The sequence below is a fragment of the Erythrobacter sp. NE805 genome, assembly GCF_046452355.1.
Taxonomy (GTDB): Bacteria; Pseudomonadota; Alphaproteobacteria; order Sphingomonadales; family Sphingomonadaceae; genus Erythrobacter.
In genome coordinates, this window is sequence record NZ_JBKFDI010000001.1 from 1446941 (window position 1) to 1556789 (window position 109849).

Consider the following 109849-nt stretch of genomic DNA (forward strand, 5'->3'; position numbering starts at 1 on the left):
CCGCGATCAGCCGGATCGCGTTCGCGAAGTCGAACTTGTCGCCGTTCGCGGTCTTGAGGTCGCCCTCGCGCAGTCGGCGGATGACCTCGAGCTCGAGATTGAGGTAGCCCTCCGCGATAGCGGTACGCCAGCCCTGCGCGAAATCGGGCTCCGCACGGCGGGTGCGGTAGGCACGCGACACGCCGACGCGTGCGGCCTTGGCGGCTGCTGCCACGTTCGACGTGCTGGCGAGCGTCTCGATAAAGCGCTGTCGCCATTGCGGGCTCGGCGCGGCGGAAATGGAAGCCTTGCGGTCGGCCATGGGGAGCATTCCTTTCTGCACGGACAGCAGGAAGGCGGCGCTCCGATCGGAACGCCGCCCGGTGGCGACTCGCAATTTCTCGATGATGCCCTCTGATAACCGGAGAGCGTCACGATGTCAAGGAAAAAGAACCATATTGGTTATTCGTCGGCGATGCGGTCCGCGGCGGATACGGAGCCCTGCGATCTTGACCTCGGCGCAATTCGTGAGATTCTTTGGGCGACGCTTTTCTTCTTGGCCCTGTGAGGAGGAGTGATGACGGACCGCGCGTTCATGGCCCAGATGGCAGGCTACGGCCTGTCGACGGTCGAGATCCACTACTGGATGCCCGATCACCGCAACCTGCTGCAGCAATTCGTGATGCAGCAATACGACGTCGCCCCGCAGTTCCCCGAGCTCGACCGCTTCCTCGCCTTCTGGCGGAGGGAGATCGACGCGGTGCTGCACTCGGTGCGGGTGGCGCACAAGCACCTGATCGGTCCCCAGGAATGGCGCGCGGTGGACGGGATCATCTCGATCCACTGAACGCGAAAGCTTCGGGCCCTCCCGTCAGGAGGGTCGCTGGGACATCCTGAAGATCTCGCCGTCGCGATCGAGGATGAAGAAGTGGTCGCTGCCCGTGCCGAGAGCGAAGCCGACCGGCCCGTCGATCCGTCCGGAATCCGGGACGAAATCCTCGCTCTTGTTCTCGAAGATGTTGATCGTGTGCCGGAACCCGTCTCGCAGCCGCGCCTGACTGATCGAGAAAATGGTGCCGTTGATGTCGCCGAAGATGTAGGTGTCGCCGAGCGCCGGCAGGAAGGTGCCGTCGTTGAGGACCCCCGCGACAATGCCCTCGCCCTGCCGCCGGCCGGTGCCGAAGGGATAGACCAGCGTCGGCCCGTTGACGGCGGCCGGTGCGTCCGCGCGGGTCGCCTGCGAGCCTTCGCAGAACGGCCAGCCGAAATCGAGCGGGCGCCAGTTCGTCTGGAAAACCGTCATCTCGTGCTCGCGGGTGCCGCCGCGGTCGGCAAGGAACAGCTGCGCCGAGCCGAAGGCGAAACCGCCGGGGCGGCGAATCCCGTCGCCGATGATCTGCGGCCGGATGTTCACCACGTCCGAAGGCAGAAAGCTGGCTCCGGCATAGGGATCGATGAAGGGCAGTTCGATGAGCTTGCCGTAAGGGGTCGAGGCATCCTGCGCGTCGCTTTCGGCCGGGGAGCCGACGGCGATGAAGATCGACCCGCCATTGATCATCGACACGGTGGTGGGCGCGCTCCAGGTGGGGCCGAGCGTCGGGAACCCCTTGGTGCCCCGTGCAGCATTGAAGGCCTGGACCGTCAGGCCGTCGGCGGCGCTGTGGGTGACCAGATAGACGCCCTGCTGCCAGATATTGCCGGGAAAGCCGTGACTGATCGCGAGCACCTCGCCTGAGCGACGATTGTCGCGGACGAAGGTGTCCTCGGTGATCGCGTTGGTGGCGGTGTTGAAGCGCAGCACCCTGCCGCCCTTCTCGGCGACCAGCAGCGTCTCCTCGTTCAGCACGCGCGCGAAACCCGCCGGTTCGACGATCCCGGTCGCGACGCGGGTCACCCGAACGCCCTCCACATCGTTGGTGACGCTGATGCGCAGCGCGAGATCCGTGGTCTCGCCGGCCGCCGTCGCCCGCAGGGTCACCTCGTAGACATTGTCGAGATTGGCGTCGGTCGGCAGGTCGTAGTTCGGAGCCTGATTGAAGCGCAGGCCGCCGTCGCTGTCGAGCACCAGATTGCCGGCATCCGGCCCGCTGAACAGCGAGAAGGTGATCGCATCGCCCTACGGATCGGTCGCGGTCGCCGTGTAGAAGACGCCCGCGGTGTTCTCGACGACACTGGGTGTGGCGGACGAGGTGAAGCTTGGCCGGGTCACCGTGACACCCGTCCCGCCCCCGCCGCTTCCGCCTCCCCCACCGCCGCATCCCGTCAACACGAGCAAGGCAAGGCTCGCGGACGCGGCAAGCGCGCTCCGCCGGGCGGACAATTCGGTAGGCATGGCTGCGATCCCCTGAGTATTCAGGGACTAAGCTACAGGTGTCGCTGCGAAAGACAGTTGTCTATCGATCGAGATAATCAGATGATCCCGATCGCTTTCCCGGCGCGCTCGAACATGCCGAGGATGGTCTGGACCTGCTCGGACGAGTGCTCCGCGCACAGCGAGCAGCGCAGCAGGGTCATGCCCGCGGGCGTCGCCGGGGGCCGCGCGAGGTTGACGTAGAGACCCTCCTTCAGGAGCGCCTCCCACATCATCGCCCCGCGCTCGAGATCGGGCATGATCACCGCGATGATCGCGCTTTGCGGAGTCCCGGTGCCGAGCTTGAAGCCGAGGTCGATCAGGCCCTTGTGCAGCGTGCGGCTGTTCTCCCACAGGTGCGCGCGCTTGTTGCCGTTGTGCATCAGCTTGCGGATCGAGGTCGCCGAGGACGCCATCACCGCGGGCGGGAGCGCGGCGGTGAAGACGTAGGGGCGGCACACCAGGCGCATCACCTCGAACTTGGGGTGGTTCGAGACGCAGAAGCCTCCGACCGTGCCGACGCTCTTCGAGAAGGTGCCGATGATGAAGTCGACGTCGTCGATCACGCCCTGGTCCTCGGCGACGCCGCGGCCGTGCTCGCCGATGAAGCCCATCGAGTGCGCCTCGTCGACCAGCACCATCGCCCCGTGCGCCTTGGCGATGCGGACCATCTCCTTCAAGGGAGCGACGTCGCCGAGCATCGAGTAGACGCCTTCGAGCACCACCAGCTTGCCCGCGCCTTCGGGGATGCGCTTCAACCGCTTCTCGAGCGCGTCGACGTCGTTGTGCTTGAAGGGCACGACCTCGGCGCGGCCCATCGCGCAGCCATCGTAGATCGAGGCGTGGCTGTCGATGTCGAGGATGATGTAGTCGCCCTTGCCGGCGAGGGTCGAGATCACCCCGAGATTGGCCTGGTAGCCGGTCGAGAAGACCATCGCGTGGTCCATCGCGTAGAACTCGCGCAGCGCGGCTTCCACGTCGCGGTGGTCGCGGAAGGTGCCGTTGAGGACGCGGCTGCCGGTGGTGCCCGCCCCGAAGTCCTCCATCGCCGCCTTGCCCGCCGCGATCACGTCGGGGTCGAAGGTCATGCCCATGTAGTTGTAGGTGCCGAGCAGGATCGTGTCGCGCCCGTTGCAGATCGCCCGGGTCGGCGAGAGCACCTGCTCCATCACGAGGTTGAAGGGATCCTCCACCCCGGCGGCGAGCAGCTGCTCGCGGGTCTGGATGATCGGATCGAACTTCGCCAGCAGGTCGACGGGTGCGGCGGCGGTGAGCGTATCGGTCATGGCCAGGGCCCTTATCAGCTATCCTGCAGCTTGTGCACCGCCGCGACGAGCTGGCCCCAGTTTTCGATCTCGGCCTGCTGGTTCATCGAGATGATGACGTCGAAGGCGTCCTCGATTTCGGCGACGAAGTCCATCACGGTGAGGCTGTCGAACTCGAGGTCGCCGGCGAAGGTGGTGGCGTCCTCGATGGCAATGCCCTTCTTGTTGAAGGGCGCGACAAGATCGCGGATGCGGGCGTCGACGTCGGCGGGGGTCATGGGCGTGGGCCTTCTGGCAGGTCGGAATGGGGCTCGCCGTGCAAAGCGGCGGATGGGCCGGAATGTCAAGCGCCGGGCGCATCGGAGCGGGGGCGCGGTCAGCGGGTGTGCAGCGATTCCAGCCAGTTGATCACCAGCGCCTGGAGCAGGATGCGGCGGTCGGACCAGGCGTGATCGGTATCGACATGCGTGTAGTCGACGCGCGCGCCGGCGGCGGCGGCATCCTTCGCGAGCTGCGCGGCGACGTCGCGCCACGGGTCGTCGGAGCCGAGCACCATCAGGCGTTGCCCCTCGAGACCCGGCAGCATCGTCGCGAAGGTCCACCCCGGTCCGCGCGCGGCGAGCTCGTCGATGGCGAGGTCAGGAGTGCTCCCGGCGAGGGCGCGCGTGTTGCCGGCCGCGATCGGGAGGGCGGCGGCGCGGTCCTTCGCGGCGGCGATCCCGAAGGCGCCCATGTCCGGCGCGGAGATTGCCGCCGCGCCGATCAGCCGCCGGTCCGTCGCGGCGAGGCGCACGGCGAGCCATCCGCCGAGGCTGTGCCCGACCACCGCGATCCGCGCGGGATCGATCCCGAACCGCTTCGCCACCTCCGGACGGCGCAGGTGGGCGAGCGCCGCCTCGGTGTCCTCGATGCAGTGCGCGAAGCTCCAGCTGCCGGGGCTCCCCCAGGCGCCGCGATAGCTGAAGGTCAGCGCGTTCCAGCCGGCGCGCTGGGCGGAGCGGGCGATGTCGAGGTTTCTCTCGTTGCCGGGCCAGCCGTGGAGCACGATCACCGTCGGGTGCGCCCCCGCACCGGCGGCGGTGAACATCACCGCATTGACCTCCTCGCCGTTCGTCGGGAGCGAGAAGGCGACGGTCCCGGCGGGGTGAGCCTTATCAGGGACGGGATCGGAGATCACCGCCGGGGGGATCGGCACCTGCGCCGCTGCGGGAAGGGCGGCGGCGAGCGCCAGCAGCATCGGGATCACGCGCAAGCTTGCCTCCTCGGAGAAAACAGGGCCGCTCAGACCAGCGCGTTCACCGCGCTCATGAAGGGACCGATCGAGACGGGCTTCGCGAGATACCCCTCCGCCCCGGCGGCGCGGATGCGCTCCTCGTCGCCCTTGGCCGCGAAGGCGGTCACCGCCAGCACCGGGATTCCCGAGAGCCGCCGATCGCGCTTCGCCGCCTCGATCAGGTCGACGCCCGAGATCCCGCCCAGCTGGATGTCCATGATGATGAGATCGGGCACGACGCTGCGCGCGGTGTCGAGCACCTTGTGCCCCTCCGCCACCGGCTCGACCTCGAAGCCGTTCGCCTTGAGCACGTCGCAGAACAATTTCCGGTTGAGGTCATTGTCCTCGACAACCATGATCCGCTTTGTCACTGAACGCCCCGCTTGCGACCCATCCGTTAACTAGCCCCAGCCGAAGGACAGGACAATCCCGCTTCGCCCCCTAACCGAACCGCAAGGCCCGCAGACCCTCGCGCTCGCGGCGCTCGGCTGGGTGCTGGAGTGCGAGGACAGGGCGCAGCGCTACCTTGAACTCACCGGGCTCGATCCCGATTCCCTGCGTGCTGGCCTGGGCGACCCGCTTGTCCTCGCCAGCGCGCTCGAATTCCTCGCCAATCACGAACCCGACCTGATCCGCGCCGCCGAGGCGCTCGCCGTCACCCCGGAGGAACTGGTCGCCGCCAAGGACGCTCTGCAAGCATGACCCGCCCCCTCATCATCAGCGACTGCGACGAGGTGCTCCTCCACATGGTCGCGCCCTTCAAGACCTGGCTCGAGACCTCGCGGGGCGTTTCGTTCCGGCTCGAGGGCCACAACTTCGCCGAGGCGCTGCGCTGGCAGGAATCGGGCGAACTGCTCGCCCCGCCCGATGTCTGGCGGATGCTGCGGAGCTTCTTCGACACGCAGATGGATTCGCAAGCGCCGATCGCCGGCGCGGTCGAGGGGATCAACACCCTTGCCGAGAAGGCCGACGTGGTGATCCTCACCAACCTCGTCGACCACCACCGCGACGCGCGCGCCGAGCAGCTCGCCAAGGTCGGGATCAACGCCCGGGTGTTCACCAACCAGGGCCCCAAGGGCCCGGCTCTCAAGGCGATCATCGAGGAATATGCCCCCACCAAGGCGCTGTTCATCGACGACCTCGCCCAGCACCATGCCTCGGTCGCCGAAATCCTTCCCGACGTGACCCGGCTCCACCTGTGCGGCGAGCCGATGATCGCCCACGCCATCGATTGCGCCCACAAGGCCGGCCACGCCCATTCGCGGATCGACCGCTGGGACGAGGCGCTGCCGTGGCTGCTTGCCCAACTGGAGGACTGAGAGAATGACCGTCGCTGCCCGTCTCGCCGAACTCGGCATCACCCTGCCCAAGGCCGCCGCGCCCGTCGCGAGCTACGTGCCCGTCGTGGTGCATGGCGGCTTCGCCCATGTCTCGGGCCAGCTCCCCTTCGTCGACGGCCAGGTGGTCAAGGGACGGCTCGGGGACGACGTCTCGGTCGAGGCGGGACAGGCGGCGGCGCGGGCCTGCGGGCTGATGATCGTCGCACAACTGGAAGCGGCGGGCCTGCTCGAGAAGGTCGAGCGGATCGTCAAGCTCGGCGCATTCATCAACTGCACGGCCGATTTCACCGACCAGCCCGAGGTCGCGAACGGCGCCTCGGACTTGATGGAGCAGGTGTTCGGTGACGCGGGCAAGCACGCGCGCGCCGCCGTCGGCGTCCCCGCCCTGCCGCGCGGCGCGGCGGTCGAGGTCGATGCGGTGGTCGCCCTGAAGGCATGAGCGGACGCGAGGTGCCCGGCTGGCTGACGCAGTGGGAATTCGCCCACCGGGGGCTGCATCGCGACGGCGTGCCCGAGAACTCGCTCGCCGCCGCCGAGGGCGCGATCGTGCGGGGGATGGGGATCGAGTGCGACATCCAGATGAGCGCCGACGGGGTGCCGCTGGTGTTCCACGACTGGGACCTGCCGCGGCTGACCGGAACGCAAGGCAGGGTCGGTGCGCAGAGTGCCGAGGCGCTGGCGGCGCTGCACCTGCTCGGTACGGACCAGCACCCGCCGCGGCTGGCCGAGTTCCTCGCAGCCATCGCCGGAAGGGTGCCGCTGCTGATTGAGGTGAAGTCGCTCCCCGGCTACGACGTGGTCCGCTCCTGCCGCGCCGTCGCCGCCGCGCTCGAAGAATATGAGGGCGCCGTTGCGGTTATGAGCTTCGACCCGCGCGTGCCGGAATGGTTCGCGGCCAACGCCTCGCACACTGCCCGCGGGCTGGTCGGCACCGATAGCCACGAGAACGGCTTCGAGGGTGCGTGGCGCAGGCCCGAGGTGCTCGCCGCCGCGCAGCCCGACTTCCTCGCCATCGACGTGCGCGACCTCGGCTTTCCCGAGGCCGCCGCATGGCGCGCAGGGTGCAGGCCGCTGCTCACCTGGACCGTCCGCTCGCCCGAGACCCGCGCGGCGGGCCTCGCCCATGCCGACGCGCTGATTGCGGAAGGAGATGGCCTCGCGTGAGTGACCGCGAGCTTACCGTCCGCATCGCCGCCTCGGTCGGCGCCTTCGACGCGGACGCGTGGAACGCGCTCGGCGGAAACGACAATCCCTTCGTCTCCCATGAATTCCTCACCGCGATGGAGGACTCCGGCAGCGTCGGCCCCGGCACCGGCTGGGAGCCTGCGCCGATCGCGATCACCGATGCGCAGGGGAAGCTGCTCGGCGCGCTGCCCGCCTATGCCAAGGGGCACTCGCAGGGCGAATATGTCTTCGACCACGCATGGGCCGATGCCTGGCACCGCGCCGGCGGGCGCTACTACCCCAAGCTCCAGGTCGCCGCGCCCTTCACCCCGGCGACCGGCCCGCGGCTGCTGCTCTCCGACGAGGCCCTCGCGCCGCACCTCCTCAAGGGTGCCGAGGCGGTGTGCCTCCAGAACAAGCTGTCCTCGGCCCATGCGACCTTCATCGACCCCGCGCAGCTCCCGCTGTTCGAGGCCGGCGGCTGGATGCCGCGCGCCGACATCCAGTTCCACTGGTTCAACCGCGACTATGCGAGCTTCGAGGACTTCCTCGGCGCGCTGTCGTCGCGCAAGCGCAAGGACCTCAGGAAGGAGCGCGCGGCGGCCACCCAGGGCCTGACGATCCGGCACCTCACCGGCGCGGAGATCCGCGAGGCGCACTGGGACGCCTTCTGGGTGTTCTACCAGGACACCGGCGCGCGCAAATGGGGGAGCCCCTACCTCACCCGCGAGGCGTTCAGCCTGCTGGGCGAGCGGATGGGCGAGCGGATCGTGCTGATCCTCGCCTATGACGGCGCGGAGCCGATCGCGGGGGCGCTGAACTTCGTCGGGAAGGATGCGCTCTACGGGCGCTATTGGGGCTGCACGCGCGAGGTCCGCTTCCTGCATTTCGAGCTGTGCTACTACCAGGCGATCGACATCGCGATCGCACGCGGGCTCGCGCGGGTCGAGGCCGGGGCGCAGGGCGGGCACAAGCTCGCCCGCGGCTACGAGCCGGTGCAGACCTGGTCGGCGCACTGGATTGCCGATCCGGGGTTTCGCGCGGCGGTGGCGGACTTCCTCGAGCGCGAGCGCGCCGGGGTGGCGAGCGACCAGCTCTACCTCGGCAGCCGCACGCCGTTCCGGAAAGGCGATTAGGCGGCGCGCAGCCGGCCCTCGGCGAGCCACTGGCGGGCGCGGCGCTGGGCCTCGGCGATCTCGCGCGCGGTCATCTCCTCGGCGATGTCGGCGCGGCAATGCGCGGCTTCCTCGTGGCCGCGCGCGGCGGCGAGGTTGAACCACTTGTGCGCCTCGATGAGGTCGCAGGGCGCGCCGTTGCTACCGGTCGAGAAAGCCACCCCCAGGTCGAAGCAGGCCCCCGCCTGTCCCCGTCCAGCCTCGGCCAGCCAGGCGCCAAGCAGGCTTTCCTCCGGTGTTTCACGTGAAACATTCACCGATGTCGCATTGAGCGCGATGATGGTCATTGGTCTTCCCCCGATCTGTCCGGTCGCCCCCTCGGGCGCCCCTCCATGACCCGAGAAGTGCGGCATTCATGGTCAATAATTGGTTAACGCGATTAACGCCTGCGCGATTGTCCCCGGCGCTTCGCCAAAGCTGCTTGTGCGCCTCAGGGGGCTTGCCTATAGGCGGCGCGTTGCTTTCCGCTTGCTGGGACCAAGTGAGCCAATGAAAAGATTCAGGCGTCAGGACGCGATGGTCTGCCCGGCAACTCATGGGATGAGAGCTTGATGCCAACCACCGCGTCTGACGACATTGATATTCTCGAGAAAGCCAAGCGCCTCCTCGCGCCGGACTACGTGCCGAGCGACGACGAGGAGTACATGAGCGAGCGCCAGCAGGCCTATTTCCGGATGCTGCTGATCGAGTGGAAGCGCTCGATTCACTCGGCCGCGGGGCAGACCCTCCAGTCGCTCCAGGACGGGCCGATCCGCGAGGCGGACCTCACCGACCGCGCCTCGAGCGAGACCGACTGGGGCATCGAACTGCGCACCCGCGACCGCCAGCGCAAGCTCGTTGCCAAGATCGACGCCGCGCTGCGCCGCATCGATTCGGGCGAATACGGCTATTGCGAGGTGACCGGCGACCCGATCGGCCTGCGGCGCCTGATCGCCCGCCCGGTCGCCACCATGACCGTCGAGGCGCAGGAAGCCCACGAGCGCCGCGAGAAGGTCTCGCGGGACGATTGAGCGTAACCGCCGCGCGGGAAACCGTGCCGCGGCGGGACAGTTTGCAACAAGCAGGCTCTTCGGGCCACGCGCTTAACCGCTTGTTTACCGCGATGAAGCATCGTTCCCGCGCATGCCGGCACCTGCCTCCGGCATGAGTGGGGCAAACATCCAGTTCGGCTCGAGGAGACGATCGGCGCATGACGGGGGTTGAAACACGCAGCGTCGCGCGCGACAGCCTGTTTCTGCTGGCTGACATCCGCATCGAACAGGGCGCGGAGGTTCATCGCGTCCGGGTCCGCAATCTCTCCGACGGCGGCATGATGGGCGAGGGCCCGCTGCGCGTGCAACGCGGGCACCGCGTCGCGGTCGAGCTGCGCCACATCGGCAGCGTCGGCGGCACCGTCGCCTGGGTGCAGGACAACCGCTTCGGCGTCGCCTTCGACGAGGAAATCGATTCACAGAAGGCGCGCCGCCCGCTCCAGACCTCGGACGACCCAACCTCTGCGCTCATCGTGCCTTCCCGCGCCCACCGCGCCCCGCCTCCGCCGCATCCGAGCCAGCTCCGCAAGATCTGATCTTCCCCGACGCGCTCCACGACAAGCTGACCTGCGCCGCGCGACCTGCTAGGGCTCGTGGCCGATGCGATTCTGGCTGCTCCTGCTCGCTGTCCCGGCCCTTGCGTCCTGCGGCGCCTCGGATGCCGACGGGCCGGTCGACGTCGCGGTGATCGGCGCGCCCGACAGTCTCCTCCAGCAGGGCGTGCGCCTCGCCCCCCCGGCCCAGCAAATCCGCGCCGCGACCCGCGAAGGGCTCGTCGCGCTCGACCAGGCGGGGCAGGTCGTGCCCGCCCTCGCCGAGCGCTGGATCGTCACCGACGACGGGCTGAGCTACATTTTCCGCCTGCGCGACACCACCTGGCCGGGCGGCGGGGAGATCACCGCTAACGACGTCCGCCAGCAGCTGCGCGACGCGATCGGCCGGGTGCGCGGCACATCGCTCGGGCTCGACCTCGCCGCGGTGCGCGACATCCGGGCGATGACCGGACGGGTGGTCGAGGTGCGGCTCACCGCGCCGATGCCCGATCTCCTGCGCCTGCTCGCCCAGCCCGAACTCGGGTTCGCCAAGGCTGGCCGCGGCACCGGGCCGATGACGCTGGCGCGCGGGAAGGGCAAGGATCGTGGCATCCTGCGCCTCACCGCGCTCCCGCCGGAAGCCCGCGGACTGCCGGCGCGCGAGGACTGGGAGGAGCTCGCCCGTCCCGTCGCGGTGCGCGCCGCACCGGTCGGCGAGGCGGTCGCCGCCTTCTCGCGCGGGGACGTCGACCTGGTGCTCGGCGGAACGCTCGTGGACTTCCCGCAGGCCGAGGCCGGTCCGCTGTCGCGCGGAACGATCCAGGTCGATCCGGCTATCGGCCTGCTCGGCCTCGCCGTGCGCCGCGAGACCGGCCTGCTCGCCGACCCGGCGCGGCGCGAGGCGCTGTCGATGGCGATCGACCGGGGCGCGCTGATCGGCAGCTTCGGGATCAGCGGCTGGCGCGAGAGCACCTGGATCGTCCCGCCCCAGGCCTACCCCGAACCTCCCTACGCTGCGGACCGCTGGAACGGCGCCTCGCTCGCCGAACGCCGCGCGGTCGCTGCCGGGCGCATCCGTGCCTGGGCCGGGCCGGGTCGCGAGGCGATCGTCACGCTCGCCCTTCCCGACGGCCCGGGGAGCGACCTCCTGCTCGAGCGGCTCGCCGAGGACTGGGGCGCGATCGGCGTCGGCGTGCGGCGCGCGCGGCGCGGCGAAGCGGCCGATCTCGAGCTGCGCGACACGCTCGCCCGCTACGGCTCGCCGCTGTGGTATCTCAACCAGTTCAACTGCACCCTCGGGCAAGGGCTGTGCGACCCGGCGGCCGACAAGCTGGTGCGGTGGTCGCTGACCGAGCGCGATCCGGCCACGCGCGAGCGGCTGCTGGTCGAGGCCCATGCCTCGCTGGTCGAGCGCGAGGTCTACATCCCCCTCGGCGCTCCCGTGCGCTGGTCGCTGGTGCGGGCGTCGCTGCGCAACTACCTCGCGAACGGCTGGGCCTTCCACCCCTTGTTCCCGCTCTCCCAGCCCACCACATGAGGCCCATGGACACGACCAATTCGCGCCGCGCCCGTCCCCTGGGCCTCACCGTGCCGACCGGCACCGACGCCGTTTCGGTGCGCGCGCGGGTGACCGCGATGGAGAAGCTGCTCGAGCGCAGTTTCACCATTCCCGGCTTGGGCGTGCCCGTCGGTCTCGACGCGCTGGTCGGCCTCGTGCCGGTGCTGGGCGAGGTCGTCACCGCAGCGATGGGCGCCTACATCGTCTGGGAGGCGAGGAACCTCGGCCTGCCGAAATGGAAGCTCGCGCGGATGGGGGCGAACGTGCTGTTCGACACCGCGATCGGCGCGATCCCGCTGGTGGGCGACGCCGCGGACCTGCTGTTCCGCTCGAACTCGCGGAACCTCGGGATCCTGCTCCGCCATCTCGACAAGCACCACCCCGAGACACGGGTGATCGAGGGGTAGTTTCCTCGCGGGCTCGCGCGCGCTAGGGGCGGGACATGAGCGCCGATGTCACCTACGCGAGCTACCTCGATCTTGGCCGCATCCTCGCGGCCCAGCATCCCGCCTCGGATGCCCATGACGAGCTGCTCTTCATCATCGTCCACCAGGCGAGCGAGCTGTGGCTCAAGCTGTGCCTCCACGAGCTGACCGGCGCGCGCGAGTGCATCGAGGCCGACGACCTGCGCCCGGCCTTCAAGATGCTCGCGCGGGTGGCGCGGGCGCAGCAGCAGCTGATCCAGAGCTGGGACGTGCTCAGCACCATGACCCCGCACGACTACTCGGCGATCCGCCCGCACCTCGGCCCCTCGAGCGGGTTCCAGTCGGCGCAGTACCGGATGATGGAATTCATGCTCGGCGGGCGCGACAGGAAGCATGTTCGCCTACACAAGTCCAACGCCGACTGGGCCGGGCGGCTCGAGGCGGAAGCGGGGCGGGCGAGCCTCTACGACGCCGCGATCCGGCTGCTCGCGCGGCGTGGATTCGCGATCGATGCGGGCGTGCTGGAGCGCGATCTGACCGCGCCCTACGCCCCCGACGCCAGCGTCGAGGCGGCGTGGGCGGCGATCTACCGCGACCCGCAGAGCCACTGGGACCTGTATGAATTCGCCGAGAAACTCGTCGATCTCGAATACCATTTCCAACGCTGGCGCTTCGGGCACCTCAAGACCGTGGAGCGGATCATCGGCTTCAAGCGGGGCACCGGGGGGACCGCCGGGGTGCCCTATCTCGAAGGCGTCCTGAAGCAGGCCTTCTTCCCCGAGCTCCTCAGCGTGAGGACCGCGATATGACCCCCGACCAACGCGCCGCCGAGTTCGACGCTGCCGATCCGCTGGCGGGGTATCGCGAGCGCTTCATCTTGCCCGAAAACGTCATCTATCTGGACGGAAACTCACTCGGAGCCCTGCCTAGGGCCACCTTGGAGGGGGTGTCGAGGGAGCTTCGGGAGGCTTGGGGCGGGGGTCTGATCCGCTCGTGGAACGATGCGGGCTGGTTCGAGGCGCCCGCCCGGGTCGGTGCCAAGATCGCACCTCTGATCGGGGCTGCCCCCCACGAGGTGATCGCCTGCGATTCGACCAGCGTGAACCTCTTCAAGCTGATCGCCGCGGCCCTCGCCATGCGTCCAGGCCGCAAGGTGGTGCTGTCGGAGCCCGGCAACTTCCCGACCGACCTCTACATGATCGCAGGACTCGAGGCACAGGGGCTTGCGGAGCGCCGGCTGGCGGAGCGCGAGCGGCTGGCCGAGGCGCTGGACGGCGAGGTTGCGCTGCTGCTGCTCACCCATGTCCACTTCAAGACCGGTGCGCTGCACGACATGGCTGCGCTGACCCGCGCGGCGCACGAGGCGGGGGCACTGGTGCTGTGGGACCTGTCGCACTCGACCGGGGCGCTGCCGGTCGACCTGAATGCGGCGGGCGCGGATTTCGCGGTTGGCTGCGGCTACAAGTACCTGTGCGGCGGGCCCGGCGCCCCGGCGTTCGCCTTCGTCGCCGAGCGGCACCAAGCAGACCTCCAGCAGCCGCTCACCGGCTGGTTCGGCCACGCCGCGCCTTTCGCCTTCTCCGACGACTACGAGGGCGCGCCGGGCATCGCGCGGATGCAGTGCGGCACTCCGCCGGTGCTCGGGCTGGCCGCGCTGGAAATCGGGGTCGACCTGATCGCCGAAATCGGCGTCGGGCGGCTCTACGAGAAGTCGCAGGCGCTCTCGAGCTTCTTCCTCGATTGCCTGAAGGCCCACGGCGTGGACCTCGAGCTGGTCAGCCCCGCGCGGAGCGACGAGCGGGGGAGCCAACTGTCGTTCCGCCACCCGGAGGCCTACGCGATCTGCCAGGCGCTGATCGCGCGGGGCGTGATCGGCGACTTCCGCGCGCCCGACGTGCTGCGGCTGGGCTTCGCGCCCGCCTATCTCAGCTTCGCCGACATGGCCGCCGCCGCCCGCCACCTCGCCGAGGTGCTGGCGACCGGCGAATGGCAGGCCGCCGAGTTCAACCGGCGCGCTGCCGTGACCTAGCCGACCGTTCTTTCCGCCTTGTCCTTCTCGTTGGTGCCCTTGATCATCGCGCGCATCTGCTCCCACTCGGCATCGCCTAATGCGTGGAGCATCGGGTAGAAGGTCCCGCCGGTCGCCTGGAAGCCCGCGCCGTCGATGGCGATGGTCTGCCCGTTCACATATTCTGCGCCCGGCCCCATCAGGAACACGGCGAGATTGGCGAGCTCGTGCATCTCGCCCGCGCGGCCCAGCGGGTTCATGGAATTGTTCGAATTGCCGCCCGATCCGCCCGGATTGAGCCGCGCGCTCATGCCCTTGGTCGGGAAGAGGCCCGGGGCAATGGCGTTGAACCTCAGCCCATAGCGGCCCCATTCGGTGGCGAGGCTCTGGGTCATGGCGTTGATCGCGGTCTTGCTCATCGCGCTCGGCACCACGAAGGCGCTGCCCGACCACACCCAGGTGGTGAGGATCGAGAGGAAGCTCGCGCGCTTCTTCTCGGCGATCAACCGCTTGCCGATGTCGAGCGTCACGTAGAAGGTGCCGCGCATGACGATGTCGGCGATGGCGTTGAAACCGTTGACCGAGAGGTCCTCGGTGCGGCTGATGAAGTTGCCGGCAGCGTTGTTGACCACGCCGGTGAGCGCCCCGCCGTCGGCCCAGATCGCGTCGACCATCGCGTGGATTGCGTCGGCGTCACGAATGTCGCAGGCCATCCCGACGATCTTCCCGCCGTGCAGCTTCGTCAGCTCCTCGGCGGTCTCGTCGAGCTTCCCCTGGCGGCGGCCGCAGATGTAGACGGTCGCGCCGAGCTTCAGGAAGGCCTCCGCCATCTCGCGCCCGAGCCCGGTGCCGCCGCCGGTGACAAGAATGCGCTCGCCCGCCATCAGGCCCTCGCGGAACATCAGCTTCGATACGTCCATTGTGTGCGTCCTCTCCTCTCGTCATTGCGAGCGGAGCGAAGCAATCCATGGACTGCCCTTCCGCCCCGCTCGCAACGTCAGTCCATGGATTGCCGCGCCGCCTCACGGCGGCTCGCAATGACGAAGTGGCCGGGCCTCAAAGCCCCAGCACGGTCTTCGCGATGATGTTCTTCTGCACCTCGTCCGAGCCGCCGAAGATCGTCGCCGCGCGGTTGTTGAGGTAGCGGCCCATCGCGGTCTGGGCATATTCGCTGCCGACCGGCTCGGGCGCCTCGTTGCCGTAGAGCGGGCGCTCGAGCGGCAGTTGCAGCGCGTCGGGGCCGAGCAGTTCGAGCCGCAGCGTATCGACCTGCTGGCCGATGTTCGAGCTCAGCAGCTTGACCAGCGAGGTCTGCGGCCCCGGCGCGTGGCCCTTGGCGAGCTCGGCGAGGATGCGCAGCTCGGTCACTTCCAGCGCCTCGGCCTCGAGTCGCACGCGGGCGAGCCGGTCGCGGAAGCGCGGGTCATGCGCGATCGCGCCGTTGACGCCCGAGGGCTGGGTCCGGGCGAGCTGCTCGAGGCGGTCGATCGACTGGAGCAGGCGCGGGGCGAAGCACGATCCGCCGCGCTCGTTCTCGAGCAGGAACTTGGCGATGCTCCAGCCCTGGCCTTCCTCGCCGATGCGGTTCGCGACGGGCGTGCGCGCCTCGGTGAAGAACACCGCGTTGACCTCGTGGTCGCCCGACATCGAGACGATCGGGGTCACCTCGACCCCGGGTTGGTCCATCGGCACGAGCAGGAAGCTGATCCCCTGCTGCTTCTTGACGCTGGCGTCGGTGCGGACGAGCGCGAAGATCCAGTTGGCGTGGTGCGCGTGGGTGGTCCAGATCTTGGAGCCGTTGATGACGTATTCGTCGCCCTCCAGCCGCGCGCTCGTCTTCAGCGAGGCGAGGTCCGAGCCGCTCCCCGGCTCGGAATAGCCCTGGCACCAGTAATCGTCGCCCGAGAGGATGCCGGGCAGGAAGCGGGCCTTCTGCTCGGGCGTGCCGAAGGCGCAGATCACCGGGCCGACGAGCCTGAGGCCGAGGATCGCGAGCGCGGGCGCGCCGGCCAGCGCGCATTCCTTCTCGAAGATGAACTTCTGCGTCGGGGTCCAGCCCGTGCCGCCGTCCTCCTTCGGCCAGTGGGGGGCGACCCAGCCCTTCCGGTAGAGGATGCGGTGCCACTCCATGCCGATATCGGGCTCGACGAACACGCCCGGGGTCCGGCGCGCGCCGTCGCGCAGCCGCTCGGGCAGGTTGTCCTTGAGGAACGCGCGCACTTCCTCGCGGAAGGCGATGTCCTCAGGGGAGAAGTCCATGTCCATTTCGTGTCAGTCCCAGTTGCGATCCCTTGCGGTACGGCCGTCCGACCGCCCCGGCTTCAATCCCCGTCCCGCGTTTCGTCTCTTTGGGCCCATGCGATCGTCCGCCGCAGCAGGTCGTAGTAGACGTCGTAGTTCCAGGCGCACATTTCCTTGTGCGGGTAGAAGTCGGCCATGCCCGGGAGGTCGTAGTGCCCGCGGCAATGGCCCAGGGCATTGTATACGATCCGGCCCGCGCCGATGTCCCTCGTATAAACGATAGGCACGGTGGTCTTGTCCCACTGCGCGTCGACGAAGCCGGTCGCCTCGCCTTCGAAGGTGGTCTGCATGAGAGTGTCGATGGGGGCGGTGGTCCTGGAGAGGTAGAGCTCGTCCACCACCTCGAAGTCGGCGATCCCGCGCGTCAGCTCGTGGTCCTTGTTGACCACCTCGACCGGGAACTTGCCGATCGGCGGGTGCGCCTTGAACTGGGTGCCGAGCATCTCCATCACGTCGGGCCGGGTCTCGGGGGCATCGACGAGGCCCTCGGCGGTGAACACGAGGATCGAGTTGGTGCCGTGGAGCGCCATCCACTTGCCGCCCTTGTCGAGCCAGGCCTTGAGCTGCGCGGCCTGTTCCTCGGTCGGCATCAGATCGCAGGTGTAGGTGATGAGGAAGCGGCACGCCTCGAGCCGCTCGAGCCCCGAATAGTCGCAGGCGACCGTGGTGCGGATGTGCGGGTGCTCGGCGAGGAGCTTGAGGATCTCGAGCCGGGGGTAGTCGATGTCGTGATACTTGCCCGCGGCGATGAAGTGCGCGTCGATACGGGTGGCGGGTTGTTCGGCCATTGTGTCCTAGCTCCTGATCGACCCGCCGCCGTCGACGGTGAGGTCGCAGCCGGTGGTGAAACTCGCCTCGTCGCTGGCGAGGAAGACGACGGCGCGCGCCACTTCCTCGGGCTCGCCGATGCGGTTCATCGGGTGGGTGGCGGCGAACTGGGTCTCGATCGCCTCGGGGTCGGCAGCGCCGGAGAACTTGTAGCGCTCGTACATCGGCGTGCGGATCGCGCCGGGGTGGACCATGTTGACGCGGATCGGCAGGCCGCGCTCGGCGAGGTCGAGAGCCACCGATTGCGTGAGGCCCCTGAGGCCCGTCTTGGAGGCCGAGTAAGCGGCGACGAAAGCAGCCGGGCGCAGCGCGATCATCGAGCCGATGTTGACGATCGCGCAGGGCTCGCCGCTCGCCTCCATCGCGGGGATCGCGGCGCGCATGCCGTAGAAGGGGCCGTGGAGATTGATGTCGATGGTCCGCTCCCAGACGTCGAGCGCACCTTCGGGGACGTTGCCCGGCTCGGAGATACCGGCGATGTTGCACAGCACGGTGAGCTTGCCGAACTTCGCCTGCGTTGCTGCGACGGCGGCCTCCCACTGCGCGAGGTCGCGCACGTCGAGCGGCGTCGCCGCCGCGCGCTCGCCCAGTTCGGCGGCGAGGGCCTGCGCCTTCTCGAGCTGCACATCGCCGAGCATCACGCTGCCGCCCTCGGCGACGATCAGCCGCGCGACCGCCGCCCCGATCCCCTCCGCGCCGCCCGAGACGAGCGCGACCTTGCCCTGCATCCGGCTCATTCGCGCTCCAGAATCGCGACGCCGGAGAGGCCCGGGGCGCCATAGACGTGTGAGTAGCCGAAGCGCGGGCGCCCGGGCACCTGCCGCTCACCCGCGCGGCCGCGCAGCTGGGTGACGTTTTCATAGACCTGTCTGAGGCCCGAGGCGCCGATCGGCTCCCCGCAGGCGAGGCAGCCGCCGTCGGTGTTGACGGGGAGCTTGCCGCCGTGGATCTCGGTCCAGCCGTTCGCCAGCCATTCCTCCTGCTCGCCGTCCTTGCAGAAGCCGTTCTCGGCCATGTGCATGATCTCGGCGCCGCTCTCGGTGTCCTGGAGCTGGGCGACCGAGATGTCCTCCGGGCCGACCCCCGCCTTCTCGAAGGCGGCCTGGCTGGCGAGCACGGTGGGCTTGCCGCCCTCCTCGATGCTGACCCCGGCCTGGAACACCTCGAAGGAGTTCGGCGGCCGGGTCTTCACCGCCACGGCACGGATCTTGACCCCGTCGGCGCCCAGCTCGCGCACCTTCTTCTCGCTCGCGAGGATCAGCGCCACCGCGCCCTCTGCGGGCGAGCAGAACATGTACTTGGTGAGCGGGTCGTTGATCATCGGCGCGTTCATGATCGTCTCGAGATCGACCGGGCTGCGACGCCAGGCGTGGGGTGTGATCGTGCCGTTGCGGAACGCCTTCTCCGCCACCCGGCCGAGCGTCGTGCGGCTGATGCCGTGCAATTGCATGTAGCGCTGGATCTTGAGCGCGAAGAACTGCGTGGTCAGCATCATCCCCGTCTGGCCGTACCATTCGGGGAGGCCATAGTCCGACGGCTTGGCGTTGAAGGCGCCTCTCGGATGCTTGTCGAAGCCGACCGCGAGCGCGAGGTCGTACATCCCGCTCGCGATCGCCTGCTGCGAGGCGGCGAGCGCGCTGCCGCCCGTGGCGCAGCCGTTCGCCACGTTGGTGAAGGGGAGGCTGGTCAGCCCGAGCTCGTTGACCATGATGTCGGCATTGCCCGCCGCTGCCGAGCCGCCATAGGCGCACTCGACGTCGGCCCAATCGAGCCCCGCGTCCTTCAGCGCCTCGCGCACGGCGTAGACGCCCTGCTCGCGGCCCGTGCGGCTGTCGGTGCGGCCGAAGGGGTGGATCCCGGCGCCGATGATGTAGACGTTCTCGCTCATGCGGCCTCACTCCTGGCTTGGGCGACGGGACGGAAGGCGAAGGTGTCGTAGCGCGCGTTGAACGGCACGATGCAGAATTCGAGCTCCATGCCGAGATAAAGGTCCTCGAGCCGCGCGCCCTCGATCCGGCTCTCGACGATCACCTCGCCGGGCAGCTCGACATAGCCGAGGAGATAGGGGCGGAAGTCGGGCGGGCCTTCGCCGGGTCCGGAGCCCGGGCCCTCGTAGGGTTCCTTAGGGAGGAAGCCTTGGCTCGTCCACGACCACAGCGTGCCGCGGCGCGAGAGCCTGTAGGGCTCGACGCCCTCGGCCGCATCGCCCGTCGGCATCGGGAAGACGATTTCGCCCGAGGGCAGGCGTCCGCCCATCAGGTGCGGCTCGGGGCCGTCGCTCCACAGGTTGGGGTCGATCTTTTCGCCCATCTTTCAATCCCTCCGGCGCGGCGGATCAGGCCGCCAGCGCATATTCCGCAAGCACGGTGTCGACGTCGCCGAACAGGCGGGCGAGCACCATCACGCGCTTCATCGCGTGTCCGATCGCGAGTTCGTCGGTGATCCCCATGCCGCCGTGCATCTGCACCGCCTCGCGGGCGATGGCATCGACATTGGCGGCGATGTAGGCCTTGGCCCCGGCGGCGGCGCGCTGCCAGCGCGCGGCGTCGCCCCGGTCGGTGAGCGCGGCGCGGTAGAGCATCGAGCGCGCCTGCTCCTCCTTGGCGTAGGCATCGACGAGCCGGTGCTGGAGCGCCTGAAAGCTGCCGATCGCCACGCCGAACTGCTCGCGCTCCTTCACATAGGCGAGCGTGTCGCCCAGCAGGCGCTGGCCGAGGCCGACCATCTCGGCGGCGGCATAGAGGCGCAGGTCCGCGGCGACCGCGGCGAGCCCCGAGCCGTCGAGCGCGAGCTTCCCGCTCGCCGGCGTGCGGGTCAGCCTGATCTCGCCCGCGATGCTCCCGTCGGCGAGGCGGTAGGCGCGCACTTCGAGCCCGGGGGCATCCTTCGGCACGAGGAAGCAGGCGGTCTCCCCGCCAAGGTCGGCGGTGACGATGAACAGGTCGGCGAGGAGCGCGCCCATCACCATGGTCTTCTCGCCGGCGAGGGTGAAGGAGCCGCCGTTCTCCTCGGCCTTCATGCCCTTGGCCTTGAGGCTGTAGCGCTGGCCCCGCTCGGTCCAGGCGAGGGTGGCGATGGTCGTGCCCGCGAGCACGCCTTCGAGCACTTCCCTGGCGCCGCCGCGTTCGAGCAGCAGCGCGGGCAGGATGCCGTGTTCGAGCAGCGGGTCGGGCGCATTGGCCTTGCCGATCGCCTCGGCGATCAGCGCAAGATCGAGCGCCGAGCCGCCCATCCCGCCCGCCCCCTCGCTCGCGGCGAGGGCGATCAGGCCCATCTCGGCCAGCTGCTGCCACCGCGCGCGGTCATAGCCCGTGGGCGAGAGGCGCAGCTTGCGGCGCGCCTCGACGTCGATCGGCGCGGCGAAGCGCTCCACCGAGAACACGAACATCTGCTGTTCTTCGGAAAGGTCGAAGTTCATGGATCAGGCTTTCCGGGTGCCGGCGCGCGTGAACGTGATCGGCAGGTGCGTCACGCCGCGCAGCAGGATGTTGGGAAGGATGCGGATCGCGTTCTCGTCGGCGACCGCGAAGTTGTCGAGCCGTTCGAGCAGCTCGTCGAAGGCGACCACCATCTCCTTGCGCGAGAGCATGTTGCCCACGCACATGTGCGGCCCCTTGCCGAAGGAGAGGTGGGTGCGCGCGTTGGTGCGCTCGATGTCGAACCTGTCGGGATCGGGGAACTTCTTGGGATCGCGGTTGGCCGCGGCATAGCGCAGCTGCACCACGCTGCCGGCCGGGATCGCCATGCCGCCCAGCTCGGTGTCCTGCTTGACGATCCGCCACATCCCCGCGGTCGGGGTCTCGTAGCGCAGCGCTTCCTCGACGAGGTTGCCGAGCAGCTTGGGATCGCGCCCGCCCGCGGCCGCCTTGGCCTTTTCCATCTGGTCGGGGTTGCGGATCAGCTGGAGCAGGCCGCCCGCGAGGGTGGAGGTGGTGGTCTCGTTCCCCGCCACCATGAACTGCTGCATCAGCGACATGATCTCGGGGTCGGACAGCGGCGTCTCGCCCTCGACCCGCGCCTCGACAAGGTCGGTCAGCAGGTCGTTGCCGCCGTTCGCCCGGCGGTCGTCGATCAACCCCTTGATGTAGTGCTGGAACTCGACGAGGCTGCGCGCGCATTCAAGCTTTCGCTGGTGATCGACCATCTGGCTGAAGCGGTCGACCGCGGCGTCGGACCAGGCCTTCACCCGCTTGGGATCGTCCTCGAGCCCGATCTGCCCGGCGATCATCGCCACCGGGAGCGGCACGCCGAACTCCTCGACGAACTCGCACTCGCCGCGGTCGGCGAAGGCCTCGATCAGCTCGATCGACTTCTGGCGCATGTCCGCCTCGATCGCGTTCACCCGCGGGGCCGAGAAGGCGAGGTTGACGAGCTTGCGGTTGCGGGTGTGGACCGGGTGGTCGGCGGTGAGCAGTGTCGGAAGGTCCGGCCAGCCCTCGGCGAGGATCGCCTGGATGTCCTCGTCCGCCTCGCGGCCCATCAGCGCGGTGAAATCGTTCGAGAACACCTCGGGCTTGCCCGCCGCCTCGCTGCACAGGTCGTAGGAATAGACGACCCAGGTGTTCATCCCTTCCAGATGCTCGATGGCGATCCCCGCCGCGTGCACCGCGCGGTAGTGGTCGAAGGGATCGATCAGTGTTTCAGGCGCGAACACATTGCCTTGAGGCTTGTTCATTTGCGACGGCTCCGGACCCTTGGAAATCTCGGCCGGAGCCTAACCAAACCGCCGCCCCGCTTGCGATGCGCTAATGTGTTAGGGTTGCGGCGCGCGGCGCGTCAGCCGGCGAATTCGCGCTGGAATTCAAGCATGTCGAAATAGTCGCGCCAGCCGGTGATGCGCCCGTCGGCGCCGATGTCGAAGGTGCCCATCACCCGGATTGCGGCATGGCGGCCGTCCTTGAAGGTGAAGCCGTCGGTCCGCTCGGTGAGCACGGTGTTGCCGTTCGCCGCGATCGCGTGGACCTGCCAGTCGCATCCCGAGACATTGGCGAGGAAGCCCTCGACCATCGCGCGCATCGCCGCGGTGCCGCGGATCGGCTCCATGGGGATGTTGTGGTAGACGATGTCCTCGGCACACAGCGCGAGCATCGCCTCGATGTCGCAGGCGTTCCAGTGCCCGATGAACGCCTCGACGGTGGCTTGCGGGGTCATGCGGTGTCTCCTGCGATGTAGGCGAGCGCGTTGGCGAGCAGCCGCCGCACCTCGGGATTGGCATAGGTCACCGGGCTGTCGCCGAACTGGAGATAGACCAGCGGCGCGGTGCCGACCCGCTTCGCCCAAGCGACGAGGTTGCTCCCCGGCGGGTGGTCCCAGCCCTCGTTGGAGCAGAGCGTCCCCGATATGCCGAGCGCGGCCGAGTAGAAGTGCTCCCGGTCGAAGCTGTAGTCCGAGCGGACCAGCGGCTCGACCTCGTCTTCGAAGACCTGCGCGAGGTAGAGCTCGTCGGTGACGGTGAAGGTGGCGGGCACCCCGGCGGTGACCGGGTGATCCGCGACCACGCTGGCGGTGTACTCGACGTCGTGGCGATAACCGGAATCGAGCGTCGGCACCCCGCGCACCTCGCCCGGGGTGTAGAGGAACCGCCCGCCGAGCATGTCGTGCCACTCGGGCCAGTCCGCCCACCCGGCGAGCGCATGGTGCATCGCCACCGCGCCGCGCCCGCTTGCGAAGCGTTCGACGATGGCGCGCCGGAAGGCTTCCGACGGCGGGCGCGAGGTCACCCACTTGTCGGCGAAGCTGTAGCCGCCCATGTCGTAGAACAGCACCGCGTCGGCCTCGAGCGCGCGGCCGTTCGCGACCGCCTCCTCGGCCTCGGGGTGCATCAGGTGGGTGATGTCCCACTCGCCCAGCGAAGCGAGCAGCGCGGCGAAGGCGGGGCGGTCGTAGGCGTGGCCGCCCGACAGGACGAGGAGATCGCGGGCCATGCGCGTCAGGCGATCTTGAGGATCATCTTGCCGTCATTGGTGCCCGCGAACAGCCGCATGAAGCTGTCGAAGGCGTTCTCCAGCCCCTCGTCGACGTGCTCGTCGATGGTCAGATTGCCCGCGGCGGCCCACTCCGCCATCTTCGCCGCGCCCTCGCCGAAGCGGGGGACGTAGTCGGCGACGAGCAGCCCCCGGATCTGCGCGCGCTTGACGATCAGCTGCCACAGGTTGCGGATGCCGCGCGGCGCGGTGTTGTACTCGCTGATGAGGCCGCACAGCCCCACGCGGGAATGGAGATTGAGGTTCATCAGCCCGGCATCGAGGATGATCCCGCCGACGTTCTCGAAGATCACGTCGACGCCGTCGGGGCAGGCCTCGGCGATGGCGGCGGTGAGCGCGGTTTCGCCCTTGCCGCGGTAGTCGATGGCCGCGTCGAAGCCGTACTTGTCGGTGAGGCGCGCGCATTTGGCGGGCCCCCCGGCGATGCCGACCGCGCGGCAGCCGTGAATCTTGGCGAGCTGGCCGACGAGGCTCCCGACCGCGCCGGCCGCGCCGGTGACCAGCACGGTCTCGCCGGGCTTGGGTTCGCACACCTCGAGGAAGCCGAAATAGGCGGTCATCCCGACCGCGCCGAAGATCGAAAGGTAGTTGGTGACGCTGGGCACCAGCGAGGGGTCGATCGGCTGGGTAAACCCGCCCGCCACGCCGATCGAATAGTCCTCGAGCGCGTTGAGGCCCATCACCCACTGGCCTTTCTCGAAGCCCTCGGCGCGGCTCTCCTCGACCACGCCGATGGTGCTGGCGCGCACCGGGTCGCCCAAGGGGATCGGGGGCATGTAGTTGCCTTCCGCATCCATCCACCCGCGCATCGCCGGATCGAGCGAGGCATAGTGGTTGCGGATCAGGAACTGCCCCTCGGCAAGCTCGGGCGTCGGCTCGGTGACGAGTTCGAAGTCCTCGCGCACCGGGGTGCCGTCGGGGCGGCGCTGGAGGAGGAAGCGGCGGTTGGTGGGCATTTGGATAATCTCCATTCCCGTTCGCCCTGAGCTTGTCGAAGGGCTGCACTTCCACTTGCGGCAAAGGAAGGACAGGGCTTCGCAAAGCTCAGCCCGAACGGCATTGAGGGGGTGAGAAGGTCAAGCCGGCTCCAGCTTCACCGGGATAGCGCTCTGGAGGCTCTGGCCGGTGATCGGATCGTAATCGACCACCTCGCTGACGAGCCGGTTGGTCGAGGCACCGCGCATGCGCACGTCGTCTTTCCCCGCATCGGCGTCGCCATAGGCGTGCGCCATCGAGACGATCCCGCGCCGCACCTTGTCGCTCGCCTTGACCACGCCGTGGATCGTGGCGTGGGGCGACGTGATCGCGACCAGCCCGCCTTCCTCCAACCCCAGCGCGGCGATGTCCTCGGGGTGGATGTAGGCGGGGTTGGTGGTCGTCTTGGCCTGCAGCTTCTTGAGCGGATGGCCGATCGAGTTGAACCGCGTCTTGGAACGCCGGGAGATGAGACGGAAGTCGAAGCCCTCGCGCGCCTTGCTGCCGGCTGCGTACTTGAGGATTTCGCTCGGCATCGCCCCCACCGCGAGGTCGAAACGGTGGAACTCGCTCTCGTCCACGGGCTCCACCAGCGGATGCTTTTCGGGATACATCACCGCCGCCCCGCCATTCGCGGCGCAATCGGCACGCACCTGGCTGGGGGGGACGAGGCAGCCGGCAACCGCGAGGTCGAGGAACTCCTGCTTGGTGGGCTTCCTGTCCATCGGCAGCGGCCCTCCGGCGAGGTTCATCGAAGTGCCGAGGTGATGCGCGAGCGTCCAGAACATCTCGTATTCGTCGATGCAGTCGCCCGGCGGCGCGACCACCGCCTCGGTGTACCGGGCATAGGGTTCCTCGTGCCACCATTCCGAAAGGCTGGTGATGTCCTCGCGCTCGAGACATTGCGAGGGGGCGAGGACCACATCGGCCCGCCGCGCGGAAGCGCTCATCCACGGGTCGATCTGCACGAACAGCTCGAGATCGTCGAGCGCGCGGGCCATCTTGAGCTGGTCGGGGAAGCCCACCACCGGATTGCCGCCGACCGAGATCAGCGCGCGCACCTGGCCCTCGCCGGGGGTGAGGATCTCGTCGGCGAGGACGTTGCAGGGCATTTCCCAGCCGAGATGCCCGAGCCCGCGGAAGCGCGACTTGGGCATCCCTTCCGCGCCGAACATCGGCACCGGCGGGCCGACCTGCGCGCGGCGCGCGGTCTGGTAGGGGCTGAACACGCCCGGGATCGCGGCCTTCTCGCCCTCCTGCTTGAAGCGCGCGCAAATCGTGTTGAGGCACACCACGAGGTATTCGGTGAGCGTCCCGTTCCCCGCCATTTCGGGGCCGGTGCCGGTGACCGCGCAGCCCTTGGTGCCGCCCGCGAACATCCGCGCGGCGGCGACGAGCTGCTCGGTCTCGAGCCCGGCGCGCGCCGCGGCGACCTCGGGCGGGAAGGCCTTCACCGCCTCGGCGAGCTTGTCGAACCCGTCGACATGGGCGGCGACGAAATTGCGGTCGTAGAGCCCCTCGGCGATGATGACATTCAGCATCCCCGCCAGCATCGCCGGGTCCTCGCCCGGCTTCACCGGGAGGTAAATGTCGGCGAGCCGCGCCACGTCGCTCTCGCGCGGGTCGGCGACGATCAGCTTCAGCCCCTCCATCTTCTTGTCGCGGATGCGGCGCGAGGGGCTGAACGGGGGCACGCCGCCGACCGGCGAATAGTGCGAGACGATCGGGTTGTTGCCGATGAAGAAGGCGACGTCGCTTTCCGAGAAGGTGTTCGGCCCCGCCATCCACTTGCCGTAGCGCGCCGTGGTGAAGACCTTGGCGGGCTGGTCGAGCGTCACCGAGGTGTAGAAGTTGCGGCTCCCCACTCCTTGCGCGAAGCTCAGCGAGGCGGCCATCGCGGCGGAGTTCTGGAAGCCCCCCGAGCCCATGAAAACCGCCACCGAATGGGGCCCGTGCTGGTCGATGATCCGCCGCAGCTCGCGCGCGACATGGGCGAGCGCCTCATCCATCGGCGTCGCGACGAACTCGCCCGCCGCGTTGCGCACGAGGCTGTGGTGGAGGCGGTTTTCGGAGTTGTGGCTGTCGGGCAGCTCGCGGCCCTTCATGCAGGTGTAGCCGCCATAGGCCGGATCATCGGAATCGCCGCGCACCTCGACGACCTTGCCGTCGAGCACGTCGACTTCCATCGCGCAATTGGCATGGCAGAAACGGCAGAAGGTCTTGCGAGTCTGAAAGCCCATCGTCTCTCTCCCCAATTGGCTCGGAGACTACCACAGGGGCAGGGCCGCTCGACTGACACTTTTGTCCGTGGAGGCGGCTGCGCCGCACCCGCAATAGGGCGGGAAACCAAGGAGATTGCCCGATGCCCACCACCACCCGCCAATGGCTCCTCAACGGACACCCGCGCGGCCGCGGGATCGAAATCGCAAACGACTTCAAGCTGGTGACCACCGAGCTGCCCGATCCCGCGCCCGGCCAGGTGCTGCTCAAGACCCACTATCTGGGCTTCGACCCGGCGCAGAAGGGCTGGATGGAGAACATTGCCGACTACGTCGCGCCGATGGCGATCGGCGACGTGATGCGCGGCAGCGGGATCGCCGAGGTGGTCGCCTCGAACGGCGGGCGTTTTGCGGTCGGCGACCTCGTGTTCGGCACCACCGGCTGGACCGAGTACCTCGTAACCGACGGCAAGGAACTCACCAAGGTCGAGACCGAGATTTCGCCCACCGCGGTGCTCTCGGTGCTCGGGACGACCGGCCTCACGGCCTATTGCGGCCTGTTCAAGGTCGGCAAGCCCGTCGCGGGCGACACCGTGCTGGTGAGCGGCGCGGCGGGGGCGACGGGGAGCATCGTCGGCCAGCTCGCCAAGATCGCCGGCTGCCGCGTGGTCGGCATCGCGGGCGGGCAGGACAAGTGTGACTGGCTGGTCAAGGAAGCGGGCTACGATGCTGCGATCGACTACAAGGCGGGCGACGTGAAGGCGCAGATCCGCGAGCTCTGCCCCAAGGGCGTCGACGTGATCTACGACAATGTCGGCGGCAAGATCCTCAACGACATGCTCGCCTGCATCGCCACCGGAGCGCGGGTGGTGATCTGCGGCGGGATCAGCCGCTACGAGACCGGGACGCTCCCCGCCGGCCCCGAGAACTACTTCAACCTCGTGTTTCGCCGCGGCACGATGGCGGGCTTCATCGTCCTCGACTGGGCGAGCGAGTTCCCCGGCATCCGCAAGCGGCTCGAGGGCTTCGTCAAGGACGGGCGCCTGAAATATCAGGAAGATATCCAGCACGGCTTCGAGAACGCCCCCGCGACGCTCCAGCGCCTGTTCACCGGGCAGAACCGGGGCAAGCAGATGCTGAAGCTTTGAGAGCCTGCGGCCCCACCCCCAGCCCCTCCCGCAAGCGGGAGGGGAGCGAGACTTGCCAGCTTGCTGGCTAGTCGCAGCGGGGTGGGTTCAGGTCCTCAGGCCGGTTGACGTTCATCAGCGTCCGGGAAAGCGCCACCCGGCGCGCCCCCACGTGGTCGGCGAAGCGGTAGAGCGAGCGCCCGCCGCCCGCCAGAAATGCCTCCAGGACCGGCCCTGCCGCCACCGGCCACAGCCCCACGACCGGCTGAGCCTCGACGATCGCGGCGCCCTCGCCTGCGAGGAGGCTGGCGATATCGTGAGGCAGATCAGGCACATCCACTCCGGCGGACAGGACCTCGGCGAAGCCCTGCGCGCCCGCGTGCCGGAGCGCCGCGGCGAGGCCGCCGAGCGGGCCGAGGCCGGGCTCGGGCCAGTCGGGGATGCACCTGAAGCCCGGCTCCTCGCGGCCGCACACCACGAGCCCCGCGCATTGCGCCCCGAGCGCCGTCGCCACCCGGTCGATCAGCCGCGCGCCCTCGTAACGCGCGTGGGCCTTGTCGCTGCCGAACCGCCGCGCCTGTCCGCCGGCGAGGATCGCGCCCAGAAGCCGGTGGGGTCGCCTAGTCAAAGGCCTCGGTCGCCTGGCCTTCGGCGTTGTAGACCGGCCCTTCGGCATCGACCCGGTACTTGCGGCTCACCGCAGCGGTGATCCCGAACCGGCCGATGTGATCTCGCATCCCCGTGTAGGCCGGGTCGCGGAAATGCGCGGCGAGCGCCTCCTCGCTTTCCCACTCCTCGAAGACGTTCACGCGGGCGGGGTTCATCGCGCAGGCGCTCCAGTCGTAGTGGATGCAGCCCTTCTCCGCGAGCGCCGCTTCGATGTGCGGGCGGGCGGTCCTGAGCGCCTCCTCGCGCTGGGCGGGGTCGAGGTCGATCTGCGCGGAGATCAGGATTTTGGCCATGTTTTCAGCCCTCCACCCCGAACTCGGCGACGATCCGGAAGCTGCGGCTGGTGAAGCGCCACTGGCCGTCCACCTTCGCCAGCTCGTCCTCGTAGAGGCCCCCGACATGGCGCGCCGTGCCGTCCTTCGGCTTCAGGATCTCCTGCGTCTGGACGCGCGATTTCGCCGAGTTTCCCGTGACTTCGATCATGCAGGGCACGCAGTGGAAGCTCACCGCCTCGAGCCCGCTCATCGCCCCCTTCCAGAAGGCGACGATCGCCTCCTTGCCCTTCGTTTGGTGGCCCATCAGGTCCCAGTCGGCATCCTCGGCCCAGACGCTCGCCCAGGTCTCGGGGTCGATCCGCACCACGCCATCGGCATAGGTGCCGTTCAGTTCCATGATCGCCACGCGATCCTCGAGGGGTCCTGTGAACATCGTCTCGCTCTCTCTCCCTGTGTTGGCTGCGGCTATCGGCCCCGAGGGCCGCGAACGACAATGCCCACTTTTGGGAAGGGTCGGCCCGCCCCCCTGCGTGGTAGTCGCGGGGCGGGAAGAGGAGAGAGATGATGGGACAGTTGGAAGGCAAGACGGCGGTCATTCTGGGGGCGGCCTCGGAGGGCAACATGGGCCAGACCATCGCCCGGCTGTTCGCCCGCGAAGGCGCGAGGGTCATGGTGGCGGGCCGCAAGGAGGCCCCGCTCGCCGCGCTGGCCGCTGAAATCGCTGGGGAATACACCTTGTGCGACATCACCAGCCGCGCCCATGTGAATGCCATGGCCGACAAGGCGGCGGCGACTTTCGGGCGGGTCGATATCGCCATCAACACCACCGGCTGGGGTCTGCTGGCGAGCCTCGAGGAGATCACCGAGGAGCAGCTCGACCAGATAGTCGCCTTGCAATTCAAGGGGGTGCACCACTTCCTCCAGGCCTTCGTGCGGGTCATGAGCCAGCAGCAGCCGACCGGGGGGTCGCTCATCTCGCTGTCCTCGGCGACCACCAAGGCGATCATCACCAACCACGCCGCCTATATCGGCACCAAGCGCGGCTCCGAGGCGCTGATCGAGTGCGTCGCCAATGATTACGGGCACCTAGGGATCAAGGCCAACACCGTCTCGCCCGCCTTCACCGACAGCCCGATGACCCACGAGAGCTTCCAGGTGCCGGGCCTCACCGACGCATTTCTCCCGCGTTATCCGATGGGTAGATTGAACACCGTGGACGACGTCGCCCATGCCTGCCTGTGGCTCTCGACCGACCAGGCCTATGTGACGGGGGCCAATATCCAGCCCAATGGCGGGCTCATCATGCGCGGCAATCCGCAGGCCCATGATGTCGCCGCGGCGGTCGGCGCGGCGATGGCGAAGTTGCAGGGGTGATCGCCGCCAAGGCCATGTTCCACGTGAAACACGTCCGCTGAGGTGGGTCTAGAGGGGGTCTGGAGGGGGTCTGACGGGGGTCTGGGGCGAGCCTGGCAGGGGTCTGGCACGAGCTGGCCCCCTGCTGGCCCGCGCTCAGTATTGCGCCGTCCCCCCGTCGACGCTGATCTGCTGGCCGGTGATCCCCCCGCCCGCCGCGCTCGCGAGCAGCACCGCGACCGCGGCGACCTCCTCGACCGTGTTCGGGCGCTTGATCGCGGCTTCCTGTGCAAAGAGGTCGATCATCTCCTCGAACTCGAGCCCCATCGCCTTGGCGGTCGCCGGGCCGTTGTTCCTGATGATGTCGGTGATGACGATCCCCGGGCAGATCGCGTTGACCGTCACGCCTGCCGCCCCCACCTCCCGCGCGAGGCTCTTGGTCATGCCGTTCACCGCGTGCTTGGCGGCGGAATAGGCGGTCAGCACGGGCTTTCCGTGCTTGCCCTCCATCGAGGAGATGTTGATGATCCGCCCGAAGCCTTTCCCGAGCATCGTCGGCAATGCGCGGCGCGAGGCCCAGAAGGTGGAATAGACGTTCCACTTCATTGCCTCGTCGAAGGCGTGGTCGGAGAGGTTGACGAGCGGCTGCAAGTCGCCCGCCCCGCCCGCATTGTTGACGAGGATGTCGAGCGTCCCGAAATGCTGGACAACCTTGTCGACGAAGCCCTCGAGATCGGGCTGGCTCATCACATCGCCCGCGACGAACAGCGCGTTCTCGCCCGCGCCGAGTTCCGCGAGCACCTTCGCGCCCTTTTCGGAATTGCGCGCGAAGAGCGCGACCTTGGCGCCCTCGGCGAGGAACGCCTCGGCGATCCCGCGCCCCATGCCCGCCGTGCCCCCGGTGATCGCGGCGACCTTGCCTGCCAGTTTCATGTGTTCCGTCCTCTCTCGTCATTGCGAGCGTAGCGAAGCAATCCATGGACCGAAGCGCGCAATCGCGGAGGGCGGGTCATGGATTGCCGCGTCGCCTGCGGCTCCTCGCAATGACGAATAGGGGGAACCAAGGGGCGAGGCACCTTGCCAAAATGACGGGTTGCCGCACCGCACTCGCAGGGCGTCTAACCCGCGCATGGGAGAGGCGGACGTCATAATCCTGGGAACGGGCGCGGCCGGCATGGCCGCCGCGCTCGCGGCGCACGAGGCGGGCGCGCGCGTGGCGCTGGTCGAGCGGGGGAGCCGCGTCGGCGGCACCTCGGCGATCTCGGGCGGGGTGATCTGGGTCGCCGACAACCCGCGGATGCGCGCCGCCGGAATGCCGGACTCGCGCGAGGAGGCGCTCGCCTATTTCCGCAGCCTCGATCACGGCGACCTCGTCGACGAGACGCTCGAGGCCTTCGTCGAGCGCGGCCCCGAGGCGCTCGCCTTCCTCGAGGATGCGGGCGCGCTCAGCGTCTCGGTGCTGCCGGGCTATCCCGACTACTATCTCGATCGCCCGGGTGCGAAGCCGCAGGGTTCGCGCGCGCTCGACCACGACCTCTTCGATCTGCCCGAACTCGGCGAGTGGGCCGCGCGCATCTACGCGATCGAGGAACCCAAGCCGCTGATGCTGCGCGAGACCCCGCTCGGCGGCGCGAGCGCGCTGCCCTCGCCGCAGGTGCTTGGGCAGAGGCTCGCGGCGCGGCAATGCGGCTTCGGGCAGGCGATGGTGGCGCGGCTCCTGAAGGCGTGCCTGACCCGCGGGATCGAACCGATCCTCGGGGTCGAGACGAAGCGGCTGGTGAAGGACGGCGCACGCATCGCCGGGATCGCGGGGGAGCGGGTCGGCCAGCCCTTCGCGCTCGCGGCGCGGCGCGGCGTAGTCATCGCGACCGGCGGCTTCGAATGGGACGCGCAGCTGCGCCAGACCTTTCTGCGCGGCCCCGTCACCGCGCCCGCCAGCCCGCCGACCGGCAGGGGCGAGGGCCTCAAGCTCGCGATGGCGGCGGGCGCGAGCCTTGGCAACATGACGAGCGCGTGGTGGGCGCCGACCCTCGTCACCCCCGACGCGCCGTGGGAGAGCGGCGAACAGCGCGCGCAGATCATCCTCATCGAGCGGACCGTGCCGCATTCGATCATGGTGAACCGGCAGGCGCGGCGCTTCTGCAACGAGGCGGCGAACTACTCGGCCTTGGGCGGCGTGTTCCACCGCTTCGATCCGGCGACCTACGACTACGAGAACCTCCCGGCGTGGCTGGTCTTCGACGCGCAATATGCCGCGCGCTATCCGCTCGGCACGCGCCAGCCGGGGCAGCCGATGCCGGGGTGGGTGATGCGGGCGGACAGGCTCGAGGGGCTCGCGGGGCAGATCGGGCTCGACCCGGCGGCGCTGGCGGCAACGGTGGCGCGGTTCAACGCCCATGCCGACGCGGGCCACGACCCCGACTTCGGGCGCGGGACGAGCGCCTACGACCACTTCTACGGCGACCGCTCGCGGGAGGGGACGGCGGTGACGCTGGGCGCAATTCGGGAGGCGCCCTTCTACGCGGTGGAGATCGCCTCGGGCCTGCTCGGCACCAACGGGGGCCCGCGCACCGACGGTCAGGCGCGCATCCTCGGCCATGACGGCACGCCGATCCCGGGGCTCTTGGGCGCGGGAAATGCGATCGCCTGTCCCACAGGGGGGATCTATGCCGGGGCAGGCGGCACGCTCGGCCCGGCACTGACCTTCGGCTACATCGCGGGGCGCACGGCGGCGCTCGCCAACCTCTAGGCCTCCAGCCAGCGATCGATCGTATCGTGGAAGAAGCGCACCCGCGCCTCCTGGCCCGCGAGGTGCGCGCCCCTGTAGCCGCGCGAGCGCAGGCCCTTCTGCTGCTCGCTCCAGATGCTCACGTCCTGATCGATGCCGGGGCCGCAGGAGAGTTCGCCGACCACTCCGCGCCGGTGCGGGACGGGGGTGGTGCGGTCGACCTCCTGCCCCATGGAGTAGGCGTAGTAGCGGTCCACGCCCTCGGGGAACCACGTGAAGTACCACATGTCGAAGAAGCACCGCTCGGGGTCGGTCGGATGCGGGTCGGCGCGCAGCCAGATGCAGCCGTCGGGCTTGAGGCTGAAGGAGATGTTGGGGAAGATCGTGTAGTGGAAGTGGTCGGTGAGCTGCGCATCGTGGAAGCGCGCGTAGTCGTAGCCCTTCGCGGCGCCCTTCTCGCGCTTGGCGCGCTGGAGCGCCTCGCGGATCGCCAGCGGGTCTTCGCGGAAATCCTCGGGGTCGAGGCCCCAGTAGGCGAGTTCGCGGCTCATCATCTGGAGCACGGTGTCGGCGTGGCCGCGAAGGCTGCGCGCGGGCCGCGAGCCGGGCATGAACATCCGCGCATGGCCGTGGGGGGCGTAGAGGTCGAACTGGCACTCGCGGTAGGACTGCTCCATCACGAAGCGGGTTTGGGGGTGGACGAAAGGCAGGTGGTAGGACTCGTTGAAGTTGTCCTGCACGCATTTCCAGTTCCAGTCGCCCTCGAGCGTGACCCAGTGGGTGCGGCGCATCTGCTCCATGCGGTAGCATTCGAGCTGCGGGCCGACGGGTCCGAGGTGCTCCGCGAGCGGCGCGGCGTCGGGATCGAGGTTGACCCACACGAAGCTGGCGAAGACCTCGCACCGGACCTCCGCGAGGCGCACCTTGCCGCAGGGCGAGCCGCCGGCGAAATCCTCGGGGCAGGGGACGAAGGCGAGCTCGCCGTCCGGGGTGAAGCGCCAGCCGTGGTAGGAGCAGGCGAGGCGCTTCGCATGCCCCTCCTCCTCCATCACGAGGCGTTTCCCGCGGTGCGGGCAGACGTTGTAGAAGGCGCGCACCACGCCGTCCTCGCCGCGGGTGACGAGGATCGATTCCCGCCCGATGTGGTAGGTGAAGAAGTCGCCGGGCTTTTCGACCTGGCTCGCGAGGCCGCCGATCAGCCAGGCCTTGGTCCAGATCGCCTCCCACTCGCGCTCCATGAAGTCGCGCGACCAGTAGCGGCTGCCCGCGATCGGCCGGCCCGAGAGCGCCGGCATCGGCTGCGGAGTCGTGTCGATGCGCTGGGCGGGGGGCTCGAGGAGGCTCGCCATCTCAGCGCTTCTTCGGCTCGAACTCGATGTGGAGCTGCTTCAGCGAGCGCAGCAGGAAGTGCGGGTGGTAGGTGAAGTCGTTCTTCCCTTCCGCGAACCACATGTCCGCGAAGCGGTCGACCACCGCCTGGAAGCCCCACGTCAATTCCCGCCGGGCGAGCGGGGCGCCGAGGCAGTGGTGCGTGCCCGAGCCGAAGGCCATGTGCGCGCCCGCCTTGGGCCTCTCGAGGTCGAGCTTTTCGGGGCATTCGAAGAAGCGCTCGTCGCGGTTCGCCGCGCCGTAGCGGACGTTGACGACCGAGCCTGCGGGGATCGTCACCCCGTCCAGCTCCACGTCCGCGTGGGTGAAGCGCATCAGCGATTGGACGGGGCTTTCCAGCCTGAGCACCTCCTCGACGAAATTGCGCATGTACTTGTCGGGATCGGCCTTGAGCTTCGCCCAGACGTCCTTGTTCTCGATCAGCAGCTTCATCCCCGCCGCGAGCGCGTTGGTGGTGGTCTCGGAGCCGCCGACGAAGGTGTCGGCCATCATTTCGGCGTGGAGCTCGTTGTCGTTGAGGGTGCGCCCCCAGCCCTCGATCACGGTGTTGACCAGCACCGAGATGAGGCTGTCGTCGGGCTCGGCGCGCAGCTTCTCGAAGATCGGCTGAAAATAGTGCTGCGCCTCGATCTCGCGGTCGACCATTTCGAGGTGCCTGTCCTCGGGGAGCATCAGCGAGATGCGGTGGAAGAAGGCGTCGGTCCAGCCCTTGATCTTCCACATGTCCTCGCGCTTGGCGCCCATCTGCTCGCCGATGATGAAGAGGGGGAGGGGGACGCAGAACTGGCGCACCCAGTCGCATTTCCCGTCGGCGAGGAATGCGTCGATCAGCTCGTAGGCAAGGGTCTCGACGCGCGGGTCGATTGCCTTGATGCGGCTGGGCTTGAAGGCCTCGTTGAACATCGCGCGCATCTGCTTGTGGTTCGGGTCGTCGCGGCCGGCGAGGGTGGGCGCGGGGAGCCAGCCCTTCTCCTTGAAGCGCGCCGCGACCTTGCGCCCGCGCTCGGCATCGGTGGGCGAGGCGCGCAGCAGCTCGTTCGCGGCGGTCGAGGGGAAGCGCTGCGGGTCCATCAGCACCTCGCGCACGTGGTCATAGCGCGAGACGACCCAGATCTGCGTGCCCGGAATGTTGTAGACCGGGGCCTCGTCGCGCAGCGTCTTGTAGGCGTCGTAGGGGCACTGCTGGAGTGCTGGGTCGAACAGGTTGATGACCGGGGCCGCGCCGGTTTCGGGGGCTTGCGTTGCCATCATCGCACCTCGATCTTCTCGGCGCCCCAAGGGGCGATTGTTTCGGCCTTGCGGAAAGCCTCGGGCAGCTCCTCGACCATGTGCCACGTTGCCGCGAGCCTCCCGAAGCCGACGAAGAAGGCGACCGTCATGCCGAGCTCGACGATCTGCGCCTCGGTGAAGTGCTCGCGCAGCTCGGCATAGACGCCGTCGTCGATCGCGAGGTGGTCGGTCGCCATCAGCTCGCCGTAGCGGATCGCGGCCTTCTCGGCGGCGCTGAGGTCCTTCGCCTCCTGCGGGCGTTCCAGCGAGCACACCAGGCCTTCCGTGACCCCGTCCGCGACCGCGTCGGAATAGCGGATCGCCATGCACGAGCGGCACTGGTTGAAGAAGGCGACGCGCAGCCGCACCAGCTCGACCAGACGTTCGGGCAGGGTGCGGCCCCGCTTCAAGGCCCCGCCAAAGCCCATGAGCCCCAGCGCCTGCTCGGGGCAATGCGCGAAGTAGCGCGTCAGCCCCTGCTCGAGATCGGTGAGGTTGTCCGGCTGGATCGCCGTGACGAGGCGTTCGTCCCACTCCTCCGGCGCCAGCTTGGTGATGCGGCTCACGATGCTCTCCTCATGAAGGCCTCACAAAAAAGGCCATTTCCGTAGCGGCGAGGCTGCGGGACAAGACCCCGGACAGCAATTGGCGGATTCGCTAAACAAGGCGGACCGCCCCGCGTTGGGAGAGGCGGCATTGCGAGGCGAAACACCGCGCACACTGGCTGATGTCGACCTGTTCGCGCCCGGCGCGCAGGAGCATTGGTACGCGGCCTATGCGATCCTCCACGCGGAAGCCCCGGTGCAGCGCCTCCCCGGCGAGGGGCTGACCCCCGGCAGCGACGCCTTCGTCCTCACCAAGTACGAGGACATTTCCCGCGTCGTGAAGGACTGGGACCGCTTCCCGCCGACGCTCTCGCTGCTGGTCGCGCATATCCAGGCCTCGGGCGAGATGCCGACGCATATCCCCGATATCGATGCGATGGTCGCCTCGATCGTCTCGCTGCGCCCCAACCCGGAGCTGTGGCGCGCACACCGAAAGGAGCTGACCGACCCGTGGGTCGGGCCCGGCTGCACGCGCCATGCGGGGATGATCGCGGCGCATGTGAACGACCTTATCGCCGGGATGCTCGCGAAGGCCCGCGCGGGCGAGGCGGTGGACTTCGTCGCCGACTTCGCCCGGCCCCTGCCGCAGCGGGTGATGGCAAGCGTGCTCGGCTTCCCGCTCGAGGACATCCCGCGCCTCGAGCAATGGGGCAATGCGCAGGTCATGTCCTACGTGATCGGGACCACCCACAAGAACATCCTCACCCCTGAACAAAGCGCCGAGAAGTTCCGGCTGCTGGCGGGGATGAAGGAATATGTGGCGGAGCAGACGCGGGAGAAGCGCGCCAACCCCAAGGACGACATGGTGAGCTTCCTCACCCAGGTCGAATACCAGGCGCTCGGGCGCAGGCTCACCGACGACGAGATCAACGGCGTGGTCTACGCGATGGTGATCGGCGGGCTCGAGACGACGCAATATGCCCTCGCCGAACAGGCGCAGCTGCTGTGCGGGCGGCCCGGGCTGTTCGGGCGGCTCCGCGAGGACCGGGCGGCGATCCGCACCTTCATCGAGGAGGGGATGCGGCTGCGCTCGCCCACCCAGGGCCTCTCGACCCGCATCTGTGCTGAGGACGAGGTGTTCCAGGGGGTCCCCGTGCCCGCCGGCTCGATGCTCCACCTCAGGTGGGCCGCCGCCAACATCGACCCGGACGAGTTCGAGGACCCGCTCGAACTGAAGCTCGACCGCAAGGCCGCGACCCGCCACCTCGCCTTCAGCCAGGGGCCGCGCTCGTGTCCGGGCTCGAACCTCTCGCGGCTCGAGCAGACGATCGCGTGGGACAAGCTCGCCGACGCCTTCGCCGATCTCGAATACGCGCCGGGCAACGACTTCCGCCACCAGGGCGGGATCATGCTCGGCATCTTCCGCCTGATGCTCAACCTCACGCCTGCCTGAAGGAGCCGCCGCCGATGACGACCCTGCTCGCCCATATCCAGATCAAGCCCGGCAAGGAGGCCAAGTGGGAGGGGATCATGCACGACATGGTCAGGGAGACCTTCGGCACCGAGGAGGGCGTGATCCGCTACGAATACTGGAAGGGGCAGGAGCCGCTGACCTACTACTGCCTGCTCAGCTTCAGGGACAAGTGGGCCTTCTACCACCACCAGATGAGCGACCACCACGAGGGCCACGACTTCGCCGACGTGCTGGCGGGGATAAAGCTGGAGTATGTCAGCCCGGTGGAGGGCGCGGGCGGGGGCCTGCCGCCCACCGAGGACCCGCCGCTCTCCGCAGACGCGAGCGAGGCGATGCGGACCGCGCAGGAGCGCTTCCCCCTCTCGATCCCCGCATGGTGGAGCGCGCGCGCATGAGCATGGAAGCACAGCTCCAGGAGCTGCTCGACCGGCAGGCGATCAACGACCTCATCGCGCGCTACTCGCGCACCCTCGACTGGCTCGACGACGCGGGGCAGGCGGGGTGCTACTGGCCCGACGCGGCGATCGACTACGGCTTCTTCAAGGGCACCGCGGCGCAGTTCGTGCCGGTGGTGATGCAGGTGGAGCGCTCGACCGGGCGGCGCTGGCACCTGCTGTCGTCGCTCGCGGTCAAGCTGACCAGCGCGACGACGGCCGAGGGCGAGTGCTACGGCATCGCCTGCGGCTTCCGGCGCGAGGGTGAGGGCGAGCCCTACAGGGGCAACATGTACGGCGGGCGCTACCTCGACACCTTCGAGAAGCGGCCAACCGAAAGCGGCGCCGAATGGCGGATCGCCAGCCGCCGCTACATCATGGACTGGACCATGCCGATGCCCGACCAGCCCGACGCCAGCCCCCGCGCCGAGTTCCCGCTGCCGATGCTCGACCTCAGGGAAAGCGGGCACCCGGACTACCGGCCGATGTGACGGCTTTTGTCATTGCGAGGCCGAAGGCCGCGGCAATCCATGGACCGACCGCCTGCCGCGAAGTTCGGGCCATGGATTGCTTCGCTCCGCTCGCAATGACGAGAAGGGGACTACTCCCCCGCCGGGTCCATGTAGTCGCGGTAGTAGGTGAGCTTGCCGTTCTCGACCTTGTAGATGCCGACCCCGCCGCGCGAGGGCGCGCCCTCCATGTGCAGCGTCCAGCGCGCCCAGACGGCGTGGTCGTCGCCGCAGATCTCGTCGACGGTGAAGTGGACCTTGCGCTCGCCCATCTCCTTGACCATCGTCGCCATGAACCCCCGGATCGCCTCGCGGCCGCGGTACTGGCCCCAGATCGGGTCCTCGAGAAAGGCGTCCTCGGCGAAAAGGTCGACGAGCCGGGTGTAGTCGCCGGTGTCCTGGATGCGCCAGAAGTCCTCGATCACGCGCTGTGCTTCGCCGGGCATGGTGTTCTCTCCCCAAGAGTTGTCGGCGCAATCTGCCACGAGGCTTCGTGCCGCCCGCCTGTGAAAATGGCGAGGGTGCCGCACCGTAACCCTGCGGTATCCTGCCCCGCGAAGGAGAGGCTCATGTCGACCATCCCCCGCGTATCTTCCGCCATTCCCGGCGAGCCGCCGCATTTCGGCTCGGTGCTCGCCCACCAGCCGGAGATCGCGGCGAGCTTCTTCGCGCTCTACGGGCGGTTCTGGCAGTCGGAGGTGCTCTCGGCGCGGATCAAGGAGGTCGCGCGGATGCGCAATGCCCGCGTCACCGAGTGCGGGTTCTGCCGCAACGTGCGCTTCGACAAGGCGCTTGGGCAGGGGCTGGGCGAGGAGGTGGTCGACGACATCACCGACGGCTACGAGACGAGCGCCAGGCTGACCGAGGCCGAGAAAGCGGCGCTGAAGTTCACCGACGCGCTGATCCACGATCCCGAACTGCTGACCGGCGACGCGCGCGCGGCGCTCCAGCGGCATTTCACCCCGGCACAGATCGCCGAGCTCGGCCTCGGAGTGACGCTGTTCCTCGCACTCGCCAAGGCGCTCATCACGATGGGGCTCGAGCCCGAGACGATGGACCGCACCGTCCTGCCCACCCCGCAGGTGCTGGAGGCGGCGGAATGAGCGCCGTCTGCGCCGCGCTGGCCGCCGATCCGGTGCTCGCCCGCCACTATGCGGATTTCCGGGGGAAGACCGAGGCCGCGCTCGATCCCGCGCTGGCGGCGCTGGTCCGCGAAGCCGTCGCCGCGGTGCACGGCATGGGGGCGGCGCCCGACGAGAGCGGTCTCGACGCGGGCCCCCGCGCCGTGCTGGCCTATGCCCGCCGGATGCCTTTCGAGCACACCGCGATCGGGGATGCCGAGGCGGCGGCGGTGGTCGCGCACCTCGGCGAGCCGGGCTTCGTCGCCTTCTCGGTCCTCGCCGCGCTCGCCGACGCCGAGTGCCGCGCGGCGCTCGTGGGGCTGCCGGAGCTGGCGGGGGGCTGACGGCTTGCCGCGCACGCGGCTTTCCGCCACACCGGGCCCGCGAAACCATTCCGGAGACCCCCATGCGCCTTCCCGCCCGCGCGCTGCTCGCTCTCGGCACCCTTGCGCTCGCCGCCTGCGCCGGGAGCGGGGGCGGTCGGCCGAAGATCCCCGAGACGGTCATCGACCGCGTGCTCGCCCGCGCGCCGGGGGCCGCGCAGCCGAGCACCATCGTCGCCGCCGAGCTCGCCTTCAGCCGCGCCGCGCGCGAGCGCGGGCAGTGGACCGCCTTCCGCGAATTCGCCGCGCCGGGTGCCATGCTCCACGGGCCGCAGGGGCCCTTCGCGGTTCTCCCGTGGCTCGCCACCCAGACCGATCCGCCCGAGGCCGTGCAATGGGCCCCGCGCGTCATCGCGATGAGCTGCGACGGCGCGACCGCGGTGAGCAAGGGCCGCTTCCGCGCCCCCGACGGCACGGTCGGCAGCTTCGTCACCGTCTGGGAGCGCCAGCCGGACGGAGCGTATCGCTACGTCTTCGACGTCGGCGCCGACGACAACCCGCAGCCGCCGCCGAAAGAACGCATCGCGGAAGGCGACATCATCGTCACCGCCATCGACCTCGTCGAGGGCCTGATCGCCAGCTGCCCGCGCCCCGGCGCGCCGGTCCCGCCGCCGCCCGCGCTGCCGATCGGGGCGGACGGCACCGAGGGCGCGACCCTCTCGAAGGACGGGACGCTGCGCTGGCGCTGGCAGCACCGCGCCGACGGGACGCGCGTGATCGCGGCCGACTACTTCTACGAGGGGCGCTGGACCACGCCCATCGAACAAAGCCTTGCCCCGGCCCTCAAATGATGTGAGGGGCCGGGGCCGAGATGACCCTCACCGAGACCTTCCTGTCCGCCTTCGTCACCCTGTTCGTGGTGATCGACCCGCCGGGATGCGCGCCGATCTATGCCGGGCTGACCAAGGGCGCGAGCGCGGCGCAGGCGCGCAGCATGGCGCTGCGGGCGGTGGGCATCGCGGGTGCGATCCTGCTGGTCTTCGCGCTGTTCGGTCAGGAGCTGTTGGGTGCGCTCCACATCGAACTCAATTCCTTCCGCATCGCCGGGGGGCTGATGCTGTTCTTCATCGCCTTCGACATGGTCTTCGAGAAGCGCACCCAGCGCCGCGAGGAGCGCGCCGAGAAGATCGCTCAGACGCCCGAGATCGAGGACGTCTCGGTCTTCCCGATGGCGATGCCGATGCTCGCCGGGCCGGGCGCGATCGCGGCGGTGATGCTGCTGATGAACGAGGCGAACGGCCTCCCGCAATCGCTCGAGGTGCTCGCGGCGCTCGTCGCGGTGCTGGCGATCACCGCCGCCGCGCTGCTCGCCGCCGGCCCGCTGATCCGGCTCGCGGGGGACAAGGTCGAGGCGGTCATCACCCGCCTGCTCGGCGTGCTGCTCGCCGCGCTTGCAGCGCAATACGTGATCGACGGGCTCAAAGGCAGCTTCGCCATCTAGCCGCGCCGGGCGCGCCGCTCTAAGAGCGTGCCGTCAGACTGTTAGGGATAATCGATGTTCAAGCATTTCGGCGGCTCGCTGCTGTTCACCCTGGTGTGCCTCGGCCTCGGCGGATGGTACGGCTGGGCGCTGACCGGCACGCTCGACGGAGTGCTCGGGATCCTGTGGATCTGCGCGGTGCTGGCGGTGCTCGAGGTCTCGCTCAGCTTCGACAACGCGGCGGTCAACGCCTCGGTCCTCAAGGACATGGACCCGGTCTGGCAGCGGCGCTTCCTCACCTGGGGGATCGCCATCGCGGTGTTCGGGATGCGCATCGTCTTCCCGCTGGTGATCGTGATGGTCGCAGCCTCGCTCGGCCCCGTCGAGGCATTGAACCTCGCGCTCAACGAGCCGCGGCAATACCAGGCGATCGTCGAGAGCGCCCATGTCGGGCTGATGGGCTTCGGCGGGGCCTTTCTCGGGATGGTCGGGCTCAAGTACTTCTTCGATTCCGACAAGGAGGTGAACTGGATCGAGGCGATCGAGCGCCCGCTCTCCAAGGTCGCGGACATCGAGGCGCTGGCGATCGGCGTGGTGCTGGCGGGGACCTGGGGCGTAGCGAGCGTGCTCCCTGTCGAGGAGTCGCACACCTTCCTCGTCGCCGCCATCGCCGGCCTGCTCACCTATCTCGCGGTCGAGATCGTCAACCACCTGCTCGAACCGCCCACGCCGTCCGCCGGCGACGTCGCCAAGGCGGGCTTCGGGGCCTTCCTCTACCTCGAGGTGCTCGACGCGAGCTTCTCCTTCGACGGGGTGATCGGTGCCTTCGCGCTCACCAACAACCTCATCGTCATCGCCATCGGGCTCGGCATCGGGGCGATGTTCGTGCGCTCGATGACGATCTTCCTCGTCAACAAGGGGACGATGAGCGAATACCGCTACCTCGAGCACGGCGCCTTCTACGCGATCATCGCGCTGGCGGTCATCATGTACCTCAACACCTTCATGCACATCTCCGAGGCGATCACCGGGCTGATCGGCGCGGTGCTGATCGGGCTCGCCTTCTGGTCCTCGGTGCGCTGGAACAGGGCGCACGCTGGCGAGAACCCGGAGGATGCGCTGGCGTGACCCGGGCGGGCGCGCTTGCCGCAGCGATTCTGGCGGCGGGGCTGGTGCTCGCTGCACTCTCGGGCTTGCTGCTGCTGATGGGCGATTGCTGGGCGTCGTCCGACACGCCCGCAGCGACCCGGCTGTGCGAGATCGAGAAGCGCCGTGAGGTCTTCGCCTACCTCGTCATCGCGCCCCTCATGTGGCTGGCGGGCGTGGTGCTCGCGATGCGCAAGCGTCCCTACGGACCGCTCGTCGGTTTGCTCAGCGGCCCCGTGTGCTACGCGGCGGCAGGCGCGGTTTTCTAGGCCCAGTCGCCCAGCAGCGGGCTGAACTCGTCGACCCGGATCAGCTGCCACACCCCGCCGGTGAGGTAGGGATCGTCGGCGAGGATGGCGCGCGCGGCGGCCTCGTCCTCGGCCTTCACGATCAGCAGCGAGCCGATGATGAGGCCGTCCGCCCGCATCAGGGGGCCGACGATCACGAAGTGCTCGGCATTGGCGTGGATGAACTCGAGATGCGCGGGCCGGTGGATCGCGCGCAGGCGGCCCCCGTCCTCTCCGTCGCGGCAGTGGAAGCAGAACATCCGCATCGTCGAGGCCCCTGGTAATCGCCCGCGCAAGGCTAACCGCGTGTGCCGCGGCGATCAAGGCGAGCCGTTGCAAAGAGCGCGCTTGAAGCGCAGCCTCGGCGGGTTCAGAGGGCCGCCTCGACCCCCGAATCGTTGCAGGTGAAACCAGATGGCCGATTACTCCCCCGTCCCGCCGATCGACCGCACCGACCTGCGTCGCGCCTATCGCCAGGACGAGGAGGCGTGCATCGCCGAGCGGCTGGAGCAGGCGGCGCCCGCGGCGCGGGTCCATGACGCGGCGGCGCGGCTGGCGATCGGCCTCATCGAGGGCGCGCGGGCCAAGAAGGCCTCCGGGATCGACGCCTTCCTCCAGCAATACGGCCTCGACACCGAGGAGGGGATCGCGCTCATGTGCCTTGCCGAGGCGCTGCTGCGGGTGCCCGACGCGGCGACGGCGGATGCGCTGATCAAGGACAAGATCGGCCAGATCGACTGGGGCGAGCACCTCGGCGAGAGCAGTTCGACCTTCGTCAACGCCGCGACCTTCTCGCTGATGCTGACCGGCGAGGTGCTCGACCCGCCCGACGCGCGGCAGAAGGGGCTGGGGAGCGCCTTCAAGCGGGCGATGAACCGCCTGGGCGAGCCGGTGATCCGCACCGCGACCGGCCAGGCGATGAAGATCCTCGGCGGCCAGTTCGTGTTCGGCCGCACCATCGACGAGGCGCTGAAGCGCGCGGCGCCGGAGCGGGCGCGGGGGATCACCCACTCCTTCGACATGCTCGGCGAGGCGGCGATGACCTTCGCCGATGCCGAGAAGTACCGCCAGGCCTACGAGACCGCGCTCAAGCGGCTGGCGCGCGAGGCGGGAGCCGGGGTCGCGGGTTCGCCGGGGATTTCGGTCAAGCTCTCGGCGCTCCACCCCAAGTACACCTTCTTTCACGCGGACGAGGCCAAGGCGGCGATGGTGCCGGTGATCCGCGATCTCGCCGCGAAGGCGCGCGATGCCGACATCCACTTCACCATCGACGCGGAAGAAGCCGAACGGCTCGAGCTCAGCCTCGACATCATCGAGGAGCTGGTCGCCGACGACGACCTGTTCCGCCGCCCCAACGGCAGCCGCTGGGAGGGCTTCGGCCTTGCCATCCAGGCCTATTCCAAGCGGGGCCTGTGGGTGTGCGACTGGGCGGGGAAGGTCGCCCGCCGGCATGGCCGCAAGCTGTTCGTGCGGCTGGTCAAGGGCGCCTACTGGGACAGCGAGGTCAAGCTCGCGCAGGTCGGGGGCTACACCGACTATCCGGTCTTCACCCGCAAGGTCGCGACCGACGTCTCCTACCTCGCCTGCGCCGCGCGGCTGTTCGAGCACGCCGACGTGATCCGCCCGGCCTTCGCCACGCACAACGCCTATACCATCGGGGCGATCAAGGAATTGAGCGCCGGGCGGCCCTTCGAGTTCCAGCGCCTCCACGGCATGGGCGAGGAGGTCTACGACGCGCTCCACGCGCTCGAGGGCAACCGCAAGACCCCGGTCAGGATCTACGCGCCGGTCGGGGGGCACAAGGAGCTGCTCGCCTATCTCGTGCGGCGCCTGCTCGAGAACGGGGCGAACACCAGCTTCGTCAACCGCATGGGCGATGCCGACGTGCCTGCGGAAGAGCTGGTCGGCGATCCGGTGGCGGAGCTCGCCGCGATGAGCCCGCGCCGCAATCCGGCGATCCCGCTGCCCGGCGCGATCTTCGGGCGGCGCCAGAACAGCGCCGGGATCGATCTCTCGGACCCGCTGGTGCGCGAACCGTTGTTCGCGCGGCTGAAGCTGATCGAGGGCGTCCACTGGCGCGCCGAGCCGACCTTCCCCGCGGCCCTGGCGGGCGAGGTGGTGCAGGTCACCGCGCCGCATGACCCCTCGCACATCGTCGGCACCCGCCGCGACGGCACGCCTGAGGAGGTCGACGCCGCCTTCGCCCGCGCCGCGGCGATCCAGCCCGGCTGGGACGCGCTCGGCGGCGAAGCGCGCGCGCTGCTGCTCGAGAACGCCGCCGACCTGTTCGAGGCGCACACCGCCGAGTTCCTGAGCCTCTGCCAGCGCGAGGCGGGCAAGACGCTGCTCGATGCGGTGCTCGAGCTGCGCGAGGCGGTCGATTTCCTGCGCTACTACGCCGCCGAGGCGCGGCGGCAGTTCGCCGAGCCGACGGTCCTCCCCGGGCCGACCGGCGAGGAGAACCTGCTGCGGCTCCACGGCCGCGGGGTGTTCGCCACGATCAGCCCGTGGAACTTCCCGCTCGCGATCTTCATCGGCATGGCCTCGGCCGCGCTCGCGGCGGGGAACGCCGTGATCGCCAAGCCCGCCGAGCAGACCCCGCTGATCGCCGCGCTCGCCGTCAAGCTGTGCCACGAGGCGGGCATCCCGCCCGAGGCTTTCCAGCTCCTCCCCGGTGCGGGCGAGGTCGGCCAGCTGATCACCGCCGACCCGCGGCTCGCAGGCGTCGCCTTCACCGGATCGACCGAGACGGCGCGGGCGATCAACCGCGCGCTGGCGAACCGCGACGGCCCGATCGCGACCCTGATCGCCGAAACCGGCGGGCAGAACGCGATGATCGTCGACAGCTCGGCGCTCCCCGAACAGGTGGTGCGCGACGTGCTCGGCAGCGCCTTCCAGAGCGCGGGGCAGCGGTGCTCGGCGCTCAGGGTGCTCTACCTCCAGGAGGACATCGCCGAGCCCGTGCTCGAGATGATCCGCGGCGGCTTCGCGGCGCTCAAGGTGGGCGACCCGGCGGCCCTCGCGACCGATGTCGGCCCGGTGATCGACGCCGAGGCCAAGGCGCTGCTCGAGGCGCACGTCGCCGACTGCATCGCCAGGGGCCTGACAGTCGAACGCCTGCCCGGCGCCCCGGCCACCGGCCACTTCGTCGCGCCGACGATCATCGAAATTGCCTCCATCGCCGACCTCGCGAGGGAGAATTTCGGCCCCGTGCTTCACGTCGCGCGCTTCAGGGCGGGCGAGCTCGGCAAGGTGGTCGCCGACATCAACAGGGCCGGCTTCGGCCTCACCCTCGGCCTTCACAGCCGCATCGCCGAGACCCGGCGCTTCGTCGAGGCCCACGCGCGGGTCGGCAACTTCTACGTCAACCGCAACCAGATCGGCGCGGTGGTCGAGAGCCAGCCCTTCGGCGGCGAGGGCCTCTCCGGCACCGGTCCCAAGGCCGGCGGCCCCCACTACCTCGCGCGCTTCGCGACCGAGCGGGTGACCACCATCGACACGACGGCGGCCGGCGGCAACGCGAGCCTGCTCGCAGCGGGCTAATCCACACGGCTCAACCTGATGTCGATCTCCCGGGTGACGTAGGTCCACTCCTCGCTTGCCCTGAGCCGCACCAGCAAATCGTCGAACAGGCTCTCGTGCTCGGGGGCGAATTCGAACCAGGTGAGGAAATCGAAGGGCTCGCCCAAGTCCCGACCGTGGTGCAACCGGCGGGCGATCTGGGGGAGATACTCCATCCCGATGCTCGTGTGGCGCGACTGCTCCTCGTAGATGCGGCGGCGCTCGTCCTGCGCGAGCGCCCACCACGCCTCGCTCTTCGAGATCGGGATCAGCGCCGCGCGCCGCGCCTCGCCGCGCCCCAGCGGGCTGCCGCGCGCCGACAATTCGCTGAACTCCGCGCGCAGCGTGTAGCGCAGGTGGCTCGCGACCCCGCACAGGCTCCACACAGGCTCCGGCGCCTCGGCCCCGCCCGCTTCCATCCAGCTGCCCTGCCGCACCGAGAGCGCCGCGACCGCCGGCAGGCTCTCGCCCGTCAGCGTCGTCATCGCAGTCACCGCCCAGTCGCCCCGGGCCCCGCCGTCGAAGGCATAGAGAACACGCGCGCCGTAGCTCATGACGCGAGGATGCGACGAGCCGTGCCCCGCGCTCTATCGAATAAGCGCGGCGGCCTGTATCCTCTCCGCGATGCCCGACGCCGCACCCCCGCCCGCCGCCTTCAGGGTCGCGAGCTACAACATCCACAAGGGGGTCGGCACCGACCGCAGGCGCGATCCCGCCCGCATCCTCAATGTTCTCAACGAGGTGGGGGCGGACATCGTCGCCCTGCAGGAAGCGGACCTGCGCTTCGGCACCCGGGCGAGCGTGCTGCCGCGCTTCCTCATCGAGGGGCACACCGACTACCTCCCGGTGCCGCTCGACGTGCAGCACGATTCGCTCGGCTGGCACGGCAACGCGATCCTCGTGCGGCGCGGGATCGCGGTGGAGAGCCACGACGTCCTTCACATCCCCTGCCTCGAGCCGAGGGGGGTGGTGCGCGCGACGCTCGGCATCGGCGGGGCGAGCGTCACGCTGTTCGGGATGCATCTCGACCTGTCGGGCCTGTGGCGGGTGCGGCAGGCCCGCACCATCGCCGCGCTGGGCGAGGCGGCGCGCGCCGAGGGCCCGGTGGTGCTCATGGGCGACCTCAACGAATGGCGCTCCGTGGCAGGCTGCTTCCGCGAGTTCGGCAAGCACTTCACCCTGCTCGACCCCGGCCCGAGCTTCCCGAGCCGGCGCCCGCTCGGCCGGCTCGACCGCATCCTCCACTGCGAGCGCTTGGCGGTGACCGGTTGCGGCGTGCACAGGAGCGCGCTGGCGACCGTCGCATCGGATCACCTGCCGGTGTGGGCGGAGTTTGCCCTCACCGCAATTGATCCCCCGCCCCGGGCCTGACCCGGGGCCCCGCTGCCTGTTCGACGCGGCGCCCCTGAAAGGAAGCGGGGTCACGGGTCGGGCCCGGGACGGGGAAGGGGGATATGTCCGCGCCCGACCCTTGCCCCGCCGCCCGGCATCGGGAATCCCTTGCCGCATGGCGATTCTCTCCGACAAATGGATCCGCGCGCAGGCGCTCGAGCATGGCATGATCGAGCCCTTCGTCGAGGCGCAGCGGCGCGACGGGGTGATCTCCTACGGGCTCTCCTCCTACGGCTATGACGCGCGGGTCGCGCCCGAGTTCAAGATCTTCACCAATGTCGATTCCGCGGTGGTCGATCCCAAGGACTTCGCGGCCAACTCCTTCGTCGACCGCGAGACCGATGTCTGCGTGATCCCGCCCAATTCCTTCGCGCTCGCCCGCACGGTCGAATATTTCCGCGTGCCCGAGGACGTGCTGGTGATCTGCCTCGGCAAGTCGACCTATGCGCGCTGCGGGATCATCGTGAACGTCACCCCGCTCGAGCCGGGCTGGGAGGGGCACGTGACGCTCGAATTCTCGAATACCACCCCGCTCCCGGCGAAGATCTACGCCAACGAGGGGGCGTGCCAGTTCCTGTTCCTCCAGGGCAACGAGCGCTGCGAGACGAGCTACAGGGACCGCGCGGGCAAATACATGGGCCAGCGCGGGGTGACCCTGCCGCGGCTCTAGGGCCGGGGGCCGCCTGCCCACTGCCGCCCCCACCCGCGAGCGGGAGGGGAGATCGGCTGCGGGCAGCTTTCCTACCCGCAGCGTGATGGGCTAGCCTTGCCGGATCGACCCTCCGGGAGGCCCTCGCCCGTGTTTTCGCTCAGCAACCCGTGTCCGTCCGCCTTGCCCGATCCTGCGCAAGTGGTTCGCTTCGTTGGCTTTCGTCGCCATGCGGCAAGCGGACAGGGTGTCCGCTTTGTCCGCTTGCCGCCCGCTCCGAGCTTGTCGAAGCCCCGCTTTTCCTCTTGAACACGCAAGAAGAAGGAGAGTGCTTAGACAAGCTCGGCACGAACGGAGTTAGGAACCTGACATGAGCACCCGCGAATTCGACATCATCGTCTATGGCGCCACCGGCTACACTGGGCGGCTGGTGGCGGAATATCTCGCGCAAGCCTACGGCGCGCGCGAGGACGGCCCCAAGTGGGCGATGGCCGGGCGCAGCCTCGCCAAGCTCGAGGAGGTGCGCGACCTCATCAAGGCGCCCGCCGCGACCCCGCTGGTGGTCGCCGATGCCGACAGCGACGAGGACCTGCGCGCGATGTGCGAGCGCACCCGCGTCGTGCTCACTACCGTCGGCCCCTACCAGCTCTACGGCGACCGGCTCGTCGCCGCCTGCGTCGCGACCGGCACCGACTATGCCGACCTTTGCGGCGAACCCGGCTGGATGGCCGAGAAGATCGCCGAGCATCAGGCCGCGGCCGAGGCGAGCGGCGCGCGCATCTGCTTCTCGTCGGGCTTTGACTCCATCCCCTTCGATCTCGGGGTGATGATGACCCAGAAGGCCTGCGTCGAGCGCTTCGGCAGGCCCGCCCCGCGCATCCGCGGCCGCGTGCGGGCGATGCAGGGCACCTTCTCGGGCGGCACCGCGGCGAGCCTCGGGGCGACGATGAAGGCGGCGGCGAAGAGCCCCTCGCTGATCAACGTGCTGAGGAACCCTTTCGCGCTCACCCCGGGCTTTGCGGGACCGGACCAGCCCTCGGGCATGATCCCTTCGTATGAGGAGGACCTCGGCAAGTGGTCCGCGCCCTTCGTGATGGCGCCGATCAACACCAAGAACGTCCACCGCACCAACTTCCTGCTCGGCCACCCCTACGGAACCGACTTCCGCTATGACGAGATGGTGCTGACCAGCCCCGGCGAGGCGGGCAAGGCGGCGGCGCAGGCGGCGCTCGAGTTCATGAAGAACCCCTTCGGCGCCAAGCCCCCCAAGCCCGGCGAGGGGCCGAGCAAGGAGGAACGCGAGAACGGCTTCTACGACATCGTCTTCGTCGCCGACATGGACGACGGCCAGCGGCTCCAGTTCGCCGTCAAGGGCCGCTACGATCCGGGTTACGGGTCGACGAGCCGGATGCTCTCGGAGACGGGGATCGCGCTGCTGTCGTGCGACAAGCCGGGCGGAATCGGGACTCCGGGCGCCTTCCTCGGCGAGGCGCTGGTGCAGCGGCTCGAGGAGCACGCGGAGCTGCGCTTCGCGGTGGAGGCCTGACACGCGAAGGGGCAGCCGGGTCTGGGCCCGACTGCCCCTCCTGCGACCCTCTGCCGAGAGTGCCGCCTCAGAAGCTGAGGCGCACGCTCGCGCGGAAATTGCGTCCGACGAGCGGGACGAAGTCCTTCGTGAAGCTCGCATGGCGGCGGGCGTTCACGTCGAAGAGGTTGTCCGCCGCGAGCTGCACCGTGACGTTCCGGTTGTCGCGCAAGGGGCGCCACGCGACCAGCGCGTTGACGAGGGTGAAGCTGTCCGTCGGGGTCTCGAAGGTGGTGACCCGGTCCTGCTTGGCCGACCACTGCACCTCGCCGCGCACGTCGAAGGCATCGGTCTGCGCCTCGAGCGCGCCGAGCAGGCTGAGCGGCGGGATGCGCGGCACCGCGGTGCCGTCGGCGAGCTCGGCCTCGACATAGGAGGCGTTGAGGTCGGCGAGCAGCTTGAAGCTGCCGGTGTCGACGACAGGGTAGCTGAGCTCCGCCTCGAAGCCCCAGAAGTCGGCGTCCTGCTGGAGGTATTGGAACACCGGCAGGTCGTCCTCCTCCTCGCCGGTCTCCTCGAGGTAGATGTAGTTGTCGAACCACTGGCGGTAGGCGGAGAGGTTGAAGGTGCCGGCGCCGATATCGCCGCGGGCGAAGACCTCGAGCCCCCAGGCACGCTCGGTGTCGAGGTCCGCGTCGCCGATCTCGAAGGCCTGGGTCGCGATGTGCGGCCCGTCGGAGAACAGCTCCTCGGCGCTCGGCGCCCGCTCGGCGCGCGAGCCGTTGATGCCGAGGCGCACCCCCGGGACACCCTCGTAGACGAGGCCGAGCGCGCCGGAGAGCGTGTCGTAGTCGCGCTCGATGCCGAGCGTCCGGGCCTTGACCTTGGTGAACTCCGCGCGCGCGGCGGCCTCGACCTGGAAGGGGCCGGTGCCGTATTCCTGGAGCGTGAAGAGCGCCACCTGGTCGGTGAGGTTCGGCGGGATGTAGGCCTCGGCGCCGACCGCGAAGAAGTCGCGGTGCTGGTACTGCACCCCGGTCGAGCCGCGCAGGCGTCCGTCCGGGTTCTGCACCAGCTCGGCGCGGGCCTCGAGGCTGGTCGAATCGAACACCGTGCCGACCTCGTCGCCCTCGAACTCGGTGTGGGTGTAATCGGAATAGCCCGCGCGCAGCTTGAGCCGCTCGAAGGCGCCCTCGCCGAGGTGGATGTCGCCCTTGAAATCGGCGCGGAACTGCTCGAGGCCGATGGTGACGAGTTCCTCGCCGCCTTCTTCCTCGCCGCCCTCTTCTTCCCCGTGATGGTGGCCGGCGCCCGGCCGGGTGGGAACGCCATAATTCGTGTCGTACCAGCCGATCGACGCGCCGAAGGTGCTCTCGCCAAGGACGAGGCCGAGGCCGGCATTCACCGTCCAGCTTTCGACCGCGGAGTTGGGCACCTTGCCGCGCTGGTTGGCGGCTGCGCGCAGTTCGGCGGCCTCGTCGAGCTCGCCCTCGGCCTGCTCCTCAGCGGCGTCCGCGAGGAGATCGGCGCGCAGGGCGGGCGCGACCTGGAAGCCCCCGATCTCGAAGTCGTCCGACTTGCGGTAGGAGCCGTCGACATGCGCGACGAGGTTGCTCGTCAGCCCCACGTCAAGCGAGGCGGAGCCGTTGCGGGCGTTGGTGGCGGTGTCCACCCCGCCCAGCGCGTCGAAGTGGATCGGCTCGTCGGGGATGCGGGTCGGGATGCGCTTGTCGATGACGTTGACCGCGCCGCCGATCGCCTGGCTGCCGTAGAGCAGCACCGCCGGGCCGCGCAGCACCTCGATCCGCTCGACGGTGATCGGCTCGATGGTGGTGGCGTGGTCGACCGAGGTGTTCGAGACGTCGGAGGTGCCGATCCCGTCGACCAGCACCCGCACGCGCTCGCCCTGCTGGCCGCGCAGCACGGGCCGCGAGGAGCCGGGGGCGAAGCTCGTCGCCGATACGCCGGGGACCTTGGTGAGGAGGTCGCCGATCTGGCCGGTGACGGCGCCGCGCTGCACGTCCTCGATGCCGAGCACGCTGGTGCCGGCAAGGAGGTCGAGCTCCTTGAGGCCGTTGGCGCTGACGATGATGTTGCCGAGCGGCTGGTCGTCGTTGTTGTGAAGATCGTCCTCGACTCGCGGGGCCGGGGCGTCGGCGGGCTGCTGCTGCGGCTCGTCCGCCTGCGCCGGGACCGCGGCACAGGCGGCGATCACGGCGGCGACAGCGAGGCGCGAGGAGGCAAGGCGGGTGGTGCGGTTGTTCATCGGTGAGGGTCCGAGTTGTATGTGATAACGTATCACGCCGCTAGCGCGATGCCGGCGGATTGCAAGCCCGAAAATGAGAAGATGCCGAGCGGATGCGACGAACGACATGCCCGCAAGCAGCGCTCGCGAGAAGAGCCCGGGCCGCTGCCGCGACCGGGCCGGATTGCCGCATCTGACGAAGGAGACTGGAGCGGGCGAAGGGATTCGAACCCTCGACCCCAACCTTGGCAATTCGCCCGAGGCAATTTCGCCACGCTTTCGGATCTTGCGCTACAACACCACAACTAGCTCAATTAGATAGAGAAAGTTGCCTCAGAGGCATGTCGATGGTACTCTTCGCTACGCCAGCTCTTGATCTGAGAAGCTTACAAAGGAAGCGAATCAGGCCACTGTCGCATCAAAAATAAGCAGATTTCCCGCTTCTGCGCCAAGGTACTGAAGACATGCCCAAAATCACAAAGAGCCTCGTAGAAGCTCTCAAACCTTCCAAAGATGCGATCAAAGGTTCGAGTCAGTTCGTATGGGACTCGGAGCTGCGCGGCTTCGGCGTCTCGGTAGGATATCAGGGTACCAAGAGCTTTGTTGTGCAGTACCGGAATCCCGCCGGCCAGAGCCGCCGAAAGGTAATTGGCCGTTTCGGCCTCATGACCGTCGAGGAGGCCCGACGCAGCGCCCGCGTTATGCTCGGGGACGTCGCAAAGGGCGCGGATCCAGTTGCAGAAATCAAGCAGGTGCGCGGCCATACGATCGGCGAGATCTGCGACTGGTATCTTGAACGAGCTGACGCCGGCAAGATCATTGGCAGAAGTCGGAAGCCAATAAAGGCCTCCACACTTGCTATGGATCGCAGCCGGATCGAAGCGCACATCAGACCCCTCCTAGGTCACCGCGTGATCGAAACACTCAAGCTCGGCGACATCGAAGCGGCTCAGGCTGACATCTCAGCGGGTGTAACCTCCAGACCTCGCGCAGGTAGCCGAGGTGGTGCGACCAAGGGCGGAGAGGGAGTCGCGTCCCGCACGATGTCTACGCTCCACTCGATTCTCGAACATGCCGTGAGGTTGGGGGAGATAGAGAAGAATCCCGCACGCGGTGTCAGGCGTCTGGCAAGTACACCGAAGATGCGATGGCTTTCCCAGAGCGAGCTGCGCGCTCTCGGCACAGCGTTGAGGGAGGCGGAGGCTGATCGCGAGCATCCCAAGGGACTTGCCGTGATCAGACTGCTACTCCTAACTGGCTTCCGCCGCCTTGAAGCACTCAGTCTTGAACGGGCTTGGCTGCTCAAGGAAGAGAACGCCGTCCATTTTGCGACGACCAAGACCGGAGCACAGCGGCGCGTTATTGGCCAAGCTGCTGTTGAACTTCTGAAGGCCCAACCTGATTTGGGATCGAAATTCTTCTTCCCGGCTGATTGGGGAGAGGGCCACTTTATGGGTGTTGTGCGTGTGCTTGATCGCATTTGTTTGAGGGCAGGAATCGAAAACGTCACCCCACATGTCCTCAGGCATACCTTCGCTAGCGTTGCTGGCGGACTCGGTTACTCGGAACTCACCATTGCCGCGCTCCTTGGACATGCCTCGCGAGGCATCACGCAAAGATACATCCACATCGATGAGCCGCTTCGAGCCGCAGCAACCGCGGTTGCGGATCATATTGCCAGTCTACTCACCGGATCGGAGAAGTAACAGAGTGATAGGATTCGGAGATAAAGCGATAATCACTTCGAACGGCAAAGGTCGGTAACTTCGGTCAACTCACCCTTTCTCTGAGCGCTAGTTTCATAATAAAGGGTTCGAACGATGATTTGAGGCGGACTGATGGTTGCATGTCGCTGCTGGAACTTATTGCCGCTTGATGTGTCGGAAGGACGCCATTGCAGTGCGCAAGACTGCGCACAGGGACGTCGACCACACGTCCGCAAACGCCGAGCTGCTACTGCCCGCCTGTCGCTCAGCAAGAGAGCTTGAACGGACGAGCGGCTGGGTCGTCCGAAGAATGCAGGATCAGATGATTGTCACCTTGATCGATCTCCCGAGGCGCCATCTCGCCGCCTGTGATGGGGAGCCCCTGATCAAGCCAATTCGCGAGGATGCTGCGCCTCCCATTCGGGGCAAGCCGCTGCCGGAACTGTTCCTTTGCCAAGCGCCCGGCAAGGAGGTCCAGCATCCGAGCCGGAACTCGATCCGGTCGCTCGAAGACGAAATCGAGAAGCAGCGGAGTGCCATCGCCGGGAACAGCCGATCGCTGTCGACCACAGCGATGCGCTATCGCGCGGCAGCCCGACATGAGGGTATAGCTTTCGTCCGCATATACAATTCGCGGATGAAGAGATTCTCAGGCCTCAGCTTCAGTGATCAGGATCGCATCGTTTGCGGCTTCCAGCACCGACGAAAGCGATTTCGGATCAGAATGACGTGACCCCCAGCTTTCCTCCGGCTGGGATTAGAGCCGGGCGGTTGTTTTGCGCATCGGCGCGGTTGAAGCAATGGGCTGCGTAGCGGAGCCCGAAGGGCGGAGCGAAGCAGGCCATTGCTTGTTCAGTTCGGCGGCGAACGCCGCCGGTGTAGCGTATCCCAAGGCCGAGTGCGGTCTCTCCCGGTTGTAATCCTCGACCCAAGCCGCGATCTCGACCCGGGCATGGGCAAGGCTCATGAACAAGGTTTCGTTGAGCAGCTCGTCGCGCATGCGACCGTTGAAGCTCTCGACGTAGCCGTTTTGCATTGGCTTGCCGGGAGCGATGTAATGCCACTCCACCCCGATCTGACCGCACCACGCCAGGACGGCATTGCTGGTGAGCTCGGTGCCATTGTCGCTGACGATCATGCCGGGCTTGCCTCGCTGGGCGATCAGCTGGGCCAGCTCGCGCACCACACGGTGACCGGATATCGAGGTGTCCGGCACCGCTGCCAGGCACTCTCTGGTCACATCATCGACCACGTTAAGCACCCGGAACCGTCTGCCAGAGGCTATCTGGTCATGAACGAAGTCGAGGCTCCAGCGCTGGTTCGGCAGGGCAAGCACCGGAGCCGGTGCTCTGGTGCCGACAGCGCGCTTGCGGCTGCGTCGTCGCCTTACCGCAAGCCCTTCCTCACGATACAGCCGCTGGGTCTTCTTGCGGTTGATCATCACGCCCTCTCGGCGCAGCAGAATATGCAAACGGCGATAGCCGAACCGACGCCGCTGGTTGGCCAACTCGCGCAGCTTCTCGCGAAGCGCACCATCATCGTCCCGCGCGGAACGGTAACGCACGCTCTTGCGATCGGCATCGATGACACGGCACGCCCGCCGCTCACTCATCCCGTGGCACGCCTGGAGATGAGCGGCAGCTTCTCGCTTCGCGACGGGCGTCACCACTTTTTTGAAAGCAGATCCTTCAACGCGACGTTGTCCAGCATCGCATCGGCCAGCAGCCGCTTCAGCTTCGCGTTCTCGCTCTCAAGCTCCCGCAGCCGGCGGGCCTCGGACACCTCCAGCCCCCCATACTTGGCCTTCCAGTTGTAGATCGTTGCTTCCGAAACCCCGTGCCGCCGGGCCAGATCAGCGGTCTTCGCGCCCGCCTCCGCCTCCTTCAGCACCCCGATAATCTGCTCCTCCGAAAACCTCACACGCTTCATCATCTGTCCTTCCTTCAGGCCAGACTCTAATCGCTCGTGGAGGAAAATCAGGGGGTCACGTCAAGAAAGATCAAGGACGGCAATTGCTGGTGGCGCATCCTCAAACATCAGTCAGCCCGGCCCGTTGAAAATCAGGCGAGCATTCTAGCGCGGCTTGCGACGAATCGCTCTTTCCGATGATTTAAGGGTGGTTGCGTGATCAGCTGCCACCGTACCGATTGTCTGCGGCGCCCTTGGTAGCCCCGGTCCTGCTTTGGCGGCTGCCCAGTTATCGCTTTACAGATGAGCACTCCAACCACCTGAACCACTCGCTCCCACGAAACGTGCGCAGCGCGTATCCCGGATAACCCTCGCTATCTTGCAATTTCATTGAGGTAACGGGTCATCGCTTCATAGCCTTCAGGCGTGAGGCGGATAAGCCGCCGTCGATTGTCACTAGGATCGTCCAAGGAGCGAACCAATCCTTTGGCCTCAAGGACGCTCAGCCAACGCAATGCGGTTGTTGCAGGTGCACCAGATCCAATGCATGCGCTCTTGACCGACACCTGCTCATTCTGGGCTTGGTGAGCGTAAAGGTCGAGCAGAATGTCCCATGCAGGTTCACCGAAGATCTCTTGATCCTGCAGATGCTTTGCACGTGATCGCCTCTGTTGGTACGCCATCAGCGCCGCTTCCAATGCGGTTTGATGACGGACCTGAGGCGCAGCGGGTTTGCACCCGAAGGTCTCGCAACCGCTATCCCGGCGAAGTTCATCTAATGTAACCTGTGCCTCGTCAAATTGACGGGCCAACTTCTTTATCGTCTCCGCATTCAAGGTTCTACCCCCGCCTCTCGCCGCCGCTATAACAGTAAGGATTCCCTCTGAATAGCCAAAGTGAGGAAATCGGGAACCAATGGGCCGAAGTCCGACACATGGCGGACATCTGGATCGGGGCGGCAGAAGCCCCCTCGGCTGCATTGCCCTTCTTTGCAAGGGCGAGACCCGCCTTTCGGCGGAAGCAGACATCATCGTTGGCGATCGTGAACGACCGCTTTTGGGTCGAGAGATGACCGATAGCCTCGCAGATAGAGTGAAGGAGCTGAAGTCGTGGTTCGGCGTGGAGCTGCTGACTTTTCGAGCGGAAGGCCTGGGCGGCGATGAGGATAAGATCCTTACAGATAACCGGATCGACGAGGTGCTTGCCCGGGCCGAGCGGCGGTGGGCCTGACCGGCGCACAAAGTGCAATTGCCGACTACGAGGTGTCGGAAATTAGCACACTGCCAGAAAAGTTAGGCGACACGCTGTCTATTTATACAAGGCGTTAGCTCGCAAATCGCGCTATATCCAACTCGGGATCTGAGTCGCAAGGAGTAAGCCATGCCTCACGAGACCATCAAGAAGCTCTCGGAATTAGTCGATCAAGCACAGAGCACGATCGACGAATTACGGTGCAAAACGCTCGGGAGTGCGCCGGACGACCAGAAATCGAAGAGGGTGACGGGATTGGATGCCGCCTACAACGCGGCGGTCCAGGTGTTTGAGAGCCGCCGTGCCCGCTCGAAGCATTTCGCATTTTCGGCCAGCATTTTTGGCGAACCGGCCTGGGACATGCTTCTCGATCTGTTCATCCATCAGCACCGTCACGACGAAATGAGCGTGAAGAGCGTGAGCCTGGGGTCGGGGGCGCCCGCAACCACCGCACATCGCTGGCTCAAGCAGCTCGAACGTCGAGGCCTCGTCTGCTCCGCCGTCGATCCCGATGATCACCGGAGACGCTTCGTGCGGCTGACCCCCGAGGCTTACAAGAGCCTCACGGATTACTTCGAGGACATCGGGGCCTGATTTGGCGCAGCAGCCGGATTGCCAACGTTTTGCCTCGGACCGCGCCTGTCAGCGTTCCAACGTCGCCGGTTGGATTAGGCAGTCGAGTGCAGCCTGCATGTGAGCGGCCGCGATGAGGTGCCCGCAAGCAGACAACTCATCGATGAGACGCTGGATCTGATCGCGCTGCTCGGGGTGCATTTAGGGGAGTATACACCTTACGCCTTTAGATTCCAGTCATACGTACTATCACCTACCTCCGAAGGAAGTCAGGATCGCACGCAGTGCGACGTGTCCTTCCTGGGTGAGGGAGACGTGCTTGACGCGCCGATCCTTCACGGTTCCGGTTCTCCGGATGAGACCCTTGCATTCAAGAACGTCCAGCCAACGCAAAGCGGTCGTCGGCGGCACATCGGAAGCGAGGCACAAGCTTGTGGTCGAGACCAGCTTGCCACGATGCTCGCAGATGAAGAGATCGAGCAGCATCGCCCAGGCGCCCTCTCCGAACAGTTCCGCGGGCAGGAAGCGCATGCGTAACCGCCTGCGCTTCAGTTCTTGCTCGGCACTTTCGATCAGCAACAGTGTGTCGCGATACTCGTCGTGGGCGCTCATCGCCACGTCCCGCCGAAGCGCGGCCGTGCCTCTGCCATCACTGGCATAATCCAAGCTCGATTCATGATTGCCATTGCCCGCGGAGTGCTGCGGCCGGAAAAATATTCTCGATTGCTGTGCGCCCACCATGTTGCTCCTACATCGCTCATTGCGGTCCCCTCCCGCCCGAACCCTGTAGAGTTTCCTAATCTAAGTTATGCCTAAGGTTTTGACACGGATTGGACAGAGCGTCGTTAAGTGATGCTACCTATGCAAACGATTATCATAACCGAATTGCTTTGCTTTTCCCGTTCATTACGGAATGAAACTAGCGGCAGCGAAGGCGCAAGCAGCGGCCGTAGCCGAGCGCAGTGGTCGCGGCCGCCTCGGCTAAAGCATCAGGATCAGCTTGGGGCCAAGGCCGGTGACGTGCTCCCCTGATTGTTACCAGTCAGAGGTAGAGTCTCGCTCCTTCATGATGGTTGTTTGATTGGATGGCAACGTGTCTGGGGGCATGCCCCCAGACACGTTGGCCGGCGATCTCGGCGGGGGTCTTCCCGCCCAGTTTCGAGTGTGGCCTGACGGTGTTGTAATCGTGCCGCCAGGCGGCCAGCACGAACCGGGCATGGGACAGCGAGGTGAACAGGGTCTCGTTGAGGCATTCGTCGCGCAGTCGGCCGTTGAAGCTCTCGACGAAGCCGTTCTGCATCGGCTTGCCCGGTGCGATGTAGTGCCACTCGACCCGCCGCTCCTGTGACCAGCGCAGGATGGCCGACGAGGTCAGCTCGGTGCCGTTGTCGCTGACCACCGTGTGCGGCTTGCCGTGGCTGCCCATCAGGATGGTCAGTTCCCGCGCTACCCGAGCTCCGGACAGCGACGTATCAGCCACCAGCGCCAGGCACTCGCGCGTGAAGTCATCGACCACGCACAGGATACGGAAGCGCCGACCGCAGTTCAGGCTGTCGGAGACGAAGTCGAGCGACCAACGCTGGTTCGGGCCGTCCGGCAGCACCATCGGCCTGCGCGTGCCCAACGCCCGTTTCCGGCCACCACGGCGACGCACCCGCAGTCCTTCCTCGCGGTAGATGCGTAGCAGCTTCTTGTGGTTGGGTGTGATGCCCTCCCGAGCCAGCAGATAGCCCAGGCGGCGATAGCCGAACCGGCGACGCTCAGCCGCCAGCTCGCGCAGCCGTTGCCGCAGCGCTCCATCATCCGGCTTTGTCGGCTCGTAACGGATCACCCTGCGGCTCACACCAACCAGTTTGCACGCCCGACGCTCGCTCACCCCGTGATGCTCCCGGGCATGGGCGACGGCTTGGCGCAGGGCGTCACCATTTTTCTGATGCCAGATCCTTCAACACGGCATTGTCCAACATGGCCTCGGCCAACAACTTCTTCAGCCGCGAGTTCTCCTCCTCGAGCGACCGCAGCTGCCGGGCCTCGGACACTTCCAGCCCGCCGAACTTCGACTTCCACTTGTAGAACGTCGCAGAGCTGATCCCGTGACGGCGGCAGACCTCCGCCGTCGCCATGCCCGCTTCCTGCTCCTTCAAGATCGCAATGATCTGCTCTTCGGTGAACCTGCTTCGCTTCATATCCGTCCGACTCCTTGGCGTCAGACTCTACCAAAAAGCGGTCACATTTCAGGGGAGCACGTCACCAGGTATAACAACCGACGGGGCCAAGGTAATCTTTTCGAGAGCCTTGTCGCGAACTGGCCGATGCTTACGGACAACGCAATCGAGGAACTCCAACGAAGATATGACTGGCGACTGGCACCCGCAAATCCTTCGTTTTGACGCCCGTTGATCAATAACACCGGGTGGCTAAAGCAGATGCGATGGCGGTCATATACTTCGCGTAACACAGCGAGAAGCATCGTCCCAAACCCCGAGTCGCGGCCACGTCGACGCGGGAATTCGTGATTACATAACGAAGAGGGTTGGCTGCAGCCATTCTCGCCGCTCGAACGGAATTCCCCATGCTCGATCGATCGTGTCTTCGGCTTACTCGCCGGCGACCATAGCCATTTCGTATCTTGGCGGGACTTCGTGGGTTCACTGATTCTCCGAAGTGATGCGCAGATGCCACATCGTCACTTGTAGCGCAGCTGTGAGTTCCGTTTGGCGGTCGCGTTCATTCACTTGCACCAACTTGGATGTGTCGCCGATCAACGTTGGGATCAGTTCGACCAGTTCCACTTGCACTCATATCTGAACGTTGAGCGCCCTGACAGGGATCGCACACGCCCAGACCCTTTCAAGATCAGTCTCGATGATCGTTTCGGTCCCCTCACCCCTGCCTGCCAGCAACCGGAAGGTTTCTTGAAAATCGCAGTCCACGGCGGAGCAGTCCAGACAGAAATCGTTTAGCGCGAGGCCCTAGTCTTCATTTACCGTCCAAATGGCCTACGTGCGTCCGTCTATCGGAATGGCATTGGTTAAGTTCATGGATGATATTGTGCACAGCGGAGAAGAGACGGAGCGCCGCCTGCAATTCGGCCGGCGCAGGCCGTAGTTTCGCAGACGCGCAGCGACATACGCTACTTCGATGAAGCCCGACCCGGAGGGAGGCGCCATTCTGGCGCAGCGCTACTTGCGCCGCACCACCGCACGATAGCGAACCGCGCAAATTGCGACTGTCGCGCTCAGGCCGATATCAAGGAACCAGTTGAGCTTGAGAGGCCCGAACAGAAGAGCGTCGACCGAATGCAGCGAGACAATCCGTAGCCCGAAGAGAAGGAGCATGCCGCTTGTACAACCGAGCGCAGCCAGAATAGCCACATTGCGCCGCCCTTCGATGCCCCTTCTGATGTAATAGAACAGGCTGGCAAAACCTGCTGCGGAGATCAGGAACAGGATCGCAGACAGTGGCCCTTGCACCGCCCTGCGGGTGTCATACGCCTTCCCCTGGATCAGAACCTCACGCAGGTCACCGCGGATCCAGTCCTCGACGGAAAACACGCGAACGATCGCCAAAACAACGAACAACGCGACAACCATTGCCCACCCCCATCGATGCCACGGCAACTGTTGCTGGACTATCGCTCGAAAGAGGGCGAGGCCGCCCAAGGCGGCGACAGCGCAATAGAACATCGCTGCGATAAGACTTAACGTCGATGGTGCAGCCGACATATGCATTTGCGTCCTGATTGTGATGATCGCGATCTCGGCCCGGAGCATCGTTGTACGTCCGGGTATGCAGTGCTCACGATTTATCGCCGGACGATAGTGATGCAAGCCTCTTGAACCCGTGCGCCTCCTCCTTGCCCATCGCGACGATAAACTCGGATTTGGACAAGCACGGGTCCGGCAAGGTCGAAGCCTGCCCAGAAGCCGCCGCTTGGGCGCAAGAGGGTTCGGCTTTCAACTGCCATCGCGTTTGGCCCTCATACATGTTGCACTGCGAAAACACTGCGGCTAAGCCTTGCGAGGACCGATGCGGGGGAGAAACAAGATTATGATGGCACGTCGCGCGTTGGGCGCCGCCCTTTTGGTCGCTGGAGCGGCCTCTTTGACAAGTTGTGGCTCTACACCGGAACCGGTGATCGGCATGGCCGCCACAGAGCCCTCGGCAGAACTGGGTCAGAGCGACTACACGATCGCCCGCCCGACAACCTACGCCATTCGCCCTGCTGACGAGCTTTCCGTCGTCGTGTTTCGCGAACCGGACCTCTCGCTCGAGAGCGTGCGTGTCGGCGTCGAGGGCAACGTGTCGCTGCCGATGGTCGGGTCGATCCCCGCGGCGGGCATGACCGCCAAGCAGTTCGAGCAGGATGTCACCCGGCGCCTGGCCGCGGCCGGCCTCAAGAACCCGATCGTGAGCGTCAACATCGCCGAATACGCCTCTCACCTCGTCACTGTCGAAGGGGCCGTCGAGAAGCCGGGCGTCTACGCGTTCCAGCCGGGCGCGCGCCTCTCGACCGCGCTCGCACTGGCCAGCGGGCCGCGGCGGGTCGCCAAGGAGCGGCAGCTGGCTGTCTTCCGGGAGACACCGGAAGGCATCATGATTGCCAAGTTCGACTACCAACAGATCCGCCAAGGGACCATGCTCGACCCGGTGCTACAGCCGGGCGACCGCGTGGTGATGGGCACCGACGGCCTCTCCCAGTTCTGGGAGGACGCGCTCAAGGCTCTGCCCGCCTTCGGCGTCTTTGCAACAGCGGCGATACGGAACTGAACATGACCGAGCGTCCCATCATGAGTAACCCCGAGCCGGCCGGACGCGGCACGTGGCTTGACGTCTACATGCCCGACCAGCTCCCGGCGGTGCAGAAGGTGGCACCCCCGCAGTTTCTGAACATCAGCATGGTGCGCGGTATCCTGTACCGCCAGCGCTGGCTGGTGGCGGGCGTCCTGTTTGCCGCCGTCACGCTCGGCCTGATGGTGACCTTGCTGATGACCCCCCGATACGAAGCCACCGCGAAGGTCAGCGTCAAACCCTTCAACGAGGAGGTCGTCGAAGGTCAGAGCGACAGGGCGGTCCCGACTCAGCTCGTGGACAAGTACATCGCGACGATGATCCAGCGGATCGGCAGCCGTCAGCTTGCGGGGGTCGTGGTCGATGATCTCAAGCTCGATCAGCGGCAGGGCCTGCTGGGCAAGGACATCGACAAGTCCCGTGCACCCGGACTGACCGACCAGCAATGGCGCGAATCCAAGCGTCAGGCCGCAGTCTCGGCGCTCATCAGCAGCCTCAACGTCAAGTCGACCCCCGGAAGCCTGGTCATCGATATCGGCGTGCGCTCCGAGAACCCGGTCCTCTCTGCGGAGATCGCCAATGGTTACGCGAACGCTTTTCTCGCCTCGGACACCCGGGCCTCGGTTGCGAGCAGCAAGTACGCGCTGACCTATCTCTCGGGCCAGATCGAAGAGACGCGGGTCCGGCTGCAGAATGCTGAACAGGCGGCCAACGAATATGCCCGTGCCCGCGGCATCATCGTCCAGCCGCTCAACGGGCCGAACGAGGCGGAGAATGCCAGTTCGGCGACGACGCTGATCGGCACCAAGCTGGCGTCCATCAACGAGGATTTTATTGAGGCCCGCGCCGATCGCATCGCCGCCGAACAGCGCTGGCGCACGGTTCAGTCGCTTCCCGCTTCGCAGCTTCCTGAAGTCCAGAACAGCCAGTCGTTGCAGCAACTTCTCGCGGACCTGACCGAGAAGCGCGCCCAGCTTGCGGAACTGCGCCAGCGTTACAATGACGACTTTCCGCAGATCGCCAATCTGCGCGCGCAGATCGACACCATCAACAGCCAGCTCGAACGCAGCGCGGCCGACATCAAGTCGAACATCCGCAACCAGCTCACGATTGCCCGCAATCAAGAGAACGCACTGGCCGCCGAGCTCCAGCAGCTGACCGGTGCGACGCTGGGCGAGCAGGACGAAAAGGTGCAGCTGAGCGTGCTCGATCGCGAAGCCGAGGCACTGCGCAACCAGCTGAAGATGCTGCTCGACCGCTACAACCAGGTCAACAGCGCCGCCAACGTGAACCCGGACACCTTGCAGATGCTCGATACTGCAACCGTGCCCTCTTCCCCCTATTCGCCGAACCTGCTGCGCAACATGACCATCGCGCTCGCCATCGGCATCGCCCTCGCTGTGGGCCTCGCGGTCCTTCGCGAAACCTTCGACGACCGCATCCGCTCGCTCGAAGACGTCGAGGACAAGCTCGCCCTGCCGTTCCTCGGCCACACTCCTCACGTGGCCGATCGCGATCTCACGCTGCAGAGCTCGAACCGCTTCAGCGCACTGATGGAAGCCTATTCCTCGATCAGGGCGGCGATCGACTTCTCGCTTCCGCGTACCAGCAACGTGATCCAGGTGGCCAGCAGCCAGGCAGGCGAAGGCAAGTCGACGACCGCTGTGGTGCTCGCCGAGATGTTCGCCAACTTCGGTCGCAAGACGCTGCTGGTGGACGCAGACCTGCGTCGCCCGTCGGTCTCCAAGCTGCTTGGGCTCGAGCGTCCGAAGGTCGGGCTTGTCGAAGTCGTGCTGGGCCACGTCCCGCTCGAGGACGCGATCGTACGCGGCGTGCACGAGGGCCTCCACATTCTCCCGGTGGCAGAGCTGCCGCCCAGTCCGACGGAAATCCTCGCCTCCAGGGAATTCGAGCAATTCATCGAGGAATGCCGCGGCAAGTACTCGCTGGTGGTTTTCGACTCCTGCCCGGTGATGGGTCTGGCGGACGCGCCCATGCTCGCGCGCCTCGTCGACGCCACGGTTTTCGTGCTCGAAGCCAACACCCTGCCCTTCAGCCGCGCGCGCACCGCGGTCCGACGCCTCACCTCGGCGGGCGGCAAGGTCATCGGCGCCGTCCTGAGCAAGTACCGCGCTCTCGAAGCCGGCCAGGCCTACGACTACCAGTACACCTACTACCAGTACGGTCCGCGCCAGTAGTCCACTCGACGGGCACCCTCGTGACCTGATCGACCTTCACGAGACCGGTAATAGGCCCAGTCATTGATGACGCGGACCGCGACCGACGCCGCCAGCCTCGGCAGCGCTTCTCTTGCCTCGGGCAAGACGGCGCTGATCGCGAGCATCGTGATCACGACCTATCGCCGCCAAGCGATCCTCGGAGAACTGCTCGAGGCGCTCTGCCCTCAGCTTGAAGGCAGGTCCGTGGAGGTGCTCGTCGTCGACAACTGCCCGGCCGCGAGCGCCCGCGACATCGTCGAAGCCTGCCGCAGCAAGCATCTGCGCTACGAACAGGAGACCCGTACCGGCGTCGTGCACGCGCGCAATCACGGCGTCCGCGAGGCCCGCGGAACCTACGTCATCTTCCTCGATGACGACGAACTTCCCGGCCCCGGATGGCTCGATGCATGGCTTGCACAGGCCGACGGCCGGACGGATGCGAGCTTCGCGCGCATCGTGCCTCGCCTTCTGTCCTCGTGCCCGCCCGGGCTGTCAAAGCAGGTCGCGCGGAACTTCGTGCGTGACATGCGCCGGGAGACAAACGCCGATGTTTCGGCGAGGTGGCCGTACCTCGGCACGGGAAACGCCATGTTCCACAAGCGCCGCTGTCTCGGAGAGAAAGAACCCTTCGACACCCGCTTCAACGCTCGCGGCGGCGAAGACGTGTGGCTGATCCGCAGCCTTGTGAGGCGGGGGCACCGGCTGATCTGGAACGCGGAGGCGGTCGTGGAGGAAGTCATCCCCGAGGAGCGAATGACCTTGTCTTTCCTCGAGCTGCGCCGCTTCAATCAGGGGCAGATCCGCAGCATCCTGGCCTTCGGGGGTGGGGGCGTGACCGGGATGGTGCGGGCTTCGACGTGGATGCTCATGGGAGGCGTGCAGTTCCTCCTCTATCGCACAGCGGCTGCGATTGCCGGGATCGCCGGAGCGGACCTGGCGGACCACTTCCGGTGCGAAGCGGGCGGAGGCCTCGGGAAGCTGCTGTGGTGGAGCCAGCCGCGCGTGCGCGGATATGCGCGCGACTGACCTGGATCAGGAAGGACGCCAGGCCCTCATAATCGAGATGATCTTGGGCCCCTCGATCAGGTAGCGACGCCACAGCCGGCGCGGCTCGGTGAGCAGGCGGAACACCCATTCGAGCCCAGCCAGCTGCATCCACCGCGGGGCGCGCCGCTTGCGACCGAGCATGAATTCGATCGAGGCGCCAAGACAGAAGGCCACCCCCGTGACGCTGCCTGTCGCCATGACCCGATGAGCAATGATCTCGCTCCTCGGCGCGCCGATCGCGAAGAGTATGTACTCCCACTGTTCGGACTTGAGAAACTCCTCGATCCGCTCGATCGCCGGCTCATTGTCCAGGACACCCATCGGCGGGATGTGCTGAACGACATCGACCGACGGGAAACGTGCCTTGAGGTCTCTCGGCATGTTCGCATCGCCACCGATGAGCGCGACCTTGCGGTTGTCGAGCCATCCCTGCTCGAACAGGAGCGCCGTGACGTCGCTTCCCGTCAGAACGGTAAGCTTGATGCCCTTGACCCATGCGAGACCCCGCAGCACGCGGCTGTCGCAAAGGCGCAGACTGGCGGCACCATAGGCACGGCTGAAGCGTTGCTCGACATGGCCCGGCTGGCGCTTGCCCCGGAGCATGACGACGTGCTCGACATTCGGGGTCACCACCAGCGACATGCCCGAACAGCGTGACAGGCGATCGAGCTCGGCGGCGAGCTGCTCGTGAGGCGCTTCCACGAAGTCCAGTCCGAGGAAGTTCATGGAGGGCAATTCAGCCGACATGCATGCGCTGCGGGACGACCGTGCGGATTTCGAAAGTCAGACGCGAACTGAACATGACACCCCAAGTCCCCTCCTTCGATCCCGATCATCTAGGTACGCCCTTTTGTAAAGAAGAGTTTCACGACGTTACATAGTGACTTAACAGCACGCGATCAGACAGCCATGCGACCTGCCGCCTGATCGTATTCGTGGATCAGTTCCACGGTATTCAAGATGTTAGCCTTGCTCGAGGCACCGAAGAGGATCGATTCCACATAGGGTTCGTTAACGACCCACTCGATCGCCTCCCGCGGGCGGATCCCGCCGGAAGCCAGCACCGACATCGCGATGACGCGGGCAGGATACTTCGCCGTCGCCTCACGATATCCCTCGACGCCGCCCGACATGCGGAAGGCGATCTTGTTGACGTTGGCGCAAACGATCGGGTTCTCGATGCCTGCCTCATGCAGCATCGGCAGCAGCTTGGGCAGGTTCATGGTGATGAAACCCGCCTCAGCATTGTAGCGCTTGCGGCAGTGCTCGGAGAACACCCGGAACGCATCCACGACGCCAAGGCCCTGAATGAGATCGGTCACGACGTTCTGGAGGAAGATCACGGGGGTGTGCAGGTCGCGGAACATCTTCATCTCCGCATCGACCAGAAGGGTCATCATGCCCTCGATGTCGCGGCCGAGGACGGCCATTCCTCCGCGCAGCATCGTGTCGACGAGACCCTCCTTGGGAAGAAACTTGCGCAGCGCATCGAAGTAGCCGAGCTCGGTGACGGCATTGGCGTACTTATGCGCGTAGGGCATGCCCGGGTAAAAGGTGAACCCTTGCCATTGCTCGGGGTTGGCGCGTACCCGGTCGGCGATCTTCTCGATGGTGTCGTGCGTCGTGCACATGAACCCGCCCGCCCCCGCGTGCAACGCGGCCTGGAGCACCTCGACGATGTTGTCGATGTCCTGGAAGCGCATCGCCTGGGCGCGCGCCTTTTCCTCGGACATGTGGTTGATGCCGAAGAACTGGTTATCGCCGAAAAGAATGCGTTCCATTCCGGTTATCCCGCCTTGGAGATTGGAGTGGGCGTGCCACCCTTGAGAAAGGTTGCCACAGCATCGAGCAGCTGCGGGCTCGCTTTGATGGAGAAGTCGCTGCCGTCCACCTTCATCGGCTCGCGAAGCAGCGCGGTCATCTCGGCCTTGAGAGCCTCGGTGCTCTCGACGATCTTCATGCCCTGCCGCCCCTGAAAACGCCGGGCGGTGTGAACCTGGTGATCCGTCGTGTGCTCACCCAGGGCGATGTCGCGCGGGATGAGAAGCATCTGCTTCCTCGCCTCGAGTGCCTGCAGGATCGACCCCATTCCGACGTGGGCGACGAAGAGATCGCAGTCCTTCAACCTTTTGCGGTATTCGGACATGGGGACCATCCGGGCGAACGGCGCGTGGACCGGTTCGTAAGCGCCCTCCCCGATCTGGATGAAGACCTCTTCACCCGGATTGTCGCGCGCCCACTCGTCGACGGCCCGCACGAAGCGGTCGAACGGCAGCATCGACCCGATCGAGGCGAAGATCACAGGATGCTACCCCAGCACTGGACGCCTTCCTTCTCGGCAACTTCGGGCCACTGGGACACGGTCCGGTGGGCGAGCTTGCGGGCGAGGCGCCCCGAAGACGACATGCGCTCGGCGTTCGCGATGCTGTCGATCCAGAGAGTACGGGCTCCCATCAGACGGCCGAGAAGGATGAAGAAGAGCATTGGCGCAGAGCCCGTCGAGACGACCGCACGAGGGCGCTCTTTCGCCATGATCCAGAGTGCTTTCAACGCGACCTTCAGGAACGACAGCTTGTTGAAGCGCGAGGCATCGGGGATCGTGTGGAGCCGGGCACCTGGCACCGCCTCGGCGTAGTTCTCGAACATGGAGACATAGGCGGTTTCGTAACCCGCGAAGGCGTCCCGCAGTCGCAGGAGCTGGACCCAGTGACCTCCGCCCGAGGCCACGGCCAGAAGCCGGGGCATGCGCCGTGCCATTCAGCGCCCCACGAGGCGACCGAGCAAGCCGCCTTTGCGCGGCGCGAGTTCCGTGGCTCCGAAGTTGCCGACGCTTCCGCCGGATTCGGCCGAAGCGCGGATCATCTCGATCGTCGCATCGGTTTGCGCTGCGCTTGCGAAGGAGTTCTCTTCCGATCCCTTGCCTGCCGCGACGGCATCACCGAAGGCCTCCAGCTGCGCCGTATACTCCTCGCCGCGCAGGTAGAAGCTGACCGGCGGGGTGAGATCGGTGATGTAATTCACGGTCCACCCTTCCTTGTATCCCTCCGGAATGGGAGCACCGCCGGTCAGGAAGACCTGGATCTCCTGGCGGTCAGCGTAGATCCGTCCGGCGCTCCCCCAGATGGTGATCCGGGTCGTCATCTTGCGGACCGAAGGGTCGGACCAGTTCACCGAAATCTGGCCCGTCACGCCGCCCGCGAAGCCGAGGGCCGCATAGACCTCGTCATCCACTTCCGACGAGAAGCCGCTCTTGAGCATGGCGCCGCTACAGGCCTCGGGCTCGCCGAAATACCAGTTGAGAAGGTTCAGCGGGTGAGCGGCATAGTCGTAAAGGCAGCCGCCGCCGGCTCCAGCCTTGCCGCGCCACGTCGGCTTGGCGGGCTTGAGCACGACCGGACCATAGGCCTCGCCCTGAGCATGACTGACCTTGCCGATCGCCCCCACCTCGAGCAGCCTCTTCACTTCCCGGAAGGTGCCGATGAAGCGGTTGTGGTAGCCGACCTGCGTCACCAGGCCCTTGGCCTCAGCTGCCGCGCCAAGCTCGCGCGAGACGGCCGAGGACATCGTCAAGGGCTTCTCGCAGAAGACATGCAATCCCCTGTCGATCGCCTTGCGCGCCATCCAGTCGTGCGTGGTGGTCGGGGTCGCCACGATCACCGCGTCGAGGCCGGGCTGCGCGATGACCTTGTCGAAATCGGCGATGAAGGGCAGCTTCGTGTATTTCTGCAGGACTCCCCCGACGATCTCGGAGGTGTCGCAGATCGCCGTCACCTTGAAGTGCTCGAGCGCGTTCGCGATCGCAAGATGCGAGATCCCCATCTTGCCAAGCCCGATGACCGCGACGTTAACTGCCACATCCAGCCCCTATCATGTTGCAGTGCACTAAGTGCCCTTCGCAGGTAGTTATGTCAACGCAGCGACAGCAGCGCGCAGCGACGAATTTCCCCGCTCCGAGACAGTTCCAAGCCCTCAGAGCCCCCGCCCCCGAATGGCGCAACGCTCGATCCTCGCACCTTGCCGGGACGAGAAAAAACACCCTCCGGGAAAAGCGGGAACCGCGTCGCCGCACGAGGCCGACCAGTCGAAATCCGCCGCCGAACGATCGCTCCGGCGACGATCAGGTCTTGGAGCGGCTGAGCGAGCGTCGCAGCAGCGGCGGCGTGAGGTCGGCCAGCAATTCCTTGGCCTTGACCGACCAGTCCACCCGATCTTCCGTATTCGGCCGAGCGCGAAACTGGGTGGTGTGCTTGCGCTTGGTCTCGTCCCAGGTGGCCGTGTAGTAATAGAGCGCGATGGATTTGCGCGAGCGGCCCTCGGGGTGCGCCACGGGCTGCGGGTTGCCGTGATTGCTGTGGGAGGTGGTGTTGAAGATCACCGCCCGGTTGAACACCGGGGTGATCGCCTGAACGCAGCGCGACATGTCGTTCGCCCACAATTCCAGCTGGCCGCCGAATTCAGGCTGCCAATCGTCGTTCAGATAGATCAGCAGGTTGATGCGCCGCTCAAGCGGCAGGTAGTAATGACGGTTGAAATCGGCGTGGATCGACAAGTGGCCACCGGTCGAGATCTCATGGAAGCCGCCGCCGCGGAAATAGGGGTCCGGGATCAGCCCCTCGATGCCGGTGATGTTTTCCAGAATGCGAATGAACGGCAAGGAGTTGAAGCTGTAGAAGGCGTAACGCGCCGCCGGGCCCATGTGATCGGGGTTGAACTGCTGCTTCAGCCGTTCCGTCGGGCGGTCGAACAGAACGCTCGAATCCTCATTGTCCCTCGGAAGCCGGTCGAACTCCGCCAGGAACATCCGGGCGATGCTCTCGGGAAGGAAATCGTCGATCATGATGTGGGGATAGGGATCGCCTTGCGCATAGCGCTCGGTCAGGTCGAGCCCGATCTCCTTCGCCGCGGCAGGATCGACCAGCCCGTTTTCCGAATCCATGCAGGAAATGAATGCCACTTCAGGCTCCCCGATTGCCGCTCACGCAATGCTAGTGCAACGCACAATGAATGTGAAGCCCTCAAGGCGTCACCGCCGCCAAGCCGAAGCGGTTGCTAAACGCAACCGCACACATCGAATCTTTCTTTCGAGGAAACAGCGAAGCATCGAGGGAATGCCTTGCATCAGCGCGCACCATTCTAAGCATGGCCACACGATGCGCCCCGACTGACTTAGCGACCCCACGGCTCAGCAAGTGACTTGGGACGCCTCTCTCCCTACCGAGAAAAATGCCGCGTTTATACCATGCGCAACGACCCTTCAACTCAAGAACGGAACGTTCGCGAGCAGCGCGTCCGGGCCGGCAACCTGCTCGCGCGCGACGCGGATCTCGGCGAATGCGCTGCTGCTGGCAATTACGATGAGCGGCAACACCTTCGAGCGGCCGATCCGCCCCGACTGAGCTGGCTTCGGTCAAGCAGCAGCCGCTGCGATCGTAGCTTGCCTGGCGTAGAGTACGGCGCGCGACTTCAGCAACGCGCGCTGCCTATCGGACTGCACTTGATACTCCGCCCAGCTCTCCAGCGATGCAAGGAAACCGATGAACGACATGAAAACGACCGCGCATGCGCCATGGAAGGTCACTGTCTGGCCGATGATAAGGTAAATGATCACCGCCATGTTCATACCAAACAGAAGCCTGCAATTCTGCGGATCAATCCTCTTCATGACCTGACCGATCCTGATCATCCCGAGACATATGCCCGCCAGCAGCACGACCGGAACCAGTAGGCCGTGGCGCATGGCGAGAAGCAGGAAGTGCGCGTCCACGCTTTCCGCGACCATCCAGCTCGGTCGCTCCCATGTCAAATAGCCAAGACCGAACAGCGGGTTATTCTTGACGTTCTCCGTTCCGTATTCCCAGATCGCCACGCGGTAATAGGCGCTCTCAGGCGAAAAGGTTAGGCGCGCGATGACCTGTGCAATCCCATTGGTAGAGACGAGATGGAGAACAAGCAGCACCAGCGACGCAAGGGTGATCACAATCCACCACGACATCTTCGGGATGTGAGGAAGCGCGCGGTTAACTGCGAATGCCGCGAGCATGATCATGACACCCAAAAAAGCTGCAGAGCTCAGGGAGAAAAGTCCAAGAAATGCCGCGATTACTCCACCGATCAGAGGCCAACCTCGCAGCCCGCTGTAGTAGTACAAGGGAAGAAAGCCGGTCATGATTGTCCCGCCCAGAATAGGGTGATCGAACGGACCGAAAGCTCGAAGCAGGCCAGCGCGGAATTCCTCCTTCAGCGTATACTCGCCCGTCGCTTCCCCATTGTAGAAACCGGTCATGTTGCCGAAGATCGACGCTGCCGCCGGGCGGAGCAACAGGTGTCCGGAAAGACTTTCTGCCGCCATGATGAGACCAGCGTAGAGAAGGCCGGGCATGATAAGGATCAGGAAGCGACGCAGATCGTTCGGCGTGACGATACATGCCCGCGCCACGAAATAGGAGCCGCCGTAGTCGAGCACGAGGCCAACCGCGCGGACAAACCCAATCTCAAGACCGTAAACGACCTGAAACGACAGGATTATCCAGAACATCATGACGGCATAAGCCATGTCGACACGGTTAAGGAACCCTCGCGTGTCCTTAATGGTCATCCACAGCGCCGGGATCGTCCCGAGGAGGACCCCGAGACGATATCCGAAGAACCGCACCCCGAAGAGGCTGAACTCGGTCTCGGGCGGAGCCAGTATGAAGGCATAGAATACGATGAGGATCGGGATGAGCGCGACGATCGGCCGATTGCTGTCGGGCAAGGTCCGCCGGACCTTGACGGGCGCAGCTGGCAGGCTCGGCGCGAAGATGGACATCGGCATTCCTAGGTGCAGAAATGAGGGTTCGCGCAGGACAGCAGCCCAGGTCGCAGGCTTCGTGTTTAGGCTACGGCACGTTTGCGTTCAAGTGCGCATCGGCTGCCGCAGAGCGGGTCAGCGCTGCAGGCGTACCTTCACCCATTCTCGCGCCTCCTCCGGCATCTGGCGCAATGTCAGCGCCAGGAGAGCGAGACAAAACAGGCTCGCTCCAAAGAGAGCCGAGATCCAATCTCTCATCCACGGGGTCGCCGCCAAAGCAAGCCCGATGAGCAGGGCCGGGCCGGCAAGACGGCTCATCACATCGCGCGTCAGAAAACCTGCCTTGTGGAAGATCGGCAGGCCGTCGATGATGAAGCGCAGCACCATCGCCACCGCCACCCCATTGAGCCCGAAGGCAACGCCGAAACCGTAAAGCAAAGCGGCATAGATCGGCAGCTGGATCACGTGCAAGACGGCGGTGAAGCGTGGATTGCCGCGGGCATGGATGAGCGCGATCGGCACGTTGACGAGCCCGCTGATCCAGAATCCGATAATGCTGATCTGCGCCAGCGGGACCGAGCGTGGGTCGAGCTTCGCGCCCAGCCACAGATGCAGCAGCGGTTCGGCAAGGCAGATGATCCCGATTGCGATGAAGCCGAACAGCTGCCCCACCATCACCGTTGCCGACTTGCCGAGCCGGAGGGACTCCTGCTCGTCGTGCGCTGCGAGTCGCGGAAACAGCGCCTGGATGATCGCGTAGGGGAACATCACCGTACGCATCGTGATCTGCACAGGAACGGTATAAGCCACCACGGCCGCCGCGCCCAGCACGGCGCCGATCACCATCCGGTCCGCACTCGTCAGGAATGGGCCGACGACCGCGCTAACCATTACCCACTTGCCAAAAGAGAACAGCCGCTTGAGCTCCGCCATCGCAGGGTTGAACTTCTGGCCAAGCAGGAACACCCGGGCCATATTGAAAGCGATCGGCGCGAGTCCAAGCAGCCGCCCGAACATCGAGGCGCTGAGCACCCAAGTGAATTGGCTCGACCATAGCAGGGCCACAAGCAGCGGAAGCGTCTGCGACAGCACGTTACCGATTGTCGTCCCGACCGCGATCATACCGAACCGCTCGAGCCCGCCAAGCGCGCCCGAGGTCACGCCGGTCAGCATGATGACTGGCACGCATAGCGCGAATAGCCACGTCGCCGAAAGAATCTCGGCGCGCAAGCCCGGGCTCGCGTTGAAGGACCAGCGGAAGAACAAATCTGCCGCGACATAGACCAGCACGCCCCCCACGAGCGAGATCACGCTCGCACCAGCAATTGCGGACCACACCACTCTCGCGCGTTCGTCGGCGCTCGCCCCGGTGGAGGAGGAAAGGCGCTGGGTGAGCGCACGTCCGAGGCCGAAGTCGGCCTGGCCGAAATAGCCAAGCAGCACGAAAGCCAGCAGCAGCGCGCCGTAGCGCTCCGTGCCGATCAACTTGATGAATAAGGGCACCGTGGCGATCGTCACGACCACCGCGATGATCGGCGTCGCGAGATTGTAGATGGAGTTCTTCGCGAGTGCCATCAGCGCTCCGCCGGAACGGGCGCGGGCCAGCAAGTCTTTTCGCCAACGCACGCGACACCGGACTTGTTGGCGCAAGCCGCTGACCCCGAAATTGCCTTCACCTTGTCATACCCCGATACGGCCTGTCAAATGACTTGCCGGGCGCTCTTGCCTGTGCGAGGAATGTTTCGCAACTGCAAAACGATCAGCCGCGAGGCTGCCGTTTCGCTGCGTATGGGGCGCGGCGAAGCGCCTTTGTGCAGGATGCGGGGATCCGGTTACGAACCACATGCAGGACCTTGCGACAAGCGACGCGGGCGGTGCTCCTTGCGGCGATGAGGGACTGGAGGACTGCGCCGCCTGCCTGATGTGCGGCGGCACGGCGGCCGAGCTTGCGCTGGACGGCGCAGAAGACCTCTTCTTCCGCGCAGATCCGGGCCGCTTCGCCATCCATCGCTGCCGCGCCTGCGGCTCGCTGTGGCTGCCGCGCCGCCCTGCCGGGGAGCGGCTGGTGCGCGCCTACAGCGGCTACCACACCCACAACGAGCACGCCGACCCGACTGTCGCGCCGCACCCGTTGCGCGAGTGGATCAGGGCCGCCTATTACCGCAGCCTGTTCCCCGGCATCGCCGGCCCGCTCGACCGGCTGGTCGGCTTCGCCCTCGCCGCGATCGGCTACGACACCTCCGGGCTCGACAAGGAGCTGCGCTTCGTGCCGCCGCCGCCCGCCAGGGTGCTCGACTACGGCTGCGGGGGCGGGCGCTTCTTCCGCCAGCTGCGCGGCCTGCCCTTCAAGTTCTACGGGGTCGAGTACGATCCCCACCTCCTGTCCGCCCTCGCCGCCGAGGGGATCGAGGTCGAGGACACCGCGACGATCACCGACGACCGGTGGGACCGCGAGTTCGACTACATCACCCTCGCCCACGTCCTCGAGCACGTGCCCGATCCGCTCGCCCTGCTGCGGCGGCTGTTCGGCTGGCTCAAGCCCGGCGGGGCGCTCTATGTCGAGCTGCCCAATGCAGGCGCAAGCGGCCTTGCGATCTTCGGCGCGGTGTGGCGCGGGCTCGAGGTGCCGCGGCATTTCGCACTTCCGACCCGCGCCGCGCTCGCCCGCGCGCTCGAGGAGACCGGCTTCGTGATCGAGCGGCAGGTGATCGACCCGGCGGCGCGCGACCTGCTGTGGGGCGAATCGCTCGCCGCTGCGCCCGAGCGCGCGCACGCGGCGCTGCGGCAGGCGATGGCCGGGGCCCCGCCCGAGACGCCCGACAATGCCGAGCTCCTGATCTTCATCGCCCGCAGGCCGGCGGCATAGACGCATGGCACGGCGCGACACCCCAGCGATCTTCGAGCGCGCGCAGGCGCGGTTCCGCGCCGCGCGCTTCCGCCAGATCGCGGCGCTCATCGAGGGGCTGGTGCAGAGGCACGGCGAGGTCCGCGTGCTCGACGCGGGCGGGCGCGCGGAATACTGGAACCTGCTCGCCCCCGAGCTTACCGCCCATGTGCACCTGACGATCCTCAACTACGGCGAGGAACTCGAGGACTACAGCGCGCGCACCCTTCCCCACGTGCGCTACGAGAACGTCACCGGCGATGCCTGCGCGATGCCGCAATATGCCGACGGCGAATTCCACCTCGTCCACTCCAACTCGGCGATCGAGCATGTCGGCGGCTACACGCGGATGATCGCCTTCGCGAACGAGGTGCGCCGCGTCGGGCAGGCCTATTACGTGCAGACGCCGAACGTGTGGTTCCCGATCGACCCCCACGTCGCCTTCCCCTTCCTCCACTGGCTGCCCGACCCGCTGCGGCTGTGGTGCTACACCCGCTTCAGCATCGGCCTTGCCGGCAGGAGCGACTTCGCGCGGGCGGCGAGCATCCTCGACGACTGGCGGATGATCGGGCCCTCGACGATGCGCGCGCTGTTCCCCGACGCGCGGCACTCGGCGGAGCGCTTCGCGCTGGTGTTCAGGAAGTCGCTGATCGCGATCCGGACCGGATGACGGGGCGGAGACCGATGCGCCGATCCGCTCCCACCCTCGCCGCGCTGCTGCCCGGCCGGGACAACAACCTCAACCTCGTGCGGATGCTCGCGGCGGGCGCGGTGCTGGTCAGCCATGCCTTCCCGATCAGCGGGGGCAAGGACCCGCTGCTGGTGCTGACCGGTGCGACGGGTGGCGAATACGCGGTTGCGGTGTTCTTCGGCATCTCGGGGCTGCTGATCGCGCGCAGCTTCGACCGGCGCGAGACGATGCTGCATTTCGCCGCCGCGCGGGTGCTGCGGCTGTTCCCAGCGCTGGCCGTGGTGCTGGTGCTGACGGTCTGCGCGGGGGCGCTGCTCACGAGGCTGCCGCTCGCCGACTACCTCGCAGCGCGCGGGACGTGGACCTACATCCCGGCGAACCTCCTGCTGGCGAGCCCGCAATTCGCGCTGCCGGGGGTGTTCGAGACCAACCCCTACGGCCCGCAGATCAACGGCAGCCTGTGGACGCTGTTCTACGAGGTCGCCTGCTATGGCGGGGTGGTGCTGCTGGGCCTCATCGGCGTGCTGCGGCGGCGCTGGCTGGCGCTGGCGGCGGCAGCCCTCGTGGGCTGCGCCCACATCGGGATCGCCTGGGGCTCGGCGCCGGGCGGGCCGCTCGGTGAGGCGGTGTCGATGAGGATCGCCTTGCTCGCGCGGCTGGCCTTTCCCTTCATGCTCGGCACCGCGGCCTATGTGTGGCGCGAGCGGCTGGTGCTGTCGGGCTGGATTGCGCTGGCGCTGTGGATTCCGACAGCGCTGCTGCCCGCAGGCACCCTGCTCGCCGCGGGGATCGTGGTGGCGCTCGTCTACGGCGCGCTGTGGTTCGGCTTCGTGCCCAAGGGACGCCTGCTCGGCTACAACCGGATCGGCGACTATTCCTACGGCGTTTACATCTACGCCTTCCCGGTGCAGCAGGCCCTCGTCCACTTCGCGCCGGGGATGAGCCCGCTCGCCAACATCGTCCTTGCCCTGCCGGCGACGCTGGTGCTCGCGGTCCTGTCCTGGACCCTCGTCGAGCGGCGCGCGATCGCCGCGGCGCGCCCGCTCGCCGACCTGCTGACCCGCCGGCAGGGCTCGGACCAAGAAAGGAACCCGGCATGACCGACGCACCCGAGCACGCCGTCCCCGCGGTCAGCATCCTGATCGTCGCCTACAATTCGCGCGGCTTCATCGCCGACTGCATCGGCTCGGTCATCGAACACACCGCGCCCGGCAGCTACGAGATCCTGCTCGTCGATAACGGCAAGGACGACACCGCGGGCTTCGTCGCGGAGCGGTTCCCCGCGGTGCGGATCATCCCCGGACAGGGGAATATCGGCTTCGGGCGCGGCAACAACCTCATCGCCCAGCACGCGCGGGGCGAGTACCTGCTGCTGCTCAACCCCGACACCCGGCTGGTCGACCCCGCGATCGACCGGCTGCTGGCCTTTGCCCGGACGCGGGGCGGGGCGGCGTGGGGCGGGCTCACCACCTACCCGGACGGCACGCTCGACGGGGGCAACTTCCTCGCCATCCCGACCCTCTCGGGAATCGTGCAGAGCGCCTTCGGGCTGACCTCGGCGGTGAAGACGCGCTCGCGCATCGAGCAGCTGGCCGAGCCGGTCCGGGTCGACGTGCTGTGCGGCGGCTTCGCGATGATCGCCCGCAGCGCCTGGGACGCGCTCGGCGGCTTCGACCCCTCGTTTCTGCTCTATTCGGAGGAGATCGATCTCTTCGCCCGGCTCAAGCGGATCGGCGGGGAGGTGTGGCTCACCCCCGAGGTCCGGATCATCCACGATGTCGGCAGCGGCAACAGCCAGTCGGCGGCGCGGATGCGGTTCCTCTACACCGGCCTCATGCACTACGCGCGCCGCCACTGGCAGGGCCTCGCGATCCCGGTGATCGGAGTCGCCTACTGGATCGCGGCATTCCGGCGCTGGCTTGTGAGCGTGCTGCTCGGCCCCGTGTCGGGATTTCACCGGGCGCGCCGCCGCGCGCTTGCGCCGATCGTGCTAGAGCCGGGCGTGTGGTGGCGGGGCTACGAGGGTCGCGCTTCGCTTGACTGATGCCGGGGCCGGTTTTGCAGTGAAGCATTTTCGCATCTGCGCTGCCGAAGATTGCGCGCGGTCTTGACAAGGGTAAAGCGGACGTCTGGAGATGCTTTCGTGTCGCAGCGCAGCAAAAGGGGCAAAATTCGTGATTCGAGCAGACGTCACAACACGCATCGCCAGGCTCATGGAAGACGTGTTCGATCTCGACGAGCTGGCTTATGAGGAAACCCTGAGCGCGGCCGACATCGAGGAGTGGGACAGCCTTTCGAACATCCGCTTCGTGGTCGCGATTGAAAAGGAGTTTGGCGTGCGCTTCAGCAACAGCGAAGTCGCTGGGCTGGATAACGTCGGCCAAATGGTCGACCTGATTATCTCGAAAGCTGCTTGATCGCCGGCGGCTAGGGCCCGGCGGTGTTCGCCACGGCCTCGCCGCGCAACAGGAGAAGCGACAGTCATGTCATTCAATCTTGAATGGCTGCTACCCCCTCCGGCGAGCTGGAGAGCGGATGTGCGGGCGCTGCGTGCGGATGCCCGAAGCGATCCGGCGGCTCTGATCCGGCTCGCGCATCACGACCTCGATCTTAACCAGCTCGGCCAGCTCGCCAGCGCTGTCGCAACCCGCCGGTCGAGCCTCGCGGCCACCACGTTGCGTCCGTGTAGGCTGGCGATCTCGGCGACCCACACAGTTGATTTTCTCGCCCAGGCACTGCTAGGGACCGCGCTGCGGCACGGGCTGCTCCTCGACCTCTACCAGGCCGAGTTCGGCCAGAACGCACAGGCCGTGCTGGACCCGGGTTCCAATCTCAACGCCTTCGCGCCCGACTTCGTGTGGCTGGCCTTCGATCCTGCGGCCTTGGGTCTGGCCCAGCCGCGGCTCGACGAGGGTGGCGGCGAGCTGGCGGTCATGGCCGCCCTCGACTATGTCCTTTCGCTGCGCGACGCGGTCCATGCGGGCAGCGGCGCGGGGGTGATCCTGCAAAGCCTGCCGATGCCGGCGAGCGCGCTGTTCGGCAGCTTCGATGCCATCCAACCGGGCGCTGTGCGCTGGATGGTGCAGCAGTTCAACGCCCGCCTCGCCTCCGCCGAACGCAGGGCCGGCGACCTGTTCTTTGATCTCGCCGCGCTTGCCGAGCACGTGGGGCTGTCTCGCTGGCATGACGCGGGGCGCTGGCACGAGGCCAAGCTGCCCTTCGCGCTCGACGCGGTGCCGCTCGCCGCCGACCACCTTTGCCGCCTGCTCGCCGCGGCGCGGGGCCTGTCGAGGAAGTGCCTCGTGCTAGATCTCGACAACACCCTGTGGGGCGGCGTGATCGGGGACGACGGCGTCGAAGGGATCAAGCTCGGCCAGGGCTCGGCCGCGGGCGAGGCCTTCCTCGCCATCCAGAACCACGCCAAGCACCTGCGCGCGCGCGGCGTGATCCTTGCGGTGTGCTCCAAGAACGAGGACGCGAACGCGCGCCTGCCGTTCCGGAGCCACGAGGAGATGGTCCTCAAGGAAGACGACATCGCAATGTTCGTCGCCAACTGGACCGACAAGGCGAGCAACCTGAGGCACATCGCTCAGGGGCTCAACATCGGCACCGACGCGCTGGTGTTCCTCGACGACAACCCGGCCGAGCGCGAGCGGGTTCGCCAGGAGCTGCCCGAGGTCGCGGTGCCCGAGGTTGGCGACGATCCCTCTCGCTACGTGCCGCTGCTTGCCGCTGCCGGCTATTTCGAGGCGATCACCTTCGGGGATGAGGACCGCCAGCGTGCCGCCATGTACCAAAGCAACGCCGCGCGTGCCAGCGAGCTCAAGAAGATCGGCAACATGGACGAATATCTCCGCTCGCTGCAGATGGTCTGCGCCCTGCGCCCCTTCGATGCGGCCGGTCGCGTGCGGATCGCGCAGCTCGTCAACAAGTCCAACCAGTTTAACCTGACGACGCGCCGCTATTCGGAGGCCGACATCGCCGCCTTCGAGGCTGACCCGGGCAAGTTCACGCTGCAGGTGCGGCTCACCGATCGCTTCGGCGACAACGGGATGATCAGTGTGATCATCTTCAATAAAGGCCCGGCGCAGTGGCGCTGCGACACCTGGCTGATGAGCTGCCGCGTGCTAGAGCGCCGGGTCGAGGAGGCCGTTCTGGCCGTGGTCGCCGCGGCGGCACGGGCCGAAGGCGTGCACGAGCTCGTCGGCGAGTATCTTCCGACGCCCAAGAATGGCCTGGTGGAGAAGCATTTCGAAAAGCTCGGCTTCGCTCCTGCCGGCGAGATCGGGGGGGGCGGCACGCGCTGGACGCTGGAGCTTGCATCTTACGCCGCACCCGATCTGCCGATGGTTATCGAGAATGCGGCCCAACCGGCCGAAGTGGAGGCATGAGTGGCATGACGGCAAGCGCTTTCATTGACGAACTTCTGGCCAGTCGGCCAGACCTCGCGCGCCTCACCGCGATGGTGACCGCGGCCTGGCCCGAGCATGCCGATTACCTGCGCAAGAGCTTTGCCGTGCGCACTCCGGCGTTGCTCGACACAAGTGACGCGGTCGCTCGGGTCGTGCTACAGCTGACAGGCGATCACGCGCCCAAGGTGGCGGAGGATTATCGCTGGTTGTGCGACGTGATCCGTGAGGAGGAGTTCAACTTCGCGCGCACCGACGCCTACCGCTTCTCGACCTTCGCCGAGACCAACGCGCATGTCTATTCTGACGACGTGTTCATGGAGCGCTACATGCACGGGCTGCTCCTTAGCCATGTGCTTTGGTACATGCACATCTCCAGCCTCCAGTTCTTCCTCGGCCGTCTCGGCTCGCGCGTACAGCCAGGCGGGCGGCTTATGGAGGTGGGATCGGGTCACGGCCTCCTGATCTATCTTGCCCTCACCCGGCTGGGCATGAGCGAGGCGGTGGCATGGGACATCAGCGCGGTCTCGCTCGAGCAGACCCGCGCCGCGCTTGGCCAGCTCGGCATGGGCGAGCGCGCGCGCTACGCCATACAGGACATGCACAAGATCGAGGCGGGGACCGAACAGTTCGACCTCATCATCCTCTCGCACCTGCTCGAACATCTTGAGCAACCGGTCGATGCCCTTCAGAAGATACGGCACGCAGTCTCGAAGGGGGGCTTCCTGTTCGTCAACATCCCGCTCAACGCGCCAATGCCGGACCACCTCCAGCTGCTGCGGGATCCGTCTGAGGTGGTGGCGATGATTGAGGCCGGGGGCTTCCGTGTCCTCGAGATCGCCTCGCACACCACCCAAGGCGTGCCGCTGCCGCGCGCCCTGAAGCGCAAGACCGCGGTGACCTGCTCGGTCATTGCCGAGCCGACCTGACCGGATCGTGACAGGCGGACGGGGGCAAGCCAGTGCTGTTCAATTCAGTTTATTTCATATTCCTTTTCTTGCCCACCGTGGTGGCAGTCTACTACGGGCTAGCGCTGTCCCGGCTTGCGCCCATGCGGCGGCCCTTCCTGATAGCGGCGACGATCTTTTTCTACGCCTTCGCAGGACTGCAGTTCGTATTGTTGCTGCTCGCCTCGACCGTGCTGAACTTCGTCGCCGGCCTGATGGTCGGACGCCTCGCCGAGCACCAGAAGCGACGTGGCCTAGTTATGGCGGGGGCGGTGGTGCTGAACCTACTGGTGCTTGGCTACTTCAAGTATTTCGCATTTCTTGTAGAGACGGTTGGGGCGCTCACCGGCAACGGTTTCAGGGTCGAGGGTATCGTCCTGCCGCTCGGCATCTCCTTCTTCACCTTTCAGCAGATCGGCTACCTCGTCGATGTGAACCGCGGAAAGATCAAGCCGGCAAGCCTGCTCGACTATGCGACCTTCGTGCTGTTTTTCCCGCAGCTGCTCGCCGGACCGATCGTTTTTTACGACGAAGTTGAGGGCCAGCATCGCACGCCGCCGACGCGCGGCCGAGTGGGAGCGAACATACTCGTCGGCCTGGCGATCTTCGGCATCGGCCTGTTCAAGAAGACTGTAATCGCCGACACCTTGGCGCTCTATTCAATGCCGGTGTTTGGCGCGGCCGAAGACGGCGGGACACTCGGGCTAGTCGACACCTGGATCGCCGCCTTCGCCTACACCGCGCAGGTCTATTTCGATTTTTCCGGCTATTCCGACATGGCCATCGGCACAGCGCGGATGCTGGGCATCGTGCTGCCGCTCAACTTCCTCTCCCCGCTCCGTTCGCGCAGCGTCAGCGAAATCTGGCGGCGCTGGCACGTGACGCTCGGCCGCTGGGTGCAGCTCTACGTGTTCCAGCCGATCTCGATCCCGTTAGCCCGCGCCGCGGCGATGCGCGGGATGGGCACCTATGGCACGCTCGTCCTGTCGATGATCCTGCCGACGATGATCGCGATGCTGATCATCGGCGTCTGGCACGGGGCCGGCTGGACCTTCGTGGTATTCGGCCTGATGCAGGGTGCCTACATGTCGATCGGCGAGTTCTGGGCAACCTTCCGGCGCAAGGCACGCAAGGCACGCAGGAAAGCGGGAGTGGCCGAACCCGCATGGAGTGCGCCGCTCGCGCGCGCGGCGACGCTCTTTGCCTTTGTCGCGGCGATCCTCCCCTTCGGCGCGGCAAGCGGCGCGGCGATGCTGTCGCTGTTCGCAGCCGCATTTGGCGCTGGAGCCGGCGGACTGATCCATGTGCCCGCCGACTGGCCGCTTGGCCTCGGCGCGGCCCTCGCCAGCACCTTTGCCGCCTACGTCATCATCTATGTTTTGCCCAACTCGCAGGAGATCATGACCCGCTTCGATCCGGTGCTCAATTGGCGTGACGATTGGGCTAAGCGAGCGCCGAGTCCCGTCCAGTTCGCCTGGCGCATGACCGGGAGGTGGGCGCTGGCGACCGGCCTCACCCTGTTCCTCGCCGTCGCCTTCATCATGCGTGGCACCACCAAGTTCATCTACTTCAACTTTTGAGCGAAGGTCAGGAGGATGATGATGTCGGCAGCACAGAACCAAAAGGAGGAAGAGGGCGGCGAAGTGCACCGGCCGTGGCTGATGATCGCACTGGTGGTGCTCAGTATGCTCGGCCTTGGCGCGGCGACCCTGCTGCTTCCGCATGACACCTATGTCCGCTACCAGCAGCTTACTTCGACCCTGCAGTTCCGCACGGTGTGGAGCTACGAGCGGCTCGCCTTCGACCAGACGCCGATCGACATCGCGGTAATCGGCAACTCGCGCCTGCAGGCAGGTGTCTCGGGGCCGCTGCTGGCGCAGCGGCTCAGCGAGCGGCTCGGGCGCAAGGTGCACGTGGCCAACCTCAGCATTCCCCAGGAGGGCCGCAGCGCCCATTATGTCCTCGCCCGGGAGCTGTTCCGCCACCACCCGGAAGTGAAGCTGGTGCTGATCTCGGCGATCGAGGCCATGCCGCGCGAGAGCCATCCCGCCTTCCGCAACATCGCCGAGGCCCCGGACATCCTCGACGCACCGATGCTGATCAACCTCGCGTGGCTGGATGATCTCGCCTACATTCCCTACCGGCAGATGTCGCTGTTCGTGCAAAGCCGCCTGCCGCAGGTCTTCGGCGTCGGCACCTTTCACCGCAAGGACTACGCGGGCACGAACTTCGATTCCACCAAGAGCTTCATCTCCCCGACCGCCGGGCTGGTCGACCGGGACACGACTCATACGGCCGGTGAGCTGCGACCGAAGGCGCAGGCGCGGGTGCGCGGGATAACGCCGCCGGTCCTCCCTGTCGCACTCGCAAACCAGGAGTTCGCTGTCGAGCGGCAGTACACCAAGGCGATCGCCGAGCTTGCCGAAGCCAACGGCACGGCGCTGGGCTTCGTCTACCTGCCAATCTTCGAGAACCCCGAACGGCTGCGGCAGGAGAGCTACTACCTCGCCGCCGGCCCCGTGCTGAGCGCGACCTGCATCGCGGGCCACGCGGAGTTCTTCTCCGATTACGGCCACCTCAACCGGACGGGCGCCGTGGCGGTCACCCGGATGCTGGGCGACACGCTGGTGCAGCTCGGATGGGGGCGGACCGACAAGAACGCATTTCTCGCTCACGCGGAGACAAGCCTATGCACGCAGAAACGCAGTCCACCGAGCGCCTCGTGAGCCATACCTACCCCCCGGTGGTTCATTCGCTGACGAGCCTGCGGTTCCTCGCAGCGGCGTGGGTGATCCTTTTCCACTTCAAGGAGTTCTTCCGCGGCACCGGGCTCGAGACGGCGCCGATCGCGATGTCCGGTTTCCTGGGGGTGGACTTTTTTTTCGTGCTGTCGGGCTTCGTGCTCGCGCATGTCTACCTGCCCAAACTGCGGGCGGGACGCTTCGATTACTGGGACTTCCTCGTGCGCCGGGTGGGCCGGGTCTATCCGCTGCATGTCTTGACCCTTGCCGCGACACTGGCCCTGTCAGCCGTGGCGGCCCGCGCCGGGGTGACCTACAGCATCTGGGATCTGGGCCAGTGGATGACGCTCCCCAAGGGCGAAATCTCGCGCGGCCTTTTCGCGCACGTGACGATGATCCACGCCTGGGGCTCGACCAATGGCCTGATCTTCAATCTTCCCTCATGGTCGATCAGCGCGGAGTGGTTCGCCTACCTGCTGCTGCCGGTGTTCGTGCTCGCGATGCGCCCGCTGCTGGGTCGCCCCCTCACACTGCTCGCAGCAAGCGTCGCGCTGCTGATCGCGATGGATGTCGCCCGGCGGGTCGGCACGGGGACCGACCTGCTGCGCTCGACCTGGAATCTAGGCACCTTGCGCATCCTGCCGAGCTTCGTGCTTGGAATTGCGCTCTGGCGGTTCGGCGAAGGCATCACGCTCGGCAGGCGCCTCGCGCTCACCGGCTTCTTCGCCGCTCTCGTCGCTCTGGTGGCAGCGGTGCAGTTCGGCGCGCCACTGGTGGTGATCGTGCTGCTGCTCGCGGCCATCGTATTTCTCTGCGCCGATGCCGAGCGGCATGGTGGATTGAAGGCGCTGCAGCACCCGTTCCCGGTCCTCCTCGGAGAGGTCTCCTACTCGGTCTACTTGTGGCACTTCCCGCTTGGGGTGCTGACGTTCGATGCCCTCCTCGCCCAGCGGGGCGAGGTCGGAGCGCTCGGGGGCCTCGGGCTCATCGCGGTGGTCCTGGCAGGAATCACCTTCGTGTCTTGGGTGAGCTACCTCCTCGTTGAAGTGCCTTCGCGCAAGACGCTGATCGCCGCGGGAAAACGCCTCGCCTTGGCAGAATCCTTTCGTTGACCGACCAGCCGGCCCAGGAGCGCTCAATGTCGATCTTCTCCCACTACCGCCTGCACCATGTCGGCGTGGTCTTCTCCTCGATGGAGGACGCCGAGCGGCACATGGAAAGCTTCGGCCTTGTTGAGGACTATCGCGGCTTCGTGGAGCCGTGGCACAGCTGGTGCATCTTCACTAAGCCCGCCAGCGGCGCCGCGATCGAGCTGGTTTTGGCGACACAAGGCCCTCTGACGAAGTTCAACAAGGGGTTGGGCGGCGTCCACCACTTCGCCTACGCAGTCGACGACATCGCCGCGGCCGAGGCGTGGTGCCGGGCCAATGACCTGCCGCTGCTCGAGCCGGCAGCGATCAGGGGCGCGGGCAGCTTCCTGTGCAACTTCATCCACCCGGTCGCCACGCGGGGAATCCAGATCGAGCTTGTCCAGGAGCTCTGAACGCCCCGCTCAGGTCTTGATCAGCGGGCGCCACCAGGCTTCGTTGTCGAGATACCAGCGGAGCGTCTGTCCGAGTCCCTCCTCGAAACCGTGCAGCGGAGCATAGCCGAGCTCGCTGCGCGCCTTGGTCTCGTTGATCGCGTAGCGGCGGTCGTGCCCGGCGCGATCGGTGACGAACGTCTTGAGGCTGTTCGTGGCGAGGCCCTTCGCCGCAGGCGCATCGGGGAAGCGTTGGGCGAGGCCCTCCACTTCGGCGAAGGCGCGGTCGACCTCGGCGCAGATGGTGTCGATCACGGTCATGTTGGGCAGTTCTGCCCCGCCGCCGATGTTGTAAGTCTCGCCCGGTAACCCGCGCAGCAGGCACGCCTCGATGCCCCGGCAATGGTCCTCGACGTGCAGCCAGTCGCGCACGTTCATCCCGTCGCCGTAGATCGGCAAGGCCCGGCCGTGGAGCGCGTTCAGCAGGAACAGCGGGATGAGCTTTTCGGGGTACTGGTAGGGTCCGTAGTTGTTCGAGCAGTTGCTGGTCGTGACCGAAAGCCCGAAGGTGTGGTGATAGGCGCGCACCAAGTGGTCGGACGCCGCCTTGGAAGCCGAATAGGGCGAGTTGGGCGAGTAGGGCGTCGTCTCGCTGAAGGCGGGGTCCTCCGGCCCCAGCGAGCCGAACACCTCGTCGGTCGAGATGTGGTGGAAGCGGTGTTCCGTGCCGCTCCCCCCGAGCCACACCGCGCGCGCGGCCTTTAGGAGGCTGTTGGTGCCGAGGATGTTGGTGTCGATGAAGGCGTCGGGCCCGCTGATCGAGCGGTCGACATGGCTCTCGGCGGCGAAGTGGACGAGCGTCGTGATGCCGCGCTCGCGCAGCAGCCGCTCGACGAGGGCGGTGTCGCGGATGTCGCCCTCGATCAGCTCGGCATTGGGCGCACCGGCGATGGTCGAGCGGTTGCCGGCATAGGTCAGCGCGTCGAGCACGATCACCCGGTCCTCGGGGTGCTTGGCGTTCCAGTAATGCACGAAGTTGCCGCCGATGAAGCCGGCCCCGCCGGTAACGAGCACGTCAGCCAAGTTTCGCTTCCTCTTCGAGCATCAGGCGCAGGTTCTCGCGCCAGGGAACGGCGCGGTCGCCGAGCAGCGCGCGGGTCTTGCTGCAATCGAGCAGCGAGAAGGCCGGGCGCCGCGCCGGGGTGGGGTAGTCCGCGGTGGTGAGGGGCCTCACGACAGGCGTGCGCGTCACAAGCCCGAGCGCCTGCGCCTCCTCGGCAATGGCGACCGCGAAGTCGTACCAGCTGATCGCCCCGTCGTCGGAATGATGGAAGGTGCCGGTCGCCTGCTTCTCGGCAAGGCCCCAGATCGTCCGCGCGAGCCCCGTCGCCCAGGTCGGCGAGCCCACCTGGTCGGCGACCACGCCCACCTCCCCGCGCTCGTTCATCAGGCGGATCATGGTGCGCACGAAGTTCGGCAGGCCCGCGGCATAGACCCAGGCGGTGCGGACCAGCAGGTCTTGCGCGCGCAGCTTGTCCTCGCCTTCCGCCTTGGTGCGGCCATAGGCGGACTGGGGCTTGCGCGGGTCCTCGGGCCGGTAGGCGACCGGGCTCGTGCCGTCGAAGACGTAGTCGGTCGAGACGTGGACCACCTTGCCGCCGGTCGACGCCATCGCCGCGACCATCACCCCCACCGCCTCGGCGTTGATCGCGCGGGCGAGCGCCTCGTCGCTCTCGGCCCGGTCGACCGCGGTGTAGGCGGCGGCGTTGATGATGAGGTCGGGCGCCTCGACCACCAGCCGCGCGGTCAGCATCGCGCTGTCGGTGAGGTCGACATCCTCGACGTCGATCGCATTGATGTCGGCCCACGCCGGCGCGGTGCGCTGGAGCGCGCTGCCGAGCTGGCCGTTCGCGCCGGTGATGAGCACTCTCATGCGAAAACCTTCACCTCTGCGAGCGAGAGCCCGCGCGCGTCCTTCTCGGAGACCAGCGGCGCCATGCCGATGTCGGGCCAGTCGATCCCCACCGCCGGATCATCCCAGGCGAGCGTGTGCTCGGATTGGGGCGCATAGGGCGCGGTACACTTGTAGAGGAAGTCGGTGTCGTCCTCGAGGGTGAGGAAACCGTGGGCGAAGCCCTCGGGCACCCAAAACATGCGCCTGTTCTCGGCGCTGAGCTCCACCCCCGTCCACTGGCCGAAGGTCGGCGAGGATTGGCGCAGGTCCACCGCGACGTCGAACACCGCGCCCCTGGTCACCCGCACCAGCTTGCCCTGCGGCCCCGGGTTCTGGAAATGCAGGCCCCGCAGCACGCCTTTCTGCGAGCGCGAGTGGTTGTCCTGCACGAAGCTGAGGTCGAGGCCGGCGGCGGCGAAGACGGCCGCGTTCCAGGTCTCCATGAAGAACCCCCGGGCATCGCCGAAAACGCGCGGCTCGATGATCAGCACGCCGGGGAGCGCGGTCTCGACGATGTTCATGCGATGACCGGCTGTTCCAGGAGATTGAGGAGATATTCGCCGTAGCCCGACTTGCGCAGCGGCTCGGCGATTTCGCGCAGGCGCTCGGCGGTGATGAAACCCTGCCGCCAGGCGATCTCCTCGGGGCAGGCGATCTTGAGCCCCTGCCGCTCCTCGGTGATGCGCACATAGGTCGCCGCATCGAGCAGCGAGGCGTGGGTGCCGGTGTCGAGCCAGGCGAAGCCGCGGCCCATGATCTCGACGGACATCGTGCCCTCGTCGAGGTAGAGGCGATTGAGGTCGGTGATCTCGAGCTCGCCGCGGGCGGAGGGCTTCAAGTCGCGGGCGCGGTCGACCACGGTCTCGTCGTAGAAATAGAGGCCGGTGACCGCGTAGTTCGACTTGGGGACCTTGGGCTTCTCCTCGATCGAGACGGCCTTGCCGCCCGCGTCGAATTCGACGACGCCGAAGGCCTGCGGGTCGCTCACCCGGTAGGCGAAGACGGTCGCGCCGCTGGTCCGGGCATTGGCGCTCTGGAGCAGGTCGGGCAGGCCGTGGCCGTAGAAGATGTTGTCGCCGAGGATCAGCGCGCTGGGGCCGCCGCGCACGAAGTCGGCGCCGATGTGGAAGGCCTGGGCGAGGCCCTCGGGCTTGGGCTGGACGGCGTAGGTGAGCGACACGCCGAAGTCCGAACCGTCGCCGAGCACGCGCTGGAACTGTGCGGCGTCCTCGGGGGTGGTGATGATAAGGATCTCGCGGATGCCCGCCAGCATCAGGGTGCTGAGCGGGTAGTAGATCATCGGCTTGTCGAAGATCGGCATGAGCTGCTTCGAGACGCCGCGGGTGAGCGGGTAGAGCCGGGTGCCCGAGCCGCCCGCGAGGATGATCCCGCGCCTGTTGGTCTCGCCTGCCATTGTCCGTGCCGCCCCCAGTGGATGAATACCCGCGCGCTGCATTGCAGCACGGCTGGGGCCGGTCAACGGGAAACTTGCCGGGGCGCGGTGACCGCGGCGGGCGCGATTCGCGGTTTTGCGGCCGGCCGCGCGGCAGGGTGCCGCAGGGTCGGTCCAAAGGGCGCTCCAGACCCCCTCCCGCGCGCCGCAGACCCCCTCCAGACCCCCGCCAGCCTGCCTGTGCGCGGCCTTGTGCGAATGTTTCACCTGAAACATCAATGCCTCGACTGGTCCGACGAAATGTGGCCGGGCGTCGATCAGGCGTTTACCATTCGACAATATGAGGTTGCCATGCTTGCTGCATTGCACTAGGTAGAAGCCGAGATTTCGAACACGGGGATTGAAACGATGAAGACCGTATCGCGCATCATGCTCGCCGCCGCCGCCTCGAGCCTTGCCGTTCTGCCGGTCGCCGCCGAAGCCGGCACCCGCGCCGGCAAGTCGTCGGTCTCGGTCAGCGCCCCCGGCCAGGGCCGCGCCGCCAAGGGCCAGAAGCAGGCTGAATCGAGCGCCCTGCCGATCATCCTCGGCATCACCGCTGGCGGTCTGGTGATCTACGGCGTCTCCCGTTCGGGCTCGTCGAACGACAACGGCCAGTCGCCGGGCACCTGATCCTGCCTTCCCCGATTGCCTGATGGCACGCTATTCAGACAGCGCCCGGACCTCGGCCCGGGCGTTTTCTTTTGTGCTCCCCCCGCGCGCTTTCGAGAGGCCCTCTCTTGCCCCGACATACGGCTGACCGGGCCGGCGTTCTCGCCCTCTGCATCCTCCTCCTCGTGGCCTTCGCCTGCGGCGGGGGCGGCAGCCGCTACGGGCTCGCCAACCTCGTGGTGCAGCTCGCCGCGATCGCGGTGCTGGCGCTGCGCTACGGCGCGGCGAAGCAGTTCCTGCGCGATTCGCCGTGGATGCTGCGCGGGCTGATCGGCCTCACGCTGCTGCTGCCGCTGGCGCAGGTCGTCCCCCTTCCCGAGCACCTGTGGAGCGCGCTCCCCGGGCACGACCTCGTCACCCGCGCCTATGACGCCGCGGGCGAGGCCGGGTGGATGACCTGGAGCGTCAACCCCTGGCGCACCGCGCTCGCCCTCACCGCGACGGTGACGCCGCTCGCGGTGCTGGTCGGCGGGTGGACCATGCCGCGCCACCACCTGCTGCTGGTCGGCTGGATGGCGGTCGCGCTCGGGATCGTGACGGTGCTGATGGGGTTGGTCCAACTCAACCCGGCGGGCGACAACTTCGCGCTCTTCGAGGTCCGCGAGCCGGGCGAATACCTGCTCGGCACCTTCGCCAACCGCAATTCGACCGGGCTGTTCCTCGGTTTCTGCGTGGGCCTGGCCTGCCTCCTGCCCGCGCCGCGGCCCCATCCCGCGGTGCCGTGGCTGCGCCTCGCGCTCGGGCTGCTGCTGGTGGCGGGGGTGGTTCTCACCAAGTCGCGCACCGGGCTCGCCCTCGCCGCGATCCCGCTCGGGCTTGCCGCCCTGCGAGGGATCGGCTGGCTGCGCGAGCAGCGCACTGCGGCGCGCAGCGACCGGCAGGGCGGCGGGGGCGCGGTGCTCGGCACCCTCGGCGCGCTGGTGCTCGGGGTGGCGGTGATCGGCGGGCTGTTCGTGCTCGCGCCGGGCCGCGTCGGCGAGACGCTCGAGCGGTTCCAGGCCAAGGACGATCCGCGCCGCTTCATCTGGGAGGACGCGCTCTTCGCCGGGGAGCGCTACTGGCCCGCGGGCGCCGGGATCGGCACCTTCGACGAGGTGTTCCAGATCGACGAATCGCTGGAAAATGTGACACTTCGTACCGCCGGACGGGCGCATAACGACTATCTCGAGCTGGTCATGGAAGCAGGGCTGCCCGGACTGGTGCTCGCCGCCCTGTGGCTCGCCGGGTGTCTCGCGCTGGCGTGGCGCGCGCGGCGCTCGCAGCTCGCCTGGCCGGGCTGGGCGGGCGGGGGCTTCCTGCTCGCGATCGCGCTCCAGTCGATCACCGACTACCCGCTGCGCAACCAGACGATCCTTGCCTTCGCGGGCCTGGCGCTGCTGCTGCTCGCGCGGGCCGGTGCGAATCGCCGGGGAGAGGGGCAATGATCGGCCGCATCCTCTGGACCGCCACGCTGATCGGCGTCGGCGCGCTCACCGCCGGGCTGCAGCTCGACCGCCAGGCCGAGCGCGACCCCTCGGTCGCGCCGCTCGTCCCGGCCCCGCTGCGCGCCTACGCCCAGCTGCCGATCACCGCCGCGGCGCTCCAGGGCACGGACGCTGCCGCGGCGCTCGCCGAGGCCGAGACGCTGGTGCGCCGCCGCCCGCTCCCCGCCGAGCACCTCACGCTGCTCGCCGCCGCGCAAGCGAAGGCGGGCGAGGCGGAGGCGGCGACCTTCTCGATCGCGGTCGCGGGCGAGCGCGGCTGGCGCGATCCGGTCGCGCAGGAGGCCGTTCTGCGCATCGCGCTCGCCGGGGGTGACCAGGCCGAGGCGGCGCGGCGCTATGCCGCGCTGTTCCGCGCTCCGGCGACACCGGATGCGCTGCTGGCGAGCCTCGCCCCCGAGGTGCTCGGCGAGCCAGGCGGGACCGGGCAGCAGACCTTCGCCGAGGTGCTCGCCGCCGCGCCGCGCTGGCACGCGCAATTCCTCGAGCGCGGGCCGCAAGTCCTGCCGCCCGCGGTCTTTGCGGGAGTCGCAACCCTAGCCGTCCAACTCGGTGCACGGTTCCCCTGCGAGCAGCTCGGCACCGCAGGCACTGTCCTGCGGGCTCGAGACGCAGCGGCGGCAGACCGGCTCGACGCCCTTGCCGCGCGCTGCGGCTAGAAGAATCAACCTCGCCAGTTCTGCCGAGGTTTGAAGCCCTGCCAGAGTCTTCCTTCGCGAGCACCTCTCAAGCCTCGCCGATCCGTGATTTTGTTGGCGTTTTCGCGACTTTTTCGCTCGCTTGGCTGCGGGCTCAACAGCCGTACCTCCGATGTAAACGATCGAAGGGTGTCCTCATGTATTCGCCGAACCAGCCAAGCAGCGCATATTGAGTGTTCTCGATAGGGAACTAGAAGCGGCGGCGTCTCGGCCAGCATCTGCAGCTGGTAGTCGAAATTGCTCTCGACCACTTTCTCTTTCGAACGGTGATCTGCTCACCATGCACCGAGCAAAGCGCCATGATGATCGAGCGCTCCCCGGTTGCGCGAATCGAGATCGGGCCTAGAAGATCTGCAGTCGATCACACATTCGATGCGGTGAATGTGGAGCTCGTTGACAGCAAGCGGTGTCGGACTAGATCGCCTCGTATTGATCTATCCGGCGTCAGTCTTGACCTTACATGCCTCGGGTAGCGGGTGGATCTGCCTTGCTTCTGGTACGTCGCGCGGAATTTTGCTTTGCACGCCTGTCGTCCATTCAAAGCGTTCGTCGAACCCGAGTGGCGGGCGTGCTACCTGAGCCGTCTGCCATACGTTGCCTTCAGCAACCGAAACGCCAGAGAGTTCCCCTCGCAACATAGCAAGGATCTCAGAGTCTTCTCGGTTTACCCCCAACGCGTCGATCATCGTTTCGAATGGGGCTTGCGCGGATTTCACGGCGTTGAGAAAAGCCATTGCTTGATTTTTTCTGATAACCACATTCGTCGACTGACGACCGTTTTTCGCTGGCAACGCTGCAATCCAGCTAGCAGGTCCGCCGTTCAGGCCGAGCACTACATTGCCTTCTATCAGAGCGTCGTCCACGCCGTAGAGCGCGATGCCGTGCCCCGCCGCGGGCAGAACGAGGTTGCAGCGCACCATCACACCGCTCCAGTGCCCGTCAAAGATAACGATGCCTTGCCAACCACCATCGTAGACGTGCCCCCCTGGCCGCGCAGCTCTCAAGCCGATCGAACGGATGCACACATTGCCGGTGATCAAGACCGGTCCGAACGCTGCTTCGTCTGAACCCGTCCCTTGCATACAGTCGGGGTGGAGCAAGCTGGATGTCGGCCATTGGTCGATGACGATGTTGTCACAGATCACGATGCTGCGGCCTGAATACTGTATGCCGTCGATAGCGAAATCGCGGAATGTGTTGTCGGCGATGAGCACCTGCCGTGCGCGGTAGATCTCTACTGCCGTCATCGCATCGTGCACCTCGGCACCAGTCAGGGTCAGGCAGTCACCCGCGAGGACGATACCATCGGGTGCTCGGGCAACGAAGGCGTTTTGCGGGGTAGCAGCGATGGCTAGGGTCGAGCCGATGTCGAGATCATCGAGGACGATGTTGTCCGCCCGCGCCTCACCCGGCGCATAGACCGAGACGAGTTGCCGTCGCTCGGGCGGCGCGCGCCCGGCGGTGACAGTGATCCCGCGTAAGACAAAGTGCGAAGCGCGCGACAGATCGAGGCTCGTAAAATGGGGGCGAGCGCCCGGGGCCGCAGCGATGGTCACGAAGCCACTGTTGGCGAGCCCAGAAAGGTCCACATCTCCATACTCGCCGCTTGCCAGCAGCAACATATCGCCACCGCGCACGCGCACTCCGCGCCGCTCCTCGAGGCTCACTCGGGGAATGCGGCCGGTTAGGCGCGACAAAATGCGGTCGGCTCGCGCGACCCGACGCTGCCTCTCGCCGAGCAGCCCTACGGCGACCAACTGGTTCAAGTCACGCCACGGCCTTGCTTGGCTGCCGTCTCCTTCCGCGCTACCAAGCACTGGATCAACATGGAAGACCCTCCCATCAGCAGGACCTGGTGTGCTGCAGGCAGGCATCGGATAAGCGTCGATTGATAGGTCACGTGCAGCCCCGCGTAGGAACACTAAAAGTCCGACAGCGATCATAATAAGCGCAGCCACCAACAATCGAGTCGACATCGATCTCTTGCGAAACAGCTGGAAACGCACGTGCTCATGCCCCCGGATGTAGACCTATTCGAGAAGTATCATCGCCAGATGCGGGCGTCAAAGGGTAGATTAACCCAACAATGACCGCATTTTTCCTTTGGGATCTGCAAATACGTTCTAGACAAGATAAGAATCGCTCAGTTTCACTGTGACCACAAAGTACCTTAGCACGGGCAAGTGAACCCGGCGCGGCGACTGGATCGATCAATTGCCTGGCATGCCCCACTACGATACGACCCGCGCCGAGGCCTATTTCTGAAATGAGGCTGAGGCGCAGGCGGCGCGATATCGCAGGGCGATCGTTCGATAAGGCAACAGCTTCGGCTGACGCGTCCATCCCTGCGAAACTTGATCAGCGAACCTTGTCGCGCTTCGCCTTCGCGTCCGCTTTGAGCTTTTCGATCCGCTCCGAGCACACCTCGTGCACGACGCGGCCAAGTTCCTCGACCTGTGCACCAAGCCATTCGAGCTCTTCCTTGGTCACCCGGTAGTGCTTCGAGTAGCGCGCTTTGACATAGGCGTCCTTGAGCTTCTCGAACCGCGCGCGATCGCGCTTGTTATCGCGCGGCCAAACGTAGGTAAGGCGCGGATCAATCCGCTCAGCCTGAGTGCGCAAGAAGCCGAGGTTGTGCACGTGCGGGGTGTAGAATGTGCACACCAACAGCACTGTGTGGTACAGCCTTTCGCATGACTGGTGCAGGATGAAGGCTGGCTCCTTGGTGCGCCCTTCTGCCACCAACCCACGGGCGGTGTTCAGGTAGACCAGCGAGCTCGGAAACCACTCCTCGAGATACTCCTGCGCCATGGCAAGCGCCTGCGTTGGCGTCTTGGGCTTGGGCGTGTGGAGCTCGGTATCGTCGGACTGGTAGACCGCGATCCCTTCGGCCTTCACATCCATGAAGAAATAGCGGCCATGGGCGAGGCCGTCGTTCACCTCCTGCAGCGTGTGGACGATGAAGTTGACCGGCGTGCGCAGCGTTCCGGTAAGGCCATACTCGCGCATCAGCCGGTCATCGAGCTTGGACCAGTATTTCACCCGGTCGGTAAGCCGCTTGTCGCTGACGATGATGAGAAGATCGAAGTCCGACTGGTAGCCCTTGGCGGTGTGCGGCTCGTCGACCCAGGTGCCGCGCGCATAGCTCCCGTAGAGGATCACCTTTAGAATGCGTCCGGCTTTCTTCCACTCGTGCTTGGCGAGCGCGAAGGCGTCGTCGAACTCCTCGAAGATCAGCTGCACCACGCGCTCAAGCTCGCGCTGCTTTTGCGGGGGCAGATGATCGAGGTCGGTGCGCATGGTCACAGGAGTGTAGCAGGCGCGGACTCGCGGTGCACCTTTGTTCTTACTCGCTTTGTTCGAAGGCGCGTTTCCGGCGACGTCGCTACAAGGCCAGCATCTGTTCGCGTTCCTCGCCCTGCAACTTGGCGGCAATGGCGAGGAACGCGCCCAGCAGCACGGGCCGTTCATCATCGGTGAGCTCGATCAGCCCAGCCTTCTGGACGAGACCGCAAAGTTTCGATGCGTCGCCTCATGCGAATCCGTCGCATGATCTGCCACTCGCGCAAGGCCGCGACGCGGCGCTGGCGCACGCCGCGGAGCGCGGTCTGATCCTTTTTGGCGAGCAGGCTCGGCCTTCGAGTATGTCACCGACGAGCGCGGTATAAATGGTGCGCCCCTACGGCTCGTACGACGCCGAAGCCGCTTAAAAGAAAAGGCCGGAACTCGCCCGCGAGGCGGTCACCGGCCGGGTGCGGCGCGCCGTGCAAGCGCGGCAGCTCGAGACCTAGCTGCGCACCAAACCGCGGCGCCGCACCGAGCAGTTTCGTCGAGCGCTGGCAGAAGCTTGAGCAGACGGCCAGACGCCAATTCGATGCGACATGTCCGGTTACCGGACCACGCGCTCCGAGACGGGGGGCGTGGCCAAGATCCGTGACCGCAATCCGCAGCTAGAGCGCTCATCGCCGCTTGCGAGCACGAGCTCGGCATCGGCATCTACACCGGTCGCAGCACGGGTCGTGACTTCGCGGTCAACCACGCCCCGGGGATCGCCAGGAACGAAGACTGGGACTGAGACAACCGTTCCGGTCGCTGCACCCCCCAAGTTGAGCGATCACCCTGCTGCAAGCCGCCCCGACGTCGCGTAGTGCACCTCCATTAGGCGCGGGGGAGGGACTGTCGTGGCTTCTATTTCCAGGATGAGATGAAACTTGCAACTCTTCGAGGTGCACCGATCGCAACGCGCGATCCCTTGGTCGATGATGTGCTGAGTGTGCTGGATACGATTTCCGGCCTGCTGAGCGAAATACGATCCTAATACAGCAATCCGGTGACGGGCGCGGCGCACAGGTCGGTGATTGCCGATCTGTTCGCCAGACTTCTTCTGCCCGAGGTCCGGGTCGACGAATTGTTCGAATTACCGGATTTCTCCGCAAGCCCCTCGTGGGAGATCCTGCTTGACCTCTACCGACAGGAGGAGCTCGGCCGCGAAACCTCCATCACGGGGTCTGCCTCGTCGCGCGTTTCCCGGCAACCACCGGCCTGCGCTGGATCCGCGCTCTCGAGGAGCTGAACCTCGTGACCCGCAGCGACGATCCCTTGGATCGGCGCCGCGTCTAATCCATACCGTTCCCAGCATGTCCGCCCAGTTTGGGCGGTAACCATTTCGCACCGACCCGTCTACGAAATCCGGCCGTTCCAAGCCATCGAGGGTCGATCCCAGATGGTCTACATGCGCGCCACGGCAGAACTATTCGACTCATCGCCGCATCAGCCGAGCGGTTTCCTCGCCGCGCACCAGCTCGTCATGAAGGAGCCGGCCCGTGTCCATACGCTGCGCAAGCGCCTCGATGAAGAAGGCAAAGCGCTTCTCGACCTCGGCGCGCGCTGCGGCCGTCTCTGTGCCCGATGATGCGGCGGTCACCGCGAGCCAGCGCCGCAGGTATAGCGCGAAGGCCTCATTCCCGACATCGACATGATAGCTCAATCGGTCGAGCTGGCGGGATATCCGGTCAAGCCTGCGGCTGAACGCGGCCTCGAGCCGCTCGGAGCCGTCGGGCGAGAGGAAGGATGCGAGCGCCGCCTCGACGACCGCAGCCTGCGAGACGCGCCCGCGTCCCGCATGGTCGGCGAGCTGGCGTGAGAGCTGCGGGGGCAGGCGGAAGGTATGCTTTATCCGGTTGCCTCTTGTCACAGGTCGATCCCGTCGCCCGGATCAAGCGCTGCCCGCCGCGCATTGTCCTGCACCTGACCGGCCAAGCGCCGATTGCGGGCTGCCGTGTACTCGTCGTCGCCATCGTCGAATGCGAACTCGTTGCGGATCACCGACTGTGCGGGAGCAATGTCCTCGTGCTCGGGGATCTCGGGCTCGCGGCGAATGCCGCCCTCACCTTCGTCCTCGTTCTCCACGGTCATGGGTCTATCAGAGGTACGGCTAGCCGACGGGGTTACAAGGCACTCGTCCCAGTCACCCGATGGCTTTGCTTCAATGGTCTTGGTGCCTTCTAGCGGCGCAAGCACCCGTCCGGCAAGCCGCGGATCGGCGTAGTAGCGCACCTTCTTTGCCCTTACCGGATGCGCCCCCGCAAGCATGACAATCTCGTCTGTGTCGGGCAGCTGCATGATCTCGCCCTGGGTCAGCAGGGCGCGCGCGGTTTCGGTGCGCGATACCATCAGATGCCCGAGCCAGGGCGAGAGCCGATGCCCGGCGTAGTTCTTCATCGCGCGCAGCTCGGTCGCTGTGCCGAGGGAATCCGAGATCCGCTTGGCGGTGCGCTCGTCGTTGGTCGCAAAGCAGACGCGGACATGACAATTGTCGAGGATCGCGTTGTTGGGCCCATAGGCTTTCTCGATCTGGTTCAGCGACTGGGCGATCAGGAAGGCCTTGATCCCGTAGCCTGCCATGAAGGCCAGCGCGCTCTCGAAAAAATCGAGGCGCCCCAGCGCCGGAAATTCGTCGAGCATCAGCAGCAGACGCTGGCGGTCGGCTCCGGCGGAAAGGTCCTCGGTCAGGCGCCGACCGAGCTGGTTGAGGATCAGCCGGATCAGCGGCTTGGTGCGGCTGATGTCGGACGGCGGGACGACGAGATAGAGCGTAACCGGCGTGCGCGGATCGACAAGATCGGCAATGCGCCAGTCGCAGCGCCGCGTGACCGCGGCGATAACAGGATCACGGTAGAGGCCAAGGAACGACATCGCGGTCGAGAGCACGCCCGAGCGTTCGTTGTCCGACTTGTTGAGGAGTTCGCGCGCTGCGCTCGCGACTACCGGGTGAACCCCGTCATCCCCGAGATGCGGCGTGCGCATCATCGCATCGAGGGTCGCCTCGATCGTGCGCGAGGGATCGGACAGGAACGCTGCCACGCCTGCGAGGGTCTTGTCGGCTTCCGCATAGAGCACATGGAGGATAGCCCCGACCAGCAGAGCATGGCTGGTCTTTTCCCAGTGGTTGCGGCGTTCCAGCGAGCCTTCCGGATCGACGAGGACATCGGCGATGTTCTGGACGTCGCGCACCTCGTTGATGCCGCGGCGGACCTCGGCGAGCGGATTGTAGGCGGCCGAGTCCGCCGAGGTCGGATCGAAGCGCAGCACCCGGCCAAACCGCGAGCGGAAGCCCGCGGTGAGGCCCCAGTTCTCGCCCTTGATGTCGTGGACGATCGCCGAGTGCGGCCAGGTCAGGAGCGTCGGGACGACAAGTCCAACCCCCTTGCCGCTGCGGGTCGGTGCGAAGCACAGCACATGCTCGGGACCGTCGTGGCGCAGATAGAGATTGGCGAGGCGGCCAATGACAACGCCGCGTCCTGCCAGCAGTCCGGCCGCAGCGACATCGGCACGGGTCGCCCAGCGCGCCGAGCCATAGGTGGCGCTGCTCTTCGCCTCGCGCGCGCGCCAGACCGACATGGCGATCGCCGCGATCACGGAGATGAGCCCGCCCGAAGCCGCGATGATCCCGCCGGTCTCGAAGATGCGCGGCGCATAGGCCTCGTAGCTGAACCACCACCAGAAGATCGACCAGGGCGGATAGACCGGCCTGCCGAGGGCGATGAACCACGCGCTGCCGAGCTCGGGCTGGTAGGCCAGCGCGGCGGCGGTCCACTGGGTTGCCGCCCAGACGCCGCCGATCGCGATGGCGAACACAGCGAATATCTGCCCCCACAGGATCCTCGTCGCTGACATCGACCTCTCCTTTCGGGGCAAAGGAAGGCCTGGTCGCCGCCAGTGACAAGGCTGAATAGGCCCGGTCGTAACGCAGCGAAGTAACGGAAAGGCGCGGGCTAAAGCGCCTCGACAACAAAGGCCGGATCGCCTGCCCAGGTCAGGCGGTACATCGCACCCTGGACGACCGATTGCACGACGTTGGGCCACAGCGCCGCAATGCAGGTGCCCCTTGCATGCCTGACGGAAGGGTAGATGATCCCGTTGTGTCCCTCGGCGCGCGCGCGCGAGGCGAGGGCGTTGCCGGCGGGATAGCCGGCCGCCGGGTCGGGACTGAGCGCAGGGTGGCCCGGCTCCCGGCGCAGATCGACGAAGACCCCCGACATGCTCGCGATCATCTCGCCATATTCGACCACCGCGTCGAAATTGCCGGCATCAGCAAGCGCCCGGGTGAGATGAAAGCCGACTTCAGCGAGGCAGGTTGCGACGTCGAGCGCGGCGTACCAGGCGCCGCGTTCCGCCGGATTGAAGCGCGAGGGTTGGCGGGGCTTGGCATAGGCGAAGCTGGCATTGATGAACTTCGCATGGGGAACGCCGTGAACCAGCTCATCAGCGGCAAGCCCTGCCAGGCCGCGCTCCTCGGCGATCAGCCGGTTGCTGGTCGCCCCCTCGATCTGGGCGAGCAGGGCTTCTTCCTCAGCCGTATCGGCGAGCGGAGCAAGCACCGCCTCGCGCAGCCGCGCGCTCGACACGAGGCGGATGGTGCGTTCGAAGGCCTCGCGGACGAGCGGGAGATCGCCCGCCAGATCAGAGCCCGCCACGGAGCGCGTCGATATACTGGCGGGTTTCGAGCATGCGCGGAATGCCGCCCTCGATCATCGCGCGGATCGGCGAGCGCTTGCCGAACACCGGCGCACGGTTCTCCAGCCTGGGCCAGCGATCGGCAAGGTCGTTGGCGAAAAGCAGGTGGAGCCCCTTGTAGATCCCGATCAGCGCCGAGGCCCGGGTGAGCTGGTCCTGGCTGAGCACGCCTTCCCAGCGGCCCGCCTTCATCCGGTCCCAGGTGCTTTCTGACACGCCGAGCAGCGCCGCCCCTTCCGCATTGCTGGTGTTCCAGGCCCCGGTGAGACGAAGCACCGCCTTGACGGCCGCAGCTGTGAGGCGCTGCCGATCTGTATCCTCGGCGAAGGTCTGAAGCCCCTGAGGAACCCCTGCATAGCCAAAAGCGGTGGTTGCCATATCGCGTCTCCTGATGCGACTATAAGCATCATGCGACACGAGTTCAAGTTTGCCGGTTTCGCTATGATGCCTCACAGCGCTGGTCCCCGCTTGCGCCCGAGGCTCCAGTCGACCCCGCCGCGCCCGTTGATCCGCCCCGAGACCGCCGCGCCCAGATGGCGGTCGAGATCCTGTCGCCAAGGCACCAGCTGGAAGCCGCGCCCATCCTCGATCACGGCGTACCGTCCCGACGCGAGCGCGATCCGTTCCCGATAGACCCCTGAGACTATGCCGCCCTCAGTTGCGGGCCGTGGTTCGATCCCGTAGCGCCCGGCGATCGCGGTCGTTGCCTGCGCGATCTCGTCAGCGCGCAGCCGATCAAGCAGATTGCGGCTGAAGACTACCCTCTGGCCCTGCCGCGTGGCCAATCCCTGCTCGACAAGCCAGTCACGGCGCTGCCCGATCGCCGCGTCCAGTTCTGCCCCAAATCCGCGGGCCGGCGCCGTTTGGGTAGGAGCCATCATCCTGCGGTCGAGCCAGGTGGCGCCCCGGGCTCCGATCTGCTGGTCAAGGGAAAGATCGGAACGGACCAACAGCCCTTCCTGCGCGCGCCCGTTCCGGTCGGTCCAGCGACCCAGCGCGACGATTGCGCCGGGTGCCGCATCGCCGGTGCGCTCGATATCGGGGAAGCGCAGGTAATGCGTCCGTCCGTCGGTTGCATCGACGATCGCGAAAGCCTCGCCGGTGAGCTCATCGTGCAGCCCGCGCGCGATCAGCCGCCCCTCGATGGCTCCTCCCCCGACAGCATCGGGCTGCGGGGCGCCGAGCACCAACCGGTCGGGCGCCAGCTCGCGATCCTGCGCCGCCATGGCGCGGTGCATGGTCCTGATGATGTCGCCACGCTCGCCGAGTTCGCGCAGCGTCGCCTCGGCACGCGGGGACAGGTGCCATGTCGCGGGGCCCGCCGGCTCGGCGAGCCCCATGCGTTCGAGCATCTTGGCCCGGGCAATCAGAAAGGTCCGGTCGCGCTGGCTCGATGCCGCCGCATCAGGCCGCAGATCGATCAGGCCCTCGGGCCCGGCGATGCGCCGCAATTGCTGGTCCAACCCGGTCCACCGCTCGGCACCGATCTCGCGGCGCAGCGCGGCATCGATGTCACGTTCGCTGCGCGGCCCAAGCTCCAGCGTGACGCGCTCCTGCGCGCGGCCCCGCAGACCACGGGTGATGTAGCTGCGATCAATCACGAGGTCGCTCCCGTCATCGGCCACACCGCGCACCAGGATGTGGACGTGGGGGCTGGCTGTGTTCCAATGATCGATCGCCACCCAGTCGAGCGCCGTGCCGCAGTCGCGCGCCATGTCGGCCATCAGCTCGCGGGTGAAGGTCCTGATGTCGGCGAGCTCGGCCGCATCCTCCGGCGAGACCATGAAGCGGAAGTGGTGCCGGTCGCTCTCGCAGCGCCCGGCAAAGCGCGTCGTGTTGGCTGCGTCACCGCGCGCGTCGAACATGATTCCGTCGCTTCCATCCCGGGTGACGCCGTCGCGCTCGAGATAGGCGATGTGCCGCGCGAGCGGCGCCGAACGGAAGCGGGTGCCGCGATGCCGGACAATCCGCGCCTTGACGATGACCCGGCGGCTATAGCGCGCCTGCCGACTCCCAAGGGCCGCGCGTCCGCCACGGGCGCGGCGGGTGGTAGTGCGGCGCGGCCTCTGACGCGCTCCGTGCCGGGCATTCCCGCCTTTCCTCGCGATCTGCTGGACGCGTCCGACCAGGCTTGTGGCCCTGCGATAGCCCTGCCCGCCCCGGTCGCCGACGCGTCCCGGCCTGATCGTGAATTCATCGTCCGCCACGGCTCAGAAGTGCTGCTGCCAGCGCATCCGGCGCTGAATTCGTTGGACAATTCGGCCGCTGCGATGGCGGCGGGCCGCCGCTGACGGCGCCGATTCCCCAACAAATCCAGCCACCTGCACCCCACGCGGCGGCGGTGCTTTAATCTTGCCATCCCCCCACCTTCCTTCCTCATCGCCTTCCCGCTCTCCCGGACCTCGCCGGACGACCAGGTGGGAAGGGCCTGCATCGGACCACATGTCACTCGTCTCCTGTCGTCCGGACGGGCGCAAACAGGTCGTGCCCGGGTGCAGCAGGACGGGCAAAGGGGTTGGCCTGGGACTGCCGGTTGCCGTCGCCTGAGACTGGCTCAGGCTGCAGATCTTCACGCGGCAAACGTGGCGGCATGTTCCCCGCCGGCTGCATGGCCGCTGCAACCGTGACGCTCCCGCCTTGCAGCAGCGCTGCAACCGAAGCGACATAGCGGCGGGTTTCGAGCGGCAGTGGGCGGCCCCTGTCGCGCCATTCCTCATAGCGGCCCGGCCCGGCATTATAGGCCGCAAGAAAGCCAATGGCGCCGTAGCGGTCGTACATTTCGCGCAGGTACGCGGTGCCCGCCAGGATGTTGTCGCGCGGATCGAACGGATCGGTCCCCAGCATCAGGCGCGCGCGCTGGCGTGCCCAGGTCCCGGGCATCAGCTGCATAAGGCCCATGGCGCCCGCCGAAGAGACCGCGCGGACGCGGCCTGCACTCTCGGTCCGGATCACGGCATGAATCCAGTTTTCCGGCACGCCGAAGCGCTGCGCGGCTTCTCGGACATGCGGCGCAATGTCGATGTCGGAGATGGGCGCGGGGGTGCTCGCGGCCTGCGCATGCCCGGCATCGGCCAGCGGCAGGATCAGCGCGCAGGCCAGCGCGATCGAAAGTCGGCGCGACGTCACTGAGTCAGTCTTTCGCGTCGCGGCGGGTCCCACGCGACCACATCAGGACATGCGCGCCCCCGTCCGAGCGGAACAGGTTGGCACGCAGCGGCTGCACCAGCGCCGGATCATCGATCAGCACCGCGACATAGGCGCCCGCCTTGTCGCCGGTGCGCTTCCAGCCCGCTCCCACTTCGAAGAGATCCTCGCCCTCGCCTGCCAGAATGCGGTAGTCCGGGGCGCTCTCCGCGTCGGCATGCTCCGACGGAACGAGGGTGAGCGCGCGGTCAATCGTCAGGGTCTGCAGACGCCCTGAATAGCCGTCGCGGGTGGTTTTGAAGGTGCCGATACAGGTCACGGTTGGGTCTCCTCGGTAGGGTTGGCAGGTTCGGAAAGGGTTGGCCGGGCGAACCAGACGCGCTCGCCGTCGCCCGTCTCATCGGTCCAGACCGGGCTCGCGCGGCCGATCAGCCGGGCAGCGGGCAAGGGTCCGAAATAGCGCCCGTCGAAACTGTCCGCTGCGCGCCGGTTCATCACGAAGATTGTATCGGCGGCAATGACCCGACAGCCATTCCATGCAGGCAGCGCACGACCGCGACTGTCATGGGTGCGCGCCGTGCCGACGGGCTCGCCATTGATCGTGATGCTGGCCCCGGTGCGACAGACCCTGTCGCCGGGCAGCCCGGCGATCTCTTTCAGCAATGGCATGCCGGTCGGCAGATAGCCGCGCGCCGCAAGGAAGCGCTGAAGATGCGGGGGCGGATCGATCGCCACCCGCTCGCCGACATGCAGGCTGGCTGTTCCGCGGATGTGATAGAGTCCGGTCGGCACGCTCGCCGTGGCGTTCCAGACCAGCACGCGCGACACCGGCAGAGCGGCGCTCGCCAGGGCAGCTGCAGCGGCTGTGCCGGCGATGAGGATCGTGCGCCGCTTCATGATGACAGCCGCCTGCGCAGACACCAGGCCCTGTGCCGGCGCTGGTCATAGGGCCGCACCGGCATGCCGACCGTTAGCCGATTGTGCATGTGCCGCCAGTGCTCGGGCGCGACGTCGCACGGGTCGAAACCCGACTGTTCGATGGCATCGATCAGCCCGAAGGCCGCGCGGACCTTCGGCCACCCACGTGCCGACAGCAGGATCTCGCCGCCCGGATCGACCTGCGGGAGCGTGCTGAAAGCGTCCCCGTGGCCGACCGCGCGCACGATCACGAGCTGCGAGCGCTGCGTGCCATAGGCGTTGGACGCCCAGCGCACGAGAGCGAAGACCTGGCCCGGCGCATAGCTTTCGATGCGGGAGCGGCGATCGATGATGCGCTCCGCTACCGGTTTGCCGAACCGTAGCCAGTCCTCCTGCACACCCTGTCGCCAGACCAGCGTCACATGGGTGAGCGGCGGGTCGTTCTGGCTTGTGCGCTGCGGCGTCACCGGCGGCAACGGCGGGCCGGCTTCGCACAGGCGCTGCGGCGTTAGCAGGAATCCGAAGGATTCCCTGTTAGGATGGTTACAGGCCGGATTTGCGCCGCGATTCCAGCATGCTGTGCCCGATTCCGGTTCCCGATGGACCGAACTTCCGGTTCCTGATGGACCGAGTGACCGGGTTCCTGATGGACCGAACATCACACAGACTTGTCCACAGGGCGCATGCCGATCCGGCGCATGGCTGCAGTGAAGGCGTCGACCGGGATCGCGACGAAATTCAGCCGCTCGCGGCCCAGCGGACGGTCAAGGCTCAGGGTGTAGCCGGGCAGTGACTGGCGCCGCACGATGCCGCGGACCTCGAAGGCAAAGCGCTTGCAGGGCGAGAGCGAGCCTGACTTCAGCCAGAGGTGCTCGATATCGAAGCTCCACCCGTTTGTCTGGCGGCCGCCATGCTTGCGCACGATGCGGTAGAGCCAGCGTTCAAGCCCCCCGGTGAGACGGAAATAGGCCGGATCGATGGTCAGCACGAGCGCGCGGTCGAGCACGCCCTCATAAAACCAGTCGGGAATGATCATCTCGATCCCCATCGCGCGGCCCCTGCCATCGAGGCGCTCGCGCCATTCGTTGATCCAGGAGAAGCGGTGCCGCCGCCGGGAGCTCGCCTGCCGGATCGAGGTGGCGATGCTGGTCGACTGCAGCCGGTCGAGCGCGGCCTTGAGCCGTTCATAGCCGACCTTGCCGGTACTGCGCTGCGTGAAGCGCATGATCTCGTGCGGGGTGGCCGCGATCAGCCGCGACGTCGGCCGCCCGGCATCGCGCGCCTCGACGATCTGGCTGGCGATCCAGATCAGCACATCGGCATCCCAGATTGTCGCCATGCCATGCTCGGCCGTGGCCTCGACGAGGATCGTGACCTCGCCCATGCGAAAATCGATGGGCCTCACGCGCTTGCGCTTGGCAAGACTGAAGAAGGGCCAGGCCATCAGGTCCTGCGCATCGCGTGCGGCGATGGCGCCGCCCGCTCCGACAAACAGGTCGAGCTGGCTCGAGGCTTCATCGAAGGCGGCGCGGCGCTCCATCGCCCGGTCCTTCAGCGCCGGACCGGAGGGGTGTAGCCATCGATCCGCCTGGCGGGATGGACGACGCCCTTGCCCGGATCGCTGGTCGAGCGCCGCAAGCCTTGCTGGGCCCACTCGTCGAGGTCATCGATCTGGTAGACGATCCGCCCGCCAAGCTTGTGATAGACGGGCCCGGTACCGTAGCAGCGGTGCTTCTCAAGCGTGCGCGGCGAGAGCCCGAGATGCACGGCGGCATCGGGCGTCCTCAGATAGCGTGGGCGGATAGGCGCGGGAATGGCGGTCATGGAGGATCTCCGCGAAGGCGAGGATGACTGCGGCGCAGGGCCGCTCGCTGCGGAGAGGGATGGCGGATCGGAGCGGTAAGGGAGGAGCGACAGAATTCACGCGGCGCGATTGTCGCCCCTTCCCTTGGGCTCGGTGCCATCGCCCGATGCCCGGCACCGGGGAGTGGCGCGCCCGCCGGAAAAGCCCCGCCCGGCGGTACCGGGCGGGGCGTGGTCGGCTTACTCGCCGGTCGCCTTGCGGGCGCGGGTCCACACCAGGCTGAAGTTCTCGCCGTCTTCCTCGGCGAAGAGGTTGGCGTAGATCGGGCCTGAGAAGCTCGGATCGTCGAGCTTGACCGAGAGGTAGTCGCGGCCTTCCTGGCTCTGCTTCTTCCAGGCGGCACCGATCTCGGCGCGGCCGACGAAGACCCGGTGCGAGGGAGCGTTCTCGTTCGTCTGGTCGCTTTCGACGATGATGCGCACGTTCTTCTGCTGCACGCTCATGGTGACGATCTCGCCCTTGAAGCCGTTGGCGGTGCGGGTGAAGTTACCGATGTTGGCCATTGTACAGTTCCTTGTCCTTTCGAGCCTGCGCCCATCGCAGCCTCGATGGCCATGCACAGGCGGCTGTGCGGGGACGGCGCATCCCTGCAAGGGACCGCAGCGCAACGGAGGACGGCAGCGGCCAGCGGCTATTTTGCCTCGCGATGCAAAGGGCGCAGTCGCGCCCGGCGGAAAATAGCCGCAAGGCCGCGCCGTTGCGCCCTAGGCCCCGCAAGGGCGAAGCCCGTCCGCCGCCAGACAGGCCATTGACGAGGCGGGCGGTGGGGCGGGCTCGTGGGGCAGGACGAACAGGTCCGGGCAACGGCCGTTTCCGCACCGACTGACAGGCCGGGCAGGGATCAATGCATGCGCACTGTGCATCGAAGGCACGCGGCTCCCGAAAAACTGACGGCGGCACGGATTGTTTCCATGGGTTTTGCTCGCCGCCCGCCGGGTGGTGCCCCGGAACTTCAGACGCGCGCGAGGAAGGCCCGTACCATGCCGAGGAACGAAGGCGCGGGGCGCTCCGGCTCTTGTGCTCCCGTCTCCAGGGCCGGTCCGAGCCAGTCGGCATCAAGGCGCAGGCTGTGCGGCGCAGTCGGGCAGGTGCAAGCCACCGGTGCGAACAGCGCCCAGTCGTCCCCGACAGGCCTGTCGTGGAGGCTTTTGCAGACATCGCACGAATCATGATGAAAGGCGTCGTATCGCACCGCCATCCGGACCCTCGGATGCTCTGCCATGATCTTCCGGTATATCGCCGCATCACGATGCCGGAACATGACAAATGAGGCGCGCAACAGCGTCGTTTCATGTGCTTTCAGCGGGTCGGCGAACCCTTTGTCGGAGAGTTCCTCGAGAGCCTGTCGGCTGAAGAAGGCATTCGCCCGGATCCCGAGCATTCGCTTCTCCTCGGCGGACAGCTGTTCGCCCGCCCTGCGCCAGGTTGTTACGGCGCTGCGTGGATGGTCGCCGCCAAGGTTCTCCAGCAGCGCCGCGATCGTCGGCTCGGCGGCGGGCTTCAGCAGCCCGAGGCGAGCCACCGCTTCGCGGGCCGCCATGATGCGTATGGCCGCAATGTCGGGCAGCTCGTGCATCGCACCGGAATAGTGACATTTCAGCGAGTTCGCCAGTCCCGCTGGTCATGAAAGCTGAGAGCCTTCAGACTCTTGCGCCGGATGGAGGGCGGGCGGGGAACGCCCCCGAATCCTCCCTCCAGCGGCGGCCAACCACGCTCAGGCAGCGAGCGCTGCCCCGTCCGGTTCCACCTCCTGCGCTGGCACGACCTCGTCATCCGCCGTCTCGGCGGACGGGAGTGCACCGCTCCCTTCCTGCTCCGTCGGCGGCTCGTCCCCGACCATCCACCGCGCCCGCTGTGCGGTCGCCACCATCGGCACGCCGCCGCGTTCGGTATAGGCGGCGGGTGGGAAGGTCATCCAGCGCGGCACCCAGCGATCGCATTTCGTCCGGTCATTCGCGCCGGTCTGATGATCGGCGATCAGCCCCTTGATCACCGCGCCCTTCTCGCTGGCATTGGCGCTGGCGACCGCCGCGCCGCCGGTCTCGGCGAGGATCGCCAGCATCACTTCCCTGTCGCGCAGGAGGCCGAGGAAGGCCGCGTCGGCCTGCCAGTGGTCGGCCATGTCGATCCCGCAGTGTTCGCCGCAATAGGCAACCGCCTCGCTGCCGACCGCGAGGGTCTCCGCCATGACCAGCGCCAGCACCTGCATGACCTCGTCGTCGGTCAGCGCCAGCAGGCGGTGGAGCACCGGAACCAGATCGCAGCCGTAGCGGTCCCGGGTGAGGCTGGCGCGGTCCTCCTCCACCCCGAGCAGGGCCAGCACCGCGCGGCGCTTATCCGAAAGGGCGATGGTCGCGGGCGCAGCCGCAAGGCTGGCAGCGATATCCGGGTTGCGGCTCGCGGTATCGGCGGGGCGCACGCTCCACAGCGGCGATCCGGCAATCGCATGCGCGACCATCACCCGGAGCGCCAGCGCGGGCGCGCTGGCAAGCTGCGCTGCCACCGCCGCATGGCGGTGGAGGTCGACATAGCTCGCCAGCGTCGCGGTCATCTCGGGGCGCGCGGGCTTCGCGTTTTCGTCCTCGCCGCGCGCGCGGCGCGCCGCCGCAGCCGCTTCGGCCCGCGAGACAAACCCCTCGTGGAACACCACCTCGCCGTCGCGGCGCAGCTGGATATAGACCTTGCCGCCCTTGCGTTTGGCGGCACGCTCGTATTCCCAGCTGGCGAAATGGGCGGTGGTGGGGACGATCACCACTTCGGCCCAACCTGCCGCGAGGTATTCCGCCTTGCGCGCCTCGACCGCCGCCAGCTGCGCGGCCCAGAAGGCATCGGCATCGGCAAAATAGCCTTCCTCGCCGAACAGGTCGGTGACGATGTCGCCCGCGTAGGATTTGAGGTCGAACAGCGCGACCGAAGTCGCGATCGACGCGCCGCCGAACAGCCATGCCTTCAATTGGCTGCCGCGCGGCGCATGGGCTTCGGCGTCCTCGAACAGCGCCAGCCACGCCGCCTGCTGCGCCTTGCTGGCGAGCGTCAGGTGGCGGATGGTGGCGGCATCGATGGCCTCGCTGCGGTAGGCCTCGCGGATGCGGGGCAGGAGATGGCCGAGCGCGAGGATGCGCTTCACCTTGATTTCGGTGAGCGCGAAGGTCGCGGCGATGTCCTCGACGCTCCGGCCTTCCTTGACCAGCCGCGTGAAGCTCTCCCACTGCGTCACCTCGTCGGGGTCCTCGCGCAGCAGGTTCTCGATCATCGAGATTTCGAGTGCCTCGGCATCATCGCTCGGCCCCAGCACGATGCAGGGCAGGCTGCGGTCCTCGCCACTCTCGCGCGCGGCCTCGAGGCTGGCGAAATAGCGCCGCTTGCCCGCGAGAATCTCGAAATTGTCCGGCTTGCCATTCGCCCTGACGAACAGCGGCGAGAGCACGCCGCGCGCCCTGATGGAGGGCAGGATGTCGCTGACATCGGGGGCCTTGCGCCCGCGCCGCATGTTGATCGCGGCAACCGAAAGCTGGCCGAGCGGAATATGGTCGATCTGCATCATAATTCTCCTTCGTATTCTCCTGAAAGGGTGGCCCCGCGCCTGCCGTCCGGGGGACGGAGGGGACGGACAGGGCGGGGCCGGTTGTCCCCGCGCGCATGACACGGGCGCGCCGGGGTTCATCCGCTGTCGGGGGGGTACCTACGGCGGTGAACGGCTCCGGCCCGCTGCCGGCGCGCGCGCCAGCGCAGCGGCGGCATGGGCGAGATGGTCGGGGTGTTCGGTGATGTGGCCCTGCGCCCGCGCTGCATGCGCAAAGACCGACAGCGGATGGCGGGCGGTAAAGTACAGGTCGCGCTCAATGCCGAGACCCAGCGGCAGGCGCACCGCGACCAGTTCGGCGAGGCTCACGCTGCCCAGTTCGGGGCAGCCGAAGCCGAGGTCGGCAAGCCCGAACAGGGTGTCGCCGTCCACATCCAGCTCGGTGATCAGCCAGGTCGCCGCACCGAGCGGATTGAACAACTTGACGAGTGGCACGTGGTCGCCGGGGCTTGCGCCATTCGCCAGCAGGCGCTGGCGCAGGGCGTGGGTGAGCAGTTCCATCGCGCGGAGCCTCCTTTCAGAACATCTCGAGCTGGTTGCGGGCGTTGGTGTCGAACAGCCCGTGATCGGCAGGCCGCTGGCGCTTTTTCGGGACCAGCGGCGCGGCGGCGAGCACCGCGAGCCGGTCGCCCAATGTGACCGGCACCACGCCGGGCACCAGCGTCTGCAGCCCGGCCTCGGTGGTCTCGACGGCGAAGG

At 66.9% G+C, this 109849-nt stretch carries 115 protein-coding genes and 2 pseudogenes (2 of these 117 cut by a window edge); 50 read left to right on the forward strand and 67 right to left on the reverse strand.

Annotation, left to right across the window (positions count from 1 at the left end):
• Positions 1-301, reverse strand: partial view of a hypothetical protein gene (locus ACLBKU_RS06855; RefSeq protein ID WP_410178778.1) — the 5' portion only. Its footprint begins 143 nt before the window's first position; the window shows 301 of its 444 coding nt (coding positions 1-301); its start codon is at positions 299-301; its stop codon lies off the left edge, out of view.
• A 255-nt stretch (positions 302-556) separates the two neighbouring features.
• On the opposite strand from ACLBKU_RS06855, the gene ACLBKU_RS06860 reads away from it, so the two are divergent.
• Entirely contained in the window at positions 557-826 is a 270-nt protein-coding gene (locus ACLBKU_RS06860) for an usg protein (protein ID WP_410178779.1), read from the forward strand.
• A gap of 24 nt (positions 827-850) precedes the next feature.
• Here the strand turns inward: ACLBKU_RS06860 and ACLBKU_RS06865 are convergent, their stop codons facing one another.
• From ACLBKU_RS06865 to ACLBKU_RS06885, 5 genes are all read right to left on the reverse strand, one after another.
• The gene (locus ACLBKU_RS06865) at positions 851-2044 is read right to left on the reverse strand and encodes a hypothetical protein (protein WP_410178780.1); all 1194 of its coding nucleotides are present in this window, start codon (positions 2042-2044) and stop codon (positions 851-853) included.
• 344 nt (positions 2045-2388) lie between these two features.
• Positions 2389-3615 carry a serine palmitoyltransferase gene (gene spt, locus ACLBKU_RS06870; protein ID WP_410178781.1) on the reverse strand — a complete coding sequence of 409 codons (1227 nt, stop codon included), beginning with the start codon at positions 3613-3615 and terminating at the stop codon, positions 2389-2391.
• 14 nt (positions 3616-3629) lie between these two features.
• On the reverse strand, positions 3630-3872 hold the full coding sequence (locus ACLBKU_RS06875; RefSeq protein WP_410178782.1) for an acyl carrier protein: 243 nt from the start codon (positions 3870-3872) through the stop codon (positions 3630-3632).
• 98 nt (positions 3873-3970) lie between these two features.
• Positions 3971-4840: an alpha/beta hydrolase family protein gene (locus ACLBKU_RS06880; RefSeq protein WP_410179010.1), complete on the reverse strand. Its 870-nt coding sequence runs from the start codon at positions 4838-4840 to the stop codon at positions 3971-3973.
• A gap of 35 nt (positions 4841-4875) precedes the next feature.
• A complete protein-coding gene (locus ACLBKU_RS06885; RefSeq protein WP_410178783.1) occupies positions 4876-5238 on the reverse strand; it encodes a response regulator in 363 nt (120 codons plus the stop codon).
• Positions 5239-5359: 121 nt separating this feature from the next.
• Here ACLBKU_RS06885 and ACLBKU_RS06890 point away from each other — a divergent pair, with 121 nt between their 5' ends.
• The 5 genes from ACLBKU_RS06890 to ACLBKU_RS06910 are packed head-to-tail and all read left to right on the forward strand — an operon-like array spanning position 5360 to position 8507.
• Positions 5360-5569, forward strand: coding sequence for a DUF3572 family protein (locus ACLBKU_RS06890; RefSeq protein ID WP_410178784.1), 210 nt, complete (start codon positions 5360-5362; stop codon positions 5567-5569).
• Entirely contained in the window at positions 5566-6186 is a 621-nt protein-coding gene (locus ACLBKU_RS06895; RefSeq protein ID WP_410178785.1) for an HAD family hydrolase, read from the forward strand. The genes ACLBKU_RS06890 and ACLBKU_RS06895 overlap by 4 nt, the downstream gene beginning before the upstream one ends.
• Before the next feature lie 4 nt (positions 6187-6190).
• The gene (locus ACLBKU_RS06900; protein WP_410178786.1) at positions 6191-6646 is read left to right on the forward strand and encodes a RidA family protein; all 456 of its coding nucleotides are present in this window, start codon (positions 6191-6193) and stop codon (positions 6644-6646) included.
• Positions 6643-7371 (forward strand): glycerophosphodiester phosphodiesterase family protein, encoded by a 729-nt coding sequence (locus ACLBKU_RS06905; RefSeq protein WP_410178787.1) that lies wholly within the window; start codon positions 6643-6645, stop codon positions 7369-7371. The genes ACLBKU_RS06900 and ACLBKU_RS06905 overlap by 4 nt, the downstream gene beginning before the upstream one ends.
• Positions 7368-8507, forward strand: a complete 1140-nt coding sequence (locus ACLBKU_RS06910) for a GNAT family N-acetyltransferase (protein ID WP_410178788.1) — start codon at positions 7368-7370, stop codon at positions 8505-8507. Before ACLBKU_RS06905 ends, ACLBKU_RS06910 begins: the two co-directional genes overlap by 4 nt.
• Here ACLBKU_RS06910 and ACLBKU_RS06915 read toward each other — a convergent pair.
• Entirely contained in the window at positions 8504-8833 is a 330-nt protein-coding gene (locus ACLBKU_RS06915; protein WP_410178789.1) for a hypothetical protein, read from the reverse strand. The two genes, ACLBKU_RS06910 and ACLBKU_RS06915, sit on opposite strands and share 4 nt — an antisense overlap.
• A 264-nt stretch (positions 8834-9097) precedes the next feature.
• Here ACLBKU_RS06915 and dksA point away from each other — a divergent pair, with 264 nt between their 5' ends.
• From dksA to kynU, 6 genes are all read left to right on the forward strand, one after another.
• Entirely contained in the window at positions 9098-9556 is a 459-nt protein-coding gene (gene dksA, locus ACLBKU_RS06920; protein ID WP_410178790.1) for an RNA polymerase-binding protein DksA, read from the forward strand.
• Between the two features lie 179 nt (positions 9557-9735).
• Entirely contained in the window at positions 9736-10113 is a 378-nt protein-coding gene (locus ACLBKU_RS06925) for a PilZ domain-containing protein (protein WP_410178791.1), read from the forward strand.
• 64 nt (positions 10114-10177) lie between these two features.
• A complete protein-coding gene (locus ACLBKU_RS06930) occupies positions 10178-11647 on the forward strand; it encodes an ABC transporter substrate-binding protein (protein WP_410178792.1) in 1470 nt (489 codons plus the stop codon).
• Between the two features lie 5 nt (positions 11648-11652).
• Positions 11653-12075: a DUF4112 domain-containing protein gene (locus ACLBKU_RS06935; protein WP_410178793.1), complete on the forward strand. Its 423-nt coding sequence runs from the start codon at positions 11653-11655 to the stop codon at positions 12073-12075.
• Positions 12076-12110: 35 nt separating this feature from the next.
• Complete coding sequence (locus tag ACLBKU_RS06940; RefSeq protein WP_410178794.1) at positions 12111-12902, forward strand: tryptophan 2,3-dioxygenase; 792 nt, start codon at positions 12111-12113, stop codon at positions 12900-12902.
• Positions 12899-14122, forward strand: coding sequence for a kynureninase (kynU, locus tag ACLBKU_RS06945; RefSeq protein ID WP_410178795.1), 1224 nt, complete (start codon positions 12899-12901; stop codon positions 14120-14122). The genes ACLBKU_RS06940 and kynU overlap by 4 nt, the downstream gene beginning before the upstream one ends.
• On the opposite strand, the gene ACLBKU_RS06950 is transcribed toward kynU, so the two are convergent.
• The 12 genes from ACLBKU_RS06950 to ACLBKU_RS07005 all read right to left on the reverse strand — a co-directional run bounded on the left by ACLBKU_RS06950 (position 14119) and on the right by ACLBKU_RS07005 (position 26429).
• A complete protein-coding gene (locus ACLBKU_RS06950; RefSeq protein WP_410178796.1) occupies positions 14119-15021 on the reverse strand; it encodes an SDR family oxidoreductase in 903 nt (300 codons plus the stop codon). The two genes, kynU and ACLBKU_RS06950, sit on opposite strands and share 4 nt — an antisense overlap.
• Before the next feature lie 136 nt (positions 15022-15157).
• Positions 15158-16366: an acyl-CoA dehydrogenase family protein gene (locus ACLBKU_RS06955; protein ID WP_410178797.1), complete on the reverse strand. Its 1209-nt coding sequence runs from the start codon at positions 16364-16366 to the stop codon at positions 15158-15160.
• Positions 16367-16422: 56 nt separating this feature from the next.
• On the reverse strand, positions 16423-17190 hold the full coding sequence (locus ACLBKU_RS06960) for a ThuA domain-containing protein (RefSeq protein ID WP_410178798.1): 768 nt from the start codon (positions 17188-17190) through the stop codon (positions 16423-16425).
• Positions 17191-17196: 6 nt separating this feature from the next.
• The gene (locus ACLBKU_RS06965) at positions 17197-17967 is read right to left on the reverse strand and encodes an SDR family NAD(P)-dependent oxidoreductase (protein WP_410178799.1); all 771 of its coding nucleotides are present in this window, start codon (positions 17965-17967) and stop codon (positions 17197-17199) included.
• On the reverse strand, positions 17964-19118 hold the full coding sequence (locus tag ACLBKU_RS06970) for a thiolase family protein (protein ID WP_410178800.1): 1155 nt from the start codon (positions 19116-19118) through the stop codon (positions 17964-17966). The genes ACLBKU_RS06965 and ACLBKU_RS06970 overlap by 4 nt, the downstream gene beginning before the upstream one ends.
• Entirely contained in the window at positions 19115-19540 is a 426-nt protein-coding gene (locus tag ACLBKU_RS06975; protein ID WP_410178801.1) for a Zn-ribbon domain-containing OB-fold protein, read from the reverse strand. The genes ACLBKU_RS06970 and ACLBKU_RS06975 overlap by 4 nt, the downstream gene beginning before the upstream one ends.
• 25 nt (positions 19541-19565) lie before the next feature.
• Complete coding sequence (locus ACLBKU_RS06980) at positions 19566-20648, reverse strand: acyl-CoA dehydrogenase family protein (RefSeq protein WP_410178802.1); 1083 nt, start codon at positions 20646-20648, stop codon at positions 19566-19568.
• 3 nt (positions 20649-20651) lie between these two features.
• Complete coding sequence (locus tag ACLBKU_RS06985) at positions 20652-21905, reverse strand: cytochrome P450 (RefSeq protein WP_410178803.1); 1254 nt, start codon at positions 21903-21905, stop codon at positions 20652-20654.
• A 101-nt stretch (positions 21906-22006) separates the two neighbouring features.
• Positions 22007-22381, reverse strand: coding sequence for a nuclear transport factor 2 family protein (locus tag ACLBKU_RS06990; RefSeq protein ID WP_410178804.1), 375 nt, complete (start codon positions 22379-22381; stop codon positions 22007-22009).
• The gene (locus tag ACLBKU_RS06995; RefSeq protein ID WP_410178805.1) at positions 22378-23154 is read right to left on the reverse strand and encodes a ThuA domain-containing protein; all 777 of its coding nucleotides are present in this window, start codon (positions 23152-23154) and stop codon (positions 22378-22380) included. Before ACLBKU_RS06995 ends, ACLBKU_RS06990 begins: the two co-directional genes overlap by 4 nt.
• 5 nt (positions 23155-23159) lie before the next feature.
• A complete protein-coding gene (locus ACLBKU_RS07000; RefSeq protein WP_410179011.1) occupies positions 23160-24170 on the reverse strand; it encodes an NADP-dependent oxidoreductase in 1011 nt (336 codons plus the stop codon).
• A 120-nt stretch (positions 24171-24290) separates the two neighbouring features.
• Positions 24291-26429, reverse strand: coding sequence for a molybdopterin-dependent oxidoreductase (locus tag ACLBKU_RS07005; RefSeq protein WP_410178806.1), 2139 nt, complete (start codon positions 26427-26429; stop codon positions 24291-24293).
• 122 nt (positions 26430-26551) lie between these two features.
• On the opposite strand from ACLBKU_RS07005, the gene ACLBKU_RS07010 reads away from it, so the two are divergent.
• Complete coding sequence (locus tag ACLBKU_RS07010) at positions 26552-27556, forward strand: NADP-dependent oxidoreductase (RefSeq protein ID WP_410178807.1); 1005 nt, start codon at positions 26552-26554, stop codon at positions 27554-27556.
• 67 nt (positions 27557-27623) lie between these two features.
• Here ACLBKU_RS07010 and ACLBKU_RS07015 read toward each other — a convergent pair whose 3' ends face one another.
• From ACLBKU_RS07015 to ACLBKU_RS07025, 3 genes are read right to left on the reverse strand one after another with little or no spacing between them, the layout of a single operon-like run.
• Positions 27624-28163 (reverse strand): molybdenum cofactor guanylyltransferase, encoded by a 540-nt coding sequence (locus ACLBKU_RS07015; RefSeq protein WP_410178808.1) that lies wholly within the window; start codon positions 28161-28163, stop codon positions 27624-27626.
• Entirely contained in the window at positions 28156-28497 is a 342-nt protein-coding gene (locus ACLBKU_RS07020; protein ID WP_410178809.1) for a putative quinol monooxygenase, read from the reverse strand. The genes ACLBKU_RS07015 and ACLBKU_RS07020 overlap by 8 nt, the downstream gene beginning before the upstream one ends.
• A gap of 4 nt (positions 28498-28501) precedes the next feature.
• Entirely contained in the window at positions 28502-28912 is a 411-nt protein-coding gene (locus ACLBKU_RS07025) for a nuclear transport factor 2 family protein (protein ID WP_410178810.1), read from the reverse strand.
• Between the two features lie 128 nt (positions 28913-29040).
• On the opposite strand from ACLBKU_RS07025, the gene ACLBKU_RS07030 reads away from it, so the two are divergent.
• Entirely contained in the window at positions 29041-29853 is an 813-nt protein-coding gene (locus tag ACLBKU_RS07030) for an SDR family NAD(P)-dependent oxidoreductase (protein WP_410178811.1), read from the forward strand.
• Between the two features lie 135 nt (positions 29854-29988).
• Here ACLBKU_RS07030 and ACLBKU_RS07035 read toward each other — a convergent pair whose 3' ends face one another.
• Positions 29989-30765 carry an SDR family NAD(P)-dependent oxidoreductase gene (locus ACLBKU_RS07035; protein ID WP_410178812.1) on the reverse strand — a complete coding sequence of 259 codons (777 nt, stop codon included), beginning with the start codon at positions 30763-30765 and terminating at the stop codon, positions 29989-29991.
• A 196-nt stretch (positions 30766-30961) separates the two neighbouring features.
• Between ACLBKU_RS07035 and ACLBKU_RS07040 the strand changes: the two genes are divergently transcribed.
• Positions 30962-32581, forward strand: coding sequence for an FAD-dependent oxidoreductase (locus ACLBKU_RS07040; protein WP_410178813.1), 1620 nt, complete (start codon positions 30962-30964; stop codon positions 32579-32581).
• Here ACLBKU_RS07040 and ACLBKU_RS07045 read toward each other — a convergent pair.
• From ACLBKU_RS07045 to ACLBKU_RS07055, 3 genes are read right to left on the reverse strand one after another with little or no spacing between them, the layout of a single operon-like run.
• Positions 32578-33909, reverse strand: a complete 1332-nt coding sequence (locus ACLBKU_RS07045) for an aromatic ring-hydroxylating oxygenase subunit alpha (RefSeq protein WP_410178814.1) — start codon at positions 33907-33909, stop codon at positions 32578-32580. The genes ACLBKU_RS07040 and ACLBKU_RS07045 overlap by 4 nt on opposite strands.
• Position 33910: 1 nt before the next feature.
• On the reverse strand, positions 33911-35200 hold the full coding sequence (locus tag ACLBKU_RS07050; protein ID WP_410178815.1) for a cytochrome P450: 1290 nt from the start codon (positions 35198-35200) through the stop codon (positions 33911-33913).
• Positions 35197-35784 (reverse strand): carboxymuconolactone decarboxylase family protein, encoded by a 588-nt coding sequence (locus ACLBKU_RS07055; protein ID WP_410178816.1) that lies wholly within the window; start codon positions 35782-35784, stop codon positions 35197-35199. Before ACLBKU_RS07055 ends, ACLBKU_RS07050 begins: the two co-directional genes overlap by 4 nt.
• 130 nt (positions 35785-35914) lie before the next feature.
• Here ACLBKU_RS07055 and ACLBKU_RS07060 point away from each other — a divergent pair, with 130 nt between their 5' ends.
• The 3 genes from ACLBKU_RS07060 to ACLBKU_RS07070 are packed head-to-tail and all read left to right on the forward strand — an operon-like array spanning position 35915 to position 38162.
• On the forward strand, positions 35915-37216 hold the full coding sequence (locus tag ACLBKU_RS07060) for a cytochrome P450 (RefSeq protein ID WP_410178817.1): 1302 nt from the start codon (positions 35915-35917) through the stop codon (positions 37214-37216).
• A gap of 14 nt (positions 37217-37230) precedes the next feature.
• Complete coding sequence (locus tag ACLBKU_RS07065) at positions 37231-37632, forward strand: putative quinol monooxygenase (protein ID WP_410178818.1); 402 nt, start codon at positions 37231-37233, stop codon at positions 37630-37632.
• Entirely contained in the window at positions 37629-38162 is a 534-nt protein-coding gene (locus ACLBKU_RS07070) for a nuclear transport factor 2 family protein (protein ID WP_410178819.1), read from the forward strand. The genes ACLBKU_RS07065 and ACLBKU_RS07070 overlap by 4 nt, the downstream gene beginning before the upstream one ends.
• Positions 38163-38272: 110 nt before the next feature.
• Here ACLBKU_RS07070 and ACLBKU_RS07075 read toward each other — a convergent pair whose 3' ends face one another.
• Complete coding sequence (locus ACLBKU_RS07075) at positions 38273-38626, reverse strand: nuclear transport factor 2 family protein (RefSeq protein ID WP_410178820.1); 354 nt, start codon at positions 38624-38626, stop codon at positions 38273-38275.
• A gap of 123 nt (positions 38627-38749) precedes the next feature.
• Here ACLBKU_RS07075 and ACLBKU_RS07080 point away from each other — a divergent pair, with 123 nt between their 5' ends.
• From ACLBKU_RS07080 to ACLBKU_RS07105, 6 genes are all read left to right on the forward strand, one after another.
• Positions 38750-39283, forward strand: coding sequence for a carboxymuconolactone decarboxylase family protein (locus tag ACLBKU_RS07080; RefSeq protein WP_410178821.1), 534 nt, complete (start codon positions 38750-38752; stop codon positions 39281-39283).
• Positions 39280-39645, forward strand: coding sequence for a hypothetical protein (locus ACLBKU_RS07085; protein ID WP_410178822.1), 366 nt, complete (start codon positions 39280-39282; stop codon positions 39643-39645). Before ACLBKU_RS07080 ends, ACLBKU_RS07085 begins: the two co-directional genes overlap by 4 nt.
• A gap of 62 nt (positions 39646-39707) precedes the next feature.
• Positions 39708-40475, forward strand: a complete 768-nt coding sequence (locus ACLBKU_RS07090; RefSeq protein WP_410178823.1) for a hypothetical protein — start codon at positions 39708-39710, stop codon at positions 40473-40475.
• Positions 40476-40495: 20 nt separating this feature from the next.
• A complete protein-coding gene (locus tag ACLBKU_RS07095; protein ID WP_410178824.1) occupies positions 40496-41125 on the forward strand; it encodes a MarC family protein in 630 nt (209 codons plus the stop codon).
• Positions 41126-41179: 54 nt separating this feature from the next.
• Positions 41180-42232: a DUF475 domain-containing protein gene (locus ACLBKU_RS07100; RefSeq protein ID WP_410178825.1), complete on the forward strand. Its 1053-nt coding sequence runs from the start codon at positions 41180-41182 to the stop codon at positions 42230-42232.
• Entirely contained in the window at positions 42229-42519 is a 291-nt protein-coding gene (locus ACLBKU_RS07105; RefSeq protein WP_410178826.1) for a hypothetical protein, read from the forward strand. Before ACLBKU_RS07100 ends, ACLBKU_RS07105 begins: the two co-directional genes overlap by 4 nt.
• Here the strand turns inward: ACLBKU_RS07105 and ACLBKU_RS07110 are convergent.
• The gene (locus ACLBKU_RS07110) at positions 42516-42803 is read right to left on the reverse strand and encodes a YciI family protein (RefSeq protein ID WP_410178827.1); all 288 of its coding nucleotides are present in this window, start codon (positions 42801-42803) and stop codon (positions 42516-42518) included. The two genes, ACLBKU_RS07105 and ACLBKU_RS07110, sit on opposite strands and share 4 nt — an antisense overlap.
• Positions 42804-42951: 148 nt before the next feature.
• On the opposite strand from ACLBKU_RS07110, the gene putA reads away from it, so the two are divergent.
• Positions 42952-46080 (forward strand): bifunctional proline dehydrogenase/L-glutamate gamma-semialdehyde dehydrogenase PutA, encoded by a 3129-nt coding sequence (gene putA / locus ACLBKU_RS07115; protein ID WP_410178828.1) that lies wholly within the window; start codon positions 42952-42954, stop codon positions 46078-46080.
• On the opposite strand, the gene ACLBKU_RS07120 is transcribed toward putA, so the two are convergent.
• Positions 46077-46652: a chlorite dismutase family protein gene (locus tag ACLBKU_RS07120; RefSeq protein ID WP_410178829.1), complete on the reverse strand. Its 576-nt coding sequence runs from the start codon at positions 46650-46652 to the stop codon at positions 46077-46079. The genes putA and ACLBKU_RS07120 overlap by 4 nt on opposite strands.
• A 70-nt stretch (positions 46653-46722) precedes the next feature.
• On the opposite strand from ACLBKU_RS07120, the gene ACLBKU_RS07125 reads away from it, so the two are divergent.
• The 3 genes from ACLBKU_RS07125 to ACLBKU_RS07135 all read left to right on the forward strand — a co-directional run bounded on the left by ACLBKU_RS07125 (position 46723) and on the right by ACLBKU_RS07135 (position 49685).
• Positions 46723-47469 carry an endonuclease/exonuclease/phosphatase family protein gene (locus ACLBKU_RS07125; RefSeq protein WP_410178830.1) on the forward strand — a complete coding sequence of 249 codons (747 nt, stop codon included), beginning with the start codon at positions 46723-46725 and terminating at the stop codon, positions 47467-47469.
• Positions 47470-47605: 136 nt separating this feature from the next.
• Positions 47606-48160 (forward strand): dCTP deaminase, encoded by a 555-nt coding sequence (gene dcd / locus ACLBKU_RS07130; RefSeq protein WP_410178831.1) that lies wholly within the window; start codon positions 47606-47608, stop codon positions 48158-48160.
• 349 nt (positions 48161-48509) lie between these two features.
• Positions 48510-49685 carry a saccharopine dehydrogenase family protein gene (locus ACLBKU_RS07135; protein WP_410178832.1) on the forward strand — a complete coding sequence of 392 codons (1176 nt, stop codon included), beginning with the start codon at positions 48510-48512 and terminating at the stop codon, positions 49683-49685.
• Between the two features lie 67 nt (positions 49686-49752).
• Here the strand turns inward: ACLBKU_RS07135 and ACLBKU_RS07140 are convergent, their stop codons facing one another.
• Positions 49753-51930, reverse strand: a complete 2178-nt coding sequence (locus ACLBKU_RS07140; RefSeq protein ID WP_410178833.1) for a TonB-dependent receptor — start codon at positions 51928-51930, stop codon at positions 49753-49755.
• Positions 51931-52373: 443 nt separating this feature from the next.
• On the opposite strand from ACLBKU_RS07140, the gene ACLBKU_RS07145 reads away from it, so the two are divergent.
• Positions 52374-53615: a tyrosine-type recombinase/integrase gene (locus ACLBKU_RS07145; RefSeq protein WP_410178834.1), complete on the forward strand. Its 1242-nt coding sequence runs from the start codon at positions 52374-52376 to the stop codon at positions 53613-53615.
• 193 nt (positions 53616-53808) lie between these two features.
• Positions 53809-54348, forward strand: a complete 540-nt coding sequence (locus ACLBKU_RS07150; protein ID WP_410178835.1) for a hypothetical protein — start codon at positions 53809-53811, stop codon at positions 54346-54348.
• 24 nt (positions 54349-54372) lie between these two features.
• On the opposite strand, the gene ACLBKU_RS07155 is transcribed toward ACLBKU_RS07150, so the two are convergent.
• A protein-coding gene (locus tag ACLBKU_RS07155; RefSeq protein WP_410179012.1) for an IS3 family transposase occupies positions 54373-55544 on the reverse strand; the annotation gives its coding sequence in 2 pieces (ribosomal slippage) (positions 54373-55292 and positions 55292-55544; 1173 coding nt in all).
• Between the two features lie 353 nt (positions 55545-55897).
• A complete protein-coding gene (locus ACLBKU_RS07160) occupies positions 55898-56359 on the reverse strand; it encodes a MarR family transcriptional regulator (RefSeq protein WP_410178836.1) in 462 nt (153 codons plus the stop codon).
• Between the two features lie 232 nt (positions 56360-56591).
• Here ACLBKU_RS07160 and ACLBKU_RS07165 point away from each other — a divergent pair, with 232 nt between their 5' ends.
• A complete protein-coding gene (locus ACLBKU_RS07165) occupies positions 56592-56753 on the forward strand; it encodes a hypothetical protein (protein WP_410178837.1) in 162 nt (53 codons plus the stop codon).
• A 150-nt stretch (positions 56754-56903) separates the two neighbouring features.
• Positions 56904-57368, forward strand: coding sequence for a helix-turn-helix domain-containing protein (locus ACLBKU_RS07170; RefSeq protein WP_410178838.1), 465 nt, complete (start codon positions 56904-56906; stop codon positions 57366-57368).
• Positions 57369-57596: 228 nt separating this feature from the next.
• Here the strand turns inward: ACLBKU_RS07170 and ACLBKU_RS07175 are convergent, their stop codons facing one another.
• The 4 genes and pseudogenes from ACLBKU_RS07175 to ACLBKU_RS07190 all read right to left on the reverse strand — a co-directional run bounded on the left by ACLBKU_RS07175 (position 57597) and on the right by ACLBKU_RS07190 (position 61120).
• Positions 57597-58088, reverse strand: coding sequence for a hypothetical protein (locus ACLBKU_RS07175; protein ID WP_410178839.1), 492 nt, complete (start codon positions 58086-58088; stop codon positions 57597-57599).
• Positions 58089-58389: 301 nt separating this feature from the next.
• Positions 58390-59533 (reverse strand): annotated as a pseudogene (locus ACLBKU_RS07180) (IS3 family transposase).
• Positions 59534-59995: 462 nt separating this feature from the next.
• On the reverse strand, positions 59996-60139 hold the full coding sequence (locus ACLBKU_RS07185) for a hypothetical protein (RefSeq protein ID WP_410178840.1): 144 nt from the start codon (positions 60137-60139) through the stop codon (positions 59996-59998).
• Positions 60140-60529: 390 nt separating this feature from the next.
• The gene (locus tag ACLBKU_RS07190; RefSeq protein ID WP_410178841.1) at positions 60530-61120 is read right to left on the reverse strand and encodes a hypothetical protein; all 591 of its coding nucleotides are present in this window, start codon (positions 61118-61120) and stop codon (positions 60530-60532) included.
• 370 nt (positions 61121-61490) lie between these two features.
• Here ACLBKU_RS07190 and ACLBKU_RS07195 point away from each other — a divergent pair, with 370 nt between their 5' ends.
• The 3 genes from ACLBKU_RS07195 to ACLBKU_RS07205 all read left to right on the forward strand — a co-directional run bounded on the left by ACLBKU_RS07195 (position 61491) and on the right by ACLBKU_RS07205 (position 65383).
• Entirely contained in the window at positions 61491-62117 is a 627-nt protein-coding gene (locus ACLBKU_RS07195; RefSeq protein WP_410178842.1) for a polysaccharide biosynthesis/export family protein, read from the forward strand.
• 2 nt (positions 62118-62119) lie between these two features.
• Positions 62120-64336 (forward strand): GumC family protein, encoded by a 2217-nt coding sequence (locus tag ACLBKU_RS07200; protein WP_410178843.1) that lies wholly within the window; start codon positions 62120-62122, stop codon positions 64334-64336.
• A gap of 66 nt (positions 64337-64402) precedes the next feature.
• Positions 64403-65383, forward strand: coding sequence for a glycosyltransferase family 2 protein (locus ACLBKU_RS07205; protein ID WP_410178844.1), 981 nt, complete (start codon positions 64403-64405; stop codon positions 65381-65383).
• Between the two features lie 6 nt (positions 65384-65389).
• On the opposite strand, the gene ACLBKU_RS07210 is transcribed toward ACLBKU_RS07205, so the two are convergent.
• The 8 genes from ACLBKU_RS07210 to ACLBKU_RS07245 form a co-directional block, all read right to left on the reverse strand.
• Positions 65390-66151: a WecB/TagA/CpsF family glycosyltransferase gene (locus ACLBKU_RS07210; RefSeq protein WP_410178845.1), complete on the reverse strand. Its 762-nt coding sequence runs from the start codon at positions 66149-66151 to the stop codon at positions 65390-65392.
• A gap of 152 nt (positions 66152-66303) precedes the next feature.
• Positions 66304-67185 carry a hypothetical protein gene (locus ACLBKU_RS07215; RefSeq protein ID WP_410178846.1) on the reverse strand — a complete coding sequence of 294 codons (882 nt, stop codon included), beginning with the start codon at positions 67183-67185 and terminating at the stop codon, positions 66304-66306.
• Positions 67186-67190: 5 nt separating this feature from the next.
• Complete coding sequence (locus ACLBKU_RS07220; protein ID WP_410178847.1) at positions 67191-67706, reverse strand: glycosyltransferase; 516 nt, start codon at positions 67704-67706, stop codon at positions 67191-67193.
• On the reverse strand, positions 67703-68149 hold the full coding sequence (locus tag ACLBKU_RS07225; protein ID WP_410178848.1) for a UDP-N-acetylglucosamine--LPS N-acetylglucosamine transferase: 447 nt from the start codon (positions 68147-68149) through the stop codon (positions 67703-67705). The genes ACLBKU_RS07220 and ACLBKU_RS07225 overlap by 4 nt, the downstream gene beginning before the upstream one ends.
• A 12-nt stretch (positions 68150-68161) precedes the next feature.
• Complete coding sequence (locus ACLBKU_RS07230; RefSeq protein ID WP_410178849.1) at positions 68162-69259, reverse strand: Gfo/Idh/MocA family protein; 1098 nt, start codon at positions 69257-69259, stop codon at positions 68162-68164.
• Positions 69260-69521: 262 nt separating this feature from the next.
• On the reverse strand, positions 69522-70358 hold the full coding sequence (locus ACLBKU_RS07235; protein ID WP_410178850.1) for a 2OG-Fe(II) oxygenase: 837 nt from the start codon (positions 70356-70358) through the stop codon (positions 69522-69524).
• A 453-nt stretch (positions 70359-70811) separates the two neighbouring features.
• On the reverse strand, positions 70812-72212 hold the full coding sequence (locus tag ACLBKU_RS07240) for an O-antigen ligase family protein (protein WP_410178851.1): 1401 nt from the start codon (positions 72210-72212) through the stop codon (positions 70812-70814).
• Positions 72213-72329: 117 nt separating this feature from the next.
• Positions 72330-73769, reverse strand: a complete 1440-nt coding sequence (locus tag ACLBKU_RS07245; protein ID WP_410178852.1) for an oligosaccharide flippase family protein — start codon at positions 73767-73769, stop codon at positions 72330-72332.
• Between the two features lie 268 nt (positions 73770-74037).
• On the opposite strand from ACLBKU_RS07245, the gene ACLBKU_RS07250 reads away from it, so the two are divergent.
• The 11 genes from ACLBKU_RS07250 (at position 74038) to ACLBKU_RS07300 (ending at position 85409) form a co-directional block, all read left to right on the forward strand.
• Positions 74038-75060 (forward strand): class I SAM-dependent methyltransferase, encoded by a 1023-nt coding sequence (locus tag ACLBKU_RS07250; RefSeq protein WP_410178853.1) that lies wholly within the window; start codon positions 74038-74040, stop codon positions 75058-75060.
• 4 nt (positions 75061-75064) lie between these two features.
• Positions 75065-75748 (forward strand): class I SAM-dependent methyltransferase, encoded by a 684-nt coding sequence (locus ACLBKU_RS07255; RefSeq protein WP_410178854.1) that lies wholly within the window; start codon positions 75065-75067, stop codon positions 75746-75748.
• A gap of 14 nt (positions 75749-75762) precedes the next feature.
• A complete protein-coding gene (locus ACLBKU_RS07260) occupies positions 75763-76869 on the forward strand; it encodes an acyltransferase family protein (RefSeq protein WP_410178855.1) in 1107 nt (368 codons plus the stop codon).
• Positions 76866-77813: a glycosyltransferase family 2 protein gene (locus ACLBKU_RS07265; RefSeq protein ID WP_410178856.1), complete on the forward strand. Its 948-nt coding sequence runs from the start codon at positions 76866-76868 to the stop codon at positions 77811-77813. The genes ACLBKU_RS07260 and ACLBKU_RS07265 overlap by 4 nt, the downstream gene beginning before the upstream one ends.
• Positions 77814-77943: 130 nt before the next feature.
• Positions 77944-78186, forward strand: a complete 243-nt coding sequence (locus tag ACLBKU_RS07270) for an acyl carrier protein (RefSeq protein WP_410178857.1) — start codon at positions 77944-77946, stop codon at positions 78184-78186.
• A gap of 66 nt (positions 78187-78252) precedes the next feature.
• Positions 78253-80160, forward strand: a complete 1908-nt coding sequence (locus ACLBKU_RS07275; protein WP_410178858.1) for an HAD-IIIC family phosphatase — start codon at positions 78253-78255, stop codon at positions 80158-80160.
• Between the two features lie 5 nt (positions 80161-80165).
• Positions 80166-81107 carry a class I SAM-dependent methyltransferase gene (locus ACLBKU_RS07280; RefSeq protein ID WP_410178859.1) on the forward strand — a complete coding sequence of 314 codons (942 nt, stop codon included), beginning with the start codon at positions 80166-80168 and terminating at the stop codon, positions 81105-81107.
• An 80-nt stretch (positions 81108-81187) separates the two neighbouring features.
• Complete coding sequence (locus tag ACLBKU_RS07285) at positions 81188-82705, forward strand: MBOAT family O-acyltransferase (RefSeq protein ID WP_410178860.1); 1518 nt, start codon at positions 81188-81190, stop codon at positions 82703-82705.
• A gap of 15 nt (positions 82706-82720) precedes the next feature.
• Positions 82721-83851 carry a hypothetical protein gene (locus ACLBKU_RS07290; RefSeq protein ID WP_410178861.1) on the forward strand — a complete coding sequence of 377 codons (1131 nt, stop codon included), beginning with the start codon at positions 82721-82723 and terminating at the stop codon, positions 83849-83851.
• Entirely contained in the window at positions 83815-84978 is a 1164-nt protein-coding gene (locus tag ACLBKU_RS07295; protein WP_410178862.1) for an acyltransferase family protein, read from the forward strand. The genes ACLBKU_RS07290 and ACLBKU_RS07295 overlap by 37 nt, the downstream gene beginning before the upstream one ends.
• Positions 84979-85004: 26 nt before the next feature.
• Positions 85005-85409, forward strand: a complete 405-nt coding sequence (locus ACLBKU_RS07300) for a VOC family protein (RefSeq protein ID WP_410178863.1) — start codon at positions 85005-85007, stop codon at positions 85407-85409.
• A 9-nt stretch (positions 85410-85418) separates the two neighbouring features.
• Here ACLBKU_RS07300 and rfbB read toward each other — a convergent pair whose 3' ends face one another.
• The 4 genes from rfbB to rfbA are packed head-to-tail and all read right to left on the reverse strand — an operon-like array spanning position 85419 to position 88756.
• Positions 85419-86471: a dTDP-glucose 4,6-dehydratase gene (gene rfbB / locus ACLBKU_RS07305; RefSeq protein ID WP_410178864.1), complete on the reverse strand. Its 1053-nt coding sequence runs from the start codon at positions 86469-86471 to the stop codon at positions 85419-85421.
• The gene (rfbD, locus tag ACLBKU_RS07310) at positions 86464-87321 is read right to left on the reverse strand and encodes a dTDP-4-dehydrorhamnose reductase (protein ID WP_410178865.1); all 858 of its coding nucleotides are present in this window, start codon (positions 87319-87321) and stop codon (positions 86464-86466) included. Before rfbD ends, rfbB begins: the two co-directional genes overlap by 8 nt.
• Entirely contained in the window at positions 87318-87863 is a 546-nt protein-coding gene (gene rfbC / locus ACLBKU_RS07315) for a dTDP-4-dehydrorhamnose 3,5-epimerase (RefSeq protein WP_410178866.1), read from the reverse strand. The genes rfbD and rfbC overlap by 4 nt, the downstream gene beginning before the upstream one ends.
• Positions 87860-88756: a glucose-1-phosphate thymidylyltransferase RfbA gene (gene rfbA / locus ACLBKU_RS07320; RefSeq protein ID WP_410178867.1), complete on the reverse strand. Its 897-nt coding sequence runs from the start codon at positions 88754-88756 to the stop codon at positions 87860-87862. The genes rfbC and rfbA overlap by 4 nt, the downstream gene beginning before the upstream one ends.
• A gap of 387 nt (positions 88757-89143) precedes the next feature.
• Between rfbA and ACLBKU_RS07325 the strand changes: the two genes are divergently transcribed.
• The 3 genes from ACLBKU_RS07325 (at position 89144) to ACLBKU_RS07335 (ending at position 91586) form a co-directional block, all read left to right on the forward strand.
• On the forward strand, positions 89144-89407 hold the full coding sequence (locus ACLBKU_RS07325) for a hypothetical protein (protein ID WP_410178868.1): 264 nt from the start codon (positions 89144-89146) through the stop codon (positions 89405-89407).
• Positions 89408-89514: 107 nt separating this feature from the next.
• Positions 89515-90870, forward strand: a complete 1356-nt coding sequence (locus ACLBKU_RS07330) for an O-antigen ligase family protein (protein ID WP_410178869.1) — start codon at positions 89515-89517, stop codon at positions 90868-90870.
• Entirely contained in the window at positions 90867-91586 is a 720-nt protein-coding gene (locus ACLBKU_RS07335; RefSeq protein ID WP_410178870.1) for a hypothetical protein, read from the forward strand. The genes ACLBKU_RS07330 and ACLBKU_RS07335 overlap by 4 nt, the downstream gene beginning before the upstream one ends.
• A gap of 473 nt (positions 91587-92059) precedes the next feature.
• Here the strand turns inward: ACLBKU_RS07335 and ACLBKU_RS07340 are convergent, their stop codons facing one another.
• The 3 genes from ACLBKU_RS07340 to ACLBKU_RS07350 all read right to left on the reverse strand — a co-directional run bounded on the left by ACLBKU_RS07340 (position 92060) and on the right by ACLBKU_RS07350 (position 95115).
• Positions 92060-93391: a right-handed parallel beta-helix repeat-containing protein gene (locus ACLBKU_RS07340; protein ID WP_410178871.1), complete on the reverse strand. Its 1332-nt coding sequence runs from the start codon at positions 93389-93391 to the stop codon at positions 92060-92062.
• A 592-nt stretch (positions 93392-93983) separates the two neighbouring features.
• The gene (locus tag ACLBKU_RS07345) at positions 93984-94925 is read right to left on the reverse strand and encodes a HEPN domain-containing protein (RefSeq protein WP_410178872.1); all 942 of its coding nucleotides are present in this window, start codon (positions 94923-94925) and stop codon (positions 93984-93986) included.
• A gap of 85 nt (positions 94926-95010) precedes the next feature.
• Positions 95011-95115, reverse strand: a complete 105-nt coding sequence (locus tag ACLBKU_RS07350; protein ID WP_410179013.1) for a hypothetical protein — start codon at positions 95113-95115, stop codon at positions 95011-95013.
• Between the two features lie 1028 nt (positions 95116-96143).
• Here ACLBKU_RS07350 and ACLBKU_RS07355 point away from each other — a divergent pair.
• Positions 96144-96245 (forward strand): annotated as a pseudogene (locus ACLBKU_RS07355) (hypothetical protein); the annotation flags it as partial.
• Between the two features lie 139 nt (positions 96246-96384).
• On the opposite strand, the gene ACLBKU_RS07360 reads toward ACLBKU_RS07355, so the two are convergent.
• The 16 genes from ACLBKU_RS07360 to ACLBKU_RS07435 form a co-directional block, all read right to left on the reverse strand.
• Complete coding sequence (locus ACLBKU_RS07360; protein ID WP_410178873.1) at positions 96385-96819, reverse strand: CopG family transcriptional regulator; 435 nt, start codon at positions 96817-96819, stop codon at positions 96385-96387.
• The gene (locus ACLBKU_RS07365) at positions 96816-98801 is read right to left on the reverse strand and encodes a conjugal transfer protein TraG (protein ID WP_410178874.1); all 1986 of its coding nucleotides are present in this window, start codon (positions 98799-98801) and stop codon (positions 96816-96818) included. The genes ACLBKU_RS07360 and ACLBKU_RS07365 overlap by 4 nt, the downstream gene beginning before the upstream one ends.
• A gap of 98 nt (positions 98802-98899) precedes the next feature.
• Positions 98900-99601 (reverse strand): RES family NAD+ phosphorylase, encoded by a 702-nt coding sequence (locus tag ACLBKU_RS07370; RefSeq protein WP_410178875.1) that lies wholly within the window; start codon positions 99599-99601, stop codon positions 98900-98902.
• On the reverse strand, positions 99588-100019 hold the full coding sequence (locus ACLBKU_RS07375; protein ID WP_410178876.1) for an antitoxin Xre-like helix-turn-helix domain-containing protein: 432 nt from the start codon (positions 100017-100019) through the stop codon (positions 99588-99590). Before ACLBKU_RS07375 ends, ACLBKU_RS07370 begins: the two co-directional genes overlap by 14 nt.
• 71 nt (positions 100020-100090) lie before the next feature.
• On the reverse strand, positions 100091-101848 hold the full coding sequence (locus ACLBKU_RS07380) for a relaxase/mobilization nuclease domain-containing protein (protein ID WP_410178877.1): 1758 nt from the start codon (positions 101846-101848) through the stop codon (positions 100091-100093).
• Positions 101849-102086: 238 nt separating this feature from the next.
• Positions 102087-102767 carry a lytic transglycosylase domain-containing protein gene (locus ACLBKU_RS07385; RefSeq protein WP_410178878.1) on the reverse strand — a complete coding sequence of 227 codons (681 nt, stop codon included), beginning with the start codon at positions 102765-102767 and terminating at the stop codon, positions 102087-102089.
• A gap of 4 nt (positions 102768-102771) precedes the next feature.
• Positions 102772-103104, reverse strand: a complete 333-nt coding sequence (locus tag ACLBKU_RS07390) for a DUF736 domain-containing protein (RefSeq protein WP_410178879.1) — start codon at positions 103102-103104, stop codon at positions 102772-102774.
• On the reverse strand, positions 103101-103682 hold the full coding sequence (gene traF / locus ACLBKU_RS07395) for a conjugative transfer signal peptidase TraF (RefSeq protein WP_410178880.1): 582 nt from the start codon (positions 103680-103682) through the stop codon (positions 103101-103103). Before traF ends, ACLBKU_RS07390 begins: the two co-directional genes overlap by 4 nt.
• Positions 103679-104170 carry a DUF2840 domain-containing protein gene (locus tag ACLBKU_RS07400; RefSeq protein ID WP_410179014.1) on the reverse strand — a complete coding sequence of 164 codons (492 nt, stop codon included), beginning with the start codon at positions 104168-104170 and terminating at the stop codon, positions 103679-103681. The genes traF and ACLBKU_RS07400 overlap by 4 nt, the downstream gene beginning before the upstream one ends.
• Before the next feature lie 191 nt (positions 104171-104361).
• Entirely contained in the window at positions 104362-105243 is an 882-nt protein-coding gene (locus ACLBKU_RS07405) for a replication initiator protein A (protein WP_410178881.1), read from the reverse strand.
• Positions 105244-105254: 11 nt separating this feature from the next.
• The gene (locus ACLBKU_RS07410) at positions 105255-105527 is read right to left on the reverse strand and encodes a helix-turn-helix transcriptional regulator (protein WP_410178882.1); all 273 of its coding nucleotides are present in this window, start codon (positions 105525-105527) and stop codon (positions 105255-105257) included.
• A 219-nt stretch (positions 105528-105746) separates the two neighbouring features.
• Positions 105747-106070: a DUF736 domain-containing protein gene (locus ACLBKU_RS07415; RefSeq protein ID WP_410178883.1), complete on the reverse strand. Its 324-nt coding sequence runs from the start codon at positions 106068-106070 to the stop codon at positions 105747-105749.
• A gap of 449 nt (positions 106071-106519) precedes the next feature.
• Positions 106520-107143, reverse strand: coding sequence for a hypothetical protein (locus ACLBKU_RS07420; protein ID WP_410178884.1), 624 nt, complete (start codon positions 107141-107143; stop codon positions 106520-106522).
• 138 nt (positions 107144-107281) lie between these two features.
• The gene (locus ACLBKU_RS07425; RefSeq protein ID WP_410178885.1) at positions 107282-109108 is read right to left on the reverse strand and encodes a ParB/RepB/Spo0J family partition protein; all 1827 of its coding nucleotides are present in this window, start codon (positions 109106-109108) and stop codon (positions 107282-107284) included.
• A 141-nt stretch (positions 109109-109249) separates the two neighbouring features.
• The gene (locus tag ACLBKU_RS07430) at positions 109250-109651 is read right to left on the reverse strand and encodes a DUF2958 domain-containing protein (protein ID WP_410178886.1); all 402 of its coding nucleotides are present in this window, start codon (positions 109649-109651) and stop codon (positions 109250-109252) included.
• A gap of 16 nt (positions 109652-109667) precedes the next feature.
• Positions 109668-109849, reverse strand: partial view of a hypothetical protein gene (locus tag ACLBKU_RS07435; RefSeq protein ID WP_410178887.1) — the 3' portion only. The gene runs 37 nt beyond the window's last position; the window shows 182 of its 219 coding nt (coding positions 38-219); its start codon lies beyond the right edge, outside the window; its stop codon occupies positions 109668-109670.

What these genes read in the sequence shown, in the direction of transcription:
- ACLBKU_RS07195 (WP_410178842.1), top strand. Translation starts at nt 61,491, where the DNA reads ATGGCCGCCACAGAGCCCTCGGCAGAACTGGGTCAGAGCGACTACACG.
- ACLBKU_RS07170 (WP_410178838.1), top strand. Translation starts at nt 56,904, where the DNA reads ATGCCTCACGAGACCATCAAGAAGCTCTCGGAATTAGTCGATCAAGCA.
- ACLBKU_RS07135 (WP_410178832.1), top strand. Translation starts at nt 48,510, where the DNA reads ATGAGCACCCGCGAATTCGACATCATCGTCTATGGCGCCACCGGCTAC.
- ACLBKU_RS07290 (WP_410178861.1), top strand. Translation starts at nt 82,721, where the DNA reads ATGATGATGTCGGCAGCACAGAACCAAAAGGAGGAAGAGGGCGGCGAA.
- ACLBKU_RS07225 (WP_410178848.1), bottom strand. Translation starts at nt 68,149, where the DNA reads ATGCCCCGGCTTCTGGCCGTGGCCTCGGGCGGAGGTCACTGGGTCCAG.
- ACLBKU_RS07030 (WP_410178811.1), top strand. Translation starts at nt 29,041, where the DNA reads ATGATGGGACAGTTGGAAGGCAAGACGGCGGTCATTCTGGGGGCGGCC.
- rfbA (WP_410178867.1), bottom strand. Translation starts at nt 88,756, where the DNA reads ATGGCAGGCGAGACCAACAGGCGCGGGATCATCCTCGCGGGCGGCTCG.
- ACLBKU_RS07265 (WP_410178856.1), top strand. Translation starts at nt 76,866, where the DNA reads ATGACCGACGCACCCGAGCACGCCGTCCCCGCGGTCAGCATCCTGATC.
- ACLBKU_RS07035 (WP_410178812.1), bottom strand. Translation starts at nt 30,765, where the DNA reads ATGAAACTGGCAGGCAAGGTCGCCGCGATCACCGGGGGCACGGCGGGC.
- ACLBKU_RS06975 (WP_410178801.1), bottom strand. Translation starts at nt 19,540, where the DNA reads ATGGGCGAAAAGATCGACCCCAACCTGTGGAGCGACGGCCCCGAGCCG.
- ACLBKU_RS07415 (WP_410178883.1), bottom strand. Translation starts at nt 106,070, where the DNA reads ATGGCCAACATCGGTAACTTCACCCGCACCGCCAACGGCTTCAAGGGC.
- ACLBKU_RS07260 (WP_410178855.1), top strand. Translation starts at nt 75,763, where the DNA reads ATGCGCCGATCCGCTCCCACCCTCGCCGCGCTGCTGCCCGGCCGGGAC.
- ACLBKU_RS06930 (WP_410178792.1), top strand. Translation starts at nt 10,178, where the DNA reads ATGCGATTCTGGCTGCTCCTGCTCGCTGTCCCGGCCCTTGCGTCCTGC.
- ACLBKU_RS07005 (WP_410178806.1), bottom strand. Translation starts at nt 26,429, where the DNA reads ATGGGCTTTCAGACTCGCAAGACCTTCTGCCGTTTCTGCCATGCCAAT.
- ACLBKU_RS06985 (WP_410178803.1), bottom strand. Translation starts at nt 21,905, where the DNA reads ATGAACAAGCCTCAAGGCAATGTGTTCGCGCCTGAAACACTGATCGAT.
- ACLBKU_RS07085 (WP_410178822.1), top strand. Translation starts at nt 39,280, where the DNA reads ATGAGCGCCGTCTGCGCCGCGCTGGCCGCCGATCCGGTGCTCGCCCGC.
- ACLBKU_RS07020 (WP_410178809.1), bottom strand. Translation starts at nt 28,497, where the DNA reads ATGGCCAAAATCCTGATCTCCGCGCAGATCGACCTCGACCCCGCCCAG.
- ACLBKU_RS07075 (WP_410178820.1), bottom strand. Translation starts at nt 38,626, where the DNA reads ATGCCCGGCGAAGCACAGCGCGTGATCGAGGACTTCTGGCGCATCCAG.
- traF (WP_410178880.1), bottom strand. Translation starts at nt 103,682, where the DNA reads ATGAAGCGGCGCACGATCCTCATCGCCGGCACAGCCGCTGCAGCTGCC.
- ACLBKU_RS07070 (WP_410178819.1), top strand. Translation starts at nt 37,629, where the DNA reads ATGAGCATGGAAGCACAGCTCCAGGAGCTGCTCGACCGGCAGGCGATC.
- ACLBKU_RS07405 (WP_410178881.1), bottom strand. Translation starts at nt 105,243, where the DNA reads ATGGAGCGCCGCGCCGCCTTCGATGAAGCCTCGAGCCAGCTCGACCTG.
- ACLBKU_RS07050 (WP_410178815.1), bottom strand. Translation starts at nt 35,200, where the DNA reads ATGATGGCAACGCAAGCCCCCGAAACCGGCGCGGCCCCGGTCATCAAC.
- ACLBKU_RS07275 (WP_410178858.1), top strand. Translation starts at nt 78,253, where the DNA reads ATGTCATTCAATCTTGAATGGCTGCTACCCCCTCCGGCGAGCTGGAGA.
- ACLBKU_RS06915 (WP_410178789.1), bottom strand. Translation starts at nt 8,833, where the DNA reads ATGACCATCATCGCGCTCAATGCGACATCGGTGAATGTTTCACGTGAA.
- spt (WP_410178781.1), bottom strand. Translation starts at nt 3,615, where the DNA reads ATGACCGATACGCTCACCGCCGCCGCACCCGTCGACCTGCTGGCGAAG.
- ACLBKU_RS07025 (WP_410178810.1), bottom strand. Translation starts at nt 28,912, where the DNA reads ATGTTCACAGGACCCCTCGAGGATCGCGTGGCGATCATGGAACTGAAC.
- ACLBKU_RS07110 (WP_410178827.1), bottom strand. Translation starts at nt 42,803, where the DNA reads ATGCGGATGTTCTGCTTCCACTGCCGCGACGGAGAGGACGGGGGCCGC.
- ACLBKU_RS06905 (WP_410178787.1), top strand. Translation starts at nt 6,643, where the DNA reads ATGAGCGGACGCGAGGTGCCCGGCTGGCTGACGCAGTGGGAATTCGCC.
- kynU (WP_410178795.1), top strand. Translation starts at nt 12,899, where the DNA reads ATGACCCCCGACCAACGCGCCGCCGAGTTCGACGCTGCCGATCCGCTG.
- ACLBKU_RS07145 (WP_410178834.1), top strand. Translation starts at nt 52,374, where the DNA reads ATGCCCAAAATCACAAAGAGCCTCGTAGAAGCTCTCAAACCTTCCAAA.
- ACLBKU_RS06900 (WP_410178786.1), top strand. Translation starts at nt 6,191, where the DNA reads ATGACCGTCGCTGCCCGTCTCGCCGAACTCGGCATCACCCTGCCCAAG.
- putA (WP_410178828.1), top strand. Translation starts at nt 42,952, where the DNA reads ATGGCCGATTACTCCCCCGTCCCGCCGATCGACCGCACCGACCTGCGT.
- ACLBKU_RS07215 (WP_410178846.1), bottom strand. Translation starts at nt 67,185, where the DNA reads ATGGAACGCATTCTTTTCGGCGATAACCAGTTCTTCGGCATCAACCAC.
- ACLBKU_RS07210 (WP_410178845.1), bottom strand. Translation starts at nt 66,151, where the DNA reads ATGTCGGCTGAATTGCCCTCCATGAACTTCCTCGGACTGGACTTCGTG.
- ACLBKU_RS06980 (WP_410178802.1), bottom strand. Translation starts at nt 20,648, where the DNA reads ATGAACTTCGACCTTTCCGAAGAACAGCAGATGTTCGTGTTCTCGGTG.
- ACLBKU_RS07205 (WP_410178844.1), top strand. Translation starts at nt 64,403, where the DNA reads ATGACGCGGACCGCGACCGACGCCGCCAGCCTCGGCAGCGCTTCTCTT.
- ACLBKU_RS07120 (WP_410178829.1), bottom strand. Translation starts at nt 46,652, where the DNA reads ATGAGCTACGGCGCGCGTGTTCTCTATGCCTTCGACGGCGGGGCCCGG.
- ACLBKU_RS07425 (WP_410178885.1), bottom strand. Translation starts at nt 109,108, where the DNA reads ATGCAGATCGACCATATTCCGCTCGGCCAGCTTTCGGTTGCCGCGATC.
- ACLBKU_RS07125 (WP_410178830.1), top strand. Translation starts at nt 46,723, where the DNA reads ATGCCCGACGCCGCACCCCCGCCCGCCGCCTTCAGGGTCGCGAGCTAC.
- ACLBKU_RS06990 (WP_410178804.1), bottom strand. Translation starts at nt 22,381, where the DNA reads ATGACCCCGCAAGCCACCGTCGAGGCGTTCATCGGGCACTGGAACGCC.
- ACLBKU_RS07095 (WP_410178824.1), top strand. Translation starts at nt 40,496, where the DNA reads ATGACCCTCACCGAGACCTTCCTGTCCGCCTTCGTCACCCTGTTCGTG.
- ACLBKU_RS07250 (WP_410178853.1), top strand. Translation starts at nt 74,038, where the DNA reads ATGCAGGACCTTGCGACAAGCGACGCGGGCGGTGCTCCTTGCGGCGAT.
- ACLBKU_RS06970 (WP_410178800.1), bottom strand. Translation starts at nt 19,118, where the DNA reads ATGAGCGAGAACGTCTACATCATCGGCGCCGGGATCCACCCCTTCGGC.
- ACLBKU_RS06860 (WP_410178779.1), top strand. Translation starts at nt 557, where the DNA reads ATGACGGACCGCGCGTTCATGGCCCAGATGGCAGGCTACGGCCTGTCG.
- ACLBKU_RS07065 (WP_410178818.1), top strand. Translation starts at nt 37,231, where the DNA reads ATGACGACCCTGCTCGCCCATATCCAGATCAAGCCCGGCAAGGAGGCC.
- ACLBKU_RS07240 (WP_410178851.1), bottom strand. Translation starts at nt 72,212, where the DNA reads ATGTCCATCTTCGCGCCGAGCCTGCCAGCTGCGCCCGTCAAGGTCCGG.
- ACLBKU_RS07175 (WP_410178839.1), bottom strand. Translation starts at nt 58,088, where the DNA reads ATGGTGGGCGCACAGCAATCGAGAATATTTTTCCGGCCGCAGCACTCC.
- ACLBKU_RS07165 (WP_410178837.1), top strand. Translation starts at nt 56,592, where the DNA reads ATGACCGATAGCCTCGCAGATAGAGTGAAGGAGCTGAAGTCGTGGTTC.
- ACLBKU_RS07040 (WP_410178813.1), top strand. Translation starts at nt 30,962, where the DNA reads ATGGGAGAGGCGGACGTCATAATCCTGGGAACGGGCGCGGCCGGCATG.
- ACLBKU_RS07140 (WP_410178833.1), bottom strand. Translation starts at nt 51,930, where the DNA reads ATGAACAACCGCACCACCCGCCTTGCCTCCTCGCGCCTCGCTGTCGCC.
- ACLBKU_RS07080 (WP_410178821.1), top strand. Translation starts at nt 38,750, where the DNA reads ATGTCGACCATCCCCCGCGTATCTTCCGCCATTCCCGGCGAGCCGCCG.
- ACLBKU_RS07100 (WP_410178825.1), top strand. Translation starts at nt 41,180, where the DNA reads ATGTTCAAGCATTTCGGCGGCTCGCTGCTGTTCACCCTGGTGTGCCTC.
- ACLBKU_RS06955 (WP_410178797.1), bottom strand. Translation starts at nt 16,366, where the DNA reads ATGGACATGGACTTCTCCCCTGAGGACATCGCCTTCCGCGAGGAAGTG.
- ACLBKU_RS07255 (WP_410178854.1), top strand. Translation starts at nt 75,065, where the DNA reads ATGGCACGGCGCGACACCCCAGCGATCTTCGAGCGCGCGCAGGCGCGG.
- ACLBKU_RS07045 (WP_410178814.1), bottom strand. Translation starts at nt 33,909, where the DNA reads ATGGCGAGCCTCCTCGAGCCCCCCGCCCAGCGCATCGACACGACTCCG.
- ACLBKU_RS07000 (WP_410179011.1), bottom strand. Translation starts at nt 24,170, where the DNA reads ATGCCCACCAACCGCCGCTTCCTCCTCCAGCGCCGCCCCGACGGCACC.
- dcd (WP_410178831.1), top strand. Translation starts at nt 47,606, where the DNA reads ATGGCGATTCTCTCCGACAAATGGATCCGCGCGCAGGCGCTCGAGCAT.
- ACLBKU_RS06950 (WP_410178796.1), bottom strand. Translation starts at nt 15,021, where the DNA reads ATGGACGTATCGAAGCTGATGTTCCGCGAGGGCCTGATGGCGGGCGAG.
- ACLBKU_RS07420 (WP_410178884.1), bottom strand. Translation starts at nt 107,143, where the DNA reads ATGCACGAGCTGCCCGACATTGCGGCCATACGCATCATGGCGGCCCGC.
- ACLBKU_RS06965 (WP_410178799.1), bottom strand. Translation starts at nt 17,967, where the DNA reads ATGAGCCGGATGCAGGGCAAGGTCGCGCTCGTCTCGGGCGGCGCGGAG.
- rfbD (WP_410178865.1), bottom strand. Translation starts at nt 87,321, where the DNA reads ATGAGAGTGCTCATCACCGGCGCGAACGGCCAGCTCGGCAGCGCGCTC.
- ACLBKU_RS07200 (WP_410178843.1), top strand. Translation starts at nt 62,120, where the DNA reads ATGACCGAGCGTCCCATCATGAGTAACCCCGAGCCGGCCGGACGCGGC.
- ACLBKU_RS07335 (WP_410178870.1), top strand. Translation starts at nt 90,867, where the DNA reads ATGATCGGCCGCATCCTCTGGACCGCCACGCTGATCGGCGTCGGCGCG.
- ACLBKU_RS06995 (WP_410178805.1), bottom strand. Translation starts at nt 23,154, where the DNA reads ATGGCCCGCGATCTCCTCGTCCTGTCGGGCGGCCACGCCTACGACCGC.
- ACLBKU_RS06895 (WP_410178785.1), top strand. Translation starts at nt 5,566, where the DNA reads ATGACCCGCCCCCTCATCATCAGCGACTGCGACGAGGTGCTCCTCCAC.
- ACLBKU_RS06940 (WP_410178794.1), top strand. Translation starts at nt 12,111, where the DNA reads ATGAGCGCCGATGTCACCTACGCGAGCTACCTCGATCTTGGCCGCATC.
- dksA (WP_410178790.1), top strand. Translation starts at nt 9,098, where the DNA reads ATGCCAACCACCGCGTCTGACGACATTGATATTCTCGAGAAAGCCAAG.
- ACLBKU_RS07365 (WP_410178874.1), bottom strand. Translation starts at nt 98,801, where the DNA reads ATGTCAGCGACGAGGATCCTGTGGGGGCAGATATTCGCTGTGTTCGCC.
- ACLBKU_RS07345 (WP_410178872.1), bottom strand. Translation starts at nt 94,925, where the DNA reads ATGCGCACCGACCTCGATCATCTGCCCCCGCAAAAGCAGCGCGAGCTT.
- ACLBKU_RS07375 (WP_410178876.1), bottom strand. Translation starts at nt 100,019, where the DNA reads ATGGCAACCACCGCTTTTGGCTATGCAGGGGTTCCTCAGGGGCTTCAG.
- ACLBKU_RS07295 (WP_410178862.1), top strand. Translation starts at nt 83,815, where the DNA reads ATGCACGCAGAAACGCAGTCCACCGAGCGCCTCGTGAGCCATACCTAC.
- ACLBKU_RS06925 (WP_410178791.1), top strand. Translation starts at nt 9,736, where the DNA reads ATGACGGGGGTTGAAACACGCAGCGTCGCGCGCGACAGCCTGTTTCTG.
- ACLBKU_RS07280 (WP_410178859.1), top strand. Translation starts at nt 80,166, where the DNA reads ATGACGGCAAGCGCTTTCATTGACGAACTTCTGGCCAGTCGGCCAGAC.
- ACLBKU_RS06960 (WP_410178798.1), bottom strand. Translation starts at nt 17,190, where the DNA reads ATGGCCGAACAACCCGCCACCCGTATCGACGCGCACTTCATCGCCGCG.
- ACLBKU_RS07410 (WP_410178882.1), bottom strand. Translation starts at nt 105,527, where the DNA reads ATGACCGCCATTCCCGCGCCTATCCGCCCACGCTATCTGAGGACGCCC.
- rfbC (WP_410178866.1), bottom strand. Translation starts at nt 87,863, where the DNA reads ATGAACATCGTCGAGACCGCGCTCCCCGGCGTGCTGATCATCGAGCCG.
- ACLBKU_RS07430 (WP_410178886.1), bottom strand. Translation starts at nt 109,651, where the DNA reads ATGGAACTGCTCACCCACGCCCTGCGCCAGCGCCTGCTGGCGAATGGC.
- ACLBKU_RS07090 (WP_410178823.1), top strand. Translation starts at nt 39,708, where the DNA reads ATGCGCCTTCCCGCCCGCGCGCTGCTCGCTCTCGGCACCCTTGCGCTC.
- ACLBKU_RS06875 (WP_410178782.1), bottom strand. Translation starts at nt 3,872, where the DNA reads ATGACCCCCGCCGACGTCGACGCCCGCATCCGCGATCTTGTCGCGCCC.
- ACLBKU_RS07190 (WP_410178841.1), bottom strand. Translation starts at nt 61,120, where the DNA reads ATGCTCCGGGCCGAGATCGCGATCATCACAATCAGGACGCAAATGCAT.
- ACLBKU_RS06935 (WP_410178793.1), top strand. Translation starts at nt 11,653, where the DNA reads ATGGACACGACCAATTCGCGCCGCGCCCGTCCCCTGGGCCTCACCGTG.
- ACLBKU_RS07245 (WP_410178852.1), bottom strand. Translation starts at nt 73,769, where the DNA reads ATGGCACTCGCGAAGAACTCCATCTACAATCTCGCGACGCCGATCATC.
- ACLBKU_RS07300 (WP_410178863.1), top strand. Translation starts at nt 85,005, where the DNA reads ATGTCGATCTTCTCCCACTACCGCCTGCACCATGTCGGCGTGGTCTTC.
- ACLBKU_RS07010 (WP_410178807.1), top strand. Translation starts at nt 26,552, where the DNA reads ATGCCCACCACCACCCGCCAATGGCTCCTCAACGGACACCCGCGCGGC.
- ACLBKU_RS07325 (WP_410178868.1), top strand. Translation starts at nt 89,144, where the DNA reads ATGAAGACCGTATCGCGCATCATGCTCGCCGCCGCCGCCTCGAGCCTT.